This is a genomic window from Flavobacterium sp. AK-301 (assembly GCF_058310215.1).
In genome coordinates, this window is record NZ_JBZEES010000002.1 from 288,358 (window position 1) to 403,700 (window position 115,343).

Consider the following 115,343-nt stretch of genomic DNA (forward strand, 5'->3'; position numbering starts at 1 on the left):
TGTTGTTTCTCTTCCTGTTTCAGCACTTCATCTTGATCTGACGAATGATCAGGAACAATTAGAAGATATTTTAAAAAATATTCCTGAAACGCTGATACTTTCATTAGGTGTGGTAGATGGAAGAAATATCTGGAAAAATGATTTTAGAAGTTCTTTAAAAGTTATTGATTCAGTATCCAATAAAACAGGGAAAGACAGAATTATTATTTCTTCTTCCTGCTCTCTACTACATTCTCCGTGTGATCTGGATTTAGAAACAAATGATACGGTGTTGATTCCTGAAATAAAACAATGGATGGCTTTTGCAAAACAGAAGATTGAAGAAATAGTAGTATTAAAACAGCTTGCCAACAGTGAGGACATTACAAATGCTGCCACTAAATTAAAGGAAAACATTAAGGTACAGGATCTTCGCAAAACTTCAGTTTTAATTCATGATCTTAAAGTAAAAGAACGCGTTGCTCAGATTACAGAAAAAGATACCCATCGTAAAAATCCTTTTTCAATAAGAAAACAACTACAGAAAAAAGCTCTAAATCTACCCCTGTTTCCTACAACCACAATAGGCTCTTTTCCTCAGACTGATGAAGTACGAAGCTGGAGAGCTCAGTTTAGAAAAGGAACTATTACCTTAAGTCAGTATGATGAGCTTATTCGAAAAGAAACAGAAGAAAATATCCGTTTTCAGGAAGAGATCGATATTGATGTTCTCGTTCATGGAGAATTTGAACGTAATGACATGGTAGAATATTTTGGAGAGCAGTTACAGGGTTTTGCTTTTACAAAAAACGGTTGGGTACAAAGCTATGGAAGCCGATGTGTGAAACCTCCAATCATTTATGGAGATGTCTCCCGCCCTACTCCAATGACGGTAAAATGGGCAGTTTATTCACAGTCACTTACTGATAAACTGGTTAAAGGGATGCTTACAGGACCTGTTACAATTTTACAATGGTCTTTTGTAAGAAATGATCAGCCTCGCTCCACTACCTGTACACAGATTGCTTTAGCAATTCGTGATGAAGTACTAGATCTGGAACGAGAAGGAATAAAAATAATTCAGATTGATGAACCGGCAATCAGAGAAGGACTACCGTTGAGAAAAAAAGACTGGCAGGATTATCTGAAATGGGCAGTCAGAGCTTTCCGTATTTCAGCAGCCGGAGTAACAGATATAACACAGATCCATACTCATATGTGTTATTCAGAATTTAATGATATTATTAAGAATATTGCAGATATGGATGCAGATGTTATCACAATAGAATGTTCTCGTTCACAAATGGAACTGTTGGATATTTTTGCAGATTTTAAATATCCAAATGAGATCGGTCCCGGCGTATATGATATCCATTCTCCAAGAGTTCCATCAAGAGAAGAAATGATCTTTTTACTGGATAAAGCAAGAAAGGTCATTCCCGCACAACAGCTTTGGATTAATCCCGATTGTGGTTTGAAAACACGTCACTGGGAAGAAACTAAAGCAGCATTAAAAGAAATGGTTGCTGCTGCTAAGGAAATGAGAGTAGAGCAATCAGCATTTATTTAATTTTGGAGTTTGAGTTAGTTATACTTCATACTGAAAGAGGCTGTCTAAATATTGACAGCCTCTTTTTTTGAATACTGTTAGAAAAAAGGAAAATATTTATAAGGATTAAAATTGATCTAAAAAGTAAAAAAACGATATAAAACAATAGATAATAAAAAAATCTCCTTTTAGTTTTAAAAGGAAATTTTTAAAATAGTTGAGATAAAAAGAAAATTATTTTTATCCGGAAATATATTTATTAATATAACTGTTAATCATTTACTTTTTTTAATCTGTCGTAGATTCATCTGATTTACTACGCTGTATCCTTCTTTACTTTCTACAATTATTTGTCTGTCAAAATCTCTTTTTTGTACTTCAAAAAGACGTGATTCCCCTTTTCCCAGCTGTAATTCATCTAATTTTTCTGTTGTTTCATATTGTCCTGTTTCAACTACCTGATCAAAAGCATCTAAAAGTACGATTTTATCATCTATTTTATTAATTCTGAATACTTTTACCGGATCATAATACTCTTTATTTGCCAAAATAAAGTCTCCGGGCTGTAAATTATCCATCCATTGTTTCTTTATTTCTGTATCGTAACAGGTGGCAAAATTTTCCTGCGCATTATTTATTAATTTCTTTTGTTCTGAAATTTCACTGGTTATGATCCAGGTTGTTCCAATTACAAAAAGAGTGACTAAAGCTAAAGGCATGCCAAATCTTTGTAAAAAAGAGTATTTGAATTCTTCTTTTTTCTGTGCAGCTAGCCTGTGAATATCTGTATTCCAGTATTTTTTAGCGATTTTTTTATTACAGTCTGCACAAATAACATTTACTGTTGCCTGTTTTGTTGATCCAAAAAGAACAGAAAATTTTACTTCCTCTACATTTAAAAACCATTCTTTACCGGAAGCACATTTTGGACAGTCAGAAGATGATTTTATTTTTGTCTGATCGAGTAATGTTGTAGTTATTCCAAAAAACATAATATATTTATTTTATAATTAAGAAGATAAATATACTATAGTAGATACATATATAGTCAAAAGTAGACATCTTTAACAATGAAATTATATAAATACCTAATAGATTTAATAAAAATTATTAAAATAGTATCATAGTCAATTAAAAAAGGGAGCTAAAATCAGCTCCCTTTTTGGTATATAAACAAAATACTATACCCAATCATTTTCAAATTCTCCGCCACCCATCTGGATTTTTTTAGAAGAAAGCATAAAAAGTTCCGTTAAAGGGTTCTTTCCGATAGAATCGAATGTTTCTTTGTATTTTACCATATAGGCTTCTTTGAACTTTAATTCTTTAAGAGTAGCTTCATTATCACGTTTACTATAAACAATTGATCCATCTTTTCTCTCAAAATTATTAGTCATCCATTCAAAAAGCTCTGTACCTCCTGTAGATTCTACTTCAATTATAATTCTTCCTCCTCTTGTTACAGAAGATGGTCTTCCAGTTGCGTCTGTTTCCTGTGTAAGGTCATAATTAACATTTAAAACGGTATATTCTTTACCTCCGACTTTTAGTTTTGCTAAAAAACTCATAATTCTATATATTTAAAAACTTAGTTATAGTTCAATATTATAACATATTTTGGTTCAAAACAAGTTTCATTACTATATTTTTTAAATAACATTATTATTTAAGAATAATTTAAAAGATAAGATTCATTAAAAAAAAATTGTTAATTATTTAATATAAACCGTCTTTACATTTACAAATTCTTTAATTCCGTCTTCAGCAAGTTCTCTTCCATATCCGGATTTTTTAATTCCTCCAAAAGGTAAACGAGGATCTGACTTTACCATTTCATTTATAAATACAGCTCCTTCGTTAAATAAATGTACTTTTTCTTTTATGACTTTACTATTTTTTGAAAATATAGATACTCCTAACCCAAAAACAGAAGAATTACTTAAAGCAACAGCCTCTTCAAAGGTTGAAAAAAGAGTTACTGCGGCAACAGGTCCGAAGGTTTCTTCTTTAAAAACAGGCATATCAGGTGTAACATTAATCAATATAGTAGGCTCATAAAAGGTTTCTTTTCTGTTTCCTCCCAATATTATTTTAGCACCTGATGCTACTGATGTTGTAATTTGTTTTTCTAGCTCTTCCGCTAAATCCAGCCTTGCCATTGATCCTATCTCTGTATCCGGATCGAACGGATCTCCTACTTTCATAGTAGAAACAGCTGCGGAGAATTGTTTTATAAAGGTTTCTTCTATGTTTTTATGGACTAAAAATCTTTTTGCGGCAATACAACTCTGACCCGCATTCTGCATTCTCGCATTAACTGCTATAGCCACTGTTTTTTCAATATCAGCATCTTCACAGACAATAAAAGCATTATTTCCTCCCAGTTCCAGAACAGCTTTCTTAAGATATTTTCCAGCAGTTCCTGCCACAGCAGACCCTGCTCCTTCACTTCCGGTTAGGGAAACTGCTTTAACATGCGGATTCTCAATTATGCTCTCTACCTGTTTACTGCTTATAAGCAAATTCTGAAATACTCCTTCTGGAAGCCCCGCTTTAAGAAAAGTTCTTTCAATTAGTGAAGCACTTCCCATAACATTACTGGCATGTTTTAATAAAGTAGTGTTTCCTGCTAAAATTGCTGGAACAACAAATCTGAAAACCTGCCAAAAAGGATAGTTCCAGGGCATAACACCAAGAATAACACCCAGTGGTTCATAAGTAATAAAACTTTCAGAAGCATTACTTTTTACAATCTTTGGTTTTAAAAAGGCTACTGCATTTTCATAATAATAATCACATAAAAGAGCACATTTATCTATTTCTGCAAGAGATTGTTTTATAGGCTTTCCCATTTCTCCGGTAATCATCTCTGCCAGTTCCTGTCTGTCTAATTGTAACACTTCAATCAATTTAGGGATAAACTGAACTCTTTCTTTCGTTTTAGCAGTATTCCACTGATTGAAAACAGTATTAGCAAAATCTATTTTCTTATTTATTTCTTCCTGAGTTAATAACCTGTAATTATTTATTTTATTACCGGCTATTTTGGTATTATTTTCCATAAATATCATCTTTTAAATCTAAGTCTAAATTAAGGTTTTTAGATTGAAAAATAGTACATTTGTCTTATATAAAAATTATATTACAAACCTTATAATAAGGTTTGTAGAATCCCAAAATATAAAAAATAAATATGAAAAAAATTGTATTACCATTAGCTATTCTGGTATTCACCTTTACAACAGCAAATGCGCAGGAAACAGAATTAAATACTAATGAAGGTTTTAACAAGTGGTCTATTGATATAAATACCGGTATTAACAAACCGACATCGCCTTTAAGTAATGGTGCTTATCTACCAAGAATAAGCCCTTTTCATGCTGATCTTGGTGCCAGATATATGTTTAATCCTAAATTTGGTTTAAAAGCAGATATCGGATTTGATCATATTGAAAATGACCACAACAGTAAAAGTACTTTTTTTAAAAGCAGATATTACAGAGCTAATTTACAGGGAGTTGCCAACTTAGGTAGAATCCTTAATTTTGAAGACTGGACCAGTATGCTAAACTTGCAGTTCCATACCGGTATTGGATACGCTCAGTTAAGAAATAAAGAGCAGTTTAGCGGAGCAGATGATATGATGAATTTTATTATTGGTCTTACAGCGCAACTTAAATTATCAGAAAGAATCGCATTAAATGCAGATTTTACTATGGTAAATAACATAAGTCAGGATCGTACCTTTGATGGTCTTCTTAATACAATAGACAATAGAGGATTTAATGGTACAATGTATAATGCCTCCATAGGTCTTTCTATCTATTTAGGTAAAAACCAGAAACATGCAGACTGGTATTCAGAAAAACCTACAGATGGTTCGTCTGATATAGAAGATAGATTAGCAAATTTAGAAAAAATGCTGTTAGATAGTGACGGTGACGGTATCGCAGATTATTTAGACCTTGAACCAAATACTCCTATTGGCGCAATGGTAGATTCAAGAGGTAAAACTATTGACAAGAATAATAATGGTATACCAGATTATATTGAATCCTATTTACAAAAACAGGACGCTAATAATCAGATTAATAATGAACTGGTTAAAGAACTTATTAATGATGGTTATGTTACAACTTACTTTGATTTTGATAAAGTACAACCTACTAATGTTTCAACGGCAGGTATTGACTTTATCCTAACTTATTTAAGAAACAATCCTTCTTCGAGTATTGATATTTATGGATTTTCGGATGAATTAGGTGCTAACACTTATAATGATAAACTGTCTAATAATAGAGCTGATAATGTAAAAAGTGTTCTTACTAAAGCAGGTATCGAATCTTCAAGACTTAAAGTTATTGCAAGAGGTGAAGATCATTCAGTAGATAAAAATTCTGAGTTAGCTCGTAAATTAGTCAGAAGAGTTATTTTTAAAGTAAACTAATCAGAATTAATTATTAAAGAAGATTTAAATATAAATCCCCCCTTGTACATTGTACAAGGGGGGATTTATATTTAAATCTTAAACTTAATTATATTCGTTCTTTGGTTGTCTAATACCTTAAAAGATAAGTATCGAAAGTATGAAAGATAGCCGTTCCGATCAAAATAATAGTATATGATTTTATCTAATTTGTTTTTTTTGATATTTTTATAATTACTAAAATATTTATAAAAATATTTATTTATAATACTCTGAAATGTTAATTTTTCATGTTTAATTATATAATTATTGTATCTTTTTGTAGGACTAGTTTTGATATTTAATTATAATAATATTAAAATTTTAGAAAAAATTAATGAATTAAGAATAAAAAGTACTACATTAGCCTAACTTTTAACAATGTAAACCTAATAAATTGTTAAGTACTAATCCCAAATAGAAAAATTAATATGAAAAAAATTGTATTACCATTAGCGATTTTAGCTCTTACATTTACAAGTGTAAATGCTCAGGAGACAGAACCTAACATTAAGGAAGGTTACAATAGATGGTCTGTTGATGTAAACGGCGGTATAAACAAACCAACTACCCCTTTCTCTGCTGGCGCCTATACATCAAGAACAAGTCCATGGCACGTTGACCTGGGAGTAAGATATATGTTTAATCCTAAATTAGGTATAAAAGCAGATGTAGGATATGACTATATCAGAAATCACGATGATGTTGCCAATTTCAGAAGTAAATATTATAGAGTAAACCTTCAGGGGGTTGCTAACTTAGGTCGAATTTTAAATTTTGAAGAATGGACCAGCAGGCTGAATTTACAGTTTCACACCGGTGTTGGTTATTCACAACTAAGAAATAAAGATGCATTTAGCGGAACTGATGAAATGATGAACTTTATTCTTGGTTTCACAGGCCAGGTTAAATTAACAGAAAGAATTGCATTAAATGCAGACTTTACAATGATTAACAACCTAGATCAGAATCGTTCATTTGATGGTGGTGTTAATACAGTAGATAATAGAGGATTTAATGGTACAATGTACAATGCTACCGTAGGTCTTTCTATCTATTTAGGTAAAAATCAGAAACACGCTGACTGGTATTCAGAAAAACCTGAAGACGGTTTGTCTGTCGTAGAAGGAAGACTAGCCGATTTAGAAAAAATGTTAGTTGATTCTGATGGTGATGGTGTGCCGGATTACTTAGATCTTGAACCAAATACTCCTGCAGGTGCTTTAGTAGATTCAAAAGGTAGATCTATTGATAAAAATAATAATGGAGTACCGGATTATATGGAATCGTATGTAGGTGGAAAAGATAATAGTAATGATAGTCATGATAGTCAATTAGTCAAAGATTTAATCAATGATGGTTATGTTACAACCTATTTCGATTTCAATAAATCAGAGCCTACAAACGTTTCAACAGCAGGTATCGACTTTATCTTGACCTATTTAAGAAATAATCCTTCTTCAAGTGTTGAAATCTATGGTTTTGCAGATGAATTAGGTACTAATGATTATAACAATAAGTTATCTAATAAGAGAGCCACAAGTGTGAAAAATGTTCTTACTAAAGCTGGTATTGAATCTTCAAGACTTAAAGTTATTGCAAGAGGTGAAGATAATTCAGTAGACAAAAACTCTGAGTTAGCCCGTAAATTAGTTAGAAGAGTTATCTTTAAAATTAACTAATAAAATTAACATTATATTTAGAGAAACCGCTGCATAACGCAGCGGTTTTTTTTATACCTTTAAAATAAAAAATGGAAGATCGAGACACTTTTATTACCGATTTTAGAGGACCATTTCAGGGTGAAATTAACCTGCAATCTTCCAAGGAAGAGTTGTTTCAGAACAGAACAATCAGACCTATTCTGAAACTACAAAACGACCTTTTTATTGCTTCTTTTATCAATTACATCAACAAGTATAAAAATGATTTTTATACACTTTCAATTGAGAAAAAAATGATATTTATTGATAATGCAATACAAAAGGATATTAAATTTAGAAATGCACTGAAAGGAATGGTTATCGCGCTTTTCACTATGGATGAATTTAATGAATATATTGAGAACTCATCTCAACTTAATAAAAGGATGATGAATCTCCTAATAGAACGTTTAAAAGGTCAGATCCAGTTATTTGAAAAAACAGCATAAAAAAGGTTCAAAGGCACATAGTTGCAAAAGTATTAAAGGTTCAAAGTAAACACTTTGAGCCTTTAATACTTTAATAGCCTATGAATCTTTAAAAAATTAATCCACTTTTCTGAAAACAACCTTTTCGCCATCAGGATTTAAAAGATAAAGTCTATTATTCTTAATTTCATAAGTAGTAGCACTTTGTAAGGCTTTTAAAAAAGCAGTTTCTTTGTCCATTGCCGGACACATCATCATTGTAGTAATAATATTAGTAAAACGTAGCAGTTTATCTTCTGAAAAAAGCTTTCCACGCATAGTATTACATCCTGTAAAACCTATAAATTCTGCTTTCTGAGTATTTATTTCCAAATAAGGTATATCTTTCTGAAAATCAGAATATTTTATTTTATTTCCTTCTATCGATTCTAAAGCCCATATATCATATAGTCTGTAATCTGCGATATAATTTCCACAACCTTCAAAAAGGATTGGTTTTTTATCTGTTTTACGCTGAATGCTTACTTTTACCCTATAAGCATATTGTGTATCAGACATATTATCAGAACATTTCCCATGTGTGATGGTAATAGAAATATTTCCTAATGCATTTTTTGAACGATACGTTTTTATATTGGCATCCATTGCTCTTACGGGAATAATGTAAGGAGCTGTAAATTCTTCAATATCAGTTAATGAGGTAAAATGTATCTGCTCTTTAGAGATTTCAACAGCCCAAAAAGGCTCTGTTCCAATTCCTTTAAAATAGCTGATAATATTACTTTTATTTTCTAATGAGGAGGTTCTTAAAGAATCTATAGCTGCAACATTCTTATTCTGGATCCTCTTCTGAGTTCTACAGGAATAAAACATTACAGCTATAAGACTAAAAAAAAGAACCTTTTTCAAGGTTCTCATTATATTATAATTTTGGAGTAAAAACCATCACCACTTTAGTACCGTTTAATAATGTTAATTTGTTTTTCTCTGTTTTAACATTAGTAACAGAATTTAATGCGCTTAAGAACTTACCTTCTCCTTCACCAGGACAAGCCATTCTTGTTGTTGCCAAAGGTCCAAAAGTTAATTTACTATTTTCTCCAAGTTCATAAGATCCGTTTAAACTGTTACATCCTGAAGTACCAAATACTTTGCTTTCCTTAGTAAAAGTAAGATTAGGTAAACCTTTCATATAATCAGTTGCTACCGCTCTATTTCCTTCTAATGTAAAAAGCTCCCATGCATTATCCGTTAATAAGTAACCCTGACCAATTGTTTTTGCAGTATTACAAGATCCTAATACTAAAATAAAAACAAACATTACTGAAGCAACTACTACATTTTTTTTCATGATTTTTTATATTTAAATTAATTATACATTATCTTAATACAAACGTTGTGCCATTATAGATCTTTAATCTTACCTTTTTTAGTGTTTATTATTAATGTTTACTGGTACTTACAGAGTATCAGTAAATTAAAATATCTACTTAAGTATAGTAAAGGTAAAAAATAAAATAACAACTTGTATTAATATGATAAGTATTGTTAAAAATCAGAAGATTTATTTTTCCTTGCCTCAGCTTTTTCCATTCTATTGTGGATTCCAAATATGAAATAACAAATAACAAGTAATAAAACCCACAGTGCTCCTACTAATAAAGCTATTTGTGTATCTTTAAAGAAACCAAGCACCACAATGACAAAAATCATAAACAGAATTGCTAATATTGGACCAACTGGCCAGAAAGGTACTGGAAATTTCAGTTTCTGAGCTTCTTCCGGACTCAATTTACGCCTCATATTAAATTGAGATAATAAGATCATCAACCAGACCCATACTGTGGCAAAGGTAGCTATTGCTGCAATAATAAAAAACATCTGATCATGGAAAAAATAATTTAGTATAACTCCTGCCAGTAATGTAATAAGCATTACCATTACCGGTATTACTGGAACTCCATTCTTTGCCAGATATCCAAAACTTCTTGGTGCCTGTCCTTCTTTAGACAAACCATACATCATCCGCCCTGCTCCGAACATATCGCTGTTTATAGCTGAAATAGCAGCTGAAATAATAACTACATTCAGTATATGAGCCGCAGATTCAATACCCAGACTTTTAAAAATGCTTACAAAAGGGCTATCCGCTGTTCCTATTTCATTCCATGGAAAAAGAGACATTAAAACAGTTAAGGTCATGATATAGAATAATAATATACGTGCCGGTACAGCATTAATTGCTTTTGGGATACTTTTATCAGTATCTTTAGCTTCACGTGCTGTAATACCAATAATCTCAATACCTCCAAATGCAAACATCACTACAGAGAATGAAGCAATAACCCCTCCTATTCCATTAGGCATAAATCCTCCATTTTCCCAAAGATTGCTGAAACCTATTGCTTTAAAGTTCACGGCACCAAAACCAAAAAATAAAATCCCAAGTCCTGCAACAATCATGGCAACTATAGCAAGAACCTTTATTAGAGAAAGCCAGAATTCCAGTTCACCAAATATTTTTACAGCTGTAAGATTCATAGCGGCTATAATAACCGTTATTCCGAGTGTCCATATCCACGGAGAAACATCAGGTAACCAAAAATGCATATAAATAGCAAATGCAGTAATATCTGCTAAACAGACGAGGATCATTTCAAAAATATAAGTCCAACCGGTAATAAAACCAGCCAGAGGTCCTAAATACATTGTTGCATATCGTCCAAATGAACCTGAAACAGGTTTATGAACCGCCATTTCCCCCAAGGCCCTCATTACCATAAAAATACCTATTCCCCCAATTAAATAAGCAATCAAAACTGCAGGACCTCCTTTTTCAATTGCTTTTGCAGAACCATAAAATAACCCCGTACCTATAGCAGAACCTAACGCTATAAAAAAGATATGCCGATTGTTTAATCCTTTTTGTAATCCCTTCACCTGTTTTTTCATAATTGTATAAAATCGATATTAAATAAACATAAATACTCCTTAATTAAAAACCAATTTAGCTAATTTATATTTAATAATTGCTAATTAAATAATGATAATAGTATTTTTTCAAAAATAGTATTAAAAAAATTATTAAAAAAAAAGTATATTTAAGATAGTATATATCTGAATATAAATCAATAAGGGATTAAACTAAAAGTTCTTATTTGAGTTTTTCAAATAAGAACTTTTATATAATAAATAGTTATAGTATTAGTATTAATCACCTCCTATTATTTTAGAAATGATACCTTTTTTAGTGGTATGTTCTCCTAAAATGATACCTCCTAAATGTAAAATAAGAAAAGTAATTATAAAATAAAGAGATAATACATGTATACTTTCCATTAAATTTTTCATACTTCGTGGTCCGTTCTCTATAATAAGTCCGGTAATTAAGGTAATTCCAAGTCCAATATAATAAATTATATAAATCCAAGATTGTACTTTTTCTTTACCTGTACTGATCTTTGTAAAAGGATTTGGAAATTTCATTTGTCCAAAAGCCGGAAGTAATAAACGGATTATAAATAAACCCGTCAGTACATAACCAATATAAACATGCCAATTCCACATTGGTTTTCTAATCTGCTTTGCAATTTTAGTAAGTTGTTCTTTAGTAAGAGTTATATCTAGTTCTCCTAAACCAGAATTTAAAATTCCTGCAATATGATCTTTGTTCATCCAGTAAATTCGCAGGAATACGGTAATTAAAATAAGGCAGATCGATAATGCCATTGTCCAGTGCATTATTCTGAACAGAACTGTAAATTTTCTTTTTTTCATAACTTATATACTTAAAAATTAATATACTAAATCATAAGTTCCTTTAATCAGTATCTTTGATTCTGAATTTATGGTCTTATTTGGAATAATCTCAATAAATATTTCAGATTCTGTGCCTATTTTTATATATGTTTTTCTGAAATGATATTCCTGATTATTATGAGACTGAAGTAACAGAACATAATTTTTATCTTCTTCTGTTATTAGGGCTTCTTTAGGGACTGCAAGATCTTTTTTAGTATCAACTATAATTTGTGCTTCTACAAACATTCCGGTAAGTAATTTCTGTTTTACATTTTTATCAACATGGCCATGAACATTAATTGTTCTGTTTTTCTCTACTATTGATTTTCCTATCAAATGAACATATCCTTCAAACAGTTCTCCAGAAGCTTCGGGAACTTTAAAAAGTATTTTCTGATCTTCTTTTATGTTTAGTATATCTTTTTCAAAAATAGATAATTCTAAATGAAGATTTTCAGTATCTATAATTTCCATAATAACATCTGCAGGTGTCATAAACTGTCCTACTGCAGCATTCATTATGGCAATATCACCTGAAATAGGTGCATAAAGAGTAATTACTGAGGTTAAATGTCCTTTTTCTACTTGAGTAGGATTTATATTCAGTAACTGTAATTTTTTATGTAGACTCTGATATATTGCATTTGCTTTCCGGTAATCACTTTCTGCTTTTAGATAATTTTTCTGTGAGGCTATTTTTTCATTATATAATATTTTTTGTCTTTCAAATTCTACTTTTAAATAGTCAATTTGCTCTGCTACTTCTAAATAAGATTGTTGAAGATCTATAAACTCAGTGTTTTCTAATGTAATAAGAGCTTGTCCTTTCTTAACTTTGTCTCCTACCAATAATGTTGTTGATTTTACATACCCACCCAAAAATGTAGTTATTTTAGCTCTGTTCTGTGGTGGAACATCAATAACGCCATTAGCTTTTACTATAATATTAAACTCCTGTTCTCCGGGAGACCCTAATATCATTTTTGTACTTATAAATTGCTGATCTGTTACAGTAATCAGAGAATTATCCTTTTTAGTTATTTGTTCAGGCTCTGTCTTTTTACAAGAAATAAAAAAGAAAGCAAAAAAGTAAATATAAATATAGTTTTTCATCATGTTAAAAATTAAGATAATATAAATCCAGGGAAATTTTATTGTTCTGTAGAACGTTATCCAGATAATCGATTTCAATGGTAACTCCGTTTTCTAAACTCTGAATGTACTGAAAGAAATCAATCTCTCCGTTTTTATAACTGGAACTGGCAGTATTAAAGATCTCTTTTGATAATTTTTTACCGTATTCATTATAATACAGGATTGCTTCCTGTTCTTTTTCCAATTCATTTTTCTTCTGATTCAAAAAATGTTCTATTCTGAGTTCCTGATTCTGTTTCTGCTCTTCCCAGCTTTTAATATCCAGTTGTGCAGCTCTTGTTCTTGCAGTATTACCACTAAATAGCAGAGGAATGGATATTCCTACCTGAAAACCGTTAAGAGAATTGGTTAAAGCTCTGTTCTTTCCCTGAAAATATTCTAAACTGATATCAGGTAGCCAGTTTTGTTTTTCTCTTTTCAGTTGTGATTGATACACTTTTGAGGTCGATTCGAACAAATCATTATATAGTTCTTTACTGTTTGCAACCTGTAGACTACTTAGTGGTTCTAATTTTTCTTTTTGAACAATTATGGAGTCTTGTGTTTGCAATACTGCTTTTAAGCGCTCATATACAGCTATTTTTTGTTTATTCAGTTGAGTCAGAGTTGTTCTAATTTTTCTGAATTTTGCTTGAGCAGTTATTTTTTCCAGATAATTGGTTTCACCTAATTCAAACCGACGCTGACTGGCTTTTGAGAAATTCTCATATAAGCTATCCAGATATTTGTACAATTTTTCTTTGTTTTGTACATAAACAATATCTTCATATATCTGAGAAACCTGTAATGTGATCTTATTTTTCTGCAGTTTAAGAGTGGCTTTTTCTTTTTCCCATTCCGCTTTATTAGTTTTTTTCTGAGTAGTATATACAGTAGGAAAAGCAAAATTCTGCTGAATTCCGAATACTTTTAAAGGTAGATCATCTGCTGCTAAATTATTCTGATCATAGCTGTAATAGATATTGGTTTTGTCAAATGAAAAAGCACTTTTAATTAGTTCTTGAGATTTATCCACTTGTATTTGTGAAGCTTTAATTTCTTTGTTATTCTCTAGTGCTTTCTGAATAAAATATTCCAGTTCAGAGCTGTTTTTCTGAGAATATCCATTTATAGTTATGAATGAGAATAAAAAAAATAAAATGTTATTATTCATTGCTTTATAATTTATTATTTTTTTCTGAAATATGAAATATTTTATATAATACCGGTAATACAAGCATTGTTAAAATTGTTGCCGTAAAGAGCCCTCCAATAACAACTGTGGCTAATGGTCGTTGTACTTCTGCTCCTGCAGATGAAGATATTGCCATAGGTAAAAACCCAAGAGCTGCTGCCATTGCGGTTAATAGTACAGGACGTAACCTATCTGCTGTTCCTTTTATAATCAGTTCATTAATATCTTCTATTCCCTGAAGTTTTAATTCTTTAAAATGTTCAAGTAATACAATACCATTAAGAACAGATATTCCGAAAAGAGCAATAAATCCAACTCCCGCAGAAATACTGAAAGGTAGATCTCTGATCCACAAAAATAGAATTCCTCCTACTGCGGAAAGTGGAATAGCCGTATAGACCATTAAAGCTTCTTTTACAGAATGAAACGCAAAATATAGTAATATAAAGATCAGAAATAAGGCAATGGGTACAGCAACCATCAATCGGTCTTTTGCGCTTTGAAGGTTTTCAAACTGTCCACCATAACTAATATAATACCCGGAAGGAAGTTTTATTTTTGAATTGACAATCTGTCTAATATCATTTACAACACTTTCGAGGTCTCTGTTTCTGACATTAATTCCCACAACAACTCTTCGTTTTGTATCATCTCTGGATATCTTAGCAGGTCCTGTTGTATATTCTATATTTGCTACTTCTTCTAATGGAATCTGTCCACCACCGGGAACCGAAATATATAAATTTTTCAGATCTTCTATATTTTTGCGATTTTCTTTATTTAGACGGATTACTAAATCAAAACGTTTTTCCCCTTCAAATATACTTCCTGCTGTTTTTCCTGCAAATCCTAGAGCAATAATATCATTCAGATCAGATATATTCAGTCCATAACGGGCTATTTTAGAACGGTCAAATACAACGCTCATTTGTGGCAGGCCACTTACTTTTTCGACAATTATATCAGATGCTCCTTCTACGTTTTCAACAGCAGCTTTAATTTCAAGTGCTTTACGGTTCAGAATATCCAGATCTTCTCCAAAAACCTTAATAGCTACATCAGAGCGTGTTCCGGAAATAAGTTCGTTAAAACGCATTTCTATAGGTTGTGTGAACTCAATCTCCATATTAGGAATAATAGATAAAGCCTCTTTAAACCGATCCGCAAGTTCCTCTTTGGAATTAGCAGAAGTCCATTCATTTTTTGGCTTTAACGTAACAATAACATCACTTTCTTCCATAGACATAGGATCTGTTGGAACTTCTGCGGCTCCTATCCTACTGACAACCTGATTTACTTCAGGAAAATTTTTTAATAGTATTTTTTCTATTTCAGTTGTAGTTTCTATGGTTTTTGTTAATGAAGTTCCGGTTTTCAGAACAGGTTGTATCACAAAATCTCCTTCATCCAGTGTGGGAATAAACTCTCCTCCCATAGTTGTAAATAAACCAATAGCCATTATTAAAAGAGCCAGAGCACCATATAATACTTTTCTGGTATTATGTACGGCCCAAGTAATTATCGGTAGATAAAGAATTTTTAATTTCCGGATTAGCCAACTGGAAATCGATTTTGGATTTTCAGGTCTTGGTTTTAAAAATACGGAAGCTGCTACCGGAACATAGGTAAAACACAATAACATAGCTCCTATTAATGCAAAACTAAAGGTCATTGCCATAGGTTTAAACATTTTACCTTCGACACCGGATAAGGACAGAATCGGAATAAAAACAATAAGAATAATCAGTTGTCCGAAAACGGCTGAATTCATCATTTTTGAAGCACTTGTAATCGTAATCTGATCAATTTCCATCTGTCTGCCTTTTTTTGACAAATGTTCTAAAACGGTACTTTTTGATATAATTTGAAAAGCAATAAATTCAACGATAATAACGGCTCCATCAATGATAATACCAAAATCAATTGCTCCTAAACTCATCAGATTGGCATCAATACCGAAAATATTCATGAAAGAGATAGCAAAAAGTAAACAAATTGGGATAACAGAGGCAACTACTAATCCTGACCGGAAATTCCCCAATAGAAGAACAACCACAAAAATTACAATCAGACAGCCTAATACCAGATTCTCTGCTACTGTAAAAGTCGTTTTTGCTACTAATTCGCTTCGTTCAAGAAACGGATTGATATAAACGCCTTCCGGTAAGGTTTTTTGTATTTCAGCAACTCTTGTTTTTACATCTTCAATGGCTTGTTTAGAATTAGCACCTTTCAGCATCATAATTTGGCCTAATACCTTTTCTCCTTCTCCATTACCAGTAATAGCTCCAAAACGATTAGCATGACCTTCCTGTACTCTGGCAACATCTTTTATATATATAGGATTACCATTCGCATTTTTAACAACGATATTTTCAATATCTTCAATTGATTTTGCTAATCCTTCTCCTCTAATAAAATAACTCTGATTAGTCTTCTCTATATATGCACCTCCTGCAATACTGTTATTACTCTCTAAAGCATTCAGAATATCAATTGTTCTTATATTCATTGCATTCAGTCGCGATGGACTAATTGCTACTTCATATTGTTTTAAATAACCTCCCCAAGTATTGATTTCAACAATTCCCTTAATTCCGGATAATTGTCTTTTAATAACCCAGTCCTGAAGGGTTCGTAAATCAGATACAGAATACTGATCTCTATATTCTGGCTTTACATCCAGAATATATTGATAAATTTCACCGAGACCAGTTGTTACAGGTCCCATTTCAGGTATTCCAAAGCCTTTAGGTATCTTTTCGGTTGCTGATTTAATTTTTTCGGCAATCAGTTGTCTAGGTAGATAAGTTCCCATATTTTCTTCGAAAACAATAGTAACAACAGATAATCCAAATTTTGAAATAGAACGAATTTCTTTTACTCCAGGCAAGTTTGCCATTTCAATTTCTACTGGATAAGTTACAAACTGTTCAATATCCTGAGTAGATAAATTTTGAGAAGTAGTAATTACCTGTACCTGATTATTGGTTATATCCGGAACAGCTCCTATTGATATCTGAGTTACAGAATATAGCCCATAACCAATAATACATAACGTTAATAGAAATACCAGTAATTTATTGTGAACACTAAATTTTATAATTTTTTCAAGCATTTTGAACCCTTATTTTTTATTTCATAAAATTAGAAAACAAGAAAAGTAAAGAACTTAAGATTCGCTTAAGATTTTATTAAGATATCCTTAGAAAAAAGAGTTTTCAGCTAATGTTTATCATTGATGTATGGCTATTAAAAATATTTATGTTATCATCAGGAAAAGATCAGTGTAATCTCTGTTCCTTTATTTTTATGACTCTCAATACGGATAATAATAGAAAGTAGTCTGCAAAGTCTTTTTACTATGGATAAACCTAATCCTGTTCCTTTAATATCAGGATGTTCTGATGCCTGAGAACGATAGAATTTATTATAAATCTTATTCATATCTTCTTCAGAAATACCAATCCCATTATCTTTTATTTTACAGACTGTGGTGTTATTATCCCGGATTAGATTAATCTGAACTGTATTTTTAGGATTGGAATATTTAATAGCGTTTGAGATCAGATTTTCAATAATTATGGAAGTCATGTAAAGATCGGTTTCTACCCAGAAATGATCTGAAAATGTAAAATCGACGGTCAAATCTTTCACTTCTATTTTAGAAGAAAACCTTTCTAATGACTGCAAAATAATCTCATCCAGAGCAACAGATTCTTTTTTAACTATTAATTTTTGATTTTCAAATCGGGCTAATAGTAAAAGCTGGTCTACAAGATCATTTAAACGGTCTACTTCCTGAACACATTGCAGAATGGTTTCTTCATATTCTTTTCTGTTCCGCTCTTTTCGGATCAAAACTTCCAGGTTTCCTTTGACAACAGCTAAAGGAGTACGTAATTCATGTGAGGCATCAGAAGTAAACTGTTTCTCTCTGTCAATAGCTCCTTCTATCCGGTTCAGCAGATTATTAATTGTGTCTGAAAGAATATACAGTTCATCTTTGTTATATGGTAATGGAATACGGCTCGTTTTTAAATTTTCCTGTGATATTCTATTAGATGTATTTATTATGGTAAGAATAGGTTGAATACTTCGTCCTACAATGATTCGGGCAATAAAAAATAATATGATTAAAACGATGGGATAAATGATCAGCAAGATCAAGCTTAATTTATTAAGAAGCATTATGGCTTCTTCAAGTGAAACAGCTATTAATAAATAACTAGCAGTCTGTTTTTTTTCAAATAAAGGAATCTTTATTTCTCTTATGGCTTTTCCATCCAATTTAGCATTAAAGATATGATTGTCTTTTATGTTTTTTGAGAACGGAAGTCGTTTATCTTTTAGATTAGGTGATTTATCTATTGTTTTTCCGGTACTGTCAACAAACTGAATAAAAATAGGGCTTAGATCTAAAGTATTATGCTCTCTTTCTTTCCATTCTTTTTCGGTAAACAGATAAACCGTATTGTTCTCTACTTTTATTTCATCTTCGAGTTTTTCTAATTCTACATAGATATCGTTGTCCAGATGATTATAAATACTAGCTTTGGCAATAAAATAAATCAGTACGAACACACCGAATACAAGTAAGGCGGTACTAATGATATAATAGAAGGAAATTCTGTTTTTAAATGATAATGAGAACATAAATCAAGAAGGTTCGTTAGCAATATATCCGATTCCACGAATAGTTTTTATAGATTCTTCTTCTACATTTAATTTTAGCTTTTTTCTCAGAGAATTGATAAAGACATCAATAACACCGGTATCATACTGAAAATGAATATTCCAGATATCTTTAATGATTTGTTCCCTAGTACAGACGGTTCCTTTATTTTTAATAAGATATTCTAAAAGGGCAAACTCTTTCTGGGTAAGTGATACTTCTTCATTATCATTAAAAACCTGATAAGTATTAGTGTTCAGAGTGATTTTACCTAAATGGCATTCTGTGTTTTCCTGCTGAACCGGTCGCAGCTGTACAGCTATACGGGCAAGCAATTCCTGGAAACTGAATGGTTTTTTAATATAATCATTGGCTCCTGCCTTTAATCCTTCGATTGTTTCCTGAATAGTATCTTTTGCGGTTAAAAAGATAATCGGAGTTGTTGTATTCTCTTTTCGGAATGCAATACAGATATCCAGTCCATTCATTTTTGGAAGCATCCAGTCCAACAAGATTAGGTCATGCTGCTGCTGAAAGGCCATTTGTAACCCCTGCTTCCCTTCATTAGCCAGAGAAACCTGATAACCTTCTTCTTCAAGTCCTTTTTTTAAAAACTTTGAAATTCCTTCTTCATCTTCAATAATGAGAATATTCATATTTATTTTATTAAATACTAAATAGTTAAAACAGACTATGATTCAGTTCAAAAAAGAATCCTATCTAAATCAATAGACAGGATGTATTTTAAATAAATGTATATAAAAGTAAAAAAATAAAATTAGCTTAATACAGATTCTGCTCTGTATTAAGCTAATCTTAAGAAAACCGGATCATATTACAACTTTTAAAGAGCCGGGTAATATCGAAACATTGACTTCATTAGTATCTAGTTTAAAATATTCACCATCTATCTGTAATTCTGTTACTGTTTTTTCCGGTATTTCAATATTGATATTGGTAATTAAATGTCTCTGTGCTTTTTTGAATAAGTTCGCTTTATTCATTACTACTAGGGTACCTAATTTTAACTTCTGCCAAAAATTACATTTAGGAACAATCAAAAGATCTAATAATCCATCAGCAAGACTTGCAGAGGGTGTTAAGCTCATATTATACCCCATTTCATTAGAATTTGAAATAAAGAGCAGAAAGGGTTCTGTTTCCATCTTCTGATCATTAAATTTCAATATAGCTTTTGGCGCTGTATACTCTGATGAAGCTTTTAGGGAAGCTGTAACATAAGCCGGTAATGTGCGCTTCTGAGCACATTCGTAATTATGGATTACCAATGCATCCAGTCCAAGCCCCATATTACTAAAAAAATATTTATTATTGATTTTTCCAACATCAATAGTTCCTCTTTTATTTTTTTTCAGAACTGCAATTGCTTTTTCTATATTTTTGGGTATCTGAAGATTAGATGCCAGTCCATTTCCAGAACCAACCGGAATGATTCCCAATGTAACCGAGGTATTTACTAAACAGGAAGCAACTTCATTAATCGTTCCATCACCACCACAGGCAACAATAATATCCGGATTTTTTGTAATAGCTTCTTTTGTTAATTCAACAGCATGCTTTTTATAAGTAGAATAGTCTATTTCCAGTCTGTAATCCGATTCAGGAAAATGCTCTCTTAGCATTGTTTTGGTAATATTATGTTTTCCTTTTCCTGAAATAGGATTAACAATAAAGTGGAGGTAAATCATTCTTTTAAAAGTTTATTCGTATATAAATAATCTGCTGTCTGGTACCATGAAATTGTTTCATTCAAGAAACTAGCATCCATAGGCAGTGTTTTTAAACTATTATCTGCTTTATTCCATTGATAGAAAGCCTGTTTTTTCTGATCAGATAAAATCATAACATGATTCTGTTTCATTAAAGCTAACTTTCTATATGTTGCAATAAAAGCACGTTCTTCAAAATTTGGGTTTAATATATTTTCTCCAAACAGATTCGTCTGATATTCCCAATGAAATAAAGAGAATAATGTAGGAAAGAGATCAATTTGAGAACATTGTTTATCTATTTTTTCAGTATAATTGTTTGGTAAATTGACAACAAAAGCAGGAATATGATAATTTGCCACGTCAATTTCATCTTTTCCGGCACTGCTGGCACAATGGTCTGCAATGATCACAAATACAGTGTTTTTAAACCAGGGTTTATTTTTTACCTTTCTGAACAATTCTTTTAAAGCATAATCCGTATATTCAACTGCTCCTGAACGTCCGGTTCCGGAAGAAATTTGAATTTTACTTTCAGGATAAGTATAAGGACGATGATTTGAAGTCGTCATAACAAAATTAAAAAAAAGTGTATTATTTTTATATTGGTCATCAGCAACCCTAATCAATTTATTAAAAATATCTTCATCACAGATCCCCCACGCATTTTTAAAAGAAACTTCTTTATCACTGATAGTATTTCGTTTCATTTTTATTTGATCGCTCAAAACACTTCCTCTACCTCTATCATAGATATTAAATCCATTACCTCCAAAATAACTGTTCATATTATCAAAGTAACCATCTCCTCCATAAAAAAAGTTACAGTCATAATTTTTGGATTTAAAGATATTGGATATAGTAAACAGATTTTGATTGTTCGGTCTTTTTACCACACTCTGTCCCGGAGTTGGTGGAATTGATAAAGTTACTGCTTCCATACCACGAACAGTTCTTGTTCCTGTAGCATACAAATTTGAAAAAAACAGACTGTTCTGAGCAAGAGAATCTAAAAATGGAGTAATATTTTCTTGATTACCAAACTCTTTCATAAAACTGGCACTTAAACTTTCTACAAGAATAAAAACCACGTTTGGCTTTACAGCTGTTGATACTAATGAATCTTTTATATTTCTACGAATTGTAAAATCATTTGGATTCAGAAATTTACTATCCATTGATAATTTCTTTTTTATGCTTTTAAAGGCTTCTTTATTATCTATTGTAGTATAGAAAATCTCATATTTCATCTGATTATTTCTGAACTCTGCAAAAAAGGAATAAATACCTGATTTTGATATTTCATTATTATAACGATTGCCTGACCATTCAGCCTGGTTATTAGTAACTTCTAAGCTATAGAAAGAAACAATTATCACTGTTGTAATCAGCAATACTATTTTTTCTTTTAAGGAAAGTTTTCCTGAAAAAGTAGTTGCAAAATATCCTTTTTTAGAAATATAGAAAATAATTAAAGAAGTGATCAATACTACTCCGGACACTAATATCGGCAAAGGATAAGATTCCTGAATATTCTGTACAACTTCATGAGTATAAATAAGATAATCTACTGCTATAAAATTAAATCGGGTTCTGAATTCTTCCCAAAAAGTAATCTCTGCAAAAAAAGTAAAAACTAAAATAAAAATAGTCAATGTAAAAACGAAATAGGTCATAATTTTATCAAACCATGAACCTACAAATCGGTTTGGAAAAATAAGCAGATAAAGAATACCGGGAATAGAAATAAAAAGACAAGTACCAATATCAAAAAATAAACCGATAAAAATCGTTTTGAAAAAATAAATAAAATTCCAGGATACTTCATTATACTGCCAAATAAAAAAAATAATTCTCAGTAAAAAAGAAAATAATAAAAATCCTTTAATAAAATTGAATAATAAAGAAAGTCTTTTTGAAGAAAAAGAAGAAAGCAAACTCTTAAAATATAATTTCATAACCAATATTTAATTAATAGGGTAAAAATAAAAAATCTAATAACGGGGTTAAATGTAAGTAATTTAAATCAATACTAAGATTTTAATAATGAAAGAATCCATTATTTACGCTTAATCTATTTTGTTTTCTTTAAACCCTTAACTTATAGCAATCCATTATACTTTCTGATAAACCACTCTGCAATTAAGAATAAAGAAATGATAATCAATAAAATAATATTATCTATCAAAGGTGTTTTCTTTATTATTTCTTTCTGAATTGCTTTATATTTTTGATCTTTTAGCAAAGAAGAGATTAGATCGTCCACTTGATCTGTAAAATATAATTTTCCTTTAGTTTGTTGTGCTAATTGTGTTAATCTATTCAAATCCGGATTAACAAACTGTTTTTCTATATCAAAATCCAATACTTCAAAAGAACTATTATAAGTTGTATTTGAAATTTTTTCTTTTACTGTAAAAGTATACTCTCCCGCTGCTAACCCGTCTAAATTAACTTTATAAAGATTATTTCCTTTTAAAAGATCATAGTTTTTAGTCTGCTTATTATTTTTATTTGTTACTGCAATCGTTAAACGTGCATTTTCATCAAATTCATAATTCTTATTGAAATATTGGGCAGAAATGGTAATCGCATCTCCTGAATTATAAAAAGATTCACAGTTTACAACTAATGATTTCTTAACGCTATTTGAGGATAAAAATTGTATAGTTTTATCAATAAACAGATCAAAATTTTCATAATTCTTTTTTTCAATATGATTCTGAAGACGCCATTTCCATATATTTTCTCCGAATAAAAATGCATTGCGTTGCCCTCCATTCTCCATATAAGTAAGTAAAGGAGCGTTAGTTTCTATATTTCTTATTCTGGAAAATAAAAGTATATTTATATTTTCTTTAGGCTGAATGGTTCCAAAAGCATTCTGCAAAGGTGGATAATTTTCAAAACCAGTGTTCTCTATTGCAAACAAATTAAACTGAGAATTAAAGCTTGCCAGATAATCTTCTTTCTGTGGGCTTAATCGAAATTCAAAATTACTCTGCTGCTGGTTTAAAAAGAGATAATCTGTATTGAGTCCTGTAATGATCCAGGTATTGATCCCTGCTGTTCTGTTTGTTTCAAAAAGGGTTTTAAAAGCAGTTGTTGGCTGATACAGAATTAAAACATTATATTTATGTAACTCATTGATTTCATTTGGTTTAACAATAGTTACTTTACGTTGAAGATTCGTTTCAACAGAGCGTTTTAAAGCTCCTATATCAGGATGATTAATTGCAGAAACAATAGCTACTTCTGACTTCTGATCGATCACTTCTACAGCAAAATTTTTGGTGTTATTATAGCTGTTTTTTTCTGTTTCAGCAGAAGCTATAGTTGCTTTATAAACTTGTAGTCCCGTTTTTTCTGCAGGTAATAATACAGTAATCACAGCTGATCTTCCAGTTCCTGAAAAAACAATATTTTCTTTATGAACAGTCGTATTTCCCTGTGTAATTGTAAAGACTGCAGGCAGGCGTTTATTTCCTGTATATTGCAGAAAAATTTCTACCGGAAATTTATTTTTATGAAAAGCGTATTTATTTACATTTAGCTGGTTTACTCTCAGATCCATATAGGTCGTAGTATCACCCAAAACAATAGGATATACTGCATTATCAGGATTAAAACTATATATATAATCACTTCCGATGGTTGCATTGCCATCCGTTAGCAAAATAACTGGAAATGTACTGTTTTTGTATAAATTCTTTAAATTTCGGGCAACCAGATCAATATTCGTCTGATGTCCTGTAAAAGTAAAACTTTCAGTAGAAATCATTTCGCTGTCAAAAGAATATGATTGTACATCAAATTTTTCTCGTAAGGCTTTATTACCAGTTATTTTAGAATAAAGAACTATTGCAGTTTCATTCTGTTTAAGTTCTTTTATCGAAGCTGAATTGTCAATAATTATTGGTAAAGGAGGTTTTACTATCTGATAAGTATTTCTGGTAATTTTTGGATTAATAAGTAATAATAGTATTCCGAAAATGGTGAAAAAGCGTAAAAAAGCCAAAAGCAAGTATACTTTTGACCTTTTTCCGACTTTATAATAATATTGAAAATAAGCTGATATAATGGCTATAATAGCTGATAGCAGTAATAATAAAACAGTATTTAAAGTCATTATTCAGTTTAAAATTTTATAATTAACGATGTATTTTCTTAATACATCTATATCACTTCTTTTGAAAGTATATTAAGTAAGCATTCCTCCATCTACGTTTAATACTTGCCCTGTAACATAAGCAGACAAATCAGAAGCTAAGAACACACATGCATTAGCAACATCTTCCGGAGTTCCTCCTCTTTTTAAAGGAATATTCTCTCTCCATACCTGTACTACATCTTCCGGTAGTTTTCCTGTCATTTCTGTTTCAATAAAACCGGGTGCAATTACATTACAACGGATATTTCTTGATCCCAACTCTAAAGCTACTGATTTAGAAAAACCAATAACACCTGCTTTTGAAGCAGCATAATTAGTTTGTCCTGCATTTCCTTTTATGCCTACAACGGAACTCATATTAATAATAGAACCTTTACGTTGTTTTAAGAACGTTTTCTGTACTGCTTTTGTCATATTGAAAACAGATTTTAGATTTACTTCTATTACTTTATCAAAGTCATCTTCGGAAATACGCATTAAAAGATTATCTTTTGTAATTCCTGCATTATTAATTAGTATATCTATAGCTCCAAAATCAACCAAAACATCATCTATTAATTTCTGAGCTTCATTAAAATTAGCTGCATTAGATTGATATCCTTTTGCTTTTACTCCTAAAGCGATCAGTTCATTTTCTAAAACTTTAGCCGCTTCGGCAGATGTACTGTAAGTAAAAGCTATATTAGCACCATGTTTTGCAAATACTTCTGCTACTCCTTTACCTATTCCTCTGCTTGCTCCTGTAATAATAGCTGTTTTCCCTTCTAATAATTTCATTTTATTTATTGTTTTATGGATTAGACAGAATATATTCTATTTCCTAATATGAAATATTTCTATTCTCTTTCAATTCATTTATATTTATGAAAGAACAAATATAATAATTAGGAACTAATATGTTGAAGCAGATAATTAAAATATCAGAATATAAATGAAAGAAAAATCGTATTACTCTATTTCTTTTGCCTTCTAACCACTTCATAACTCTGTTCAATTACCTTTTCTATGTTTTTTTGCTGAGTAATAAACTGTTCTCTTTCAGATGGTTTTATTATAAATGTATTTTTATCTGCTTGAAATTTAAAATCTTGGATCTGATTAGAAATAGGGATTTTTAAATAAATATTTTGATCCGTTATAGAACATTCTAAAAATATGGTTAAAGGAGAATGAGTCTTATTTATATAAGCTTCAAAACCATTCGGTAAAAAATGGATATTTTCTATTGGCAGGCTGAGATCAAAGGCTAAAAAGCCATAAATATCCTTAATCGTTTCTTCTGTATCGGGATTTATAATACCTTTCTGCTGCATATTATAGAATAATTCTCCCTGTAAAACAATATCTTCTAATATCTCTTTTTCGAGATTTTTATCAGATAATCCTAATTCTTCTCTGCAATAATCAGCAAAACGAAAGATTGCCTGTTTGTGATTTGCATTTAAAGTTAATATTTGCGTTTCAGGAATGTAGTTGTTTGTTAAATTCTGATAGAAGGACTTAAATTCTTTTATAGTCTTATAATTGCCGACCATAATCATTTTAGCCAGTAAAAACTCTATTTGTATGATCTGTGAACGTTCTATTTTTGCCTGATTATTATTATCCAATTGTTCATAAAGCGATTGTAATCGGTCAATTACCTGATTGTATAAATCTATTTTCTGTTCAAAAACTTTTTCACTTCGGTTACGTTCTACCTCTGTTTCGGTCTGTTTATTTAAAAGAACCATGGTAATTACAGCTGCAAAAATAGTTCCAAATATAGCTGCTGTAAATTCCTGGGCTGCTTTTTGTCCTAAATGCTCAAATAAAGGTTCAAAAGCAAGAAAGGAAGAGAAAGCAATTATAAAAACAAATATAGCACTTCTAAAACTTTTATTTTTTATTAATTCTTTCATTATATTTTTAACTTTAGGTTTAAAATTTCACTAATATATAAGATATATTAATAATAACCGATTTTAAACACTAATAATATAGTGAATGTAAAAGCATAATGTTATAAATTAAAGACAGCTCTATACAAATGTTATGTATAAAGCTGTCTTTATTCGTTCAATCTTACCTGATTTAATTCATTTAAGAAATTTTATTTTTTTAGAATATTATATTATGTTCTAAGAGAATATTATTCAATATTACTTATTTTTCTATAAATGAAAGAATTATAAATATGTCTTCTGGCAAAACGTGCCGGTGAATCAGCATTAATCATTTTAATATAAGTTGCTTTAGGCACGCTAAAGTATTCATAACCACTACCATTAGTAAATATTATTTTTAATACGGAACGTTCATATTCAAAGTCCAGAATACTGGCTTTTGTTGTAGTCTCTGTATATTCCGGCAAAGCATTTTCAATTGTTTCAGGAGCAACGCTTACCAGAAAATGATAGGCTTCTATAATCCCCTTACTTTTCTCTTCTGCGTCTAACTTAGCTTCTTCATTATCCTGAATTTTATCAGGATGATATTCCTTCATAAAATTACGATAAATCGTTTTCAGTTCTTTTAATTCAGTTGTTTTCTCTACACCCAAAAGCTTTCTGTACTCAATAATTCTTTTCATAAATAAAAATAAAATCCTTATTGCTTTTAAAAGAGATTAATCTATTTAACTCCAAAACAATAATTTGTGCAAAAGTACATTATATAATTGATAATTAATAGTTGATAATTGATAGTTTTTATAGAGCTGGAGATTTAACTGTAAAATTTGTAACAATTGCGTTACAATTACTAGCAGAACCTCTAATATAGTTGATAATTTATCATTAAGACATTTGACCTTAGGTTTTTAGACTGAAAAAATTAAATCTTAATACTAACTATTAAATCGGTTAAGTTTTATTTTATACTTTTCTGAATAATAGTTCCATTGTTCTTTATATTCAGGAGTATTATAGCGTTTTGTAGCATATTCAAGAGTTTCTTTACTAGAGTGGTGACCAAAAATATTTTCTAAATAGTTTATTCCTGAATCAATTACTATATATAGCACTTCAAGTTTATCAATAGCATTTGCTTTACAAATCTTATCAAGAAATAATCCTTTCCCAAGTTTTACATATTCAGTTAGTAAACTTTTTGTAATAAAAGAAGCAGGAACATCCTGTATATCAGGTTCGTTTAGACTATTTCTCATTACAATAAGAATTAGTTCTTCAGTATAATATTTTTCAGGAATATAGGAAAGATATGTTCCTCTTTCTGCAGCAGCCAGACAAAGTTCTAGTGTTATAAAATGATCAGGAAGAACTCGTAATGCATATCCGTTTTTCTGAATAATCTCAAGACATAGTTCAGAGGTAATAAAATCTTCTTCAATATAGGAAAATGCTAAATAGCTCTGATTTAAAGCGCTTCTGTATAAGGTTTCATCTTTATAAAAAATAGGAACACGAGCCAAATCTCTATAATTTGTCTTTACTTTTTGTTGCCAGTAAGTAATGTCTTTTACCGGCTTTTCAGAACGTTTTAATACTTTCTCACCCTGTATCAGATCTCTTTGTAGCTCTTCAAAAGTTGTAGTTAAAGAATTATCTAAATGTTGTAATAATATAGAGGAACAAACCCATTCTCCTGTTTTCTCATCATCATGGCAGTCATTTTCTACAGGATGCGTATTTTCTATTGTATCATTATAATAAAAAAGTTCTGTTTCCTGATCTCCAAATGTAGTATAATGATCGTCTATAATAAATACAGGTGTTTTTATAATTCCTTTACAATTCAGAAAACCATGATTGTAATGTGTCATAACAACTTCTTCTGCAGTTATATTACCTTCTGTTTCTACATAACACCCACCCAGTAACATACTCTGACATGTTATATTTCCTTTGCTGTAAAAAAACGGACCATAATCCCCTTCTTCATTTATAATACATCCCTGAACAGTAAGATCACCTAATAATAGTATTCCTTGTACTTCTCTGTTTGAGGATATTTTCTCTTTAATCCCCAGAAATTTAAGAAGGTCCTTTTTATTTTCATTTTCAAAAAAATCAAGGATTAGATTTCCTTTCAGAACCGTGTCTGTTTCGGCTACTAAAAAATAATCATTTTTATTCCAGTCTTCATAAGGATCAAATCCTTCAAAATTCGTTAAAAACGGAAATTTATTTTTTATATCTGAAACAGTAAGTAATTTAAACTGAGACATTCTATTTTATTTTTATACACAGACAAATATAATAGATTTGAAGCTATTTTATCAGTATAGTAATTTATTTTAATTATTAGATATTACGGTTCCTGCCAGTACTCTATTTTCGGAAATACTAAAGGTTCTCTACCCTCCCATTTTTGGGTAACAAATTATTTTTTATCATAAAAAAATAAATAGCTAATGTACTGTTTTGTTTTAATAAAAAATAGAATATTTCTTATTTTTTATTAAAAACCATAGCTAAATACTAATAAGCAATCTGTAAAATGTAAATAAAAAAAGCCCTGATTTCAATAGAGATCAGGGCTTTATATAATGGGGAAGGAAACTCTTAGATTTTATCCTAAAACTTCTTTTACTTTTTTACCAATTTCAGCTGGAGAATCTACAACGTGAATACCGCAATCTCTCATAATTTGCTTTTTAGCAGCAGCTGTATCATCAGATCCACCTACAATAGCACCTGCATGACCCATTGTACGACCTGCTGGAGCTGTTTCACCTGCAATAAATCCTACAACTGGCTTTTTGTTACCATTTGCTTTGATCCACTGGGCAGCATCTGCTTCTAATTGACCTCCAATTTCACCAATCATAACGATACATTTGGTTTCAGAGTCATTCATTAATAATTCAACTGCTTCTTTAGTAGTTGTTCCAATGATCGGGTCACCACCGATACCGATAGCTGTTGTAATACCTAAACCTTGTTTAACAACCTGGTCAGCAGCTTCGTAAGTTAAAGTACCTGATTTAGAAACAATTCCTACAGTACCTTTTTTAAATACGAAGCCTGGCATAATTCCAACTTTAGCTTCTCCAGGAGTAATAACACCCGGACAGTTTGGACCTATTAATCTACAGTCTTTATCCTGAATATAATCATAAGCTTTAATCATATCCGCAACCGGAATACCTTCAGTAATTGTAATGATTACTTTAATACCTGCATTTGCAGCTTCCATAATCGCATCAGCAGCAAAAGCTGGCGGAACGAAAATAATAGTTGTATCTGCACCTACTTGTTCAACAGCATCTTGTACTGTATTAAATACCGGACGATCTAAATGGGTTGTTCCACCTTTTCCCGGAGTTACACCACCTACTACGTTTGTTCCATATTCAATCATTTGAGAAGCGTGGAAAGTTCCTTCACTTCCTGTAAAACCCTGAACAATTATTTTAGAATCTTTATTTACTAAAACACTCATGATATATATATTAAAATTGTTTTTAAAAATTGTGTTGCAAAAGTACGGTTTTGATGCGAAAGAATAAAGTTTTTAAACAACTTTATCTAACAAGAAGAAATCCGGTTACCCTTATTTTATTGTAAAAAATCTCTTATTATTTTAGTTTTTCTAAAATTTCAGGAATTTTTTTTACGTTGGCAATTTGTTTTAATTTTTCACGGGTTTCATCTGCCGGTGTTCCAAAATAACTTTTATCTCCTTTAATAGATTTTGTAACTCCTGTCTGAGCCAGTAAAACAGCTTTTGCACCAATAGTGATTCCACTAACGATACCTACTTGTCCCCATATCATCACTTCATCTTCAATAATTACACAGCCGGCAATTCCGGTTTGTGAAGCAATCAGACATTTTTTACCGATTACAGTATCATGACCTATCTGTACCTGATTATCCAGTTTTGTACCTTCATCAATAGTAGTGTCTCCCGTAACTCCTTTATCAATAGTACATAAAGCACCAATATGAACATTGTCTTTAAGTACAACTCTTCCTCCTGATACTAACTGATCATAACCTTCAGGACGATTTTTATAATAAAAACCATCACCTCCTAATACGGTTCCTGCATGAATAACAACGTTATTACCAATAACGGTATTATCATAAATAGCAACATTAGCATGAATCAGACAGTTTTCTCCAATCGTTACATTATGTCCGATAAAAACATTAGGTTGGATTACAGTTCCTTTTCCAATTACAGCAGAATCGGAAATAGCAGTACTTGCGGATCTGAAAGGTCTGAAATGATTAGTCAATTTATTAAAATCTCTGAAAGGATCATCAGAAATCAACAAGGCTTTACCTTCAGGGCATTCTACATCTTTGTTAATAAGAATAATTGTAGCAGCAGATTGTAGAGCTTTATCATAATACTTGGGATGATCTACAAAAACAATATCTCCCGATTCTACAATATGAATTTCATTCATTCCGTGAACAGAGAAATTTTCATCACCGACAAAACTACAGTCAATAATAGCAGCAATTTCTTTTAAAGAATATATTTTAGGGAATTTCATTGGCAACTTATCTTAAATGGTGTTCTAAATGACTGAGGCTGCACTATCTGTTATACTGCAACCTCAATTTAGATTTTTTTGTCATCTTAAAAATTAAGACGCTATCCTATTTTTAATCTATTCTTTTACACGCTCCATGTAAGAACCTGTAGCTGTATCAATTTTAATTTTATCTCCTTCATTAATAAACAAAGGAACATTAACGCTTGCACCTGTTTCTACTTTTGCCGGTTTTGTAGCATTAGTAGCAGTATTTCCTTTTATTCCTGGCTCAGCGTAAGTAACTTCAAGAACAACAGAAGGTGGCATATCTACAGATAATGGAGCTTCTGTTTCTGCATTCATAATAATCATTACATTCTCCCCTTCTTTTAATAGATCTGGAGCATCTAATACATTTCTGTTCAGAGAAATTTGTTCGTAAGTTTCAACATGCATAAAATGGAACTGATCTCCTTCAGGATATAAAAATTGGAATTTATGTGTTTCTACTCTTACTTCATCAATTTTATGTCCTGCAGAAAAAGTATTATCTAATACTCTTCCTGTTGTTAAACTTCTTAGTTTTGTTCTTACGAAAGCAGGTCCTTTTCCTGGCTTAACATGAAGAAATTCAACTATTTTATAAATATCATTATTGAATCTGATGCATAATCCGTTTCTGATGTCTGATGTACTTGCCATGTTTTATATTTTTATATTAATAATTTCCGGAATATCCTTTCATTACTCCGCGAGAAGAATTTCTGATAAAAAGAATAATTTCATCTCTTTCAGGAGTTGCTTCCATTTCTGCTTCAATTATTCCTAAGGCCTGAGTTGTATTATAATTTTTTTGATACAGAATTCTGTATATATCCTGGATTTCTCTTATTTTTTCAGTAGAAAAGCCTCTTCTTCTTAATCCTACAGAGTTAATCCCTACATAAGATAAAGGTTCTTTTGCTGCTTTTGTATAAGGAGGAACATCTTTTCTTACTAAAGAACCTCCTGAAATCATAGCGTGATCACCAATATTAATAAACTGATGTACAGCAGCCAGACCTCCAATAATAGCATAGTTACCTATAACAACATGTCCCGCAAGGGCAACACCATTTACAATAATAGCATTATCTCCGATATGGCAGTCATGAGCAATATGTGCAGTTGCCATAATCAAACAATTTTTTCCAATCTTGGTCTGACCGGAAGCAATTGTTCCTCTGTTAATAGTCACACATTCTCTTATTGTAGAATTATCACCTATTATAGCTAATGATTCTTCACCACCAAATTTTAAATCTTGTGGAACTGCTGATATTACGGCTCCCGGAAATATATTGCAATTTTTTCCAATTCTGGCACCTTCCATTATGGTGACATTAGACCCTATCCAGGTTCCTTCTCCAATTTCAACATTATTATGAATAGTCGTAAAAGGCTCTATCACCACATTTTTGGCAATTTTAGCTCCCGGATGAACGTATGCTAAAGGTTGATTCATAAATCTTTATGTTTAGTTCTTTTTAGCAATTTGAGCCATCAATTCAGCTTCAGCTACTAACTTTCCGTTAGCGTAAGCATTTGCTTGCATATGACATATTCCTCTTCTGATAGGCATAATCAAATCACACTTAAATATTAAAGTATCACCAGGTAACACTTTGTGTTTAAATTTAACTTTATCAATTTTCATGAAATAAGTCAAATAGTTTTCCGGATCAGGAACTGTATTTAAAACTAACACCCCCCCTGTTTGTGCCATTGCCTCAACAATAAGAACTCCCGGCATTACAGGTGCATCAGGGAAATGACCAACGAAGAAAGGCTCGTTCATAGTAACGTTTTTTAAACCTACTACGTGATTATCCGTTAGTTCTATAATTTTATCTATCAGTAAGAACGGAGGACGATGTGGTAAAATGCTCATGATTTTATAGATGTCCATTAAAGGTTCCTGATTTAAATCATAGACAGGTATCTGATTACGTTGTTCTATTTTAATTATTTTAGATAGTTTTTTTGCAAACTGAGTATTTACGAAATGTCCGGGTTTGTTAGCTATAACTTTTCCCTTGATTTTTATACCTATTAATGCCAAATCTCCCACGACATCTAGTAATTTGTGTCGTGCCGCTTCATTAGGATAATGTAGTGTAAGATTATCCAGTATACCATTAGGTTTTACAGAAATAGAATCTTTTTCAAATGCTACCTTTAATTTTTCTATTGTGCTTGGAGAAATTTCTTTATCAACATATACAATAGCATTATTCAAATCTCCTCCTTTAATCAAACCATGTTCTAAAAGAGCTTCTAGTTCATGAAGGAAACTGAATGTTCTTGCATTTGATATTTCAGTCTTAAAATCAGCTATGCTTTTCATAGTAGCATTCTGAGTACCTAATACTTTTGTACCGAAATCTACCATTGTTGTTACTTGATAATCATCATAAGGCATTACCAAAATTTCACTTCCTGTAGTTTCATCTATATAAGAGATAACTTCTTTTACAACATATACTTGTCTTTCAGCATCCTGTTCTTTAATACCTGCCTTTTCAATGGCTTCAACAAAATATTTAGAAGAACCGTCCATAATAGGAGGTTCAGAAGCATTCAGCTCAATAATGATATTATCAATATCACAACCTACAACAGCAGCAAGAACATGCTCCGATGTTTGGATTTTCACTCCTTTTTTTTCTAAATTAGTTCCTCTCTGAGTATTAACAACATAATTTGCATCGGCTTCAATAACAGGATTTCCTTCCAGATCTACTCTAATAAAAGTATAACCGTTATTTATTGGAGCAGGTTTAAATGTCATTGTGACTTCTATTCCAGTGTGTAATCCAACTCCTTTAAGGGAGATCTCGTTTTGGATGGTCTTTTGTTTAACCATTGTATACTTTTTTTTATTTTTTATTTTTTAAAACTTTGTTAAGATCAGCTACTATTTTCGGTAAATTCTTAAAATGAATATACGATTTATTAAAATCATTAAATCCAAATGCAGGGGTTCCCTGAATTACTTCACCATCTTTAATATTTTTACCAACACCTGTTTGGGCCTGAATACGAACATTATTACCTATTGTAATATGTCCTGCTATTCCTACCTGTCCTGCAATCATACAGTTCTTTCCGATTTTTGTTGATCCTGCAACACCGGTTTGAGCAGCTATTACTGTGTTTTCTCCAATATCTACATTATGAGCAATCTGAATCTGATTGTCAAGCTTCACTCCTTTTCGAATAATTGTAGACCCTAAAGTAGCTCTGTCTATTGTTGTACAGGCACCTACTTCTACACTATCTTCAAGAATAACGTTCCCTATTTGTGGTACTTTACTGTAAATACCTTCTTCATTTGGAGTAAAACCAAAACCGTCTGCTCCTATAATTACTCCTGAATGAATTACACAATCATTACCTATAATGGTTTCAGAATAAATTCTTGCACCTGCAAAAATAATAACATTGTTGCCAATAACAACATTATCACCAATAAAACTATTCGGATAAATTTTTACATTATTACCAATAACGACATTAGCACCTAAATAACTAAAACTACCCAAATACAAATTTTCTCCATATTTTACATTATCAGAGATCACTGTAGGCTGTTCTATTCCATTCTTGTTCAGTTTTACCTGATTATAATACTCTAAAAGCTTTGAAAATGCTTTATAAGCATCTTCTACCCTGATTAGAGTAGTAGTTACCGGAGACTCTGCTACAAAGGTATTACTAACAATAGTAACGGTAGCCTGTGTGGAATAGATATAATTATTATATTTAGGATTTGCAAGGAAAGTTAACGATCCTTCTGTCCCTTCTTCTATCTTGGATAATTTATAAACTTCTGCCTCAGGATTTCCTTCAACTTCACCTTCTAAAATACCTGCTATTTGTTGTGCTGTAAATTTCATTGCGACAAAAATATAAAATTTTAAAATTAAACCTTAATTTTCAACAAGTACTTTTGGAAAACAAATAAAATATTTGGTTACCGGTTTTGACAAAGCTTTCAGATTTAACTGATCTGAAGCTAATAAAACATCCTCAATGGTCTTGTCTTTTTTCAATATCTGTATGGGTTCCCCCTCTTTATTATAGGCTTGATTCTTTATTTTACCTTTAAATATAAAATAAGAAGCTTCTTTTAGTGAAAGATTATTTTCAGCGGCAAATGTTTCTCTCAAAGTATTAATCTCCTCTTTAGAATATTTATCACGGCTTAATCTTATTTTCAATAAATCTCTGTTAATAATCATTCGGCTCAATGAACTTAAAATAAAATCATCATGAAACTGCCATCCTTTGATAGCACTAATAATATCATAATCATCTAATAATGCAAACTTATCTAATGTTACATTATTAAAGTTAGTAAGTGCCACTTTATTTTTAAGGAAATACTGTAACGGTGCACTACAGGATAAAATAATTCCTTTTTGTGTTAATTCTTTTGCTCTTTTTAATATTCTGGTCAGAATCTGTTCTGCAACTAAACTTGTTTTATGCAGATAAGCCTGCCAGTACATCAATCGTCGGGCTACTAAGAACTTTTCTACAGAATAAATCCCTTTTTCTTCTATAACAAGTACATCATCTACAACATTCATCATCTGAATCAAACGTTCAGAATTAATATTTCCCTCTGCTACACCTGAATAAAAACTGTCTCTTTTTAAATAATCCAGACGATCAATATCTAACTGGCTTGATACCAGTTGTAACATGAATTTTCTGTGATATTTACCTTTAAATACCTGAATAGCCAAATCTAATTGTCCTTTAAATTCTTCATTCAGCTTGTTCATAAACAATAAAGATATTAATTCATGATTTACTTCTTCAACAATACTGCGTTCCATAGCATGAGAAAACGGCCCATGTCCGATATCATGTAATAAAATAGCAATATACAATGCATTTTCTTCTGCTTCAGATATTTGAATATTTTTAAAACGTAAAACCTGAATAGCTTTCTGCATAATATGCATACAGCCTAACGCATGATGAAAACGGGTATGATGAGCTCCGGGATAAACTAAAGAAGACATCCCCATCTGAGATATTCTTCTTAGTCTCTGAAAATAAGGGTGTTGAATTAAATCATAAATTAAAGAATTAGGAATAGTAATAAACCCATAAATAGGATCGTTTAATATCTTTTGTTTATTGATTATGTTCACTTTTTATTCAAATTTAATGCAAATATAATTATTTAGAACTTAGAATAAGAATATAACAATTTAAGTATATGATAATCTTTTAAATTTTACAATTTATTTAAGAGTTTTAACCTCTAAACATTACTAATTTAGTCACTTTATATATTACTTTTAAACATTACTGAAACAATAAATATGAATTCTATAAAAATACTCTGGGTTGATGATGAAATAGATCTTTTAAAACCACATATATTATTTCTTGAAAAAAAGAACTACAAAGTAACTACCTGCAACAATGGTCGTGATGCTATTGATCTCTTTGATGATGATAATTTTGATATTGTTTTTCTTGATGAGAACATGCCAGGAATGAATGGACTGGAAACTCTGGCTGAAATAAAGGAAAAGAAATCTTCTGTTCCGATTATTATGATCACAAAAAGTGAAGAAGAATATATTATGGAGGAAGCCATCGGTTCTAAAATAGCAGATTATTTAATTAAACCGGTAAACCCCAATCAAATATTACTAAGCTTAAAGAAAAACCTGGATAACTCCAGACTCATTACAGAAAAAACAACACTGGATTATCAAAAAGAATTCCGAAAAATCTCTATAGAACTGGCAATGGTCAATTCTTTTGAAGACTGGATTGAATTATATAAGAAGTTGGTCTTTTGGGAAATTAAACTGGAAAATATTAACGATCTGGGTATGATCGAAATTCTGGAATCTCAGAAAGCGGAAGCCAATGCTCAATTTGGAAAATTTATTGAAAAAAACTATGAATCTTGGTTTGATAAAGACAGTGATAAACCAGTTATGTCTCACAGGCTATTTAAGGAATTAGTAGTTCCTGAAATTAAAAAAAAGGATAAACCAATTTTATTTATTGTAATTGATAATCTACGTTATGATCAGTGGAAAGCTTTTGAAAGTACTGTTGACAATTATTATAAACTGGAAAAAGAAACTGCTTATTACGCTATTTTACCTACAGCGACACAATATGCCCGAAACGCAATATTTTCAGGTCTGATGCCTTTAGATATGGAAAAAATGTATCCACAGTATTGGAAAAATGATATTGATGAAGGTGGGAAAAATTTATATGAAGCAGAATTTTTGAGAGAACAGTTAAAAAGACTGAACTTAAATATAAAACAGGAATACTACAAAATAACCAACTATAAAGACGGGAAAAAATTAGTTGATAATTTTAAAACATTAAAAAACAATGATCTGACAACTATTGTTTATAATTTTGTTGATATGCTCTCGCATGCGAAAACAGAAATGGATGTTGTTAAGGAATTAGCTTCTAATGATAAAGCTTATCGTTCTCTCACTTCAAGCTGGTTTAAGAATTCCCCTCTTTTAGAAATGATCCAACAGGCACAAAAAATGGGTTTCAAATTAATCCTGACCACAGATCACGGTACTATCAATGTAAAAAATCCTTCTAAAGTGATTGGAGACAGAAATACAAGTCTTAATCTTAGATATAAAACAGGAAGAAGTCTTACATTTGAAGAAAAAGATGTCTATTGTGCAAAAGATCCAAAAAAAGTACATCTGCCTACTTTAAGTATGACCAGTTCTTATATTTTTGCAAAAAATGATTTCTTTTTGGCTTACGTTAATAATTATAATCATTATGCAAGCTATTACAGAAACACTTATCAACATGGAGGTATTTCATTAGAAGAAATGATCGTTCCCTTCCTGATTTTTAATCCTAAATAAAAATTTAGATGGAAATATATTTTTTACTGGATGAAATTGATAAGGTTGCCTCATTAATAGTTGAACAGAATCCGAATAAAATAATTTTATTTGATGGAGAAATGGGAGTTGGAAAAACAACTCTGATCAAAGCCTTATCAAAAGCTTTGGGCGTTACTGATGCTACAAGCAGCCCTACTTTTTCGTTAGTGAATGAATATCAGACACAAAATGGAGAAACGATATATCATTTTGATTTATATCGTTTAAATAAAGAAGAAGAAGCCTATGATATGGGTATTGATGAATATCTGTATTCTGATGAATGGTGTTTTATTGAATGGGCTGAAAAAATCCCTAATCTAATCCCCACAGAACATACTGTAATACGATTAAAACGTTCTCCGGATGGTAAAAGACAATTATTGATGAAATAGTAAATTAACTAGTTGTTTTTTTTCGTAATTTTATCAATTATTCATCTAAGTATTATGCTAATAACTCCTTTTACTAAGCAACAACTTATCCCTCAGGAAGAAAAACTTGAAATTTCAAAAAACAAGAGTGAATTGTTTATTGGAATTCCTAAGGAAACCAGTTATCAGGAAAGAAGAATCTGTCTCACTCCTGATGCAGTCAATTCACTTACGTCTCATGGGCATCGTGTAATGATTGAAGCTGGAGCAGGTCAAAGTTCAAGTTATAGCGATAAAGAATATAGCGAAGCCGGAGCAGAAATAACTCAGGATACTAAAAAAATCTTCGGATGTCCGATAATTTTAAAAGTAGAACCTCTCTCCCTTGTAGAAATTGAAATGATGAATATGCAATCACTGGTAATCTCAGCAGTACAGATAAAAACCCAGAAAAAAGCTTATTTTGAAGCACTGGAAGCAAAAAGAATTACCGCTCTTGCCTTTGAGTTTATTAAAGATGTTGACGGTTCCTACCCTGCTGTAAAATCCTTAAGTGAAATAGCCGGTACCGCTTCTATACTTATTGCTGCAGAATTAATGATTAATCAGAATTTTGGAAAAGGTTTGCTATTTGGGAACATTATTGGAGTTCCTCCTACGGAGGTTGTGATATTAGGCTCCGGAACAGTAGCAGAATATGCTGCAAGAACAGCGATCAGCCTTGGAGCAACCGTAAAAGTGTTTGATAATTCTATTACAAAACTAAGAAGATTACAAAACGCCCTAAATCAGCGCATTTTTACTTCTACCATACAAAATAAAGGGCTATTAAAAGCTTTACGTCGTTGTGATGTTGCTATTGGAGCCATGAGAGGAAAAGGAAGATGTCCGGTAGTGGTTACTGAAACCATGGTAGAATATATGAAAAAAGGTGCTGTGATCGTAGATGTCAGTATTGATACAGGAGGTTGCTTTGAAACTTCAGAAGTGACGACTCATGAAAAACCTACTTTTATAAAAAATAATGTGATTCATTACTGTGTTCCGAATATTCCTTCGAGATATTCTAAAACCGCTTCCCTTTCTATCAGTAATATCCTAACGCCTTATCTCATTCAAATTGCCGAAGATGGAGGAATAGAAAGCGCTATAAGATGCAATGACGGTTTAAAATGCGGAGTGTATATGTATCATGGTGTTTTAACCAATAAATCAATTGGCGAATGGTTTGATCTTTCTTACAGAGATATTAATTTGATTGTATTTTAGAATGTAATATTAAAATCTAATCCTTCATAAGTCAGGAACTAACCAATATTTTTAAAAAATCAGAGATTTTGCCAGATAACCTTGATAAATCCAAAAATCAAACTATCTAATAATCTAATAATCGATTATATTTGCATCTAAATAATAAATAAATTCAATGAAATTCGTTCACAGATTAGCCTATTATATGTTAGGTTTTGGAATTGGAGTCTTATTCTTACTGTTCTTTTTAGGTGGTAAAAATACCCGCTGTACCTATTTTCCTAATTCAAGAGTTTTAAATGACCTAAGCAGTAAACCTATTATATATTCTGCAGAAGCTTCACAAAAATTTGCTGAAAAATGGGTTGATACCATAGATATTAAAAACAGTATGAAATACGGAAAAGTAGATTTCGGTAAAAGTAATATTCCGCAGGATAAAGGCAAATTATATATTGTTAAAGGAAAAACAACTAAAAATCAGCCTATTACTATTGAAATCATCAATATGTCAGACAGAGTCATATTAAAAGACATAAAAAAAGATTAATTTTTTATTAAAAAATAGTTGCAGAAGCAAATTTCTTGTGTATATTTGCACACGCAATCAGGGCGATTAGCTCAGTTGGTTCAGAGCATCTGGTTTACACCCAGAGGGTCGGGGGTTCGAATCCCTCATCGCCCACAAAAAACTCCTTAAGAAATTAAGGAGTTTTTTTATGTCTTATCTTATGTTTTCGAGAGATTCCTTCTACTTGGGATCATGCAAAAGTTGTATTTCACTGTTGCGGGCACGGATTGCAAATCCGCGCGATCTGGTTTAAAAAACCGCTTCAAATTTTTAAAGTAGTTTTTTTATGATTTCTCTTTAGATTTTGTATTTGATCCTTGATCTAGATTAAGTGTATAGTATCAATAAAAGTTTTTTTAGTTAATTTTATACAATTAGTTGGCTTTTCTTCTAGCCGATATAAGAAATATTTTTACTGCAATTAATTAACTTTTTTTTGAAATTAAATAGAAAAGATTTCTTAGTCTTATCTCATTGAGATTTTCTTTAAATCTTGCATAAAATCGTTCGTAAGGATTTATACGCCCTTGTATCGGATTTTCCACCCTAATAAAGTAGATGAAATTTTGAATTCAGAATAAGGTTTCGAACACTTATGATTGCAAATCGACGTTATTGGGTATTGTAATTAACATTGCAAATTATATAACCCATTGAAATAAAATATTTAATCGTAAATTTGACTGAATTAAGGAAGATAAAAAAATAGCTACTTAATAAGATTTGTCATAAGAAGGACAGAAATGCTAAATTTGAACATTATATCTCTAAATTCATCATTTTGACAACCTAATGTTATTGACAAGCAAAAGATCAAAACGAAAAAAAATAGAAATTGACTGCACAGCCCATTATCGAATATTTTAAAAATTATCTTCCGTTAAATAATGAAGAAAGTTCATTATTAGACAAAAGGATAACACAGCGACAAATTAAGCGCAGACAAATGATTTTGCAGGAAAACTTTGTTTGCAAGCATTATACATTTGTAGTTAAGGGCTGTTTTAAAATGTATAGCATCGATGAAAAAGGCTCTGAACACAATATTAGTTTTGCTGTTGAAAATGAATGGATAGCAGATTTAGGGAGTTTCTACTCAGAAAAACCGAGCAAACTGTTTATTGAAGCAATTGAACCTTCTTTTATCCTGCAAATTGAAAAACAAGACTTACTTTACTTATTCGTTAATGTATCGAAGTTTGATCGAAATTTCAGGATTATTATTGAAGAAAAATTTATTGAGCTTCAAAATCGTTTATTACAAAATATTAGCTCAAATGCAAATCAACGTTACTTAATTTTTTTGGAACAATATCCACAACTTGCATTAAGATTGCCTAATACTCAAATAGCTTCTTATCTTGGTATTACACCTGAATTTCTTAGCAAAATTCGTAGTGAAACACATATTAAATAGCTTTTACTCTTAATCTATATTAAGACAATTTCTTAAGATTGTTTATTGGCTCACTGCAAATTGCCATTGTACATTTACATTATAAATTTTAAAAATGAAAAAATGAAAAATCATAAAAATTTCTTTAAGCAATTTGTTGAATTTATTAATACTGCTGATGAAAATTTAGCACAACAGCTTATTAATCCCACAGCAAAATTTTATGTACCAGGTCAAGTAGAACCTCTTATTGGTCCAACAGGATATTTGGCAACTATTTGGATGATGCGTGAAGGGTTTCCTGATATCCAATGGTATTTAGAAGAAATAATTTCAGAAAACGATAAATCTGCTATTCGTTTTACAATGACTGGTACACATAAAGGAACTTTTTTTGGAGTCCCTCCAACTGGAAATAGCATTAAAGTACAAGCTACTAATTTTTATCGTCTTACTAATAATCAGATTACAGAAGAATATGGACAACCTGATTTATTAGCATTATTGCAACAAATTGGAGCAGTACCTACAATTAAAAAATAATATTCTGATAAAAATGACAAGGTAATAAGTATTGGGTTCAAAAACAAACCTATATGACATTTGTTAACTTCATTCTTTGAATTCCACAAAAAAGTATTAGGTCTAATTAATACTAAGTTTGCTTTGATCCGCGACTGCCAGTTATAAGCGAAACGTTAACGTCCTCCTTATTTTATCAAATACTTCATTTTATATTTTCGAAAAACGTCAAAATTCATATCAATTGTTCGATTGCCATCCCTGACACTCCACAAAAAACTCCTTAAGAAATTAAGGAGTTTTTTTATGTCTTATATTTTCAAAAGATTCATTTTACTTGGGATCATACAAAAGTTGTATCTCATTATTGTGAGCACAAATTTCTTCTTTGCTTGACCATCAGTATAAATGATATTCTAAAATAGTAATTATAATTCATTTATCAAATAATTTTATATCAATTCCATTTGAACGTCAACACGTTCATAAGGAGTTACACGACCACTTATCTTTTTAAAACCCAATTTAGTATAATCAGCTTCTTCCATTTTAAAATAATTAGAGATCCATTCTTCATTCAGATCTCTGAAAGCTTCTCTGTATTCAGGCTTATAATCAACAATCTCTACCATATTATTTTATATTTTTATTCAAAATTAGAACATTTATTGTAATTTTATTTATCTACTAATATAAAACACGCACCCTAATTGCACTAAAAAATAGATGTTAATTTTTCGGTTGTACAACGTTCACAGAGCTATTAAATTTGTAATATAAATAACTTAAATTATTACAATCATGCTGATTACAAACGACATTATGTACAAAGCCCTTATGGATAAAGACTCTACTTTTGAAGGGACTTTTTTTGCTGCAATAAAAACAACCGGAATATTCTGTCGCCCTACTTGTACAGCAAGAAAACCAAAAAAAGAAAATGTTGAATTCTTTAAAACGGCAAAAGAAGCTATTTTAAAAGGTTACAGAGCCTGTAAAGTCTGTAAACCACTAAATCCTTTTAATGAAACACCTCTTTATATAGAAGATCTGTTAGATGAAATAGAGAAAAATCCGTCTGTAAAAATTAAGGACTGGGATTTAGTACAGAGAAATATTGAACCAAATAATGTGCGAAGATGGTTTTTAAAAAATCATGGGATTACTTTTCACGCTTATCAGAGAATGCATCGCATTAATTCTGCTTTTAAAAAGATCAAGAATGGAGAATCGGTTACAGCAACCGCTTACGATGTTGGTTTTGAATCTCTGAGTGGATTTGGAGATTCATTCAAAACGATTTTCGGAGTAGCTCCTTCTAAAACAAAAGAACAGACCTTAATTGATTTCACCCGATTAGAAACCCCTTTAGGAACGATGATCGCTTGTGCAACAGATAATGGTATCTGTTTACTGGAATTTAGTGACCGAAAAATGCTTGAAACAGAATTAAAATCATTGACAAAACTTTATAATGCAAACATTATTCAGGGAAAAAGCAGCTATTTTGAAGAGTTAAAGCAACAGTTAAAAGAATATTTCGAAGGAACCCGACAGTTATTCACCGTTCCGTTGGACACAAAAGGAACTGATTTTCAGAACTCTGTCTGGAAGATACTAAAAGAAATCCCTTATGGAACGACCTGTTCTTATCAGGATCAGGCTAATAAAATTGATAATCCAAAAGGAGTTCGTGCTGTCGCCAATGCCAATGGTATGAACCGAATCTCAATTTTGATCCCCTGTCATCGTGTTATTGGATCTGACGGAAGTTTAACCGGATATGGCGGTGGTTTATGGAGAAAAGAATGGTTACTTGATTTTGAAAAAAATAATCAAAAAGGGTAATATAATATTATTATATATTTTAAATTTACTCTTATTCAGTTATCTGAACTAACCAAGTTTATAAAATGATATATAAAAAATTAGATACTATTCCTTTTGAAACTTTAATGAGTTGTTTTACAGAAGCTTTTCAGAATTATTTTGTTACTATGCCTACTGATTATGATTATTACAGGAAAAGATGGGAACTAGCTAATGTAAAATATGATCTTTCCTATGGTATTTTTGATAAAGATATATTAGTGGGATTTGTTATTCACGCCATTGATACCAGAAATGACTATAAAACGGCTTATAATACCGGAACTGGAGTGTTACCTGCTTATCGCGGAAAAGGAATTATTAAAGATATGTATACATCCATCTTACCGGATCTGAAACAAAAGGGTATTACAAAATGTATTCTGGAAGTGATTCAGGAAAATGAAAAAGCAATCCGGCTTTACAGTAGAAGAAATGAAATTTATCCGTTGAATAACAGATAATTAAAGAAAGGAATAGCAACAATGGGTAACGATATAGAAACGAGCTAACTTCTTTGCTCTGCTTAGTTTTTCCATTGTTTCAAATAACTCAAAGACAAATATAATAAATCTCTTTGGAAAGTTTCTTTTATCAGTTGAAAAGAAAATGAGTTTCATATATTTGTATTATAAAGTTAGTCAAAGTGAACAATAATCTGAGAAAAAAAACAGAAAACGATTACAATAAAAGAGTCAATATTGTAATTGATTTTATTGATGCAAATCTGGATGAAGAACTTTCTCTTGATTTTTTATCTAGATATGCCTCTTTTTCTCCATTCCATTTTCATCGTATATTTATATCTATCACAGGCGAAACACCAAATGCTTTCATTTGCAGAAAGAGGGTAGAGAAAATTGCATCCATTATTCTTGTAGGTACAAACGAATCAATAAATGATCTAGCTCTTAAATATGGATTCTGCTCAGGGAATTCTTTCTCTCGTGCATTCAAGAAATATTATGGGGTAACTCCATCCGAATACAAATCTAATTTTAGCAAGATTGGTGTAGAGATGTTAACATACGAAAAATATATTTGTAGGATAAATGATATCAAAAAAAACAAAAGATGAATACAAATATTGAAGTTAAAGAACTTTCTGAAATAAATCTTATTGGTATTACACGTATTGGAGAACTAGAAAGCATATCAAATGCATATGAACAACTGATGAGATGGGCTTTTGAAAAGAGAGTGTTAAATTCCTCCAATGCTGAAACGCTAACAATATACCACGATAACCCACACATAACAGAAATTTCAAAAGTTAGATGGAGTGCTTGTCTTGTAGTAAACTCAAAAATTAGGTCTGATAATGAAATAAGAAATATATCTATCAGTAAAGGACTTTACGCGATAGGTAGTTTCGAAATAGAACCCATTATGTTTGAGCAAGCTTGGGAAAGTGTACTCTATTGGGTTAAAAGTAATGGCTATTTATTTGATGAGCGAGAATATTTTGAAGTTTATCATAATGATCATCGAATGCACCCAGAACATAAATTTATAACAGACATCTGCATCCCTATCATAAAACCTAAGAATATGAGAACGCTTAACACCTACATACAATCATATAAAGAGCAATTGGAAATAGGAGATATACAGAAAGCTTATAGAGGGGTGATCAAGTACATCATGGAACTAAAAACTCTCTTTACAAACAAATATTCTGATACATTTTATATTGGTCATTTCCATCAGGGCTATATGGATATTACATATTTCACGTTAACTCCTATATCTATGAGAAGTAAAAAGCTTAGAATAGGGATTGGATTCAATCATGAGAAAATGCAATTTGGTATTTGGCTAGGAGCACAAAACAGACAAATACAAAAAGAATATTGGGAAATATTTAAAGGCAGTGATTGGAATAAATACAATATATCCTCAGAAATTAACGAAGGGTTTGCAATTGTGGAACACACACTCATCGAAAAACCAGATTTTGATAACCTTAAATATCTCACTGTAGAAATAGAAAAAAAGGCAATGAAATTTATAGATGATATACTTGAAGCCCTCAATTAGTCTAATTTCTAGCTATTTTTTGGATAACAGAAATATATTGGGAAAATTTATCACACGAAATAGATGACTATTGCTTAGACAAACAATATTTCTATCATAAGAAAAGCAGAAAATAATAATGTTTTTTGACAAATGATATCATTCAGCATACAAGGATTAATCAATATATAATCCAATTTATTCACTTTTAAAAAATATGCTTATGAATGATTTAATTAGAACAGAGTTTTTCGGTCTGATGAATGAGAGCTCGCAGAAAATTACAAATGAAAGGATGAAAAGTGCTTATGAAAACTTTGTAGCAGAAGTATTAACCTTAAACCAATCCGAAGCAGATTATCAGACTGCTTTTCGGTCATTGAATTTGACTCGTATAGAGTTCCAATCATTACAAACACAATTTTTATACGAGCAGGGGGAAAAATGCGCTTAAAAAACTCTACTGTCAGAAAACTATTGCAATTCTCAATTCTGAATTGGAACTGCTAAACCTCAAAATTCGGTATCCTGAACAGTTCCGACAATCCGAACAATCTACATTTGAATCTGAACTTTATATTATCCCTAAGTCAAAAGACTTGGGGATTGTTGCTCTGGGAGAAATTGTAGTTGCTTTATTCCTTTCCAAGAAAGTGTTCCAGCGGAACGGTAAACCTGCATGCCTGAACCAGATTGCTGATGCTTTTCAAAAGATGTTCAACTGCAATTTTAGTAGTATCTATGACCAACAAGAACAGGTATTTAACCGTAAACCATTCAATCGGACGAAAGCCCTTGATTTCTTAAAAAATCTCATCATCCGTAAGGATAAAGAGGGCAAAAATAAACAAGATGAAAAATAACCGTTTTGCAATATGTTAAATATTACTGTATTGCGAGAAACTTTTGGGGGAGTAGTTAACTACTCCTCTATTTTTGTGTCATCTATTGTCCGAGCTTTGCTTCACCAATCGATTGGAATTAATCTCAATTATTAATTTCAAAAAAAAACAGTTATGTATTTAGACAATAACGATTTTGTGTCTTGGATGGAAAAATTATCCGCCAAGCTCAATGACATAGGCAAAGACCTCAGATCTTTTACTCAAACCAAAGATGTATTGGAAGAGGATGAGAAAATTATGGATAACCAAGATTTAGCATTTCTTCTCAAAGTATCTTATCGTACTCTCCAAAGGTATAGAACAGCAAAGAAATTACCTTATTTCTCGATAGGTCATAAAACCTATTATCGAATAAATGATGTTCGAAACTTCGTTCGGGAACATATGGATTTGGGTACTTATCGAAGCTTCGAAAAGAAGCATCCAAAGGATAAAACCCCAAATGATGCATCAGTGTAGTTTGATGCAGAATGATGAAGGCTATGTTTGGTCAACCGCCTTGCAATACCGCTCCGCATTCAGCCGAAACAACATCGCTTATCGCTCTTTTTGTTTTTGCTGAATTGAGCAAGAGGGAACTGGACTATCGTCCTGTTCTCCTCTTGCCCTGCGGGGCAAAGCCTTCGGCTTTAGTGCTTTATGAAAAAGCACTGTAATTACACCTCTAATAGGTGTATTCCATTAAGTTCTTATAATCAATAGCTTAAATGTGCTATTTTCCATTAAAAAGTAATTACTATGCAAAATCAAAATAGAAAAATAGTGTTCACCACTATTTCCATAGACAAAGAAACGAGCCGTTTAGTAGATAAACTCTGTAAACGCTATTCACTGAAAAAGAGTGAAGCCATAAAATTAGCTTTTCTGTATTTGGACAAGGCAAATATCAACCCAAGTGAAACACCTGAATCGACAAAATCTGAACTAAGGAAGATCAATAAACGGCAAGATGACCTGATTCGTTTTATTAGATATTACGAAGAAGAACAACTCAATCCAATGATACGAACAAGCAATTCCATAGCTGTAAAATTCGATACAGTTATTAAAACGTTATCTGAGAAACTAGATTCGGAAGTAGCCAATTCAAAGGATATTTTAATTACTGTTTTAAGAAAATTAGATGAGCAGTTTGGAAAACAAGCGGAGGTTATCACAAATCATTCCAAAGTTATCAACAACCTATCTCAAGTACAGCAGAGAGACAACAAGAAACTGTTAAAACTGATTGCCCTTTATTCGGAGCTGTCAGCTTGCGGAGTAATGGACGGCAAGCGAAAAGAGAATCTAAAAACGGAGATAATCAATCTGATAAATGAAAAGTAAACCATGAATATAGATTTTCCGCCACCATCAAAAGGCACATACAACAATGCAGGCAGTAGCCGAAAGTTATGCAATTACCTCGAACACGAGGATATGGAAAGGATGGAGCAAGGTATTTATACAGAGGGCTTTTTCAATCTGACTGAAAAAAATCTGTACAAATCGCAAGTTGTAAAAGACATAGACAACAACAAAGCCCAACTTCTAAAAGCGGATGCTAAGTTTTATGCTATCCATGTTAGCCCATCGGAAAAAGAGTTGCAATCAATGGGGAGTACGGAGCAGGAACAAGCGGAAGCCATGAAAAAATATATTCGGGAAGTATTTGTACCTGAATATGCCAAGAACTTCAACAAAGGACTAGATGCAGAAGATATAAAATTCTATGGGAAGATACATTTCGATAGAGATAGAGATAGATCAGATAATGAACTAAATATGCACTGTCATTTGATAGTCAGTCGTAAAGACCAATCCAACAAAAAGAAGCTATCTCCATTAACCAACCACCGAGATACGAAGAAAGGAGCTATTAAAGGCGGTTTTGATAGGTCTAATCTCTTTCAGTCTGTAGAACAAGGTTTTGATGAGTTGTTTGAGTACGATAGGCAACTAACAGAAACTTTTGAGTATTGTAATGTGATGAAGAATGGGAGTATAAATGAGCAACTCAACATGCAGGAACGACAGATTACCGATGAAAGAAAAAACAAACAAGAAAATCAGAAAGTTATCAATACGGAAAATGCAGTAGTTAATGAGCAGACAATGAAAGAAAAAAAGATTGTAAAAATAGAACAAAAGCCAAGACAAGGATTCAGAAGATAAATCTCAAAAAAGAATAGTATGAACGAATACGAAATAATATGCGAAGAAATAGATATATACCTGATGGAACGATTCAAGTACCGTCTTTCGTTGGTATATCTGACATCTGACAATATTGTAACCAGCCGAAAGAATAGCCGAATAGACCTCTATTTGCGTATCCGAAGAGTTGAAAGCTTGTTCCCTCCTGATTGTCTTATTATTGCCCGAATTGGCTTTAGCAAAGAGCGTGTAGGACATGGAACACATTTCGTTCATTTACTAACCGAAATGGCTGTAAAGTATGGATTTAAGTATATTGGAATAGAATCAACTAACGAAAAGAGTAGTTCATTTGCTGAAAAGTTAGGATTCCAATCCATTGACGGCTCTAACTATGTAGCATCGGTAGAGGATTTAGTTTCTTATTTTTCAAGGGAGGAAGAGGTGTGAGGCTCATTGCTCCCGAAGTAATTTACCGTGCAACTTCGGTTATTTACCGCTTATGGTTTCCCAGCCGTTTTGGAGGCGGAAGCCCACGATAATAACCGATTGCCCGATAATAACTTCTGCTGAGTGAGGTGTGAGACGGAGTAGAGGGTGATTGGCAAATAGTTTTAAATGAATATTTTAGGGAAAACTTAAAAAATAACTTATAAGTCTTTTTTTATGAGTATTTTCGCAAAATTAAATAATTTCGACAATGAAGCTAAACAAGATCAAAATTGAAGGAGTTGGAGGTATTAAAGATCTCAGTCTTTCATTTAATGAAAAAATGAATCTGTTATGTGGCCCAAATGGAGTAGGGAAAACCACTATTTTAGAGTCTATTGCACATGTTAACAACTATCCTAAAACGTAATGTAGCATCTCCCAAAAGTACAATTGAAGCCGAAGTTAATTGCGAAGGAGAAATAGAGAATAGTAGCATCCAATTTGATACATTTCTTCCAGAGAAAGGATCGCAGATTAATGGTCTACACCAATACTCAAATCAATTACTCTCATTAAAAACAACGAGAACATTTATATATCAGGCTCTTGATTCTGTTACAAAAGATGGACAAAAAGAAAACCATATTCTTTGGAATGATGCAAGAAATGGAATAAATCTTTCTGATATAAAAAATTGGTTTGTTAATAGATATTTATACTCTCCACATGCTGGAGCATTAAGTCTGGAGCAAATTAAAAATTTCGAACTGGCTAAAAGCTGCTTTTCACTTCTTAACGATAATTTTACATTTAGTAAAGTCAATGCATCATCAAATGAAATAATGATAAATACACCTAGTGGAGAGATATATTATGAATATTTGTCTTCAGGATTTAAGTCTGTTATTTCAATTTTATTTGGTATAATTAAAGAAATAGAATTTAGGTTTAAAGAACCTCAGATTACTGCTGATAATTTTCATGGTATTATTCTAATTGATGAAATAGAGTTACACCTACACCCTGAATGGCAAGAAAAAATAGTCGATATTTTACTAAAAGTATTTCCTAATGTTCAATTTTTTGCATCTACTCATAGCCCCCATGTTATACAAGCAGCTAAACCTAACCAAATTATGGCGTTAGGGTTTGAAGGAGGGGATGTTATTCAAAGAAAATTGCCTAATCCTGAATTTGGGTTTCAAGGTTGGACGATTGAAGAAGTCTTGACTGATGTTATGGGAATGAATGACCTTAGAACAGATATTTTCAATGAGCTACTTTCTAGTTTTGATAGGGCTGTTGAAGAAGAAAATTTTAAAAAAGCAGAAAATATTTATTCTCAGATTGACAGTTTACTGCATCCAGAAAACACATTAAGAAAATTACTGAAGTTTCAATTGGCTGGATTAAGATAATATGATAAAATTAGAACGAAATATTACACCAATAAAATTGACCCCTGCCTTTATTGCTTCTCAAACAGCAGAATTCATCAAGAATAAGACTAATGTTTGGAATTTAGGGTGGTTAAAAGATTGTCTTCTAGAGATAAGTTATGGTAAGTGTGCTTATTGTGAATGCAATTTGAAAGAAGAATCAAAATACATGGAAGTTGAGCATTTTGAGGACAAAGATAATAATCCTCATAAAGTCTTAGTTTGGGAGAATTTATTGCCTTCGTGCAAAAGATGTAATGGAGCGAAAAGCACTCATGATGTTTTAACTGAACCAATAATTAATCCATTTATTGATACTCCTTCAAACCATTTATCTTTTAGGTTATATAGGTTTATACCCAAAGATGAGAAAGGCAAGAAAACAATTGATGTGGTTGATTTAAATCATACAGAAAGAGTTGTGAAGAAAAGATTTGAAGTTGGTGAAGCTTTAGAAAAATCTATAGAAAAAGCATATGAAAGGCTTGAGTTATTTGAGACTAACTCAATAACTCAGAGAAAAAACAAATTGAAAAATATTATTGAGGATATTTTAAATGAATGTCAATCTTGCAGTATTTACTCTGCAACTTGCGCCACAATTTTACATTCAAATGATACTTATTATGAAATCAAAAGTAAAATGATGACGCACGGGATTTGGAATGATGAATTTGAGCTACTTCATAATAGATCTAAAGAGTTAATATTGTAAGTTTAAACTATTACAATTTAAAACTGCTACTTTCTAAGCGAAGGTAGCAGTTATGTTTCGGGGGCAAATCTCAGTTCATGTCCTCTCTAAATGTTGATTGACTTCCCTTTCAGGGAATCTTCTATTCCTCCTACCCATTTTATATATTTTACCATCGTTTTCAGATAGCTCATATTTCCCCTGAGTTCTCTCCGCCAAAGTCGTCATATCTTCATTAATCTTGGTTCGAGTAACCTCTGCATAGATTTGAGTAGTTTTGATTGATAAATGTCCCATCATTTGACTAAGACTTTCAATCGGGACACCTTGTGTTAGACAGATGGTAGTGGCAAACGAAAATCGGCTCATATGGAATGTCAGCCGTTTATCAATCTTGGCTATTTTAGCAAGCCGTTTCAGTTGCCAATTCATATTCACATGAGTTTGTAATTTGAAAATACTTCCAGCCTCTCCTGCAAATTCCGAGTTTTTATATCTGTCAAGAATCTGAATCGGAATATCCAAGAGTGGAATATAAGAAGTTGTTCCTGTCTTTTGTCTATTCAGCACAATCCATAAACTGCCATCTTCCTGCCGTTGAAAATTAGAGTGTTGCAGATTCCTTAAATCGATACATGTAATACCTGTAAATACGCAGAAAATAAACATATCCCGAGTAAAGTTCCATGTAGCATGTTTGGTGTGTACTCTCATTAAACGTTCTATCTCATCCATCGTGAGCCACGGACGTTTAGGTATTATCTTTTCGGAAACAAAATCAAAAAATGGATCTTGCAGTATCAGCCCCTTGTATTTAGCCTTTGTGATACAAGTTCGTAAGGGAATTAAGTTACATTTAACCGTTCTTGGAGTCATACGCAAGTCCAGCTTTAGATAAAGCGAATAGGCTTCAATAAATGCTATATCCACTTTTCCGAACGGAATATCGGTTACATTGTATTTTATCGCTAGAAAATCTTTCAGATGCCTGTAAGCATTCGGATATACAGGATAAGTAGATCCTTTTATTTTGATTCCTACACTTTTTCGTTTTTCTTCTACCAGCTCTGCAAATTCCTGCATCAAAGTATTTTTATTTGTGCCGATACCACGCAAAGCATTTTTCAGAGATTCCGCAGTGATGTAGCCTTTATTCTCTAACATAGCCTTATAATGGTTATTCAGTTCTGATTTATAATTTTCGATTTGTTTGTTTATCGAAGTATTCGACTTTCCGATAGCCAATCCTCCTTGTGCATTCCATTCATCGGGGAGAATATCCATTCCTGTACTGAATGCGGTACTTTTTCCGTCTACACTAATTCGTCCCATTATTGGGCATTTACCTGTTTTCTTTTTCTTACTTGTATTGAGGTAGAATAATATGCTGAATGTACTTCTGTTGTATTCCATGATTGTAGTATTATTGGTTATAGGTAAGTTTGTTGGCTAGTCGATTTGATAGTGCCTTCATATCGTTGCCTATTTTCTCATTATTAACACGAGCATAACGCTGAGTGGTCTGAATATTTCGATGTCCCATCATACGGCTGACACTTTCAATAGGAACACCTTGCGATAAGCATAATTGACTGGCAAAGCAGTGTCGGGCAACATGGAAGCTGATTTTAGTTGAGATATTGCAATGTTTAGCAATGATTTTCAAAGCATAGTTGATTCTACCTTGGCTCAATACAGAAAAGACCAGATTGTTTTTTGCCAATCCTCTATACTTCTCCATAATCCGAATAGGAATATTCAATAACTTCACGTTGAAAGGGATATCGGTTTTCTGTCTCGACATGGAAATCCACAAGCTATCGTCTTCTTCGGTTATTATATGTTTCCATGTTAATTGTTTCAAGTCGATAAATGAAAGTCCAGTAAAGGCTGAGAAAACGAATAAATCACGAATAAAACTTTGACTTGGGGACTTTAACGGAGTTGATATCAGCCGTTCTAGTTCATCGGCTGATAATGTACGTTGAACAAATTCGGGCTTCCCCAATTTGTAGCCCAAGAATGGCGGATAGGTTATCATGTTTCGATGTAAGGCTATCCGAACGGCTTTCAATAACAAAGCAACAATAGTAACAATAGATTCCGCTTTGAGCTTGCGTTCTACCCGAAGGTGATAGTCGTAGGCTTCAATGAATGGTAAATCCAATTGGGTCAAAGGAATATCCTCAACGTGATATTTTTCTTTGAGAAAACGTTTGAGGTTTTTGTAAGCGACATTGTATTTGGGATAAGTGTTAGCCGAACGGTCAATACCTATCCGTTTGCAAAATTCCTCTGCCATATCCTTGAAATGTACAAGCAGCGTTTTCTGTGTGGTGGCGATACCTTGAAAAGCATTCTTAACCTCGTTGGTTGTAACTTTTCCTGTACGGTGTAGAATTTCTTTGTAGTGGGAATGTATCAGAAGATTGATTTTGTTAATCTCCCTATTGAGTTCAACAGCAACACGGCTTTTGCCTATTGCTCGCCCTGATTTGACATTCCAAAGATGTTCGGGAACAGACAATTTGGAACTAAATTGGGCAATGCTGTTTCCGATGATGATTTTGCCGATTATCGGATAGGCTACATGCTCTTTGGGGTTGCTCTTTTCAAGTCTACTCTCTCTTTTTATATAAAAAGAGACTTTCAGTTCGTTGCTCATAATGCTCACATTTTAAAGTTGATAAATTTACTTCTTATGTGAGTTATTTGAACAATGTAAACGGCAGACAAACAGCGTTATAATCAGACAATAAAGGTCATCGAATTGCTATGTTTTGCTCCGTCCAAAATGGGTAACGGTATAGAAACGGAACTCTTGCTTATATCTGCCGAAATCGGCATTTTAGCTATTAGGCACTCAATGCCACTAAAGGACGTTCATTTCTGACTATTAACCTGTTACCTTCATTTACTTTCCTTTGCTTTTTATCTTCTAGGTTAGTATAACAAAAAAGCAGGATTTCATATTACAAGGGAATTGAAGTCTTTTAAAGGTGTTTTATCTCCTGTTTATGATCTGAATGTTACTGTTAAAGAAACGGAATATACTGCCGTAAAATGGGGTGAACTGCCGAATCAACAGTATTATTCATGGGATAATCATAAAAACACTCTTGAAAAAGGAAAATATCAGTATTATGAGATTCTGAAAGAAAACAGACTTAAAGGTTATTTTATAATTAACCCTGAAAATGGAATGATTCTACAATGCGAATCTTTTAAAGATACAGAATCCGACTGGAATTCGGTTTTTAACGGTATTCAGCAAATTTCAAAAATTATAGGTATAAATAACGTAGATTCCCGCCTGATACAGAAAACAGAAAGTCTGAAAAAAACAGGACTAAACAATACTGTCAATCAGTTTGAAATGGAAATGATATTATAAAAGATTTTAAGATCGTTCGATGTTTTGAACAAACCGAAAATTGTATTGTTAAACAAGTTCAATATCTGATTTTTAATTTTATTTATCATCTCAACTATTTATTAGTATATTGATACCATATTTCAAACTTTAAATTTTTTAATCATTAAATCATTTAAATTAATGGCTATATTCAGTAAAACTATTTCTATTCGTTGGTCGGATTTGGATCCTAATTTTCATATGAGACACAGTGCTTATTATGATTTTGGGGCACAACATCGTATTGAATTACTAGGTGAATTAGGATTAACTATGAGTGTTATGCAACAAGGCAACTTTGGTCCTGTTTTGTTCAGAGAAGAATGTGTTTTTAGAAGAGAAATTCATTTTGGAGACACTATTAGTATTGCTACTAAAATATTAAAAATGAAAGCAGATGCCTCCAGGTGGAGCTTACAACATGAGTTTTTAAATTCCGAAAATAAAACATGTGCTTTAATTACGGTTGACGGAGCCTGGATAGATACAATCCAACGTAAACTGGCAATTCCCGTTCCTAAAATTGCTGTAGAAGTGATGAATTCTTTTCCTAAAGCGGATGATTTTATTCTTTTATAGATAAAAGAAAGCCTAAATAATGAATAAGATCATTATTTAGGCTGGTTTATTCATTCTTAAAAGAAAAGATTATTTTCCTTTTCTTCTGCTTCTTTCTGTTTTAATCAAGTTAAGCTCTCTACTGGTCTGCCCTGCAACAGAAGTGTTTTCTTCCGCTCTTCTGATTAAGTACGGCATAACATCTCTTACTGGTCCAAAAGGTAGATATTTAGCATCATTATATCCCTGCTCTGCAAGATTATAGCTGATATTATCACTCATACCATATAACTGACCAAACCAAAGTCTTCTATCATTTTTAGACAAATCTTTTTCAGTAATAAGCTTCATTAATTTATAAGAACTGTCTTCATTATGAGTTCCTGCAAAAACAGCCATTGTATCGATATGGTCTACCATATACTGAACTGCTGTATCATAATTAGTGTCTGTAGCCGGTTTTGATTCACATATAGGGGATTTATACCCTTTTTCTACAGCGCGCGCGTTTTCCGCTTCCATATAAGCTCCGCGTACTAGTTTCATTCCAATATGGAAGCCTTCTGTTTTTGCCTGTTCATGTAATTGTTTAAGATAATCCAATCGATCCCAGCGATACATTTGTAAAGTATTGAAAACAATCGCTTTTTCTTTATTATATTTTTGCATCATTTCAGTAACCAGATTATCCGCAGCATTCTGCATCCAGCTGTGTTCAGCATCTATCAGTAAAGGAACATCTTTATCATGAGCTGCTTTACATACTATATCAAAACGCTCTACTACTCTATTCCATTCTTGTTGCTCTGATTCTGTAAAAGCCACACCTTCACCTAGTTTTTCATACAATTCAAAACGTCCAAAACCGGTTGGTTTAAAAACCGCAAAAGGAATTGATTTTCTTTCCTGAGCAAAATCAATCGTTTTTAATGTTTTCTCCATTGCAGCATTAAACTGTGCCTCCTCTTCTTTCCCTTCAACAGAATAATCCAAAATAGAAGAAACTCCTTTTGTAAACATTTTGTCTACTACAGGTAAACAGTCTTCCTCCGTAGTCCCACCACAAAAATGATCAAATACAGTAGCTCTAATCAGTTTTTCTACAGGGAGATGTGCTTTTATAGCAAAATTAGTGACCGCAGTACCAATTCTGACTAATGGCTCCGAGTCAATCATTTTAAACAAAAAGTAAGCTCTGTCAAGCTCTGAATCGCTTTTGAGACTGAAAGCAACTTGTGTATTATCAAATATTTTATCCATATTAAATCGTATATTTTCGCAAATATAAATACTATTAGCTTATTTTTTCTCATAAATTGTCTTATTTTGCATCTTAAATTTATTGATTCAAACAAAATACAGTTATGCAGCCTATTCAAGCCAATGATTACTTGATTTACTTTAATGAAAACGCTTATGAAGCCTTAAATAATTTATTGCTTGATAAACAATATTCTAAACTGTTTATACTTGTTGACAGCAATACTAATGAACATTGTTTACCTCTGTTTCTACCCAATATAGTAACAGAAGTTCCTATGGAAATTATAGAATTTGAAGCAGGAGAAAGTTTTAAAAATATTGAAACCTGTGTTCAGATTTGGGAAGTGCTGACAGAATTAGGAGCCGACAGAAAAAGTTTAATGATCAATTTGGGTGGTGGTGTTGTAACAGATTTGGGCGGATTTGTAGCTTCTACTTTTAAAAGAGGAATTGATATTGTCAATATTCCTACTACGCTCCTGTCTATGGTCGATGCTTCTGTAGGAGGTAAAAACGGAATCGATCTGGGGAATTTAAAAAACCAAATAGGTGTTTTTAACGTCCCAAATATGATTCTTATTGATACACAGTATTTAGAAACTCTTCCTCAGAATGAAATGCGCTCCGGATTAGCTGAAATGCTGAAACACGGTTTGATATATGATAAAAAATACTGGGAACAGTTTTCAGATTTGTCTGTGCTGAGTTCTGATGATCTGGATCAGTTAATCTATGATTCTATAGTGATTAAAAATAAAATCGTAATGGCAGATCCAAAAGAAAAAGGACTTCGAAAAGCGCTAAATTTCGGACATACTTTAGGGCATGCCATAGAATCTTATTTTTTAGAAAATGAAAATAAGACCACTCTTTTGCATGGAGAAGCAATTGCCGTGGGAATGATACTGGAATCTTTTCTCTCTATGAAAAAAAAATATATTACTTTAGAAGAGTATAAAGAGATCAAAAGTGTTATCAAAAATATTTTTGATGACATTATATTTAACGAAGAAGATATTCAACCTATACTGGATCTGCTTATTCATGATAAAAAGAATGAATATGGTCGAATTCAATTTGCTCTTATCAATAAAATAGGAGAAATAATTATTGACCAATTTATTGAAAATGAATTTATTAAAGAAGCTTTTATAGATTATAAATCATAATGTCTTTTTTTTAATGAAAATGTTTTTATTTCAGATATAATATTTTTTACATTTGCCCCAATGAAAAAGAGTCAGAATACTATATTTACCACTAATAATAACAGCAGACGAAGCAAAATTTTGTCACGGCTCCGGTGTATTATTTTTGCTATGAAGAATAGTTTGAATTTTGATATTTTTCAATACTCTAATATCTCTCAGGAAAAACTTTCTATAATATATGCCAATATTCGAGTTTGAAAATTAAATTATAATAATTGTCCCTTAAAATTATTTTAATCTAATAAATTCGAAAATATAATGAATACAAAATATTTTGATCTAATTAATCAGACCTTCTACTTTCCTCAGGAAGAATTTACTTTAAATAAAGATAATCTGCAGTTTCATAATATTGATCTGATGAAATTAGTAGAACAGTATGGAACTCCTTTAAAATTTACTTACCTGCCTCAGATTTCTAATAACATTAAGAAAGCCAAAGACTGGTTTAGAAATGCTATGGAAAAAAATAAGTATGACGGAAAGTATTACTACTGCTACTGTACTAAAAGCTCTCATTTTGAATTTATAATGAATGAAGCCTTTAAAAATGATATTCACATTGAAACTTCTTCTGCTTTTGATGTAAATATTGTGGAAAAATTATTAGAAACAGGAAAAATAAATAAAAATACGTATGTTCTCTGTAATGGTTTTAAAAGAGATCAGTACATTGAGAATATTGCCCGATTAATGAACAATGGACATGTTAAAACTATTCCGGTTATAGATAACTTTGAAGAACTGGATTTGTTACAAAACTCTATTAATGGTAAATTTAAAATCGGTATTCGAATTGCTGCCGAAGAAGAGCCTAAATTTGAGTTTTATACCAGTCGTTTAGGTATTGGATACAAAAATATTGTTCCTTTCTATAAAAGAGAAATAAAAGAAAATAAGAATGTAGAATTAAAAATGCTGCATTTCTTCATTAATACCGGAATACGAGATACTTCTTACTACTGGAATGAGCTTTTAAAATGTTTAAAAGTATATGTAGCACTTAAAAAAGAATGCCCTACACTGGATAGTTTAAATATCGGTGGTGGTTTCCCTATTAAAAACTCACTTGCTTTTGAATACGATTATCAGTATATGATTGATGAGATTATCAATCAGATTAAAATCTCCTGTGAAGAGGCGGACGTTCCTGTTCCAAATATTTTTACTGAATTCGGTTCTTTTACTGTAGGTGAAAGTGCGGGTGCTATTTATCAGATTCTATATCAGAAACAACAAAACGATAGAGAGAAATGGAATATGATCGATTCTTCTTTCATTACTACTCTTCCGGATACCTGGGCTATTAACAAACGATTTGTAATGCTGGCTATAAACAGATGGAACGATCAGTATGAACGTGTTCTCCTTGGAGGAATGACCTGTGACAGTGATGATTATTACAATTCAGAACAGAATATGAATGCTATATATTTACCTAAATACAGTAAAGACAAGCCTTTATATATAGGTTTCTTTAATACAGGAGCTTATCAGGAAACAATAGGTGGTTATGGTGGATTACATCACTGTCTGATCCCACAACCCAAACATATTCTTATAGACCGTGATGAGAACGGTATTTTAGCAACTGAAGTGTTTTCTGAACAACAAAAAGCAGAAGATGTGCTAAAAATTTTAGGATATGACCAAAAATAAATTATTTTTGAATAAAATTATTAAACCCAATAAATAGAAAACAATTAAAATGAGTAAAGGACCAATCAGTCAGTTTATTGAGAAGTATTATTTACATTTCAATTCTGCTACGGTAGTTGATGCAGCTAAGGCTTACGAACAACAATTACAGAACGGTGCAAAAATGATGGTGACTTTAGCAGGTGCAATGAGTACAGCTGAAATAGGCAAAATTTTTGCAGAAATGATTCGACAAGATAAAGTTCAGATTATCTCTTGTACAGGCGCTAACCTGGAAGAAGATATCATGAATTTAGTAGCTCACTCTCATTATAAAAGAGTTCCAAATTATCGTGACCTGACTCCACAAGAGGAATGGGATTTAATGGAAAAAGGATTAAATCGTGTTACTGATACCTGTATTCCGGAAGAAGAAGCTTTCCGCCGCTTACAAAAACATATTTTCAAAATCTGGAAAGATGCTGAAGAAAAAGGAGAACGTTACTTCCCTCATGAATATATGTATAAATTATTATTATCAGGTGTTCTTGAAGAGTATTATGAAATTGATATAAAAGACAGTTGGATGTATGCTGCTGCACAAAAAAACCTGCCTATTGTAGTTCCGGGATGGGAAGACAGTACAATGGGAAATATCTTCACTTCTTATGTAATCAAAGGAGAACTTAAAGCTTCTACTATGAAATCAGGAATTGAATATATGGCATTTTTAGCAGACTGGTATCCAAAAAACTCTCAAAAAGGAATCGGTTTCTTCCAGATTGGCGGAGGAATTTCAGGAGACTTCCCTATTTGTGTTGTTCCAATGCTTTACCAGGATCTTGAAATGACAGATACACCTTTCTGGAGTTATTTCTGTCAGATTTCTGATTCTACGACCAGCTATGGTTCTTATTCAGGAGCTATACCAAATGAAAAAATTACATGGGGTAAATTAGACATCAATACTCCAAAGTTTGTCATCGAGTCTGATGCTACAATTGTAGCACCTTTAATTTTTGCTTACCTATTAGATTTATAAGATTATATGAAAAGAGTTATTGTTGATTATGCTAAATTAACGAATGAAATATTAACCTTATTGGTTGAAAGATTTCCTGACGGATATGATGATTCTAATATCATCCGTTTTAAAAATGCTAAAAACGAAACTATTGAGGCTGTCGAAGTTAGAACAGAAGATACTATTTTTCTTGTAAAAGTAAGTACTAAGTTAGCAGACAGAATTGAAAATTTTGAAGAAGACGAGGAAGATGTTGACATTGATAATGTTGTATCTATCGACGCTTTAAAAGATCTTGACATTGATGAGGACGATGATGATGACGAAACAGACCCCATAGATGAGCCTATTGATGAAGATGATGAAGAAGACGAAGATTAATTATTTTTAAAATAGTATTTAAAAAAGGGAACTCTTAATTTAAAGAGTTCCCTTTTTTTTGTAACTTATCCACCCAATTTATACGCCATGATAACATCTGAAATTTTACATACTACTCTAAAAGAAAACTTTGGTTTTGAAAAATTCAGACCACTTCAGGAATCAATTATTAACTCTATTTTAAATCAAAAAGATACCGTTGTAATAATGCCTACCGGTGGAGGAAAATCGATCTGTTTTCAGTTACCTGCCCTATTACTTCCCGGAATCACAATAGTAATCTCTCCATTAATTGCCTTAATGAAAGATCAAGTAGACAGCCTTAAAGCAAACGGCATATCCGCTTCTTATATTAACAGCAGTCAAAATTCAGAACAGCAAAATACTGTTTTTGAAGGATTACAGAACAATACGATTAAATTATTATATGTTGCTCCGGAAAGTTTATCGTTCTTAGACACAATATTCAACCGATTAACTATTAGTTTAATAGCCATAGATGAAGCACACTGCATATCCTCATGGGGTCATGATTTTCGTCCTGCTTATACTAATCTGGGATATCTAAAGAACCGTTTCCCCTCCACTCCTATTCTGGCACTTACTGCTACAGCAGATAAAGCAACACGTGAAGATATTATAGAACAGCTGAATTTAAATCAGCCGGAACGATACATTGCTTCCTTTGACAGAAAGAATTTAAGTCTGGAAGTTCGTTCTGCACAAGACAGAATAAAACAAATCATTGATTTTATCCGAAATAAGCCACAGGAATCCGGTATTATCTACTGCCTAAGCAGAAAAATGACAGAAGAAGTGGTCGAAAAACTACAAAAAGCAGAAATTAATGCCAAAGCCTATCATGCAGGTCTCGATTATCAGGAACGTTCCCAAACGCAAGAAGAATTTATCAATGATAAATTACAGATTGTTTGTGCCACCATTGCTTTTGGAATGGGAATTGACAAATCAAATGTACGTTGGGTAATACATTATAATCTACCAAAAAATATTGAAGGATATTATCAGGAAATTGGACGTGCAGGACGAGACGGATTACCTTCCGAAACCATATTATTTCAGAGTTACGGCGATGTCATTCAGTTACAAAAATTTGCTTCAGGCGCTTCAAATGCTGAAGTACAGTTAGCTAAACTGGACCGAATGAAACAATATGCAGATGCTTTGAGCTGCAGACGAAAAATATTACTAAATTATTTTGGAGAACTAATCAGTGAAGATTGTGGCAATTGTGATGTATGCAAAAACCCTCCCTCTTTCTTTGACGGAACTATCATAGCACAAAAAGCACTTTCTGCCATTGTTCGTCTCAAAGAAAGCGAACCCCTAAGTGTTATTGTCGATTTTCTGAGAGGTTCTAAAAATGCATCTATCTATGAAAAAGAATATCAAAACCTAAAAACATACGGAATCGGGAATGATATTGCCTGGCAGGACTGGAACCAGTATTTAATCCAGTTAATCAATCTCGGATATTGTGAAATTGCTTTTCATGAACAGAATAAAATAAAACTGACTTCTTTTGCTAAAAAAGTACTTTTTGAAGGCGAAAAAGTACAACTAACAAAAGCACAACAGATTGTAATTGAAAAAGGAACAGTAAAATCCACTAAAAAAACAATCGTTAAAAATAGTCTGTTTGAAATACTCCGAAAAATTCGTTATGAAATAGCACTGGAAGAAAATGTTCCGGCTTATGTTATATTCAGCGATGCCACTTTACGACAAATGGAAACAGAAAGACCCATGAGCGATACCACTTTTCTGGCAATTGATGGCGTAGGGCGCGCTAAAATGGAAAAATACGGAGACCAGTTCATTACCGCTATTATTGAATTTTATAAAGAAAAAAGTTCTAAACCCAGAAAAGTCGATACCTATACCGAAACCCTATATTTGTATGAAAGCGGATTCTCTCCTGATGAAATAGCATTAAAAAGAAAACTAAACAGTACTACTATTATGTCTCATCTGGCAAAATTATACAGTGATGGTAAAAACATAAATCTTTTCGATTTTGTTTCAGCAGATGAAGTTGAAAAAATTAGAAAAATACAGGAAGAACTGGATTGCCCAGCCACTTTAAAACCCTATTATGATTATTACAAAGAACAGATCCCTTATGAAAAAATAAGGTTGGCGCTTGCTATTCTTGAAAAAGAAAAATCTCCTGCATAAAAACAAAATACAATGGAACTTATTAAAGAATCTTTTAAACCTGTAATAGATAATAAAACAGATACCTTAATTCTGGGAACTATGCCTGGTGAAATTTCACTTTCAGTTCAGGAATATTATGGAAACAATAGAAATCAGTTCTGGAAAATTATTTATACTGTTTTTTCCGATGGTGTAGTCGATCCTTTATTCGAAAACAAAATAGATCTGCTCCAACAACAAAATATAGGTCTATGGGATGTTCTTCAGGCCTGCGAAAGAAAAGGAAGTTTAGATATTAATATCCGAAACCATACTGAAAATGATTTTATTACCCTTTTTAAAGAATACCCAAAAATAAGACGGATATTATTCAACGGAAAAGAAAGTCATAAATATTTTATCCGAAAATTTGGACAGATCAACTCTATTGAATATTTTCAACTACCTTCAACCAGCCCTGCTAATACAATTCCTTTTGAAGAAAAATTAAAACTCTGGAAAGAAGCCTTTTTTAAAAAATAGTTGTTAGTTGTTGGTTGTTGGTTGTTGGTTGTTGGTTGTTGGTTGTTGGTTGTTGGTTGTTGGTTGTTGGTTGTTGCGCTCTACGAAGTTTTCAACTTCGTAGGTATGAATGCGGTCTCCTGACCGATAATAAAAAATCCCTGTTTTATTCCCTTTTATTTATTGTTTTTCAGAAGAGGTCATGAACCCATTTTTATTTGAAGCTATTTCCTGCTTTATTCCTTTTTATTTATTGTTTTTTAAAGGAAGTCATGAACCCTTTTCTGTTTGAAATAAGATTTTTATAGGATTTTTATAGGATTTCGCTTATATCTTTTTTTAAGAAAAATAAAAAAAGGATACCAGCTCTATCAGGGCTAAAAAACATCTTACTCTAAAATCCCAAAGAAATCTCCCTCCCTTCGCCCGAAGCAACACATTGCGTTGCAACAATCTCTCGCCTCAGTCCAAAGAGAGAGATTTCCTTAGAGTTCTCAGTCGCAGTATTCAGTTTTCACAAACTATCAATTATTAACTATCAATTAAAATAACTCTGCTCTGCAAAGTCAGAACAAGGATTTTATTCTCCTAACAGGTCTTTTTTTGACCTGTTAGGATTAATTTATATGTTGGTTTTTTGTAGATATAGATTGTAGATACGCGTTTTAACGCGTATTAATCCGAAGCACAGTTTATAACCTAACAGGTCAAAAAAAGACCCGTTAGGAGAATAGAATACATTATAAACTATCAACTATCAATTAAAATAAAAGTATCTTTAACCTTTTCAATAATCTGAATTAAAAGGAACTTTATTCTTAGTGTCGAAGAAATGTTTTCTTTTTTTAACTACTTTAGTAAAAAATAAATCTTAATAAATAAAATAATCTTTGTTTTGTAACCCCGTAAATCATTCCATGAAAAATTCCATCGCTTATCTGCCACAAAAAAAACAAAGAGACCTCCTCCGTTTTGTAGAACAAATAACGACAAGACTTCCAAAAACGCAAATGATTATCCTCTACGGAAGTTATGCAAGAAATGAATACGTAGATCATGACGAAAGAGTAGAATTTGGCATTCCCACCTCCTACAGAAGCGATTATGATATACTTGTAGTAACAGAAAAAGTAACCGAACAAAGAGCAACCAGGATTCTTGATGCGATTGATAATATGTATTATCAGGATCCGGACTTACAAACTCCCGTTGAGTTTATTCATGAAAACATTAATCGATTAAATGAATATATCGATGCAGGCAGATATTTTTATACCCAAATCAAAGAAGAAGGAATTATACTTTATGATAGTAAGAAACACACCCTTGCAGAACAACGCCCACTTCGTTTTGATGAAATAAAACAACAGGCAGAAGAATATTTTAAAGAGAAATCTCACAGAGCAAATCTTTTTACAGATGATGCAATTCATAACTATAAAAAGAATGAATATATACAAGCATCGTTTTATCTCCATCAAGCCTGTGAAAATTGCTTTCAAACCATTCGATTAGTGTTTACCTTAACCAATCCAAAACTGCATAATTTATCCAAATTATTTTCTTTCGTAAGGAAATATTCAGCAGACTTACCTCCCATTTTCCCCAATGATACTGACGAAGAAAAACGATTATTTGAACTCTTAAAAAGCGCTTATATCGAGGCACGTTATAATCCGCAATTCATAGTAACAAAAGAAGACATTGACGCTTTGTTGCCCAAAGTAAAGCGACTGCTTGAAGTAACAAAACAAATAAGTGAGAATAAAATAGCAGAATATGCAAAACAGATTTAGTTTATTAAACAACTATAAATCTACATTACAGAATGATTCTAAATCTCTCCCTTTTTACTGAGGCAATACAATAGAACTATCTATAAGGGATAATAGATATAAGCTAAAATGATCCGCTAATAACTAATTGTTAAGAACCTTGAATTTAATTCGTATATTTGCAACGTGGAAAAAACATCATACATAAGATTATCTGAGAATCAAATAGAGAAAGTTGGAAATGCATTAATTTATCTTTCCAACAAATTGCCTCATTTGTCAAAAACAAAGGCTTTAAAATTAATCTATATTTTAGATGAATTATCAATTAAAAAAAGCGGGATTCCTTTTTTTAATTTAAAGTACAAGGTTTGGAAATTTGGTCCTGTTTCAGAAGAGATTTTTATTGATTTATCTTCTGAAACTACTTTGTTAAGAAAATATATTAAAAGAGCTTCCGAAGATGGAAATTCCATAATAACACCTATTATTGATTTCAGCGATGATGAGTTTTCAGATAACGACATAGATTTACTAAATTCTGTTATTGAGAAATTTGGAGATAAAACTGCTAAAGAATTAATTTACTATACTCATCGAAAAAATTCACCTTGGCATAATGTTGCTTCAGAAAACGCTGTCTTAGAACTTTTAGAAAAAGAAGTAATTAATAGTACTGAACTATTCGTAGATATGAGTTTATTAATTAACCACGACGATAGAAAAAAAATGATTTATAGTGAATATTTAGAATGTAATTAAAATGTTTGCAGAAGGAACTATAATTTATTTTGACCCTTTCTATTTTAAAAATGGGAATACTGCTAAACCTAAATACTTTGTTATTTTAAAAAACAAAGACGGACAAAATATTATAGCATCTCTCCCAACAAGGACGGACAATATTCCTAAAAAGGATGAAATCGAAAGCGGTTGTTTAGAACTTCCTGAAATAAATTTTAACTGCTTTGTTCTTTCTGAGGCAAAAGTAGTTACAGATTGCGGGAGAAAGTTTGACTTTAAAACTCACATTTACGGACATCAATTAGATGATTATTCAATTGAGCATTTAAAAGGAATCTATCCTAATGAAGATAGTGATTATCAAATTTGGGGCAAAATGAAAGATGATCTTTTCAATTCGTTAATTGAATGTCTCAAAAATTCGAGATCAGTAAAAAGGAAATACAAAAAGATACTAAACAATTAAGATATTTAGATACATTAATAAAAAACAAAAGGGGATAAAATCGAAATGACTTTATCCCCCTTTTAACTAGATTATGTAATTTAATCAGGGCATAAAAAAAGCGGTTTCAATTGAAACCGCTTTTTTCTTATTATACTTTTTCCAACATAATCTCATTAATTATTTCAGGATTAATAAGTGTTGATGTATCGCCAAAATTGGTCATATTATCTTCTCCTTCAGCTATTTTTCTCAAAATTCTACGCATAATTTTACCGGAACGTGTTTTTGGTAAACTTGATACGAACTGTATTTTATCCAGTTTAGCAATCGGTCCGATATGACTGGAAATATACTGATTGATCTCATTAATAAGATTTTCTCTTACTCTGGTCTCTCCTACTTCTTTTAGAGTAATAAAACCATATAGAGCATTTCCTTTTATATCGTGAGGATATCCAACGATAGCAGATTCAGCAACAGCAGGATGTTCATTGATTGCATCTTCTATCGGAGCAGTTCCAAGGTTGTGACCGGATACAATAACAACATCGTCTAATCTTCCTGTAATTCTGTAATACCCGACTTCATCTCTTAAAGCACCATCTCCTGTGAAATATTTACCGGGAAAAGCTTTAAAATAAGTGTCAATATAACGTTGATGATCGTTCCAGATTGTTCTTGCAATACCAGGCCATGGAAACTTGATACATAAACTACCAACTACTTGGTTACCTTCAATTTCATTACGTTTTTCATCCATTAATACTGCCTGAACACCTGGTAAGGGCAATGTAGCATAAGTTGGTTTTGTGGGTGTTACAAAAGGAATTGGAGAAATTAGGATTCCACCGGTTTCTGTTTGCCACCAGGTATCTACTATCGGAGATTTTTTCTTACCAACATGGTCATTATACCAGTGCCATGCTTCCTCATTGATAGGCTCTCCTACTGAACCGAGTACTTTTATTGAGGAAAGATCATATTTATCTACCCATTCTGATTTTTCTTTTGCCAGCGCTCTGATTGCTGTTGGAGAAGTATAGAACTGATTCACTTTATGTTTATCGATCACTTCCCAGAAACGACCGGAGTCCGGATAAGACGGAATTCCTTCAAAAAGAACGGTTGTAGCTCCGTTTAGCAATGGTCCGTATAAAATATAAGAATGTCCTGTTATCCATCCGATATCGGCTGTACACCAAAAAATATCGTCTTCTTCATACTGAAAAATGTTTTTGAATGTATAGGCAGCATAAACCATGTATCCGGCTGTGGTATGTACCATTCCTTTTGGTTTTCCAGTTGATCCGGAAGTATAAAGGATAAATAAAGGATCTTCTGCATCCATTATTTCGGCAACGCTGTTATCCATTGCATTATCTAAAAGAGGCTGTAACCAAAGATCACGTCCTTCAACCATTTTAATATCTGAATTGGTTCTTTTAACAACCAGTACTTTTTCTACAGAAGGTGATTTTTCCAGAGCTTCATCAATAATACCTTTCAGATCAATTGTTTTGTTTCCTCTGTAGCCTCCGTCAGAAGTAATTACCAGTTTACAGGAAGAGTCATTAATTCTGGCAGTAACTGCTGATGATGAGAATCCTGCAAACACAACAGAGTGTACTGCTCCAATTCTGGCACAGGCTAAAATTGCGATTGCTAATTCCGGAATCATAGGTAGATAAATACATACTCTGTCCCCCTTTTTAATGCCCTGATCTCGTATTACATTGGCCATTTTTGAAACACGTTCATATAGCTCATTATAGGTTATATGTAATGATTCTTCTGCCGGGTTATTAGGTTCAAAGATAATAGCTGTTTTATCACCTCGTTTTGCCAGATGTCTGTCTATACAATTCTTTGTAATATTGACTTTTGCATTTGTAAACCACTTAATTTCGGCATCAATCATATTGAATTCTACTACCTTATCCCATTTCTGATACCAGGTGAAGTTTTCTTCAGCAATTTTTCCCCAAAATTTTCTGGGTTCTCTAACCGATTTATTATAATGTTTAAAATACTTTTCTAAACTATCAACTTTGTAATAACTCATTTTTTAAATTTTTAAATTTTCTTCTTTTTTTTATTCTTCTGTTTTTTAATATCTATAAATATAGCTTTTACTTTAATACTATGATAATAAAATGTCTTTTTACTGTTATAAAGATCAATCGCTACCAATATTATTAATAAGAATAGCTTTTGTTTAATTTTTAACTCTTAAAAATAACTTTAGTCTATTTTATAGCTAATATTGTTTTATTTCTAAATAATACTGTTAAATTTTAATATATTATTCTTACTCCTAAAAGCGGGTTCAACTTACAATATTTTTTTCTTATTTTCAAATAAATCTTCAACTTGTTCAACTAATCTTTTTATAGAAAATGGTTTAATAATATATAAATCCGCTCCCAGATTTAATCCTTTTTCTATATCAGATTCTTTACTCTTTGCCGAAAGAAAAATTATCTTACAGTCTTTTAATCTGTTATCACTTTTTATTTGCTCAATGGTAGCATAACCATCAAGATATGGCATCATAATATCCAGAAGAATTACATCCGGTAATTCTTCTTTTAGAATATCCAGAGCTTCCTGACCATCGCGGGCAATAAATACTTCATAATTTTTTTTCCTAAAAGTATATTCTAATGACATTACTATATTAGGTTCATCATCTACAATCAAAATTTTTATACTCATCGCTTCAATTATTATTATACTGGGGTAATATAAAAGTGAACTTCGCTCCTGTTATTTCTAAATTTTCTACCCAGATTTTACCTTTATGGTGCTCTATAATCTGTTTACAAATAGATAATCCTAAACCACTGCCAATTGGTTTTTTAATATTCTGATTTTTTGACTGATAGAATTTATCAAATATAGCTTCAAGATCTTCTGTATTTACTCCTTTGCCATTATCCTGAATTGCTATTGCAATATGATTGTCTGTTACATTGATATCAATCATAATATGCCCTTCTTGTTGGGGACAAAATTTAATCGCATTAGATAATAAGTTATGTAATACTTGTGTAATTCTGTCTTCATCATAAAAAGCCTTTACAATATTTTTTTTAGACATAATATCCACCTTAATTCCTTTATTATCTAGTAAATGTTTTAGATTGTCTAACGTTTTTGATATTGTCAGATAAATATTATTTCGGGTCACATAAATTTTTTGCTTTCCTGATTCAAATTTTTCAAGATCCAATATTTTAGTTATTAAACGATTTAGACGATCTGATTCTGAAATTATATTCTGCAGAAATTTTTTTCTCATTTCTTTAGGAATATCATCGTCATCATATAATATTTCTGTTGCTGCTTTAATAGCTGTAATCGGTGTTTTTAATTCATGTGATATTGTGTCTAAAAAGTCATCTTTTTGCTTGTCCTTTTTTACAAGATTCTCGTTTGCCTTTTGCAACTGTTTTGTGATAACATGTAACTCATCTGATGTTTCAACTAATTTTTTATTAATTATGATATTCTGCTTTGATTCTTCTAATATTTTTAACACTTCAGGCATTGTTATTTTCTCTTCTTTCACTACACTTGAAATTAAAATTTTTGCAGATGCTGTACCAATATGTCCTGTTAGTAAATTTTCAGCATATTTAATTAAACGGGAATCAGCAAGCCGGCTGTCTGATAAAACATCATATTTTACATTAAAATCATGTATTGCTTCAGTTGTTTTTTCTTTTCCTAAAAAACGAAATAAAACTTTTTGAATATCATCGATATAAGCGGTTCCTTTCCATATAAAAGCATTTTCATGCATCATAATATGTTCATCAATATCTACAAACATTTCAGCATAATTTCGTTCTCTGTAATCACTTTTAAAACTAACGGAAAGAATTAAGAACGTAAAACCATTAAATAATAAACTCCAGAATAAGGCATGTGGAATCGTTTCTAAATAATTTAATCCAAATAACTGATATGGTTTTAATAATTCTATTCCAAATAAACCATCCTCAATAAAAGAAGCATTTTGCAACGCATAAGGAATCAGTAAAGTATAACTACACACTAATAGTCCTATTGCTATTCCGGCTATTGCTCCTTTTGAGGAACCTCTTTTCCAGAATAAAGCACCAAAAAAAGAGGGAGCTAACTGTGAAATAATTACAAATGAAATCAATCCTATAGAAAACAAAGAAAACTCCAGTACAAACTGTTTATAAATAATATAGGACAACATAATCAGACTAAAAATTCCAATCTTGCGAATAGTAACAATCTTATTATTATTTTCTGCCTGTTTTTCATTTTTCAAAGCTCCTAAAAATCCATAAGGGATCAATATATTATTGCTGAGCATAATAGAAAGAGAAATAGAGGCTATGACAATCATTGATATAGCTGCAGAAAAACCTCCTAAAAATACCATCAGAGTTACTATGTTGTTATTAAAAAACTGTGGTATCAACAAAGAATAAGTATCAGAATTAAGGTTCTGCCCTTTAAACAAAATGTTTCCTCCCCACGCAATCGGATATACAAAAATATTGAACAGGAATAAATACAATGGAAACAACCAGATTGCCTTTTTTAAATGTCTTTCTCTGTTATTTTCAACAACTGAAACATGAAACTGTCTTGGTAACAAAAAAATAGCAAAAAGAGATAAAAGACATAAAAACATCCAGTTTATAGCCTGTGGTATTCCTCCTATTGTATTTCGTTTTACAAAATCGGGCAGTACAGAAGCCTGTTTATAGATGTCTTCAAACCCATCAAAAACAAAAAACGTTACATATATCCCCACAATCAGAAAGAAGATTAGTTTTAGAGCAGACTCTAATGCTACAGCTGTTATAATTCCTCTTCTTTTTTCAGAAGCATCTACATAACGTGTGCCGTAATAAGAGGCAAATAAAGCTAATGAAATAGAAACATAGGTAGCAGTGTCATTAAAAATACTTGAAGTTATTTCAGTTTTGGTTATTACATGAAAAGTATCTGAAATTGCTTTTAGCTGCAATGAGATATAAGGTAGAACAGCTAATATGCAAAGAAGCGCAACAACTGCTCCCAGAGTTCTGTTATTACCATATCGCAAAGATATAAAATCTGCAATACTCGATATTTTATTCACTTTGGATATTCTGATAATCTTCCTCATGATAACAATCCACGCAGGAATAATTATAACGGGACCTATATATACAGTAAGATAATTTAAACCACTATCTGCCGCTACACCTATACTTCCATAATAGGTCCAGGCGGTACAAAAAACAGCTAAAGACAGCGTATAAACATATGGATTATTAATCCACTTACTGTTTATTTTTTTCTCAGACCAGTGTGCTGTAAAAAAAAGTACGCTTAAATAAATTAGTAAAATCAATAAAACACTGATACTATTCATAATCCCTGTTAATAATAAAATAAGACACCAGAACTGTTAACAACCAGCAACTGAATATATATACATAAATGACCGGTATTCCAAAAACACTCTGAGTACTGTCAAATAATAGTAATATTGGCACATTTAATCCTACTAGTAGTAAAATGGTCAGAATCACTAACTTCTGTTCGTAACGTGTTCTCATTTATATTCTTTTTAACCTATAAACAGCCCCTGATGAAAAACAGGAGCTGTTGTATATTTACATGAAATTAAATCTTATAGTCTTTCTTCGTCATATTCACCTATAAGTGCGTAATATCCAAAAGTTGCTAATCCTATTACAATTAATGGTGTTAATACTAAAAGTATAATAATACCAAATACCAGATCTTCTTGTTTACCGGAAATTAACTTCGGTATACCAAATATGAAGATACAAAAATAAGCAGCCGCAAAGGCTAATGCTAACCAAACTATGCCTAATATTCTTTTAATTTTATCCATAATGTCTTTATTTATTCGGTTACTTTTTTATTTTTTCTGTCTAAATAGATCATCCCTATAACGAAACAAATCGCTGAAATAACAATTGGATACCACAATCCTTCTAAATAGAATTCTGTATTTCCGGCATCTTTTGCATTAGATACAAAATAGGTTGAAATAGCCGGTAATAACCCTCCGAAAATTCCATTACCTACGTGATATGGTAAAGACATCGAAGTATATCTGATCTTAAGCGGGAACATTTCAACCAAAAAGGCTGCAATAGGACCATAAACCATAGTAATAAAGATAACTTGAATAAATACTAAAAAGATAAGCATCCATTTATCTCCTGATATAATATTTAGTGTTGTTTTAGTGTCCGTCTGAACATGTCCGTCAGTTATTATATATTTACCATTATCTAAATGTACCGTTTTAATCTGATGAAACAGAGTGCCATCTGTAAATTCTTTCGTAGTAACATAAGTGGAATCTACTGAACCTGTTTTATTTTCCTTTACTCCCGCTATTATTTTTGTTTTTTCTGTTATTTCCGTTTTATTCTCAACATTTGTAGTCTGATACATCTGTTTGTAAATCGGTCGATATAAAAAGATCGCCAAAAGCATTCCGGTCATCATAATACTTTTTCTTCCTATTTTATCACTCAACCAACCAAAAACCACAAAGAACGGAGTTGCTGCCAACAACGCAATTCCTAATAATTCATCTACTTGAGAAGAGTCTACAGACATTACTGTTTTCATAAAACTCATTGAATAAAACTGTCCGGTATACCATATTACACCCTGCCCCATGGTTGCCCCGAATAAAGCCAGTAATACAAATTTTAAATTATAACGATTTCCAAAACTTTCTTTTAATGGATTAGTACTTGTTTTTCCTTCCGCCTTTGCTTTTGCAAAAACAGGAGATTCATGCATATTCTTACGGATTAAATAAGACACAAATACCATAATAATTGAAATCCAGAATGGTACTCTCCATCCCCATTCATCAAATGCTTCAGCAGAAAGAGAGCCCTTTGTAATAAGGATAACCACTAAAGAAATAAAAAGTCCAAAAGTAGCCGTCGTCTGAATCCATGAAGTCCAATAACCGCGCTGTCCAATAGGTGCATGTTCTGCCACATAAGTTGCAGCTCCTCCATACTCACCTCCCAAAGCCAGCCCCTGTAATAAACGTAATACTAAAACCAGAATAGGTGCTAAATAGCCTATACTGTCATAACTGGGAACACAGCCTATTAAGAAAGTAGCTCCTCCCATTAAAAGCAAAGTAACCATAAAAGTATATTTTCTTCCGATTAAATCTCCCAGCCTTCCAAAAAAGAGGGCTCCGAACGGACGAACGACAAATCCAGCTGCAAAGGTTGCTAAAGTGGATAAAAAGGCCGCTGTAGGATTGTCTGAAGGAAAGAATTTTGTTGAAATAACAACTGCTAAACTACCAAAAATAAAGAAGTCATACCATTCAATTAATGTTCCCATTGAGGAAGCGGAAATAACTTTCCAAATTCCTTTTGTTGATTTTTTATCTGTATTCATAAAAAGTATTTTATAGAGTTAATAGATTATTATAGATAAATCATAGCCTGTAATGTAACTGTACCTGTTTTATCATCCCCGAATTTTTCATTCTTATATTCTAAAGTCAATTTTGAATTATGTCCGTTCAAATAGATATTTCCTCCTATACCAAATATGTTTCTGTTGTCATCTACAGCATCATAACTATTAGACGCATAAGAAACATAAGGTTGAAATTTTGTTAGTTTTGTAGTAGGCAGGACATATCCCATATGACCATAAAGCATACTTCCCGTACCGTAAGCATTGTATAGATAATTATGCCCGTAATCATTGTTCTGATAAGTAGCATAAGCAGTGATAGCCCCTTTATTCTCTCCAAGCGGAGCGTCATAAAAAGCATCTACAGCAAAAATGGTTACATTCTCCCCTTTTAATGCTGTTCCGTCAAGAATAACACTCCCCTTTGGATGAGCAAAAAAACCAGCTCCTATATTGAATATTTTTTTAGTTCCTAAATATGAACCTACTTTATAAGGAAGGAAATTAGATTCTGTTTCAAGAATATTATATTCAAAATACCCTGCATACGTTTTCCCTGAATGTTTTGATCCTTTCAGTCTTCTTCCCCCGTAAACAGCATATGCAGAAGAGGCATCTCTTTCGTCTAAACCGCTGTTAATAGCTTCATTTACAGAAATACGATACTGGAATTTATCAAAACTTCCTTTAGCATATATCCCCAAATGTCTTGCAAACTGATCTGACAAACCCAGAGTTGCCCACGATTGACGATTATTATCCAGTGTCAGAAAGTTCATTGTACTTGTATTATTTAAACGGGAAATACCATTCCAGTAATGCAAACCGGAACCGATAGCATGATCTTTGGACAAACTATACTGAGCCCATACATCATGAAAGAAAAGCTGAGAACCTTCTCCTTTACCTAAAGGAGACATTGTATTCGCATTAAGAGAGTTTAAACCGAAATGAGTTAATATTAAAAATTTATCACTTATCTGAGCATAAGTAAGAATTCTAGCTCTTCTTAAACTTATTGAAGTAGTGCTTTCATCATTAGGAACATTGTCATTGTACTGTCCCCAAGCCTGTGCCCAGGCAATTATACGAACGTACTTTTTTCCTTCTGGATCTAAATTAAATTTCATTCCACTACCATAATCTGGCGATCCCTGAGAAAAACATTTTAAGGATAAAAGCAGAAGAAACGCTATTAAGCTGATTTGTTTCATAAATGTGTTAGTTTTGGTTAGTTTAAGTAATTTTATTGTACTGCCAAATTCTAACAAATGAAACAACAAACAAAAAACAGGTATATCTTTTTGTAAAGTATATAGTTAATCTTTAAATCTTTTCCATTTTATCAGCATAAATTTATCCCCTAACTCTGTTATAATCATGCCTGCACCGGAAAGCTGTCCCTTATTTTTAATATATTCTACCAGCTCTAAATGATTCAATATTTTATATGTGGGATGATAATCTGTCTGAGAAGGCTTCTTTACTTTAAATTCCTTTACCCAGTTGCTTACTGTTACATGGGAGATCCCCAGAATACGCTCTATTTCTCTAAAACTTAATCCTTCCAGATGTAACTGAAGTGCTTTAATTACATAGTAAGTATCTATCTTTTTCCCTATTTTATTAACCGTAAAATAATAGTTACAGGATTTACATAAATACCTTTGTTTATCTTTGATAACACCACTTTTTGTGATTTTTTTATTATAACATTTCGGGCATTCTAAAATCTCCATGTATATATATTTTGCATAAATATACTAAATTAGCAATTATAATAATTATTATTACATAAAAAAACCAATTTAAAAATACACACAGTGTAATTTTAAATTAAAATAATTACACAATCAATAATTATTAAGTAAAATAACAAAAAATGGAGATCCCTTAGAAAAGGGATATGTTTTATTATTGCTATCGCTATTGAAGCCAACTGCCTTCTTATTATTTAAAATAAGTGAGGTTTAAAATATTAATAATTTATTAATTCTTTTAAAACTTTCTCAAATCTATTTTTTGGTAAATACTGATCTTCTAGTGTTTTTGTAAACGGAATAGGTGTTTCTAAACTGGCAACTCGTCTTACCGGAGCATCAAGATATTCAAAACACTCTTCCATAATCATAGCCGATATATCACTTGCTATACCTCCAAACATAGAATCTTCCTGTAGAATAATTGCTTTACCTGTTTTCTTAACAGAATTAAAGATCGCTTCTGTATCTAATGGCTGCAAAGTACGTAAATCCAGCACATCTGCTTTTATATCAGCAATATGAGACAAAGTCTCTACTGCCCAGTGTACCGCCGCTCCAAAGGCGATAACTGTTATATCTGTTCCTTCTTTCAATAAAGCAGCTTTTCCAAAAGGTAATGTATAATAGTCCTTTGGCACTTCCTGATAAATACTTCTGTATAGTTGCTTATGTTCAAAAAACAATACAGGGTTCGGATCATTGATCGCAGTTGCTAATAAACCTTTAGCATCATAAGGAAACGCCGGATAAACGACTTTTAATCCCGGTGTTTTTGTAAACCACGCCTCATTGGTCTGAGAATGAAAAGGTCCTGCCTGTACTCCTGCTCCACAAGGCATCCGAATCACTACATCTGCTTTTTCCTGCCATCTGTAATGGGTTTTTGCTAAATAATTTACAATAGGATTAAATCCTGTAGAAACAAAATCTGCAAACTGCATTTCAATAACCGATTTATAATTATTTATCGAAAGCCCCATCCCTACAGAAATAACAGCTGATTCACATATAGGTGTATTAACGACTCTTTCTTTTCCAAATTCAGCAACAAAACCTTCTGTTATTTTAAAAGCTCCACCATATTCGGCAATATCCTGCCCCATAAGTATTAGGTTAGGGTAACGTTCCATAGACTGTTTTAATCCTTGTGAAACAGCATCTATAAAACGAATATTTTCTTTTTCTTCGGAAGGAGTAACTCCCTCATAATCAAAGTGTTTATACACATCTTTTAATTCATTACTTACCGTAGACTCAATTGGTAACTCATTAAAAGCCAATTGTATATGTTCTTCTATTTCTTTTCTGATAGCCGTTCGCAAAGCATCATCCGATTTTGGTTTCAGAACTCCCGTTTCCAATAAAAAATCTCTGTAATTATTTATCGGATCTTTCATCGTCCATAAATCGGTCAGTTCCTGCGGAACATATTTCGTTCCACTGGCTTCTTCATGTCCCCGCATCCTAAAAGTTTTAAATTCTATCAGAACCGGTCTCGGGTTTATTCGCATAGAAGCTGTTATTGCTGATAACTCAGTATAAATCTCTAAAATATTATTACCATCAATAATATGAGATTCCATTCCATAACCAATCCCTTTATCTGCAAGATCCTTACAGCGGTATTGTTCATTTACAGGAGTAGACAAACCATATCCATTATTTTCAATGACAAATAATACCGGTAGATTCCATACGGAAGCAATATTCAGAGCTTCATGAAAATCTCCTTCACTGGTTGCTCCCTCGCCTGTAAAAACAGCGGTAACTTTTCCTTTTTTATGTAATTTATCTGCTAAAGCAATTCCGTCCGCAACACCTAGTTGTGGTCCTAAATGCGAAATCATTCCAATTATCTTATATTCCTGTGAACCAAAATGAAAAGAACGATCCCTTCCTTTAGTAAAACCATTTGCTTTTCCCTGCCATTGTGAGAATAATCGATATAATGGAATATCTCTGGTTGTAAAAACACCTAAGTTTCGGTGCATTGGCAAAATATATTCTTCTTTATCCAGTACAGCAGTAACACCAACTGCTATTGCTTCCTGCCCAATTCCTGAAAACCATTTTGAAATTCTTCCCTGACGTAATAAAATAAGCATTTTCTCTTCTATTAATCGAGGCTTGACCAATTTTTTATATAAATCTATTAATACTGTATCAGAGATATTCTTTCTGTCAAAATTCATAGTCTTTTGGTTTGTAAAGTAGGTTTCTAATGTTTCTCAAATGTATAAAAAAATAACAATCGTAACCTCAAATGTTACAGTATTTTAAACAAAGACAGAAACGTAGTATTCTAATGCATACTATATTAGTAATAAAGACTATATCTTTTAAAATTTCATTATGAAATGATGCGTTTTTCAAGTAAATATTCTGTTCTGTTTTTTATATATCCGATAAACAAAATTTCTTTGAACTATCTTGAAAATTGTATGAATAAAAATAACTCTAAACAGTTTTAGAAATATCGTAATCAGAGAATATTTATAGGAACGTTTAGTAGAGTTTAGGTTTAATTAAAAATAAATCTTATTTTTATAGTCTATAAAAAAAGGTATTAAATGTGCTTAAATGTCTTTTTAGTTTTTATATTATTTTAAAAATATGGCAAAAAAAATAAATAGTTTAGAAGACTTAGGAGGTTTTGTTTTTTCTACTAATGAAAATTTTGAATTCAACAACAAATCTAATCAGGAAGAAACATTAACTCCCAATAAACAAAGACTTGAAGCTCATTTGGATAAAAAAAACAGAGGTGGAAAAGTAGCTACAATTATAAAAGGATTTCAGGGAACAGAAGAAGATTTAAAAACTTTAGGAAAGCTCCTAAAAACAAAATGTGGTGTAGGAGGCTCTGTAAAAGATAATGAAATCATTATTCAGGGTAATTTCAGAGATAAAGTAATGCAGATTCTTCAAAGTGAAGGATATAATATAAAACGTGTAGGATCTTAGGATAGTTGATAGTTGATAGTTGATAGTTGATAGTTGATAGTTGATAGTTGATAGTTGAAATCTACTATATCTACAAATACTTATTCTTTTTTACTGCTTCTTTTTTATACACAAAAAACACTTAGTTATTCTATTGAATATTTCTCATCCGGGAGATACTCACTGCAAAATAACTTTAAACGTTAAACAAAAAAATTTAAACATTAAATATTTCAAATTACAATTTATGAAAATAAAATCATCAGAATTGATACTAAACCCAGACGGAAGTATCTACCATTTAAATTTAAAACCTGAACATATTGCTAAAGATGTGATCTTTGTAGGAGATCAGAACCGTGTAGAAAAAATCACAAAACATTTTGATTCTATAGAATTCACGATTCAAAAAAGAGAATTCAAAACACAAACCGGAACCTATAAAGGTAAGCGTATTACAGTAATGTCAACAGGTATAGGTCCTGATAATATTGATATTGCAATAAATGAATTAGATGCATTAGTAAATATTGATCTTAATACAAGAGAAATCAAACCTGAATTAACCTCTTTAAATATTATTCGTATAGGAACTTCTGGTTCTCTTCAAGCAGATATCCCGGTAAATAGCTTTGTAATGGCTCTATACGGTTTAGGATTAGATAATATGCTTCGCTCCTATTTAATTGATTCCATTGTCGAAACAGAATTGGAAGATGCTTTTATTGCACATACTAACTGGGATTTACGTAAAGGAAAACCTTATATAATTAAAGGAAGTTCTGTTTTAGAAAACAGATTATCAGGAGAAGAAGTAATTAAAGGCTTTACAGGTACTGCTGGTGGTTTTTATGGTCCACAAGGACGTGTTTTACGTTTAGGAATACAAGATCCACAACTAAACTCTAAAATAGATAGTTTTAATTATAAAGGCACGCGCGTAACAAATCTTGAAATGGAAACGAGTGCTATATACGGATTATCAAAGCTATTAGGTCACCAAGCCTTATCTTTAAATGTTATTATTGCTAATAGAGCTAACGGAACCTTTAGTGAAGATCCTTATAAAGCAGTAGATGAATTAATTATCTATACGTTAAACAAACTGGCACAATAAATTTTTGTGTTTTTAAAACAATAGTATAGAGGCACAACCGTGCCTCTATACTGTTTTAAAAAATATTATTTCAGTACACCATGTGTTTTAAGATATTCCGATGGTCTTTGCCCCATCAGTTTTAAAAAAGTAGTACTGAAAGTTGGTACACTATTATAGCCTACTAATGTAGCTACCTCACTTACTGATAATTTTCTTTCCTGTAATAATTCAATTGCCTTTAAAATACGTTGAATTGTAAAAAACTGGATAAAGGACATATCCAGATCTTTCTGAAATAATCGAGATAAAGAACGTTCACTAAAACCAAATCGTTTTGCCAGTTTAGAAAACAAAATTGTTTCATCTAAACGCTTCTCTAGATAGCTTACTATTTTTTTTAATCGTATATCTTTCGGATAAGGTAAAGATAATTGCAAATTTAAAGGACATATTTCTGGTAATACAGCCTCAAAGGCAAGCGCAATTCTATAACTAGATACCTCTTTCTTAGTGATATCCCCTTTCCATCTATTCGTAAATAAGATTAGTTGCAGTAACAATTCATTTACAGGATAAATCCCTTCCTGTTTATAGAAAAACGCTTCCTTTTCTTCTACCGGAAAATACAGATTTCGCATAATAACATTGGGTGAATTAGGATGAATACTATGTGTAATACCTGCCGGAATCCACATAAAATGTCTTGCAGGTAAAAAATAAGTTTTGGTTTCAGTTTTCACATATACAATACCACCTTCTGTATAAAGAAATTGTGATTTTTTATGTTTATGGGTTGAAATAAATAATTCTCCCATTAAATCATGATGACAGTAAATACTATCTGGATTTTTGTCAACCTCAGTTAAATAATACCTATCATTAATTTTAAAATCTTTCATGGCGTAATTTAATAAATATTTGGCTTATTATAATATTAGGTCATTTATTATTTTTTGTAAACTTGTAAGTGATAGTTATAATGAAATTAATATTCATGGATTTAAGTCGTATACAGTATAAAGAATTAAAAAATAAAGTCATTACAGCTGAAGAAGCTGCTAAGTTTATAAAAGATAAAATGGTAGTGGGAACCAGTGGTTTTACAAAAGCTGGTGATAGTAAAACCGTTTTGCCAGCTTTTGCAAAAAGAGCACAAAATGAAAATATATCTATTACTTTAATGACAGGAGCTTCTTTGGGCTACAATACAGATGCTGATTTAGCGGCGAATAAAGCTCTTTATAAAAGAATGCCTTTTCAGTCAGATCCGGTATTAAGAAACGCTATTAATAATGGTGAGGTTATGTATGTTGACCAACATTTGAGTGAAACAGCAGAATTTCTTAATAATAAGCATCTGCCTCCTATGGATCTGGCAATTATTGAAGCCGTTCTGATTGAAGAGAATGGGAATATAGTACCCACAACTTCCGTAGGAAACTCTGCTAATTTTGCTGCTTTAGCAAAAGAAATCATTATAGAAATAAATACATCAATGCCTGTTGAATTTAAAGGTATTCATGATATTTTTATACCTTCAGAATATCCACATCGCAATGTTATCGGAATAACTGCCGCAAATACCAAAATTGGAAATACCTCAATTACAATTGATACTAAAAAAGTAATTGGGGTTGTTTTTACCAACATCCCGGATAGTCCTGCTCAAATTAATGAACCGGATGAAAAAACGATTGCAATTGCAAATCATCTTATAAACTTTTTTGAAAAAGAAGTAGAAAAAGGAACCTTGACACCTTCATTACTTCCTTTACAGGCTGGAATTGGAAAAATAGCAAATGCTGTTCTTTCCGGCTTTAAAAAAGGAAATTTCAAAAACCTAACTATGTATTCAGAAGTTTTACAGGACAGTACTTTTGAACTTATTGATTCCGGTAAAATGGATTTTGCTTCTGCTTCTTCAATTACTATCTCTGATGAATGCTATCAACATTTTATTCAGAATTTTGAAAAATATAAAGATAAAATCGTACTCCGCCCGCAAAACATCAGTAATGCTGCTGAGGTAATCAGGCGTTTGGGAATTATAGCTATTAATACCGCCATTGAATTCGATATCTATGGTAATGTCAACTCTACCCATATCAATGGTACTAAAATGATGAATGGTATCGGTGGTTCCGGAGATTTTGCAAGAAATTCATATATCAGTATTTTTGTTTGTCCGTCTGTTTCTAAAGAAAATAATGCTATTTCACACGTTGTTCCTATGGTTCCACACGTAGATCATAATGAACATGACGTAAATATTCTTGTTACAGAACAGGGATTAGCAGATTTACGCGGTTTAGCCCCAAGAGAACGGGCAAAAGTTATAATTGATAACTGTGTTCATCCGGATTATAAAGATACTTTAAGAGATTATTTTAATGATGCGTGTACATCAGGTGGTCATACCCCCCATAACTTAGATGAAGCCTTTTCATTTCATAAGAGATTAAAAGAAAAAGGCTCCATGAAAAGGTAGTTTTTAGTTATTGTTTTTTTATTGTAAAAACTTTCTTTGAAGGTGCTTTTTTAGCATGTTTTAAAGAAAGTTTTTTATTTCTAATAATTATATTTGTATATCAGATTCATAATATCTTTATAAAAAAAATATTATGAATTATTCCCTTTGTATATTTGATATAAATAATTCAGAAATTTATTAAAAGTAATGATTACAATAAAAATAGCCGGTGTTCCGGAGCATTTTAATTTACCTTGGCATCTATGTATCGAAAACAATGAATTTGAACAGGAAGGGATTAATCTGGAATGGACAGATGTTCCTGAAGGTACTGGTAAATTATGTGATATGCTTCGCAATAAAGAAACAGACATTGCAATCATACTTACAGAAGGAATAATTAAAGATATCATAGCAGGAAACCCTTCTAAAATTGTACAAACCTATGTCGAATCGCCTTTAGTCTGGGGAATTCATGTAAATGCGAAATCCAATTTTACTTCTTTATCGGATTTAAAACATACAAAAACAGCTATTAGCAGATACGGTTCCGGATCTCATCTAATGGCTTTTATAAATGCAGAAAAACAAGGATGGGCAACAGAAGATTTGCAATTTGAAATTATCAATACTATTGACGGAGCAGTTGAAGCATTAACAAATAATACCGCAGATTATTTTATGTGGGAACGTTTTATGACAAAACCACTGGTAGATAACGGTACATTCAGACGACTGGCAGACTGCCCCACTCCATGGTCCTGCTTTGTAATTGCTGTACGAAATGATATTTTAGAAAAGCAACCCGAAACCATTCAGAAAATAATAAATATCATAAACCAGACCACTAAAGAATTCAAAGACATTCCAAGCATAGACAGAACATTATCTGAAAGATATAATCAAAAAACAGAAGACATTCTCGAATGGCTATCTCTAACACACTGGTCCCAAAAACAACTTTCCAAAAAAACAGTAGAAACAGTTCAGGAAAAATTATTTAATTTAAAAATTACTGATAAAAAAATAGATTATAGAACTATAATAAAAGAATAAAAAACAATATTTGTATTCTGCTAAATCAGATATGACAGAGATCAAAAAAATAAGATTCAAAGAGGTTATTGATAAAGTAAGGATAAAAAAGCCCTGGGATAATATAATTATTCTTGTTCTGAATATTCTTATCGCAGTACCTCTTTTTATTATTATTCACCAGAATATCATTGATCCGGACTGGTCTTTTCATATTGACAGAATCCTCCTTTTCATACTGATAATAGTTATCATACAGTTAATATTACGCTTTCTCAGAACATTCATTATCCTCTGTCTTCTCATTTATATTGTTATATTATTATATGGAACATTGCTGGGGAATTATGGTTTTTCCGAAGTATATGAAGACTATCGTTCAATGGTATACACCATGGCTGATGATCCAAATCCTCAAGATATAATCATTTCAAAACTTTTACCTTTCCCCAATAAAGCAAAAATTATTGATGCAGTAGAATTTGAAAATCCGGGAGTCAGAAATTTTGCCTTAATGGCTACAACAAAACATTTCAGAGACATAAAAGGATATAATGAATACCGAAGAATTATACAGAGTTTTGCTGTATTTAAAGAAATTAGAAATAACTGGAATTATGTAAATGACCCGAAAGGAAGAGAATACATTGCCCGTGCCAGTGAATCCCTGATGCATTTATCCGGTGATTGTGACGATCACGCCATATTTATGGCCGCATGTATCAAATCTATAGGAAGTACTCCCAGAATCATCCATACAGGTGGACACATGTATCCTGAAATGCTCATTGGTAATAAAGCAGACCTTGAAGCAGTCAATTACTTAATTAAAGAAGTATTATTTGTAGAAGAAAGTAAAGGAAAAGAAATTCACTACCATATAGACGAACGTGGACAAATCTGGCTTAATCTGGATTATACTGCCCGATATCCCGGAGGACCGTTCATGTCCGAAGAAATTTTAGGAGCCCTAACCTTAAATTGATAGTTACTAATTGATAGTTGATAGTTTTTTGTAAGAAGTAAAACGTTATTAGTAAAATGTGAGATGTGATTAGTAGCTAAGCTAACTTTAAACTTTAAACTAAAATTTTATAATGATTTTAACTACTCAGCAAACCACTAACTGAATCTATTGAAAACTGAGACTGAAAACTGAATACCGGATACTAAGACTTTTTACCTATTTTTGCAGTTCAAATTGCTTGATAAAGAAAAATGATTACGATTACAGATAAAACTTTAAAAGACCTTGAATTTTCTACTATTCTGGAAACCATCTCGGAAATATGTAATACCGAAATAGGAAAACAGAAAGCACTGGAAATTATACCTTTCAAAGACAAAGAAACATTAATGGATGCTTTGCTCCAAACCTCTGAATATTTATCTTCCTTTGATAATAATAATGCTCTGCCTAATCATGGTTTTGACGCTATTACAAATGAAATTAAATTTTTAAATATTGAAGATAGTTTCCTTGAGACGGGAAGCTTTAGAAAAATTGCTACTATTTCTGAAACAGTAAATACTTTACTTATATTTCTGAAAAAATTCAGTGAATATTACCCAACTCTTAATACAAGAGCTTCTCAGGTAACACTTACCAAAGATATTATTCAAAAAATTGATGAAATAGTAGACAAATATGGTGAGATTAAAGACAATGCATCGCCAAGTCTGGCAAATATTCGCAGAGATATTAATCTTGTAAAAGGAAAGATCAATCAAAGCTTCGGAATGGCGTTGAGTAGCTATAACGGTTTAGGTTATTTAGATGATATCAAAGAATCTATTGTAGAAAACAGACGCGTTTTGGCTGTTTTAGCAATGTATCGCAAAAAAGTGAAAGGCTCTATACTCGGTAACTCAAAAACAGGAAGTATCACCTATATTGAACCAGAAGCCACCTTACGTTATTCTAGAGAACTGAATAATCTGGAATATGAAGAAAAAGAAGAAATTACCAGGATATTAAAACAACTGAGTAACTTTATCAGACCCTTCACCCCTCTTTTGGCGGATTATCAGGAATTTCTCAGTGATATTGATGTTGTTGCAGCAAAAGCAAAATATGCGAATAAAATTAGCGGAATTCTGCCGGCAATAACAGATGAAAGAAGACTTTATTTCAGAGACGCTTTTCACCCTATTTTATATCTGAACAATAAAAAGAAAAACCTAACTACCTTTCCTCAAACGATAGAATTACATCAGGAAAACAGAGTTATTGTCATATCAGGACCAAATGCAGGAGGTAAAAGTATCACCTTAAAAACAATAGGTCTTCTACAATTAATGCTACAAAGCGGAATGCTGATCCCGGTACATGAGCGCAGTGAAACATTCCTGTTTGACAGGATCATGACAGATATCGGAGATAATCAATCCATTGAGAACCATCTGAGTACCTATAGTTATCGATTAAAAAACATGAATTACTTCCTTAAAAAGTGTAATGATAAAACCATGTTCTTAATTGATGAATTCGGTACAGGTAGTGACCCCGAATTAGGAGGAGCTCTAGCAGAAGTTTTCTTAGAAGAATTCTATCACCGTGAAGCATTTGGCATTATTACAACACACTATTCCAATTTAAAAATACTGGCAAACGAACTGCCTTTTGCAACCAATGCTAATATGCTTTTTGATGAAAAAACATTAGAGCCCTTATATAAGCTTATTTTGGGACAGGCAGGGAGTTCTTTTACTTTTGAAGTTGCTCAGAAAAATGGAATTCCTTTCGGTTTAATTAATCGTGCCAAGAAAAAAATAGAAAAAGGAAAAGTCCGATTTGATAAAACTATTGCCACCTTACAGAAAGAACGCTCTAAACTAGAAAAAACGTCTCAGACACTAAAAGTTGAGGAAACAAAAACCCGTGAAGAAGGCAAAAAAATGGAAAATATTAATTCTAAAATTCAGCAGAAACTGGAAAGTTATCAAGAATTATATGACTCCAATCAGCGCCTAATCTATATAGGACAAAAAATAGATGACATCTCTGAAAAGTATTTTAATAATAAAAACAAAAAAGAACTGATCGGAGAATTTCTGAAAACTGTAGAAATCGAAAATTCTAAACGTAAAAAAGTTTCTGCTAAAGAAACAAAAGAAAAGGAGATCAAGAAAAAAGAAGTGATCAAAGAAGTAACGGCTATTGTTGAAGAAATCCGTCAGGAGAAAAAAGAAAAAAAAATAAAGGCTATAAAACAGGACGCTGAAAAACCAAAAGTTCCTTTAAAAATTGGCGATCGTGTAAGAATGATTGATGGTAAAGCAGTGGGAAGCATTGATAACATTGAAAAAAATAAAGCAACCGTAAATTACGGTATCTTTACTTCAAAAGTAAGTTTAGAACAATTGGAATTAGTTGAAGCTGTAAAGAAATAACAGAAAACAAAAATGGAAAATTTACCTAAAGATAAAAAAATAATATTGTTTGACGGAGTTTGCAATCTCTGCGATTCAATAGTTCAGTTTGTCATTAAAAGAGATAAAAAGGATCAATTCAGATTTGTTGCTTTGCAATCTGATCTTGGACAAAAAATTATTCATTATCTGAAGATTGATACAACAAAAATAGATTCTATTATTCTGTATGAACCTGGAGTTGCCTATTATTATAAAGCAAACGCGGCTTTAAAAATAGCTCGATATCTGGGAGGAATAATAGCTGTAATTTCCTTATTCAGCTTTTTACCAGATAGTTTAAAAAACAATGTTTATGATTACATTGCTAAAAATCGTTATAAATGGTATGGTAAAAAAGAATCCTGTATGATACCTACACCGGAATTAAAAGAAAAATTTTTATAAAAAAACCTCTGTAATTTGATCTGTATTGCTTTGCAAAGTCTCTGACTTTGTGAAAGTGTTAGTCAGTCTCCGACTGACGTTATTGAGTAATTTTCAAAGATCAAGAGACCTTTATTTACCCCTGCAAAGTCAGAGACTTTGCAAAGCAAGAGGATTTCTCCTAACAGGTTTCTTTTAACCTGTTAGGTATTGTCTTTCGTATCTGTGTCTGCTCTTCAATGTTTCCAATCAAAGCCATAAGGAACTTTTTCCGATGGGGCGATTATTAGATTATTCGACTGCTAAATAGTCTGTTTCTGCAAATCATATTGAAGCCTCAATACTCTTAAATTACATATCTGACAGTTGTATTTATTTCAAATACATATTATTATATTTAAAGTGTTAAAATTTTAACCTTAATATGGTTTATTGTTTATTAAAAAGACACATTGTTACTTTTTTACGATTTATAACCACTTTTGGCAACTTATAACTCTTTATGACTCCTTTTAATACCTTTCTAACACCCTCTTATTTACCTTTTTTATCTTTTTAATAATTACCCGTATTAAATTTACTCCCTCAATTTAAAAAAAATTAGATCATTAAAATGAAAAAGTTATTTTCCGGACTAGTAAGTCTATTTGTTTTTACTACTGTTTTTTCTCAGACCGGTATTGGCACATATACCCCTGAAGGTGCTCTGGACGTCTCTTATTCTAATAATAAATGGGGCTTAGTTCTTCCTCAGATTGACCAGGCGGAGAACACCGAAAATCCTACAGGGAAGTCTATAAAAAAAGGAACTATTGTTTATGATTTGGAAGAAAACTGTGTTAAATATTTTGATGGCTCAGAGTGGAGTGGATGCTTCTTAGTTTCTAATCCTTTTGACCTAAAATGCAGTTCAGCTGTTCTGAATAAAGATATTATTGCTAATTACCCAATCACTGCCGGAACAACTGTTTCCATTCCTTATTCTAATGAAGGAGAGATTCTGGTGCATGAAGGATCTACTATTCAATCAACGGGTGTAACCGGATTAAAAGCGATTCTTTCCTCGGGTTCTCTTAATAAGGGTTCGGGTAATCTGGTATTGTCTGTTTCAGGAACTCCTTCTGCCATAGGCCAGGCTAAATTTCCTTTGAATATAGCAGGAGTGCATTGTGAGTTTGTTATTACTGTAAAGGATAATACAGAGATTATTAACCTGAAATGCAGTTCGGCTGTTCTGAATAAAGATATTATTGCTAATTACCCAATCGCTACCGGAACAACCGTTTCAATTCCTTATTCTAATGAAGGAGAGATTCTGGCGCATGAAGGATCTACTATTCAATCAACGGGTGTAACCGGATTAAAAGCGGTTCTTTCTTCAGGTTCTCTTAATAAGGGTTCCGGTAATCTGGTATTATCTATTTCAGGAACTCCTTCTGCCATAGGTCAGGCTAGATTTCCTTTGAATATAGCAGGAGTACATTGTGAGTTTGTTATTACTGTGCAGCATATTACAGAGTTTATTAACCTGAAATGCAGTTCGGCTGTTCTGAATAAGGATATTATTGTTAATTCCCCAGTCTCTGCCGGAACAACAGTTGCCATCCCTTATTCTAATAAAGGAGAGATTCTTACTTATACAGGATCTACTATTCAATCAACGGGTGTAACCGGATTAAAAGCGGTTCTTTCTTCAGGTTCTCTTAATAAGGGTTCCGGTAATCTGGTATTATCTATTTCAGGAACTCCTTCTGCCATAGGTCAGGCTAGATTTCCTTTGAATATAGCAGGAGTACATTGTGAGTTTGTTATTACTGTGCAGCATATTACAGAGTTTATTAACCTGAAATGCAGTTCGGCTGTTCTGAATAAGGATATTATTGTTAATTCCCCAGTCTCTGCCGGAACAACAGTTGCCATCCCTTATTCTAATAAAGGAGAGATTCTTACTTATACAGGATCTACTATTCAATCAACGGGTGTAACCGGATTAAGAGCTGTTCTTTCTTCAGGTTCTCTTAATAAGGGTTCCGGTAATCTGGTATTGTCTATTTCAGGAACTCCTTCTGCCAAAGGTCAGGCTAAATTTCCTTTGAGTATAGCAGGGATATATTGTGAGTTTGTTATTACTGTAAAAGATGTTCCTATAACTAATCTTACTTGCGGTCTAAATAATCAATTAAACTATGCTACACTAAGGGGTAAACATATAATAAACGGAAAAGAAGTGATGGTTAGTTATAATACTTCAAATGCAGCTATCAATTACAACAGGGTAACTTATTGTAGTCAGACTGTAGCATCTAACAGTATCCATTTAGGGTATAATAATCGTGCGAGCATTCTTACCATTACCTTTTCCCGCCCTGTAACTAATGTAGGAATCGCTTTTACAAGTGCAGAACAAAACGAAATATTTACCTTTACGACAAATGGAAACCAACCAATTAAACTAGGGCTTAATAGTTCTTGCCAAGGAAACATCCTCATAAATAATAATCAAATAGGTTTTCCCTATAATGGTGTTTCAGCGGGAAGTATTACTGTAGGGGGAACATGGTTTACAGAGTTAAAAATTCAACATAACGGAAAAAGAGACGGATCGTTATTCACTTTCTGTTTAAATAACACCAGTGCTCAATAAATAGATGGGGCGATTATTAGATGATTGACCTACCTATACTATAGTTTAAATACCCTAACAGGTTTCTTTTAACCTGTTAGGTATTGTCTTTCTTAACCCTCCGATATCTACTACTTTATTTTTGAATGATTTATAAGACGATTGGATTTTTAGATAGAGCGATTATTAGATTATTCGACTGCTAAATGGTCTGTTTCTGCAAATCATATTGAAGCCTCAATACTCTTAAACTACATATCTGACGATTATCTTTATTCACATACAGATTATTATATTTAATGTATTAAATTTTAACTTTAATCCGGTTTATTGTTTATGAAAAAGACACATTGTTACTTTTTTACGATTTACAACTCTTTTTGGCAACTTATAACTCTTTATAACTCCTTTTAATGCCCTTCTAACACCCTCTTTTTTACCTTTTTAATCTTTTAAATAATTACGCATATTAAATTTGCTCCCTCGATTTAAAAAAATTAGATAATGAAAATGAAAAAGTTATTTTCCGGACTATTAAGTCTATTTGTTTTTACTACTGTATTTTCTCAAACCAGTATCGGTACGCATACTCCTGAAGGTGCTCTGGACATCTCTTATCCTAATAATAAATGGGGCTTGGTTCTTCCTCAGATTGATCAGGCGAAGAACACCGAAAATCCTACAGGGAAGACTATAAAAAAAGGAACTATTGTTTATGATTTGGAAGAAAACTGTGTTAAATATTTTGATGGCTCAAAGTGGAGCGGATGCTTCTTAGTTCCTAATGCTTTTGACCTAAAATGCAGTTCGGCTGTTCTGAATAAAGATATTATTGCTAATTCCCCAGTCTCTGCCGGAACAACCGTTTCGATTCCTTATTTTAATAAAGGAAAGATTCGTGCTTATGAAGAGTCTACTATTCAATCTGAGGGCATAACCGGATTGAAAGCCGTTCTTTCTTCGGGTTCTCTTGAAAAGGACTCCGGTAATCTGGTATTTTCTATTTCAGGAACCCCTTCTGCCAAAGGTCAGGCTAAATTTCCTTTGAGTATAGCAGGAGTACATTGTGAGTTTGTTATTACGGTAAAGGAATATACAGAGATTGTAGCTCCGGCTATAACGAATCTTACTTGTGATCTAAATAATCAATTAAACTCTGATACACTAAATGGTACACATATAATAAACGGAGAAGAAGTCAAGGTTACTTATACTTCTTCAAATGTAACTACCTATTCTTCTCATACTGATTGTGAGGTGACCACAATAAATAAAAATTTCTATTTAAAGGGTTCTATTACCATTACCTTTTCCCGTCCTGTAACGAATGTAGGAATAGCTTTTACAGATGGAGATCCCGGTGAAGTGTTTACCCTTACGACAAATGGAAAACCCATTCAGCTAAAAAGTAATAGTTCTTGCCAAGACAAAATCAGCATAAGTGATAATAAAATAAGTTTCCTTGGTAACAGCACTGTAGGGGGAAATATTACTGTAGGGGGAACATGGTTTAAAGAGTTAAAACTTGAACATAACGGACAAAGAAACGGTGCTTTATTTGGTATCTGTTTAAATAATGCCAGTGCTCTTTAATTCCGATGGGGCGATTATTAGATTATTTGACCTCTAAATGGTCTGACCTTCCCTATACTATAGTTTTAATATCCTAACAGGTTTCTTTTAACCTGTTAGGTATTGTCTTTCTTAACCCTCCGATATCTACTACTTTGTTTTTGAATGATTTATAAGACGATTGGATTTTTAGATAGGACGATTATTAGATTATTCGACTGCTAAATGTGTCTATTTCTGCAAAAGTATCTGACCTTCCTAATATAGTTTTAATATTAAGCATTAAAGGAAGAACAAAAGTCAATCATTTTGCTGACAAAAAGATGAAATCGCTTTTACAGATGTGTACCCGAGCGATAGCGAACGGACGAAGTAATTAAAAACTATCAACTATAAAATAAGTCTATTTATACGTTTTATTAATCAGATAGTAATCTGCCAATACAAGCGCTGCCATAGCCTCAACAATAGGCACGGCACGAGGAACAACACACGGATCGTGGCGTCCTTTACCATGCATTGCGACAAGAGTACCATCTCTGTCTATTGTTTGCTGTTCCTGCATTATTGTAGCAACCGGTTTGAAAGCTACTCTGAAATAAATATCCATTCCGTTGCTGATTCCGCCTTGTATTCCGCCGGAAAGATTGGTTTTTGTTGTCCCGTCAATATTATACAAATCATTATGCTCACTTCCTTTCATTTTTGCTCCACAAAAACCACTTCCATATTCAAACCCTTTTACAGCATTAATAGAAAGCATTGCTTTACCTAATTCTGCGTGTAGTTTATCAAAAACAGGCTCTCCTAATCCGATAGGAACATTCTGAATGACACAGGTTACAGTACCTCCAACGGTATCTCCTTGTTTTCTTATCTCTTTAATATAGGCTTCCATCTTCTCTGCTGATTTCTGATCCGGACAACGGACAGGATTACTTTCAATTAATGAAAAATCCAGATCCTGATAGGGCTTATCAATAAATATATCCCCTACAGATGATACAAAAGCATTTATCTTAATTTCAGGTAGCATCTGTTTTGCGATAGCTCCTGCCGCTACTCTACTAGCTGTTTCCCTTGCTGAACTTCTTCCTCCTCCACGATAATCACGAATACCATATTTCTGTTCATATACATAATCAGCATGGCTCGGTCTGAAAGTATCTTTTATATGAGAATAATCATCCGATTTCTGATTCGTATTCGGTATAATAAAACCAATAGGTGTTCCGGTAGTTTTTCCTTCAAAAATACCGGAAAGAAACTGTACTTCATCCGATTCTTTTCTTTGTGTAACAATTGCAGACTGACCTGGTTTTCGGCGAACCATTTCTTTCTGGATCGCTTTAAAATCTAATTCTATTCCTGCAGGACAACCATCTATAATTCCACCTAAAGCCTCTCCATGCGACTCTCCGAAAGTGGTTATTTTAAATAGATTTCCAAAAGTATTTCCTGCCATAATATATTTTTCAACAAAAGTAACAGTTATAGCTTTAAATAAAAAATTATGAAGTATGAAAATATGATATTCAAGTTTAACATGTTAAAATTTGAATAGTATATTAATACAAAAAAACAATTACATAGTTGATAATGATGTAGTTATGTAATAAAAAATTATAAAAAAACTACAATAAACAATATATAATAGATTTCCTATTATTAAATTCATAAGATTTTGTTATTTTTGTTTTATTATTTAACAAAATAAAAAATATGAAAAAAGTAATTTTATCTGCATTAATGTTGATTGGATTAACATTAAGTGCTCAGGCTCAAGAAATTTCTAAGAACGCATTAGGTTTGAGACTTGGAGATAATGACGGTTTTGGCACCGAAGTGTCTTACCAAAGAGGACTGTCTAAAAACAACAGACTTGAAGTTGATCTGGGATGGACAAGTAAAAGCGACTATGACAGATTCAAATTAGTGGGTCTTTACCAGTGGGTATGGAACATTGATCAGGGTTTTAACTGGTACGCTGGTGCTGGTGCTGGTATTGGTCGTTGGAATTATGATTTTCATGGTTCTAAAGATGACGGTATCTTTGCTGTAGTTGCAGGTGATGTTGGTATCGAATATTTATTTGATTTCCCATTACAACTTTCAATCGACGTTAGACCGGAAATTGGAATTAATAATGATGCTGTTAACAATGATTTAAATTTTGATTTTGCATTAAGTGCTAGATACAGATTCTAATCTGTGTTATCTTTTTTATAAAGAAAGTATCCTGAAAAATTCAGGATACTTTTTTATTTTTAATAAAAAGAATTCTATTACTTAAATACAATTTCTTTTTTAGAATTTATCTTAACAATACAATAAGGACTTGTTATAGCCATTATGGTCATTTCTCCTTTCTTTGGCGCTGTTTCTTTTACTTTTATATAAATAGTATTATCATCTTCAGTAACCTCTTCTACACCTATTGAATAACCTCCTGAATTTTTTTGTCCCATAAACAAAACTACGAGATTAGATTTTAAAAAATCTAGTTTTATAACTTGTTCATTTAAAGAAACTTCTTTATTTAAAGCTTTTAGATCCTCTTTATTTTTAATAATAACATTAGATCTCTCTTCTTTCCCTCCATAAGATTCTTTTGTCACTACTTCATATAATACTTGCTTTTGCACGTCTTTAGTAATTTTTTTTGCCGTAACGATCTTTTGTTTTTCCGTAATAATCTTTTTTTGGGTAGTACAGGAAAATAATAGTACAGAAGCGACTGATGATAATAGGATTAATTTGTTTCTCATAGTTTTTTGTTTAAAGCTTTTAGGTATAATGATTCATATAGGGGTAATATATTTATAATATCAAATTCTTTAGCAACTGTTCTGGCATTTAATTTAAATTCGAATAAGACCGTGTCTTCTTTTAATATTTTAAGGGCGTTTACAGCCATATCTTCTATATCTCCCACCGGACTTAAATATCCTGAAATTCCTTCTTTATTTACTTCTGGAAGACCTCCTGAATTGCTTGAAATAACCGGCACACCACATGCCATTGCTTCTAACGCAGCTAATCCGAAACTTTCTGTTTCTGAAGGCAAAAGAAATAAATCGGAATTATTCAGAATCTTATCAATCTCATTACTATTACCAAAAAATATAACTTTATCTGTAATTCCCAGTTTAGCACATAGATTTTCTGCCGCCTCTTTCTCCGGTCCATCACCAACCATCATTAATTTAGCCGGAATTTCTTTCTGGATCTTGTTAAAGATTTCAACTACATCGGGAATTCTTTTTACCTTTCTGAAATTACTGATATGAGTGATGATCTTTTCATTACTCTTTGCCATTACAGAACGTTTACAGGGATTAGTATCCTCTACCTCATATTTATCTAAATCAATGAAATTAGGAATAACAACAATATCATTAGTAATATTAAATAATCTGTAGGTTTCTTCTTTTAGACTTTGGGAAACAGAAGTTACATAATCTGATTTATTGATGCTAAAACTTACTGCCGGTTTATAGACAGGATGATTTCCTACTAATGTAATATCTGTACCATGTAAAGTTGTGACCATTGGCAAATGAATCCCTTCATCTGCAAGCATCTGTTTTGCCATATACCCCGCATAAGCATGTGGAATAGCATAATGTACATGTAACAGCTCAATACCATATAATTTAACTGTATCGACTAATTTACTGGACAATGCCAGTTCATAAGGCTGATAATGAAATAAAGGATATTCAGGAACGTTTACTTCGTGATAATGTACGTTAGGATTTAAAAGTGCTAATCGTACAGGCTGACTATAAGTGATAAAGTGAATTTCATGACCTCTTCGAGCCAGTTCCAAACCCAGTTCTGTAGCTACAACACCACTACCTCCAAAGGTTGGATAACAAACTATTGCTATTTTCATTTTAAATATTTAATACAAACCAAGGTAATAATTTCTATCAGCAGTTAAAACTCTTTTAGATAAAATTAACTTAAAATATTACTGAACAATAGCATCTTTAATAACCTGTTGAATTTTTGATCTTATATCTTCCTTCGCTAAACGATTGTTTTCAGCTGTAGGAAAAGTTCTGTTGGAGAGAAATACGTAAACAATTTCAGTCTCAGGATCTACCCATACATAAGTCCCTGTAAATCCAGAATGACCAAAACTTTTCATAGATACACAGTCACAAGTTGGTCCACCATCACCTTTTTGAGGCTTATCAAAGCCTAAACCTCTTCTGTTTCCCGGATAATGAAGTGAATTAAATTCTTCAAATGTAGAAGATGAAAAAAACTGATGTCCTCCATAATTTCCTTCCTGCAAATACATCTGCATTATTTTAGCTATATCCATAGAATTAGAAAAAATACCGGCATGTCCTCCTACTCCACCTTCCATAGCAGCTCCCATATCGTGTACATAACCCTGAATAGTCTGATATCTAAAATAATTATCTTTCTCTGTTGGAGGAATAACACTCATATCAAACTTTTGCAACGGATTATACATCGTATTGTTTGCCCCAAGCGGTTTATAAAAGTTCTCTTCGCTTAATACATCTAATGTTTTTCCGGACTCTTTTTCCAGATAAGCTTTTAAAATTATAAAAGGGAAATCACTGTATTTATAAGATTTAGACGATAATTTACTATCAGCTATGATTTTTATGATTTTTTCAGGATAATCTTTCTGAATATATAAACCTTCTGCTACCTGATATGGAAATTCTTCTGAATATACTTTTCTGTAAAATAGTTTACTCGGTTTTTTATCCGCATCTAATGTTGCCTGATAAAAAGGAATCCATGCCTGAAATCCGGCATTATGGGAAAGCATTTCTTTTAGTGTAATATTCTTTTTATTTGTAGTACTGAAAACAGGTAACATCGTTCCTAATTTTGTATTAATAGACAGTTTATTCTCATCTACTAACTGCATTATATTAGGTAAAGTTGAAACAATTTTAGTTAAAGAGGCTACATCATAAAGATCTGTATTTTTAACAGGGAAATCTTTATCATAGGTATGATATCCAAATGATTTCTGATAAATAACTTTTCCTTTACGTGCAATCAGAATCTGCATTCCCGGAGTGATCTGATTTTCAATCGTATTTTCTGCAATAGAATCAATTTTTGATAAAACAGCAGGATTCATTCCTACATTTTCTGCCGGAGTAAATCCTAATCGGTTTAATTTCTTCGTTTTTAACCCGCTATCTACCTTAAAATCATTGATTGTCACAGGAAGTTTTCCTTTTGCCTCTATAACTCCAAAAATCAATTGTGCAGAAACATTCTGAGAAATATCACTATTCTGATAAGATACAATCAATCCCTTTATATCTTGATGAGCCGTTATAGGTAAAAGAGAATATGGTTTAGCAAAAACATCTAAAATAACTTTATTGTTTTTTGCTATCGCATATAATTTAGTAATCTCTTCCGATTTAAAATCATGATTTTTCCACGCATTAGCATCTGATTTGTGATAACCAACAATAACAGTCGTAAAATCTTTTAATTTTAATAATAAAGTGTCTAAATTATTTTCTGAAACTTCTGTTATTTCAGTATAATCTCTTAGAGTTCTAAGAAAACTTTCATTAACATCATCTCCTAATTTAACATAGGCTATCTTTTCTTTATCAAGCTCTTTTATAGGTAAAACATTGTCTTTATTTTTTAAAACTGTGACAGCATTCTCAAATAATGCATACTGTAAAGCATCATTTTCAGATTTATTCAGATCTTTTGATAAATTTTTTAAATCAATAGGTTTGTAATTATTTAAACCCGCTCTAAACTTATACTTCAATATTTTCTTTACTGAAAATTCAAGTCTGCTTTCTGTTATAGTACCGGTGTTATAAGCCTCTTTAAACTTTTCAACCGTTATCGGAACATTTTCTACAAATAGCAAAATATCGTTTCCTGCTAAAAAAGCCTGCAAATCAACTTCTCCTGGTTTTTTATATTTACTTACTGCTTTCATATTTAAAGCATCTGTAAAAATAAGTCCTTTGAAATTAAGTTCTTCTTTCAATAGTTTTGTTATGACTTCGTAGGATAATGAAGAAGGTAGTCCGGGAGTACTTTCTAAACTTGGTACATCAAGATGAGCAACCATTACACTGGTTAGCCCCTCTTTAAATAATTTTCTATAAGGATATAACTCTACATTTTCTATTCTACCTTTTGAAAGCTTGATATAGGGTAAAGAATGGTGAGAATCTGTTTCTGTGTTTCCATGTCCTGGAAAATGTTTTCCTGTGGCATATACTCCTTCTCCCTGAATTCCTTTCATTAAAGCAATTGCTCTTTCTGTAACATTCACTTTATCTTCTCCAAAAGAACGATTTCCAATAATCGGATTCTTAGGATTCGTATTAATATCCAAAACAGGTGCAAAATCAAAATGGACTCCCATTCTTTTACTTTCCTGTCCCATATAACTACCTAATTTTTCAATAAGCTTCATATCCTGAATAGCTCCTAGGGTCATATTCCAAGGATAGCGGTAAGTAGAATCTAATCGCATACTCAGCCCCCATTCTGCGTCAATACCGATAAATAAGGGTAGTTTTGACTCAGCCTGAAATCTATTTGTCATATTTGCCTGTCTGTAAGGACCTCCCTGAAAGAAAATAACTCCTCCAATTTTATAATCCTGTATCAGTCTGTCAATGGATTTTATATGAGCAGAATCTTTATTGGAATAAGCAGCAACCATAAACAACTGTCCTACTCTTTCTTCAAAAGACATTTGATTGTATACACTATCAACCCATACTTTCTCTCTGGATGAGATATCTGTAGGATTTTTCATTTTTTTGTTAGAAACAAAAGCAAACTGGCTAAAAACTAGTAGTATAACAACTAAATATCTCATATGATAAAATTAAAAAAAGCGACTATGCCAGCTATCAATAGCAGGAACTTCCCATGATTCACGCCATTCAGCGATATTATTGACTAAATTATTAAAAACAATAGTATTACCGGAAACGGCTTTTTCTTTTGCCATCTTTTTAAACTCAATTAGGGGTTTATGTGCAACATGTTCTCCTAATTTGAAAGTAACATTCATCTTATCTAGCAGATCAACATCATATTTCTGTTCTAAAGACTGAATAAACTGAACCGATGCATCAATAGAACACCCGCTCGCCTGGTGTTGTTCCTGATTAACGGCAATTATAATAAATCTATTGTATTCTAACTGAAAAGAAGCTTCTAATCCGGCTCCGTGAGCAGCCCATTCTTCTAAAAATGCCTGTAATGAATCTGATATTTCAGCGATCTCTTCATCAGAAAACTTTCTGTTCGATTGGTAAATCCATACTTTAGACTCTTCCGGAAGAGTATCAAAAGGTACATACATAATTTTATTTTTTTTCTAAAAGCGTTATAACTTTATATTTTCTGAAATCTTTTATTTTTGAATCATACAATTCCATTTCTACATAATTATATAGAACGGTATCTCCTTTTTTTAACTTATTCTGAATTATTAAATCAGAACCGGGAAATCTATCAAATATAAGCAAATCCTGAGTTACTCCTGAACTGTCTGTAATAATGAATTGCTCTTTTGTTATTTTAATAATTTCTCCCTCCAGAATTGTTTTATTTATTTTTACTAGTTCATAAAACGCATTAGGACAATATTTTGCCATTTCACTAATGACGTCTTTGTAAACTAAATTAATTATTTCAACTCTATCAGTTACTTGATAGATATATTTAATCACTATATAATTATTACTTAAGGAAGAAGTAATACAAGAAACCAGTTCTTTTTTTAAAATTTCAAAATTACTTGTCTGACTTTCTTTTTTACCTATACACTCACAACCCTCAACAGCAATTTTATTTATTAATCCCTCTTTTGTTTTTATTAACTGAGCACTTGATATATTGACTCCTAAAACTACTAAGAGGTAAATTAATTTAATCTTCATTTTATAAATCTTTCATATTTGTAACTTTCTATTTTTTATCTAAAAACGTTATGACTTTATATTTTTTAAAATCTTTTATTTTAGAATCATATACTTCCATTTCAGTATAATTATATAAAACAGTATCTCCTTTTTTAAGCTTATTCTGAATTATTAAATCAGAACCGGGAAATTTCTTCAAAATCATTAAACCCTGAGTTACTCCTGAATTATCTTTAATGACAAACTCTTCATCAGTAATTTTAATAATTTTACCTTCTGAACTATTCTTTTTTATTTCTTCTTCTAATTTCAGTTTTTTTGCCAGGTCTGAAAATATTCCGGAACAATTTTTCTTTACTACAGGTAATATATCTTTAAAATTAGATATTATAAATGTATGATCAACAGGTACTTCATAAGTATTTTTAATTATTTCTGAATTTTTTTCTACCGAAGATATTATACAAGGAATCAATACCTTTTGCTGAAAGTCAGTAATATCACTAACTTCTTGTCTATTCATACACTCACAACTTTCAACAGCAATTTTATTAAGTACTTCTTCTTTTGTCTTTATCTGCGCATTTGATACCGTTATTCCTAAAACCGATACTATGCAAACCCATTTTAATTTCATATTATAAATCTTTAGCATTTGCAATCAGTTCTGCTATGTCCATTACTTTCACAGAACTTTCTTTTTCTTTATGTTTAACACCATCTGTTATCATAGTATTACAGAAAGGACAGCCTGTTGCTATAATTTCAGTATTCGTTTCCAGAGCTTCTTCCGTTCTTTCTATATTAACGTCTTTATCTCCTTTTTCTGACTCTTTAAACATCTGTGCTCCTCCTGCTCCACAACAAAGTCCGGTGGTACGACATTTTTTCATTTCAACCAGTTCTACATCTAACTTCTGTATTAGCTCACGTGGCGCCTCATATACTCCATTAGCTCTGCCTAAATAACACGGGTCATGAAAAGTGATCTTTTTACCTTTAAACTGTCCGCCTTCTATTGTTAAACGACCTTCATCTAATAACGATTTTAAAAGCTGTGTATGATGTACTACTTCATACTTTCCGCCTAAAGAAGGATACTCATTTTTTAATGTATTAAAACAATGAGGACAGGCTGTAACAATCTTTTTTACCTCATAAGCATTCAGTACTTCAATATTAGTCATTGCCTGCATCTGAAATAAAAATTCATTCCCTGCTCTTTTAGCCGGATCTCCTGTACAACTTTCTTCTGTTCCAAGAACGGCAAAAGACACTTTTGATTCATTAAGAATTCTTACAAATGCTTTTGTTATTTTTTTGGCTCTATCATCAAAACTTCCTGCACAACCTACCCAAAATAAAACCTCTGGTTGTTGTCCTTGAGCCATCATTTCGGCCATTGTTGGTACTATCAAATTTTCTGACATGATTTATTTATTTTTTATTCGTGAGCTCCGTCGTCAAAAACCTGAATACTCACTTCTTTTTCTACTAAATCAGTGAATTTTCCTCTATAACGTGTTGCTTTTACTAAATGATTGTCTATCCAATGATAATTTCCCCCACGTGGTTTCCCCATTAACATTCCGTGATATTTAAAACCATGACGATTTAACCATTCTTCAGTAACCGCTCTGTGTGCTTCTGTTCTGGAAGTAAAAAAGAAAATAATATGGCCTTCATCATACCATTTATTCAATGTTGCCAGTGCATCCGGATAAACTTCAGCCGTAGCCATCCTTTCCGGTTCCTCATTAGGGATATCATCACAAATAGTACCGTCAATATCTATTAAATAATTTTTCACCCCTTCTGGAAGGATTGGACTTATCAATGCTCCGTTTTCTGTTTTTGGGAGTAACTTCTCTTCAATATGCTTATTTTCCATGTTTTTTAATCTTAATTTTCGTCTTTCCAGTTTAGTCTGTCCATTTGGTTATATTGCCATGGAGCACCATTATTTTCAATATTGGTCATCATGTTATTCAATTCGATTGGAGCAGCGCTCTGTTCCATTACTAAATATCTTCTCATATCCATAATAATGGATAAGGGACTAATATTTACTGGACATTCTTCAACACACGAATTACAGGATGTACATGCCCATATTTCTTCTGTTGTAATATAATCGTTTAATAATGTTTTTCCGTCTTCGACAAAAACACCTTTATTAGCATCTATATTTCTCCCTATTTCTTCCATTCTGTCGCGAGTGTCCATCATAATCTTTCTAGGAGATAATTTCTTTCCGGTTAGATTTGCAGGACATGCAGAAGTACACCTTCCACACTCTGTACAGGTATAAGCATTAAGAATCTGCACCCAGTTCAGATCTGTTGCATCACTAGCTCCAAATTTAGCCGGAGCTACATTTTCATCAGTAGGAGCTGTTGCAAAAGGATTTGCATTCGGGTCCATCATCATTTTTACTTCATTAGTAACAGACTCAAGATTATCAAACTGTCCCTGAGGATTTAAATTTGCAAAATAAGTATTCGGAAATGCTAATAGGATATGAAGATGTTTTGAAAAATATAAATAATTCATAAAAAACAGAATCCCTGTAATATGTAGCCACCAGCTTACTCTTTCAATAAGAATAACTGTGTATTCGTTCATTCCGTTAAATATAGGTGCAATAAACTGACTTACAGGAAAAGCACCTGCTTGTATATAATGAGAAGATTCAGACGGTAAATTCTGTAAATAATAATCAGATGCATTTAATACTAAAAACAGAATCATCAATACAGCTTCTATATACAAAATAGTATTTGCGTCTTTTCTGGGCCAGCCTTTCATCTCTGGTCTAAAGAACCTTTTCAGTTTTATTATATTTCTCCTGATCCAGAAAATAATAACGGATACCAGAACCAAAAAGGCTAATACTTCAAATGAACCAATCAAAAAATTATAAAAACCTCCCATAAAGGCAAATACTCTGTGAGTACCAAAGAGTCCGTCTATTATTATTTCTAATAGTTCAATATTTATAATTATGAAACCTACATAAACAATTACGTGAAGAATCCCCGCAACGGGACGTCTTACCATTTTTGACTGTCCCAGAGCAATCATGGCCATATTTTTCCAGCGTTCTTTTGGCTGGTCATAACGGTCTACATCAACTCCTAATTTTATATTTCTAATCAGTTTTTTTACATTAGTAATAAAATATCCAAGACCTAAAATTAGAAGTAGGGCAAATAAAATGTTCTCTAAGTTCATAATTATTATAATTACTGAAAGCTACTTTACAGTATCTTTCTCTGTTTCTACATAGGGTGTTCCTTTTTTTCCAAAAAGTGAAAAATGTACATATCGTTTCGGATTATTTTTCATATCCGCTAATAATAATTTTAACTCTTTTGAAGCGCCTTCCAGATTATTGTACATACCGTCATCTTTAAGCAATTTACCCATCGATCCTTTACCCTGTTGAAGGTCATTCATTATTTTATCAACATTTACCAATGTCTTTTCCATATCTTTCACTGCCTTACCTAAATTAGCTTTGGCAAGAGAATCTGACAATTTTGAAAAATTAGCAGATGCAATATTCAGATTAGACATCGTTCCGTCAATTTTGGAATGATTATCAGCAATAAGAGTATTAATTCCTTTTGAAGCCTGACTAAACTCTTTCATTGTAACACTCAAATCGGTGATGCTTCTTTTTAAATCTGCTTTTGCCTGTTCATCCAGAATTGCATTGAAGTTTTTAAGTAAACTGTCTGCTGATACTACAGCACTTTCTACTTTTATCTGAAGCGGATTTAATTTATCTACCATACCAGATATCATACCAGGCTTAACATCGCTTATTAAGCGGTCTCCGGATTCCGCTAAGGTCTGATCCATATAATTAGGTAATATAGCAATTTGTTTTCCACCCAGTAAGCCGGGTTCGTAAATTGATGCTGAACTTGTTTTAGAAATTGGAAAATCAGTACGTACCTGCATCTCAACTAATAACTTACCTTCTTTATCTAAAAAACTAATTTTTGTTACTTTACCAATACTTAAACCGTTAATTGTTACTGGTGCTGAAGGTCTTAATCCTTCTACATCATCATATACTGCATAAAACATTTTATAATTACTAAAAAGGTCTTTTCCTTTTAAAAAGCTGTATCCCCAAATAAATAATAAAATAGATGAAATGACTAATATTGCTGTTTTGACTTCTCTTGAAATTTTCAATGTATTTGATTTTTTAAACAAATTTAAAAATAAATAATTAATTACCCTTTTTTATTTTAAAGCTTCTTGTACTGTAACTTTTTTTCCATTTTTAAAAGCCACGATAAAAGCAGAATTAAAACCTTTTGCTTTAGCTGTTTTTAATTCTTCTTTTGCTGTAGTATAGCTGTCTGTTTCGCCATACATATATTTATAGATACCATTTTCATAAATAGAAGAAATAGTATTTAATCCTTTAAAATTAGATGGATTGGTATCTAGCTTTGTTCTTCCTGCGGCTATCTGTACTTTAAAAACAACTCCTTTCGTGTTCGTTTTACTTTCTTCTACGGCTTTTTCAACAACCAGTGTTTCTTTTGGAGTAACTGCAACTACCGGAGTTTCTTTTACTGGAGTTTCTTTTACCGGAGTTTCTGTTTTTGAAGGTTTTTCATATATTGTAGTAGTACTACCACTAAAATATTCTGCTTTATAAGCAATAATAGCATCTGCAATAGACTGTGCCAGTTCATTTTGCCCTCTTTCAGAATTTAAATATGCGCCTTCTGTTTTATTAGAGACGAATCCTAACTCTATCAGAACACTTGGCATAGCTGACTGATTCAAAACTAAAATAGGTCCTTGCTTTACTCCTCTATTCTTACGTTTTAATTCTGATGTAAACATATCCTGTACCTTACTGGCAAGAGTAATACTCTGGTCGATATATTCTTCCTGAAGAAGTTTGATACCAATCATTGATTCCGGTGCGTTAGGATCAAAACCATTATATTTTAGTTTATAATCTGCTTCAAGTGTAATTACCTCATTCTCTCTTTTTGCTACTTCAAGGTTAGAAGCATTTTTAGTAAGACCCATTACATAGGTTTCTGTTCCGTAAGGAGAACCGTTTTTTACACCATTACAATGAATAGACACAAAAAAATTGGCTTTTGCTTTATTCGCTATATTTGCCCTTTCCATCAGCTCTATGAAAACATCTGTTTTACGAGTATATAAAACATCAATATTAGGTGTGTTTTCTAAAATCTTTCCTACTTTAAGAGCTACCGCCAGAACGATCTTCTTTTCAACATAACTATTGTGTACTGTTCCGAAATCTTTACCTCCATGACCTGCATCAAGTACTACTTTAAACTTTGAATTGGACTGAGCAAAAGATGCGAAACAAATTGTACTAAATGCAATGGTAAGTGATACTTTGACTTTGTTTTTTAGAGACATAATTTTATTACTGTTTTTATATTGAAAACTAAACTAAGTTATAATTCTAATAAATGCTTATTTTTGAAAAAAAATATATGTAAGTTTGGCTCTTCAAAAAGTGAGCCATATTTTTACAAAAATAGCATTAAAACCATTGCGTACAAACTTATTTTATATCGTTTTATTAGTATTTTTTCTGAACTCAGGAAATAATCTGGTATATTCTCAGGAAACGAGATCTAAATCTAAAGCTATACCTTCTGAAAAACAGAAAGATAGCATTAGAATCAGTACTATTGATGCTGAAAAAAAATCAGACACTATTAAAAAGGACACTATTCGTCAAAAAAAACCTTTACTTAACGATAAAATCAAATATAAAGCTAAAGATTATGTTAAAAATAATCAGACCAAAAAGGAAATTACTTTATATAATGAAGCCGAATTATACTATCAGGATATCGAATTGAAAGCCGGAATCATAGTAATGGACTATGAAAAAAATGAAGTTTATGCTGGCAGAATAAAAGATTCTTTAGGAAATTATACGCAATACCCTAATTTTAAACAAGGAGCAAATGCTGTTGAACCGGATTCTATCCGATTTAATACAAAAACAAAAAAAGCACTGGTCTGGAATTCAAGAAGCGATCAGGGAGAATTTAAAATAAAAGGTGCTATTACTAAAAAAGAAAATGACTCCGTTTATTTTATGAAAGATGCTATATTCACAACTTCTAAGGATGTAGACAATCCGGAATATTATTTTCATTCCAGAAAGATCAAATTAGTTCCCGGTAAAAAAGTCGTTACAGGACTAACCAATATGGTTATTGCTGATGTTCCTACTCCTATCGGATTACCCTTTGCCTTTTTCCCTATGACAGAAGAAAGCGCCAGTGGGGTTATCATGCCTACTTTTGGGGATACGAATCAAAAAGGTTATTTTTTACAGAACGGAGGATATTATTTTGCTTTAAGTGATAGTTATGATTTGGCTGTTCTGGGAGATTATTACACAAACGGAAGTTATGGTATGCGATTTGAATCTAGCTATGCTGCCCGTTACAAATATAGAGGAAATATCAACGTTCGTTTTGAAAATCAAATCCTTAGTGAAAAAGGATTTCCTGATTATTCGAGAACAAACAACTATAATATTCAGTGGTCACATTCTCAGGATGCAAAATCTAATCCAAGTTCGAGATTCTCTGCTTCTGTAAACTTAGGTAGTAGTAAATATTATAAACAGTCTCTGAACCAAATCAATGTTGGTTCCAGTTTAAATAACCAACTGAGCTCTTCTGTCTCCTACTCTAAAACATTTAACAGTGTTCCTCAGGTAAATATGTCCATAACGGCAACACATTCACAAAATACAAATACAGAGGTTATCAGCATGACCTTACCTACTTTTCAGGCAAGTGTTGACAGAATTTATCCTTTTGCTCCAAAAGACGGTACAAAAAAAGGGCTTATTAAAAATATTAATTTCCAGTATAATATCAACGCTCAAAATCAGATCTTTACAACGGATTCTTTATTTTTTAAACCTCAAATGTTCAGAGATGCTAAAGTGGGATTCAAACAAAGTATTCCTGTAAATACAAACTTTAAAATATTTAAACATTTTAGTGTGTCTGCCGGAGCAAACTATGATGAAGTCTGGTATATGAAAACAGTTGAGAAAAAGTTTGATCTGACCACTAATCAGGTAGAAACAAAGGATGTTAATGGATTTGATGCTTTCAGAACGTATAACTTTTCTTCCAGTATAGGAACTACGATTTACGGTACTTTTAATTTTGGGAAAGACAAAAAGATACAGGCAATACGACACGTAATGCGCCCTTCTGTTTCGTATAGTTACACACCAAGCTTTGATCAGTACTATGATACCTATGCTCTTGATGCAAGCGGAAAAACAATGCAGGATTATTCAAGATTCGAAGGTGGAATATATGGCGCTCCGGGAAGAAGCTATTCAAATAGTGTTGGATTCTCTCTAAGCAATACTTTTGAAGCTAAAGTAACAGATAAGGACAGTACTAAAATAGAACCTAAAAAAGTAATGCTTTTAAATAATCTGAATCTGTCTACCAGTTATAATATGGCTGCCGACTCCTTACCCTGGTCTCCTCTTCGCGTAAGTGGTGGAACAACATTATTCAAGGATAAAATGAATATTAACTTTGCAGCCACTTTAGACCCTTATGCTATTGATAATTCGGGAAGAAGAATTGACAAATACAATATTGATAACGGGGGAAGTCTGTTCAGAATGACAAGTGCCAATGTTACTATGAACTATTCTTTATCCAGTAAAGACAATAAATCAGCAGATAAAAAAGTAAACGATCAAGGAGCGCGAAACGGTGGTCGTGAGGATGATCTATTTGGTACTAATACTGATTTCAGCGACAGAAGAAAAAGTCAATTTGATGATACTAATGATGATGGAGAAGATGCCTTTTCAGGCTTTTTTAACGCACAATTACCTTGGGATCTACGTTTTGCTTATTCACTGACCTATGGGAATAATAACCGCCAAAATGAGATTATAGGAAATTCCATAATGGTGTCCGGTAATATTGATCTGACTCCTAAATGGAAAGTTGGTGTTTCTACCGGTTACGATTTTGTACAAAAAGGGGTTACTTTTACTCAATTGCGCTTTGAAAGAGACCTTTTAAGCTGGAGGATGGACTTTAACTGGGTTCCTTATGGTGATAATACCTACTGGGGCTTTTTCATAGGAATTAAATCTTCTATGCTTAGCGATATTAAATGGGAAAAACGTAAAGTTCCGGATCAGATTATACGATAATATTTTAGAGGAGTTTTTGGTTGTTAGTTGCTAGTTTTTGACTATTTTGCGCACAACTACTTACTATAAAACTCAACCCAATCCAAAAACTAATCTGTATTTTACTCATCTTTTTTTCTTTGTTCTTGACTCTTTCTTCTTTACTCTAAAAGAATTATTCCATCATTTGTAAAGCCTCAATTCCTTTTCCTTTTGGGAGATACAAATAAATATCCGTGAAATATCTTGATTTATAACCTTCTTCATCAATAAATCGAAACCAAAAAGCTGATTTTTGTCGCATTCGAGGTTCCAAACTAGTTTGTTTTAAACAAACAATACGACCATCTCCAAAAAAGGTCATTTTATAATTTTTCAACGGTTGAAAATCTTTAACATTTACATTAAGATTTAACATATATTCTCCCCATAATTCTTTATTATATTGATGATTATGATATTCAGCGATACTATTTCGTAATTCATGTTTAAAATTTAATTGTGCCAGTTTGTTTTTGTTTTTGTTTTGATATACTTCTTGGTACATTTTATAATAGTTCAGTACTTTGTTTTCCAGTAGTTTTTGATCGATTTTAGTTAAATCCTGACCGTCACTCCATCCCTTGTTTTCATACGGTACCTGAGCTTCAAATTCAAAAGTAGCTTCATAATAGGGTAATCCTGCACCTATAAAACTTTCTCCATCTGCTTTTACTGTACTTTTATGAGTTACAACCAGTTGTTCATCCGTAAAGCTTTTACGGCTGTTATGATCAATATTAATAACCCGAATATTAATTCCTGTCGATTTTAATAATTCTTTAATTTCTTCTCCTATATCATAATTTTCTTTCATTAAGTTTCCAATAGGATATAAACGATAGGTTACTTTTTGCATACCGCTTTTAAGGATCAGGTGATTAATTTCTACAGGAGAGCCCAGTCTTGATAGTTCATAATGTTTATACACCGGCATATCATTAACCAGTATTTCATAGATACAATTGTGCTGATCGATTCGTAAATAATAAAAAGGAGCCGGTACGGGTTGTGGTGGCGTTTGTAAAACCAGTTGACTAACAAAATTATCGGCGTTGATTTCTGTTTTGGTTGTTAGTTGCTGGTTGTTAGTTGCTAGTTTTTGACTATTTTGCGCACAACCGCTTACTATAAAACTCAACCCAACCCAAAAACTGATCTGTATTTTACTCATCTTTTTTTCTTTGTTCTTGACTCTTTCTTCTTTACTCTAAAAGAATTATTCCATCATTTGTAAAGCCTCAATTCCCTTTTCTTTTGGTAAATACAAATAAATATCAGAGAAAAAACCAGCTTCATCTCCATCTTCATCAATAAACTCAAACCCAAAAGCCGATTTTCCTTTTAACCAGGAATCAGTACTGGTTTGTTTTAAACAAACAATACGACTGTCTCCAAAAAAAGTCATTTTATAATTTTCAAGAGGTAAAAAAACTTTATTATATCTATTTAAAGGTCTTAAATAATCTTCCCATAATTCTTTTAAATATTGATGATTATGATATTCAGCAACACTATTTCGTAATTCATATTTAAAATTGATTTGTGCCAGTTTGTTTTTGTTTTTGTTTTGATAGATCTCCCGATACATTTTATAATAGTTCAGCACTTTAGCTTCCAGTAGCTTCGGATCTATTTTAGTTAAATCCTGTCCGTCACTCCATCCCTTATTTTCATAAGGTACCTGAGCTTCAAATTCAAAAGTAGCTTCATAATAGGGTAATCCTGCGCCTATAAAACTTTCTCCACCCTCTTGTACTGCACTTTTATGAGTCAAAACGGGTTGTTCGTCCGCAAAGCTTTTACGGCTGTTATGATCAATATTAATAACCCGAATCGTAATATCGGTCAATTCTTCCAGCTTAGTTATCGTTCCTCCTTCTCCATAATTTTCCTGTATTAAATCACCCAACGGATATAAACGATACGTTACTTTTTGAGTACCACTTTTAAGGATTACATGATTAATTTCTATAGGAGAACCCAGTCTTGATAGTTCATAATGTTTATACACCGGCATATCATTAACCAGTATTTCATACATACAATTGTGCTGATCGATTCGTAAATAGTAAAAGGGAGCCGGTACCGGTTGTTGCGGAGTTTGTAAAGCCAATTGACTGACAAAATTATCTGCGTTGATTTCTGTTTTGGTTGTTAGTTGCTGGTTGTTAGTTGCTAGTTTTTGATTGTTTTGCGCACAACCACTTACTATAAAACTCAACCCAACCCAAAAACTTATGTATACTTTACTCATCTTTTTTTCTTTGTTCTTGATTCTTTCTTCTAAAAGAATTATTCCATCATCTGTAAAGCCTCAATTCCTTTGCCTTTTGGTAAATAAATATATATATCATAAAAATAACCTGACTCATATCCTTCTTCATCGATAAACTCAAACACAAAAGCCGATTTTCCTTTTAACCAAGGATCAGTACTAGTTTGTTTTAAACAAACAATACGACCATCACCAAAAAAAGTCATTTTATAATTTTCAAAAGGTAGGAAATCTTTAACATTTACATTAAGATCTAACAAATAATCTTGCCATAATTTTTGAAGACGTTGGTGATTTTTATATTCGGCAATACTATAGCGTAATTCTTTTTTAAAATTGAGTTGTGCCAGTTTGTTTTTGTTTTTGTTTTGATAGACCTCCCGATACATTTTATAATAGTCCAGTACTTTGGCTTCCAGTAGCTTCGGGTCAATTTTGGTTAAATCCTGTCCATCGCTCCATCCCTTGTTTTCATACGGTACCTGAGCTTCAAATTCAAAAGTAGCTTCATAATAAGGTAATCCGGCACCGATAAAACTTTCTCCATCCTTTTGTACCGCGCTTTTATGAGTTACAACCGGTTGTTCATCTGCAAAACTTTTTCGACTATTATGATCAATATTAATTACTCTTATTGTAATATCAGTCAATTCTTCCAGTTTGGTTATCGTGCCTCCTTCTCCATAATTTTCCTGTATTAAATCACCTAGTGGATATAGACGATACGTTACTTTTTGAGTACCGCTTTTAAGGATTACATGATTAATTTCTACAGGAGACCCCAGTCTTGACAATTTATAATGTTTATATACCGGCATATCATTAACCAGTATTTCATAGATACAATTGTGCTGATCGATTCGTAAATAGTAAAATGGAGCCGGTACGGGTTGCTGTGGCGTTTGTAAAGCCAATTGACTAACGAAATTATCGGCGTTGATTTCTTCTATATTCATAATTGGGTATTGAGTTGTTGGTTGTTCTTTTTTATTCTGGGCACAACTGTTTAGTGTTACTATCAGTAGTGCCAATGTTAGTATTTTAGTCATTTTTTAGTATTCTTTAGGTTGCTCAAATAAGGGTATTTCATTACCTTCTATTACAAAAGGATCCATTAGTACAAATTCAATTTCTTTATAAATTACTTTTCTTTCTCTATTTCCTTCTTTTGTATCTATTTTAATCATTACACTCCCGGTAATTCCGGTAAAAATCTGGTTATCGATATAGACTGCCTGATCTTTGTATTGTTCCGTTCCGGTGCGTTTATAGATGCGTTCAAAATATAGTGTTCCAAACATTTTTGCTTTTACTTCTGTATCTATAACTATTGCTTCGGAAGGGATGTATTTTTCTAAAAATTCAGGCGTATATTTATAAATCGGAGCCCAGTTGAATGTTACATTGAGTCCTGCTTCGATTTCTGCCATAGCGTCAATCCCTTTCTTTTTAGTAAAAGCTACCTGATTGTTATCGGTGTGATTATTGATCGTATCATTTAATGAAATACTTTTCATTAAATGATTAACTTGTACTTTTAGCTCAACTTCATAGACTCCGGCAAAGCTAATGGTCAGTTTTGCTTTAGCGCCTAATTGATTTGCAACAGTGTTTAATGCTGTCGTAATGCCATCCTCTGCCGCTTTGAGTCCTCTTTGTCCATCACCGGCATTAATCAGCTGTCCGCTATCATTAAATTTTTGGGTCAAACCTTTTAACAACGTAAGGGTTCCTACTATTCCTACCGCTTTTTTTGCCAGATCAAATGCTCCTGTAATCCCTATTTTATTGGCAATATAATCACCGAGTGTTTGTTCACAGAGATACTGTATACCAAACAAAGGAGTAGCAGAGATACGGGCTTCTTGTATTAAAGCAACCCGACCGTCCTGTTGTGTATCATAATACATCGCCAGGATTCGGCTTACTTTGGGATAAATGATCGTAAAACCATTCTCTGCTAATTGGGTTTCAGCGGCATACTTTGCTCTTGAAGCGGTTTGAACCACTCTGGCTCCTTTACCCAGTTTGGCAATTGCTCCTCTTCCTCTGGTAATATACAAAATCAGTACTTCCAGCCCAACTGCCTGAAGCAGATCATAGGCAATAAAGGTTTTAGCAATCCAACTGTATTTAGCAGAGTAATCCAGTAGTTGAGGGCAGTTGTCTTTATCAAAATTATACAAGCCGTGAAAACCATAACTGTATCGTTCTGAGAGTTCTGTCAGATAATCGATAAATAATTCTGCTATAAATTCGTTTGCAGCAGGAATAAAATTCAGAAGGGGCAGTTTTGCGATATATGGTTCTATACATTTTAATTCTTCCCGGATTCCGTTTACTAAGGGTACTTCTATATCTTTAAAGAAAAGATCTTTCAGCAGAACGGGGTTATTTACACTTTCGTCACTATTCCAGTTTACCCGGGAATGATAGACCCAGTTCAAATCGGGATAAATGGTAAAATCAATTCCTTTTTGATAACGACAGGTTTCCAGGCGCTGGTGAAAAGATCCCTTTTTTAAAAATAAAAGAAAATGATCTGCCAGAAAAGAAAGATAATTTTTAGTTCCTGCATAACTGTATATCGGTGTAAAACTATAAATATCTTTGGTTTCATTCCAGTTACTGTCCAGAAGCGTGATTTCTTCTGCTATATCTAAATATTCTGTTTTGGCAACGGTATCCAGTGTATGACGTTCCTGTTGCATCAGATGCAGATAACATTTTTCTACCGCCAGTCCGCTTACTTTTAATTTTGCCTGTCCGGCAACGGCTATATCTCCTGTAATAATACCGATTGTATCAGAATTTATATAGGGTTTTCCGGAATAATCTTCTTTTTCTTTAAAAAGTAACATAGACCGCTCCTTATGTTCAAAATGAATGGCTACAAATTTACAAGGCTCAAATCTTTGAGAATAAAACTCCTCTTTGCGAATAACAAGCGGACTTAAAGTGGTGTCAACTTTCCATTCGGGAATATAAAAATGGAAAATACTGACTTCAAGAAATGCCTGTTGCTGTTGTCCGTCAAAAAGGATAACGGTACCGCCTTGTGGTAGTTGTTGTTTTAGGATAAAAAAGAATAGGGAATCTTTGTTTCCTTTTTTATATTTTGCTTTATCCAGAAAGAAAGACTGATCGGTTCCGGTATGATATACCGGTTGGAGCGTTCGGACCTCTACCTGTTCAGAGAGCTCTTCTCCTTGTATCTGCTGGTAAATTTCCAGTATCAGATCAGTTCCGATAATTCCGGCATTATCAATGGCAATAATCACTTCCCGGTTATAATTTATCTTTTCTAAAAGGGTAGCATCTTTTTCCCATCGGGCGGTTACAGGATCGGTATAAATCGCTTCTAAGAAAAGAGTATCATAAACTTCTTCTGTGTTTCGGCAACAGGCTTGTATCTGATAGATCTGCGGATGATTCGGATTACCGGAAAAGGAAGCGGATAACAGTAGCTCTGCTTTGGAACCTCCGGTATAATCGTCATGATCTACCGGAACACCTCTGTTCATGTCTTTTATTTTCCACTGTACCTCACTTTTTAAATCTGCTGTGTGGAGATCAATACTTTTAAAATCGGTATCGGTAAAAACAGCGGTCAGCAGTTTCTTATCCGGATCATAACTTAGAAAATCTTTTCGGGCAATCTTTATAGTATAAGGCATAATCAGTCTTTTGTAATGGTTGTCAGAAAAGGTATCGCTTTGTTTTCTGTTGTTTTAAAATCAATTCCGGAATATAGTTGTTCTGTTACCCCGAAACGGGCATTTTCTATACTCTGTTCGTTGACTTCATTAACCTGTCCGTGATGGACTACTTCTATGCAATCCGGTCCACCTATGGGACAACCTGCTTTACTTTTTTCGGTAAGTGCTTTTCCGCTATTGGATAGTGTTGTCTTATTATAAAAGGCACTCCATTGTGTAATAACTGCCTGACAGGGTTTGTAATCGCCATTGCCCAAAGGTTGTTTTTTACATTTCCCAAAGGTGTTTTTTTCCAGTGTCTGTCCGGTTTCTTTTGTGGTTGCAATTAATTTATCGGCTGTTTCTATAACATTGGCATACTCTTTTGTATGGCTATTTACTTTCAGTACATCGGTTTGTGGTGCTACGCTAAAATTACATTTTACAGTGGCTCCCTGTACTACTATATGTTGCTGATTCATGGTATATTCTTTTTATTCTGTTCTTAATTATCGGATAAATAGTAAAGAACGGTATCAAAAAAACCTCTTTTTTTAGGTTGTTTTATTTCTTCCTCATCAGTAATCAGAATCGTGTTTCTTTTAACAGTGATATCAAAAACAGAAATCGTTTTTTCGTGTAATTCTCCTGCTTGGTCTTCCCAACTGAACGCTGCTATAACGCAGGAAACAGAAGAATTCTCATTTTCCAGACTATAATGAATATTTACTGTTCCTTCTGTTTTTTGTTCGGAATCCGGTTTATCAGTGAAACTACCTGAAAAAGAATAGGTTGTTTCATCTGTAGCACATCGTTCAACCTTTGTTAGCTTAACTTCTGTTCGGGTTCTGCTTCTTCCTCCAAATAAAGGAAAATACCATACAACGGGAACTTCGGAATCAAGAGTATACGTGGTATAAATGGGTCGAAACAATAAACTAATCTCCCAGGAACCATATAAACTGGTATGGAATCTTTCTTCGCTTTCCAAAAAAACATCTGTTTTTTTTAAAATCCCTTCTGCTATTTCTCCTTTATAATAGTCTGTCAGTTTTGGTCTTTGCAATTTCCATCGGGTCTGAATCTCTTTAAAATTCACAATCCCGATAATTGTTCCTACTTTACCGATTAATACTCTTACAGGATAAAACGACTGGCTAATGTCCTCTGCCAGTTCTTCTATTATCAGCTCTTTTTCAATAAAAGTTTGATTTCTTTTTATTTGATAAATAATACCCTGTGGATGTTTTGGATTTTCTAAAAAAACATCAAAGGTAAAATGCATATTTAATGGCTTTCCCTCTGTATTAGTCTGCTGAATCTTGATCCCGTACTTTTTTCTTTCTTTGCCTGAATTAAGACTTAAAGAAACTAATTTTGATAATTCCATATAGTTAAAGCTATTTTTTATAATAAAATGATACTTTTTTTTCATTTTTT

At 32.2% G+C, this 115,343-nt stretch carries 101 protein-coding genes, 1 tRNA gene and 1 pseudogene (1 of these 103 running past the window's edge); 46 read left to right on the forward strand and 57 right to left on the reverse strand.

Annotated elements, in window-relative coordinates; genetic code table 11:
- Positions 1 to 1,549, forward strand: the 3' portion of a protein-coding gene (gene metE, locus AC4FQX_RS04790) for a 5-methyltetrahydropteroyltriglutamate--homocysteine S-methyltransferase (protein WP_491166535.1). The gene continues 767 nt to the left of window position 1, outside the view; 1,549 of the gene's 2,316 nt are visible here — the last part of the coding sequence; its start codon lies beyond the left edge, outside the window; it ends in the stop codon at positions 1,547 to 1,549.
- Between the two features lie 254 nt (positions 1,550 to 1,803).
- On the opposite strand, the gene AC4FQX_RS04795 is transcribed toward metE, so the two are convergent.
- From AC4FQX_RS04795 to AC4FQX_RS04805, 3 genes are all read right to left on the reverse strand, one after another.
- Positions 1,804 to 2,520, reverse strand: a complete 717-nt coding sequence (locus tag AC4FQX_RS04795) for a hypothetical protein (RefSeq protein ID WP_491166536.1) — start codon at positions 2,518 to 2,520, stop codon at positions 1,804 to 1,806.
- A 189-nt stretch (positions 2,521 to 2,709) separates the two neighbouring features.
- Complete coding sequence (gene tssD / locus AC4FQX_RS04800) at positions 2,710 to 3,096, reverse strand: type VI secretion system tube protein TssD (RefSeq protein ID WP_491166537.1); 387 nt, start codon at positions 3,094 to 3,096, stop codon at positions 2,710 to 2,712.
- 144 nt (positions 3,097 to 3,240) lie between these two features.
- Positions 3,241 to 4,599, reverse strand: coding sequence for an NAD-dependent succinate-semialdehyde dehydrogenase (locus tag AC4FQX_RS04805; protein WP_491166538.1), 1,359 nt, complete (start codon positions 4,597 to 4,599; stop codon positions 3,241 to 3,243).
- A 122-nt stretch (positions 4,600 to 4,721) separates the two neighbouring features.
- On the opposite strand from AC4FQX_RS04805, the gene AC4FQX_RS04810 reads away from it, so the two are divergent.
- From AC4FQX_RS04810 to AC4FQX_RS04820, 3 genes are all read left to right on the forward strand, one after another.
- Complete coding sequence (locus AC4FQX_RS04810; protein ID WP_491166539.1) at positions 4,722 to 5,975, forward strand: OmpA family protein; 1,254 nt, start codon at positions 4,722 to 4,724, stop codon at positions 5,973 to 5,975.
- A gap of 449 nt (positions 5,976 to 6,424) precedes the next feature.
- A complete protein-coding gene (locus tag AC4FQX_RS04815; RefSeq protein ID WP_491166540.1) occupies positions 6,425 to 7,675 on the forward strand; it encodes an OmpA family protein in 1,251 nt (416 codons plus the stop codon).
- Between the two features lie 71 nt (positions 7,676 to 7,746).
- Positions 7,747 to 8,145: a glyoxalase gene (locus tag AC4FQX_RS04820; RefSeq protein ID WP_491166541.1), complete on the forward strand. Its 399-nt coding sequence runs from the start codon at positions 7,747 to 7,749 to the stop codon at positions 8,143 to 8,145.
- A 96-nt stretch (positions 8,146 to 8,241) separates the two neighbouring features.
- On the opposite strand, the gene AC4FQX_RS04825 is transcribed toward AC4FQX_RS04820, so the two are convergent.
- The 22 genes and pseudogenes from AC4FQX_RS04825 to AC4FQX_RS04930 all read right to left on the reverse strand — a co-directional run bounded on the left by AC4FQX_RS04825 (position 8,242) and on the right by AC4FQX_RS04930 (position 36,470).
- Entirely contained in the window at positions 8,242 to 9,042 is an 801-nt protein-coding gene (locus AC4FQX_RS04825) for an META domain-containing protein (RefSeq protein ID WP_491166542.1), read from the reverse strand.
- A gap of 4 nt (positions 9,043 to 9,046) precedes the next feature.
- On the reverse strand, positions 9,047 to 9,475 hold the full coding sequence (locus tag AC4FQX_RS04830) for an META domain-containing protein (protein ID WP_491166543.1): 429 nt from the start codon (positions 9,473 to 9,475) through the stop codon (positions 9,047 to 9,049).
- 197 nt (positions 9,476 to 9,672) lie between these two features.
- Positions 9,673 to 11,076, reverse strand: a complete 1,404-nt coding sequence (locus AC4FQX_RS04835) for an amino acid permease (protein ID WP_491166544.1) — start codon at positions 11,074 to 11,076, stop codon at positions 9,673 to 9,675.
- Between the two features lie 258 nt (positions 11,077 to 11,334).
- Positions 11,335 to 11,901 carry a cytochrome b/b6 domain-containing protein gene (locus AC4FQX_RS04840; RefSeq protein ID WP_491166545.1) on the reverse strand — a complete coding sequence of 189 codons (567 nt, stop codon included), beginning with the start codon at positions 11,899 to 11,901 and terminating at the stop codon, positions 11,335 to 11,337.
- A gap of 18 nt (positions 11,902 to 11,919) precedes the next feature.
- On the reverse strand, positions 11,920 to 13,038 hold the full coding sequence (locus tag AC4FQX_RS04845) for an efflux RND transporter periplasmic adaptor subunit (RefSeq protein ID WP_491166546.1): 1,119 nt from the start codon (positions 13,036 to 13,038) through the stop codon (positions 11,920 to 11,922).
- A gap of 4 nt (positions 13,039 to 13,042) precedes the next feature.
- A pseudogene (locus AC4FQX_RS04850) lies at positions 13,043 to 17,372 on the reverse strand (CusA/CzcA family heavy metal efflux RND transporter).
- Between the two features lie 155 nt (positions 17,373 to 17,527).
- A complete protein-coding gene (locus AC4FQX_RS04855; protein WP_491166547.1) occupies positions 17,528 to 18,910 on the reverse strand; it encodes a sensor histidine kinase in 1,383 nt (460 codons plus the stop codon).
- A gap of 3 nt (positions 18,911 to 18,913) precedes the next feature.
- Complete coding sequence (locus AC4FQX_RS04860) at positions 18,914 to 19,585, reverse strand: response regulator transcription factor (RefSeq protein WP_491166548.1); 672 nt, start codon at positions 19,583 to 19,585, stop codon at positions 18,914 to 18,916.
- A 174-nt stretch (positions 19,586 to 19,759) separates the two neighbouring features.
- Complete coding sequence (locus AC4FQX_RS04865) at positions 19,760 to 20,638, reverse strand: diacylglycerol/lipid kinase family protein (protein WP_491166549.1); 879 nt, start codon at positions 20,636 to 20,638, stop codon at positions 19,760 to 19,762.
- Entirely contained in the window at positions 20,635 to 22,617 is a 1,983-nt protein-coding gene (locus AC4FQX_RS04870) for an LTA synthase family protein (RefSeq protein WP_491166550.1), read from the reverse strand. Before AC4FQX_RS04870 ends, AC4FQX_RS04865 begins: the two co-directional genes overlap by 4 nt.
- 143 nt (positions 22,618 to 22,760) lie before the next feature.
- Complete coding sequence (locus tag AC4FQX_RS04875) at positions 22,761 to 24,788, reverse strand: hypothetical protein (RefSeq protein ID WP_491166551.1); 2,028 nt, start codon at positions 24,786 to 24,788, stop codon at positions 22,761 to 22,763.
- Between the two features lie 72 nt (positions 24,789 to 24,860).
- Positions 24,861 to 25,607, reverse strand: a complete 747-nt coding sequence (gene fabG, locus AC4FQX_RS04880) for a 3-oxoacyl-[acyl-carrier-protein] reductase (protein ID WP_491166552.1) — start codon at positions 25,605 to 25,607, stop codon at positions 24,861 to 24,863.
- 176 nt (positions 25,608 to 25,783) lie between these two features.
- Positions 25,784 to 26,731, reverse strand: a complete 948-nt coding sequence (locus tag AC4FQX_RS04885) for a hypothetical protein (RefSeq protein WP_491166553.1) — start codon at positions 26,729 to 26,731, stop codon at positions 25,784 to 25,786.
- A gap of 230 nt (positions 26,732 to 26,961) precedes the next feature.
- Positions 26,962 to 27,402 carry a KTSC domain-containing protein gene (locus tag AC4FQX_RS04890; RefSeq protein WP_491166554.1) on the reverse strand — a complete coding sequence of 147 codons (441 nt, stop codon included), beginning with the start codon at positions 27,400 to 27,402 and terminating at the stop codon, positions 26,962 to 26,964.
- A gap of 255 nt (positions 27,403 to 27,657) precedes the next feature.
- Complete coding sequence (locus AC4FQX_RS04895) at positions 27,658 to 28,998, reverse strand: polymer-forming cytoskeletal protein (protein WP_491166555.1); 1,341 nt, start codon at positions 28,996 to 28,998, stop codon at positions 27,658 to 27,660.
- Between the two features lie 344 nt (positions 28,999 to 29,342).
- Complete coding sequence (gene sucD, locus AC4FQX_RS04900) at positions 29,343 to 30,215, reverse strand: succinate--CoA ligase subunit alpha (protein ID WP_491166556.1); 873 nt, start codon at positions 30,213 to 30,215, stop codon at positions 29,343 to 29,345.
- Positions 30,216 to 30,351: 136 nt separating this feature from the next.
- Positions 30,352 to 31,281 (reverse strand): UDP-3-O-(3-hydroxymyristoyl)glucosamine N-acyltransferase, encoded by a 930-nt coding sequence (locus tag AC4FQX_RS04905; protein WP_491166557.1) that lies wholly within the window; start codon positions 31,279 to 31,281, stop codon positions 30,352 to 30,354.
- A 117-nt stretch (positions 31,282 to 31,398) separates the two neighbouring features.
- Positions 31,399 to 31,965 carry an elongation factor P gene (efp, locus tag AC4FQX_RS04910; RefSeq protein ID WP_491166558.1) on the reverse strand — a complete coding sequence of 189 codons (567 nt, stop codon included), beginning with the start codon at positions 31,963 to 31,965 and terminating at the stop codon, positions 31,399 to 31,401.
- A gap of 16 nt (positions 31,966 to 31,981) precedes the next feature.
- Positions 31,982 to 32,767 carry an acyl-ACP--UDP-N-acetylglucosamine O-acyltransferase gene (lpxA, locus tag AC4FQX_RS04915; RefSeq protein WP_491166559.1) on the reverse strand — a complete coding sequence of 262 codons (786 nt, stop codon included), beginning with the start codon at positions 32,765 to 32,767 and terminating at the stop codon, positions 31,982 to 31,984.
- A 12-nt stretch (positions 32,768 to 32,779) separates the two neighbouring features.
- Entirely contained in the window at positions 32,780 to 34,168 is a 1,389-nt protein-coding gene (locus AC4FQX_RS04920; protein ID WP_491166560.1) for a bifunctional UDP-3-O-[3-hydroxymyristoyl] N-acetylglucosamine deacetylase/3-hydroxyacyl-ACP dehydratase, read from the reverse strand.
- Between the two features lie 13 nt (positions 34,169 to 34,181).
- A complete protein-coding gene (lpxD, locus tag AC4FQX_RS04925) occupies positions 34,182 to 35,201 on the reverse strand; it encodes a UDP-3-O-(3-hydroxymyristoyl)glucosamine N-acyltransferase (RefSeq protein ID WP_491166561.1) in 1,020 nt (339 codons plus the stop codon).
- A gap of 33 nt (positions 35,202 to 35,234) precedes the next feature.
- On the reverse strand, positions 35,235 to 36,470 hold the full coding sequence (locus AC4FQX_RS04930; RefSeq protein ID WP_491166562.1) for an HD domain-containing protein: 1,236 nt from the start codon (positions 36,468 to 36,470) through the stop codon (positions 35,235 to 35,237).
- A 174-nt stretch (positions 36,471 to 36,644) separates the two neighbouring features.
- Here AC4FQX_RS04930 and porX point away from each other — a divergent pair, with 174 nt between their 5' ends.
- The 7 genes from porX (at position 36,645) to AC4FQX_RS04965 (ending at position 42,354) form a co-directional block, all read left to right on the forward strand.
- Positions 36,645 to 38,198, forward strand: a complete 1,554-nt coding sequence (porX, locus tag AC4FQX_RS04935; protein WP_491166563.1) for a T9SS response regulator signal transducer PorX — start codon at positions 36,645 to 36,647, stop codon at positions 38,196 to 38,198.
- 8 nt (positions 38,199 to 38,206) lie between these two features.
- On the forward strand, positions 38,207 to 38,614 hold the full coding sequence (gene tsaE / locus AC4FQX_RS04940) for a tRNA (adenosine(37)-N6)-threonylcarbamoyltransferase complex ATPase subunit type 1 TsaE (protein ID WP_491166564.1): 408 nt from the start codon (positions 38,207 to 38,209) through the stop codon (positions 38,612 to 38,614).
- Positions 38,615 to 38,668: 54 nt separating this feature from the next.
- Complete coding sequence (locus AC4FQX_RS04945; protein WP_491166565.1) at positions 38,669 to 39,862, forward strand: alanine dehydrogenase; 1,194 nt, start codon at positions 38,669 to 38,671, stop codon at positions 39,860 to 39,862.
- A gap of 157 nt (positions 39,863 to 40,019) precedes the next feature.
- Complete coding sequence (locus AC4FQX_RS04950) at positions 40,020 to 40,394, forward strand: DUF4258 domain-containing protein (protein ID WP_491166566.1); 375 nt, start codon at positions 40,020 to 40,022, stop codon at positions 40,392 to 40,394.
- A 60-nt stretch (positions 40,395 to 40,454) separates the two neighbouring features.
- Positions 40,455 to 40,529 (forward strand) — tRNA-Val (locus AC4FQX_RS04955).
- Positions 40,530 to 41,250: 721 nt separating this feature from the next.
- Complete coding sequence (locus AC4FQX_RS04960) at positions 41,251 to 41,832, forward strand: Crp/Fnr family transcriptional regulator (RefSeq protein WP_491166567.1); 582 nt, start codon at positions 41,251 to 41,253, stop codon at positions 41,830 to 41,832.
- A gap of 102 nt (positions 41,833 to 41,934) precedes the next feature.
- Entirely contained in the window at positions 41,935 to 42,354 is a 420-nt protein-coding gene (locus AC4FQX_RS04965) for an ester cyclase (protein ID WP_491166568.1), read from the forward strand.
- 431 nt (positions 42,355 to 42,785) lie between these two features.
- On the opposite strand, the gene AC4FQX_RS04970 is transcribed toward AC4FQX_RS04965, so the two are convergent.
- The gene (locus AC4FQX_RS04970; protein ID WP_491166569.1) at positions 42,786 to 42,965 is read right to left on the reverse strand and encodes a hypothetical protein; all 180 of its coding nucleotides are present in this window, start codon (positions 42,963 to 42,965) and stop codon (positions 42,786 to 42,788) included.
- 169 nt (positions 42,966 to 43,134) lie between these two features.
- Here AC4FQX_RS04970 and AC4FQX_RS04975 point away from each other — a divergent pair, with 169 nt between their 5' ends.
- The 13 genes from AC4FQX_RS04975 (at position 43,135) to AC4FQX_RS05035 (ending at position 51,848) form a co-directional block, all read left to right on the forward strand.
- Positions 43,135 to 44,181, forward strand: coding sequence for a bifunctional transcriptional activator/DNA repair enzyme AdaA (locus AC4FQX_RS04975; RefSeq protein WP_491166570.1), 1,047 nt, complete (start codon positions 43,135 to 43,137; stop codon positions 44,179 to 44,181).
- Positions 44,182 to 44,246: 65 nt separating this feature from the next.
- Entirely contained in the window at positions 44,247 to 44,666 is a 420-nt protein-coding gene (locus tag AC4FQX_RS04980) for a GNAT family N-acetyltransferase (RefSeq protein ID WP_491166571.1), read from the forward strand.
- A gap of 182 nt (positions 44,667 to 44,848) precedes the next feature.
- Positions 44,849 to 45,280 (forward strand): helix-turn-helix domain-containing protein, encoded by a 432-nt coding sequence (locus tag AC4FQX_RS04985; RefSeq protein ID WP_491166572.1) that lies wholly within the window; start codon positions 44,849 to 44,851, stop codon positions 45,278 to 45,280.
- A complete protein-coding gene (locus tag AC4FQX_RS04990; protein ID WP_491166573.1) occupies positions 45,277 to 46,242 on the forward strand; it encodes an AraC family transcriptional regulator in 966 nt (321 codons plus the stop codon). Before AC4FQX_RS04985 ends, AC4FQX_RS04990 begins: the two co-directional genes overlap by 4 nt.
- Before the next feature lie 202 nt (positions 46,243 to 46,444).
- Complete coding sequence (locus tag AC4FQX_RS04995) at positions 46,445 to 46,675, forward strand: hypothetical protein (protein ID WP_491166574.1); 231 nt, start codon at positions 46,445 to 46,447, stop codon at positions 46,673 to 46,675.
- A 43-nt stretch (positions 46,676 to 46,718) separates the two neighbouring features.
- Positions 46,719 to 47,084, forward strand: a complete 366-nt coding sequence (locus tag AC4FQX_RS05000; protein ID WP_491166575.1) for an RteC domain-containing protein — start codon at positions 46,719 to 46,721, stop codon at positions 47,082 to 47,084.
- Between the two features lie 153 nt (positions 47,085 to 47,237).
- Complete coding sequence (locus AC4FQX_RS05005; RefSeq protein WP_491166576.1) at positions 47,238 to 47,585, forward strand: helix-turn-helix domain-containing protein; 348 nt, start codon at positions 47,238 to 47,240, stop codon at positions 47,583 to 47,585.
- A gap of 279 nt (positions 47,586 to 47,864) precedes the next feature.
- Positions 47,865 to 48,452: a BfmA/BtgA family mobilization protein gene (locus tag AC4FQX_RS05010; protein WP_491166577.1), complete on the forward strand. Its 588-nt coding sequence runs from the start codon at positions 47,865 to 47,867 to the stop codon at positions 48,450 to 48,452.
- 3 nt (positions 48,453 to 48,455) lie between these two features.
- Positions 48,456 to 49,280, forward strand: a complete 825-nt coding sequence (locus AC4FQX_RS05015; RefSeq protein ID WP_491166578.1) for a DUF5712 family protein — start codon at positions 48,456 to 48,458, stop codon at positions 49,278 to 49,280.
- 18 nt (positions 49,281 to 49,298) lie between these two features.
- Complete coding sequence (locus tag AC4FQX_RS05020; protein WP_491166579.1) at positions 49,299 to 49,712, forward strand: hypothetical protein; 414 nt, start codon at positions 49,299 to 49,301, stop codon at positions 49,710 to 49,712.
- A 250-nt stretch (positions 49,713 to 49,962) separates the two neighbouring features.
- On the forward strand, positions 49,963 to 50,121 hold the full coding sequence (locus AC4FQX_RS05025; protein ID WP_491166580.1) for an AAA family ATPase: 159 nt from the start codon (positions 49,963 to 49,965) through the stop codon (positions 50,119 to 50,121).
- On the forward strand, positions 50,096 to 51,112 hold the full coding sequence (locus tag AC4FQX_RS05030; protein WP_491166581.1) for an AAA family ATPase: 1,017 nt from the start codon (positions 50,096 to 50,098) through the stop codon (positions 51,110 to 51,112). Before AC4FQX_RS05025 ends, AC4FQX_RS05030 begins: the two co-directional genes overlap by 26 nt.
- 1 nt (position 51,113) lies before the next feature.
- Positions 51,114 to 51,848, forward strand: coding sequence for an HNH endonuclease (locus AC4FQX_RS05035; protein WP_491166582.1), 735 nt, complete (start codon positions 51,114 to 51,116; stop codon positions 51,846 to 51,848).
- Between the two features lie 75 nt (positions 51,849 to 51,923).
- Here AC4FQX_RS05035 and AC4FQX_RS05040 read toward each other — a convergent pair whose 3' ends face one another.
- Positions 51,924 to 53,240 (reverse strand): site-specific integrase, encoded by a 1,317-nt coding sequence (locus AC4FQX_RS05040; RefSeq protein ID WP_491166583.1) that lies wholly within the window; start codon positions 53,238 to 53,240, stop codon positions 51,924 to 51,926.
- Positions 53,241 to 53,250: 10 nt separating this feature from the next.
- On the reverse strand, positions 53,251 to 54,492 hold the full coding sequence (locus tag AC4FQX_RS05045) for a site-specific integrase (RefSeq protein WP_491166584.1): 1,242 nt from the start codon (positions 54,490 to 54,492) through the stop codon (positions 53,251 to 53,253).
- Between the two features lie 318 nt (positions 54,493 to 54,810).
- Here AC4FQX_RS05045 and AC4FQX_RS05050 point away from each other — a divergent pair, with 318 nt between their 5' ends.
- The gene (locus AC4FQX_RS05050) at positions 54,811 to 55,221 is read left to right on the forward strand and encodes a hypothetical protein (protein ID WP_491166585.1); all 411 of its coding nucleotides are present in this window, start codon (positions 54,811 to 54,813) and stop codon (positions 55,219 to 55,221) included.
- A gap of 162 nt (positions 55,222 to 55,383) precedes the next feature.
- Positions 55,384 to 55,821, forward strand: a complete 438-nt coding sequence (locus AC4FQX_RS05055; RefSeq protein WP_491166586.1) for an acyl-CoA thioesterase — start codon at positions 55,384 to 55,386, stop codon at positions 55,819 to 55,821.
- Positions 55,822 to 55,890: 69 nt separating this feature from the next.
- Here the strand turns inward: AC4FQX_RS05055 and AC4FQX_RS05060 are convergent, their stop codons facing one another.
- Positions 55,891 to 57,060, reverse strand: coding sequence for a proline dehydrogenase family protein (locus tag AC4FQX_RS05060; RefSeq protein ID WP_491166587.1), 1,170 nt, complete (start codon positions 57,058 to 57,060; stop codon positions 55,891 to 55,893).
- 104 nt (positions 57,061 to 57,164) lie between these two features.
- Between AC4FQX_RS05060 and aroB the strand changes: the two genes are divergently transcribed.
- The 9 genes from aroB (at position 57,165) to AC4FQX_RS05105 (ending at position 66,984) form a co-directional block, all read left to right on the forward strand.
- Complete coding sequence (aroB, locus tag AC4FQX_RS05065) at positions 57,165 to 58,232, forward strand: 3-dehydroquinate synthase (RefSeq protein WP_491166588.1); 1,068 nt, start codon at positions 57,165 to 57,167, stop codon at positions 58,230 to 58,232.
- Between the two features lie 300 nt (positions 58,233 to 58,532).
- Positions 58,533 to 59,933: an arginine decarboxylase gene (locus AC4FQX_RS05070; RefSeq protein WP_491166589.1), complete on the forward strand. Its 1,401-nt coding sequence runs from the start codon at positions 58,533 to 58,535 to the stop codon at positions 59,931 to 59,933.
- 49 nt (positions 59,934 to 59,982) lie between these two features.
- The gene (locus tag AC4FQX_RS05075; protein ID WP_491166590.1) at positions 59,983 to 60,954 is read left to right on the forward strand and encodes a deoxyhypusine synthase family protein; all 972 of its coding nucleotides are present in this window, start codon (positions 59,983 to 59,985) and stop codon (positions 60,952 to 60,954) included.
- 6 nt (positions 60,955 to 60,960) lie between these two features.
- Positions 60,961 to 61,317, forward strand: a complete 357-nt coding sequence (locus AC4FQX_RS05080; protein WP_491166591.1) for a DNA primase — start codon at positions 60,961 to 60,963, stop codon at positions 61,315 to 61,317.
- Positions 61,318 to 61,404: 87 nt separating this feature from the next.
- Positions 61,405 to 63,516: a DNA helicase RecQ gene (recQ, locus tag AC4FQX_RS05085; protein WP_491166592.1), complete on the forward strand. Its 2,112-nt coding sequence runs from the start codon at positions 61,405 to 61,407 to the stop codon at positions 63,514 to 63,516.
- Positions 63,517 to 63,528: 12 nt separating this feature from the next.
- Entirely contained in the window at positions 63,529 to 64,020 is a 492-nt protein-coding gene (locus AC4FQX_RS05090; RefSeq protein WP_491166593.1) for a DNA-deoxyinosine glycosylase, read from the forward strand.
- Positions 64,021 to 64,916: 896 nt separating this feature from the next.
- Positions 64,917 to 65,795 (forward strand): HEPN domain-containing protein, encoded by an 879-nt coding sequence (locus AC4FQX_RS05095; protein ID WP_491166594.1) that lies wholly within the window; start codon positions 64,917 to 64,919, stop codon positions 65,793 to 65,795.
- A 165-nt stretch (positions 65,796 to 65,960) separates the two neighbouring features.
- On the forward strand, positions 65,961 to 66,536 hold the full coding sequence (locus AC4FQX_RS05100) for a Panacea domain-containing protein (RefSeq protein WP_491166595.1): 576 nt from the start codon (positions 65,961 to 65,963) through the stop codon (positions 66,534 to 66,536).
- A 1-nt stretch (position 66,537) separates the two neighbouring features.
- Entirely contained in the window at positions 66,538 to 66,984 is a 447-nt protein-coding gene (locus AC4FQX_RS05105; RefSeq protein WP_491166596.1) for a hypothetical protein, read from the forward strand.
- A 130-nt stretch (positions 66,985 to 67,114) separates the two neighbouring features.
- Here AC4FQX_RS05105 and acs read toward each other — a convergent pair whose 3' ends face one another.
- From acs to AC4FQX_RS05150, 9 genes are all read right to left on the reverse strand, one after another.
- Positions 67,115 to 69,028 carry an acetate--CoA ligase gene (gene acs, locus AC4FQX_RS05110; RefSeq protein ID WP_491166597.1) on the reverse strand — a complete coding sequence of 638 codons (1,914 nt, stop codon included), beginning with the start codon at positions 69,026 to 69,028 and terminating at the stop codon, positions 67,115 to 67,117.
- A gap of 269 nt (positions 69,029 to 69,297) precedes the next feature.
- Positions 69,298 to 69,681 (reverse strand): response regulator, encoded by a 384-nt coding sequence (locus AC4FQX_RS05115; RefSeq protein WP_491166598.1) that lies wholly within the window; start codon positions 69,679 to 69,681, stop codon positions 69,298 to 69,300.
- A gap of 4 nt (positions 69,682 to 69,685) precedes the next feature.
- A complete protein-coding gene (locus tag AC4FQX_RS05120) occupies positions 69,686 to 72,370 on the reverse strand; it encodes an ATP-binding protein (RefSeq protein ID WP_491166599.1) in 2,685 nt (894 codons plus the stop codon).
- Positions 72,363 to 72,557: a hypothetical protein gene (locus AC4FQX_RS05125; protein ID WP_491166600.1), complete on the reverse strand. Its 195-nt coding sequence runs from the start codon at positions 72,555 to 72,557 to the stop codon at positions 72,363 to 72,365. Before AC4FQX_RS05125 ends, AC4FQX_RS05120 begins: the two co-directional genes overlap by 8 nt.
- Positions 72,558 to 72,631: 74 nt before the next feature.
- The gene (locus tag AC4FQX_RS05130; protein ID WP_491166601.1) at positions 72,632 to 72,859 is read right to left on the reverse strand and encodes a DUF6814 family protein; all 228 of its coding nucleotides are present in this window, start codon (positions 72,857 to 72,859) and stop codon (positions 72,632 to 72,634) included.
- 11 nt (positions 72,860 to 72,870) lie between these two features.
- Positions 72,871 to 74,412, reverse strand: coding sequence for an MFS transporter (locus AC4FQX_RS05135; RefSeq protein WP_491166602.1), 1,542 nt, complete (start codon positions 74,410 to 74,412; stop codon positions 72,871 to 72,873).
- A 29-nt stretch (positions 74,413 to 74,441) separates the two neighbouring features.
- Positions 74,442 to 75,650, reverse strand: coding sequence for a hypothetical protein (locus AC4FQX_RS05140; protein ID WP_491166603.1), 1,209 nt, complete (start codon positions 75,648 to 75,650; stop codon positions 74,442 to 74,444).
- Positions 75,651 to 75,755: 105 nt separating this feature from the next.
- Positions 75,756 to 76,175 (reverse strand): transposase, encoded by a 420-nt coding sequence (locus AC4FQX_RS05145; RefSeq protein ID WP_491166604.1) that lies wholly within the window; start codon positions 76,173 to 76,175, stop codon positions 75,756 to 75,758.
- 239 nt (positions 76,176 to 76,414) lie between these two features.
- On the reverse strand, positions 76,415 to 78,391 hold the full coding sequence (locus tag AC4FQX_RS05150) for an alpha-ketoacid dehydrogenase subunit alpha/beta (RefSeq protein ID WP_491166605.1): 1,977 nt from the start codon (positions 78,389 to 78,391) through the stop codon (positions 76,415 to 76,417).
- A gap of 421 nt (positions 78,392 to 78,812) precedes the next feature.
- Between AC4FQX_RS05150 and AC4FQX_RS05155 the strand changes: the two genes are divergently transcribed.
- Together AC4FQX_RS05155 and AC4FQX_RS05160 are read left to right on the forward strand one after the other, a co-directional pair.
- Positions 78,813 to 79,163, forward strand: a complete 351-nt coding sequence (locus tag AC4FQX_RS05155; RefSeq protein WP_491166606.1) for a translation initiation factor — start codon at positions 78,813 to 78,815, stop codon at positions 79,161 to 79,163.
- Between the two features lie 226 nt (positions 79,164 to 79,389).
- A complete protein-coding gene (locus AC4FQX_RS05160; protein WP_491166607.1) occupies positions 79,390 to 80,259 on the forward strand; it encodes a nucleoside phosphorylase in 870 nt (289 codons plus the stop codon).
- Between the two features lie 65 nt (positions 80,260 to 80,324).
- Here the strand turns inward: AC4FQX_RS05160 and AC4FQX_RS05165 are convergent, their stop codons facing one another.
- On the reverse strand, positions 80,325 to 81,140 hold the full coding sequence (locus AC4FQX_RS05165) for a helix-turn-helix domain-containing protein (RefSeq protein ID WP_491166608.1): 816 nt from the start codon (positions 81,138 to 81,140) through the stop codon (positions 80,325 to 80,327).
- 80 nt (positions 81,141 to 81,220) lie between these two features.
- Between AC4FQX_RS05165 and scpC the strand changes: the two genes are divergently transcribed.
- The 7 genes from scpC (at position 81,221) to AC4FQX_RS05200 (ending at position 91,760) form a co-directional block, all read left to right on the forward strand.
- On the forward strand, positions 81,221 to 82,729 hold the full coding sequence (scpC, locus tag AC4FQX_RS05170) for a succinyl-CoA:acetate CoA-transferase ScpC (RefSeq protein WP_491166609.1): 1,509 nt from the start codon (positions 81,221 to 81,223) through the stop codon (positions 82,727 to 82,729).
- 189 nt (positions 82,730 to 82,918) lie between these two features.
- Complete coding sequence (locus tag AC4FQX_RS05175; protein WP_491166610.1) at positions 82,919 to 83,767, forward strand: substrate-binding domain-containing protein; 849 nt, start codon at positions 82,919 to 82,921, stop codon at positions 83,765 to 83,767.
- 31 nt (positions 83,768 to 83,798) lie between these two features.
- Positions 83,799 to 84,731 (forward strand): transglutaminase-like domain-containing protein, encoded by a 933-nt coding sequence (locus AC4FQX_RS05180; RefSeq protein WP_491166611.1) that lies wholly within the window; start codon positions 83,799 to 83,801, stop codon positions 84,729 to 84,731.
- 233 nt (positions 84,732 to 84,964) lie between these two features.
- On the forward strand, positions 84,965 to 87,139 hold the full coding sequence (locus AC4FQX_RS05185) for an endonuclease MutS2 (protein ID WP_491166612.1): 2,175 nt from the start codon (positions 84,965 to 84,967) through the stop codon (positions 87,137 to 87,139).
- A gap of 12 nt (positions 87,140 to 87,151) precedes the next feature.
- Positions 87,152 to 87,565 carry a thiol-disulfide oxidoreductase DCC family protein gene (locus tag AC4FQX_RS05190; protein WP_491166613.1) on the forward strand — a complete coding sequence of 138 codons (414 nt, stop codon included), beginning with the start codon at positions 87,152 to 87,154 and terminating at the stop codon, positions 87,563 to 87,565.
- Between the two features lie 592 nt (positions 87,566 to 88,157).
- Positions 88,158 to 90,188, forward strand: a complete 2,031-nt coding sequence (locus tag AC4FQX_RS05195; RefSeq protein ID WP_491166614.1) for a phage tail-like protein — start codon at positions 88,158 to 88,160, stop codon at positions 90,186 to 90,188.
- 489 nt (positions 90,189 to 90,677) lie between these two features.
- A complete protein-coding gene (locus AC4FQX_RS05200) occupies positions 90,678 to 91,760 on the forward strand; it encodes a phage tail-like protein (RefSeq protein WP_491166615.1) in 1,083 nt (360 codons plus the stop codon).
- A gap of 382 nt (positions 91,761 to 92,142) precedes the next feature.
- Here the strand turns inward: AC4FQX_RS05200 and aroC are convergent, their stop codons facing one another.
- Positions 92,143 to 93,204, reverse strand: a complete 1,062-nt coding sequence (aroC, locus tag AC4FQX_RS05205; protein ID WP_491166616.1) for a chorismate synthase — start codon at positions 93,202 to 93,204, stop codon at positions 92,143 to 92,145.
- A gap of 257 nt (positions 93,205 to 93,461) precedes the next feature.
- Here aroC and AC4FQX_RS05210 point away from each other — a divergent pair, with 257 nt between their 5' ends.
- Entirely contained in the window at positions 93,462 to 93,947 is a 486-nt protein-coding gene (locus tag AC4FQX_RS05210; protein WP_491166617.1) for a hypothetical protein, read from the forward strand.
- 77 nt (positions 93,948 to 94,024) lie between these two features.
- On the opposite strand, the gene AC4FQX_RS05215 is transcribed toward AC4FQX_RS05210, so the two are convergent.
- From AC4FQX_RS05215 to AC4FQX_RS05265, 11 genes are all read right to left on the reverse strand, one after another.
- Positions 94,025 to 94,507, reverse strand: a complete 483-nt coding sequence (locus tag AC4FQX_RS05215) for a protease complex subunit PrcB family protein (protein ID WP_491166618.1) — start codon at positions 94,505 to 94,507, stop codon at positions 94,025 to 94,027.
- Positions 94,504 to 95,637, reverse strand: a complete 1,134-nt coding sequence (gene bshA, locus AC4FQX_RS05220) for an N-acetyl-alpha-D-glucosaminyl L-malate synthase BshA (protein WP_491166619.1) — start codon at positions 95,635 to 95,637, stop codon at positions 94,504 to 94,506. Before bshA ends, AC4FQX_RS05215 begins: the two co-directional genes overlap by 4 nt.
- A 78-nt stretch (positions 95,638 to 95,715) precedes the next feature.
- On the reverse strand, positions 95,716 to 98,613 hold the full coding sequence (locus tag AC4FQX_RS05225) for a serine hydrolase domain-containing protein (protein WP_491166620.1): 2,898 nt from the start codon (positions 98,611 to 98,613) through the stop codon (positions 95,716 to 95,718).
- A gap of 9 nt (positions 98,614 to 98,622) precedes the next feature.
- Positions 98,623 to 99,105, reverse strand: coding sequence for an ABC transporter ATPase (locus AC4FQX_RS05230; RefSeq protein ID WP_491166621.1), 483 nt, complete (start codon positions 99,103 to 99,105; stop codon positions 98,623 to 98,625).
- 4 nt (positions 99,106 to 99,109) lie between these two features.
- Positions 99,110 to 99,685, reverse strand: a complete 576-nt coding sequence (locus tag AC4FQX_RS05235; protein WP_491166622.1) for a hypothetical protein — start codon at positions 99,683 to 99,685, stop codon at positions 99,110 to 99,112.
- 28 nt (positions 99,686 to 99,713) lie between these two features.
- Complete coding sequence (locus AC4FQX_RS05240; RefSeq protein ID WP_491166623.1) at positions 99,714 to 100,304, reverse strand: hypothetical protein; 591 nt, start codon at positions 100,302 to 100,304, stop codon at positions 99,714 to 99,716.
- A gap of 1 nt (position 100,305) precedes the next feature.
- Positions 100,306 to 101,097: a (Fe-S)-binding protein gene (locus tag AC4FQX_RS05245; RefSeq protein ID WP_491166624.1), complete on the reverse strand. Its 792-nt coding sequence runs from the start codon at positions 101,095 to 101,097 to the stop codon at positions 100,306 to 100,308.
- A gap of 14 nt (positions 101,098 to 101,111) precedes the next feature.
- Positions 101,112 to 101,558 carry an LNS2 domain-containing protein gene (locus AC4FQX_RS05250; protein WP_491166625.1) on the reverse strand — a complete coding sequence of 149 codons (447 nt, stop codon included), beginning with the start codon at positions 101,556 to 101,558 and terminating at the stop codon, positions 101,112 to 101,114.
- An 11-nt stretch (positions 101,559 to 101,569) separates the two neighbouring features.
- Positions 101,570 to 102,904 (reverse strand): 4Fe-4S dicluster domain-containing protein, encoded by a 1,335-nt coding sequence (locus tag AC4FQX_RS05255; RefSeq protein WP_491166752.1) that lies wholly within the window; start codon positions 102,902 to 102,904, stop codon positions 101,570 to 101,572.
- Between the two features lie 18 nt (positions 102,905 to 102,922).
- The gene (locus tag AC4FQX_RS05260) at positions 102,923 to 103,876 is read right to left on the reverse strand and encodes an MlaD family protein (protein ID WP_491166626.1); all 954 of its coding nucleotides are present in this window, start codon (positions 103,874 to 103,876) and stop codon (positions 102,923 to 102,925) included.
- Positions 103,877 to 103,927: 51 nt separating this feature from the next.
- Positions 103,928 to 105,100, reverse strand: coding sequence for an N-acetylmuramoyl-L-alanine amidase family protein (locus tag AC4FQX_RS05265; protein ID WP_491166627.1), 1,173 nt, complete (start codon positions 105,098 to 105,100; stop codon positions 103,928 to 103,930).
- A gap of 85 nt (positions 105,101 to 105,185) precedes the next feature.
- Between AC4FQX_RS05265 and AC4FQX_RS05270 the strand changes: the two genes are divergently transcribed.
- A complete protein-coding gene (locus AC4FQX_RS05270; RefSeq protein ID WP_491166628.1) occupies positions 105,186 to 107,909 on the forward strand; it encodes a putative LPS assembly protein LptD in 2,724 nt (907 codons plus the stop codon).
- A 154-nt stretch (positions 107,910 to 108,063) separates the two neighbouring features.
- On the opposite strand, the gene AC4FQX_RS05275 is transcribed toward AC4FQX_RS05270, so the two are convergent.
- The 6 genes from AC4FQX_RS05275 to AC4FQX_RS05300 are packed head-to-tail and all read right to left on the reverse strand — an operon-like array spanning position 108,064 to position 115,293.
- A complete protein-coding gene (locus tag AC4FQX_RS05275) occupies positions 108,064 to 109,101 on the reverse strand; it encodes a hypothetical protein (protein ID WP_491166629.1) in 1,038 nt (345 codons plus the stop codon).
- Positions 109,102 to 109,146: 45 nt separating this feature from the next.
- Positions 109,147 to 110,184 (reverse strand): hypothetical protein, encoded by a 1,038-nt coding sequence (locus AC4FQX_RS05280; protein ID WP_491166630.1) that lies wholly within the window; start codon positions 110,182 to 110,184, stop codon positions 109,147 to 109,149.
- Between the two features lie 38 nt (positions 110,185 to 110,222).
- Positions 110,223 to 111,254, reverse strand: a complete 1,032-nt coding sequence (locus AC4FQX_RS05285; RefSeq protein WP_491166631.1) for a hypothetical protein — start codon at positions 111,252 to 111,254, stop codon at positions 110,223 to 110,225.
- Positions 111,255 to 111,257: 3 nt separating this feature from the next.
- Positions 111,258 to 113,882 (reverse strand): hypothetical protein, encoded by a 2,625-nt coding sequence (locus tag AC4FQX_RS05290; protein ID WP_491166632.1) that lies wholly within the window; start codon positions 113,880 to 113,882, stop codon positions 111,258 to 111,260.
- Between the two features lie 2 nt (positions 113,883 to 113,884).
- Positions 113,885 to 114,385, reverse strand: a complete 501-nt coding sequence (locus tag AC4FQX_RS05295) for a DUF4280 domain-containing protein (protein WP_491166633.1) — start codon at positions 114,383 to 114,385, stop codon at positions 113,885 to 113,887.
- 23 nt (positions 114,386 to 114,408) lie between these two features.
- On the reverse strand, positions 114,409 to 115,293 hold the full coding sequence (locus tag AC4FQX_RS05300) for a hypothetical protein (protein ID WP_491166634.1): 885 nt from the start codon (positions 115,291 to 115,293) through the stop codon (positions 114,409 to 114,411).
- Positions 115,294 to 115,343: the final 50 nt, after the last annotated feature.

Bases quoted from the DNA above. Each gene is read 5' to 3' on its own strand.
- AC4FQX_RS05030 (WP_491166581.1), top strand. From the start codon at position 50,096: ATGTTAACAACTATCCTAAAACGTAATGTAGCATCTCCCAAAAGTACA.
- AC4FQX_RS05165 (WP_491166608.1), bottom strand. From the start codon at position 81,140: ATGAAAGATTTTAAAATTAATGATAGGTATTATTTAACTGAGGTTGAC.
- AC4FQX_RS04875 (WP_491166551.1), bottom strand. From the start codon at position 24,788: ATGACTTTAAATACTGTTTTATTATTACTGCTATCAGCTATTATAGCC.
- AC4FQX_RS05210 (WP_491166617.1), top strand. From the start codon at position 93,462: ATGAAAAAAGTAATTTTATCTGCATTAATGTTGATTGGATTAACATTA.
- AC4FQX_RS04865 (WP_491166549.1), bottom strand. From the start codon at position 20,638: ATGATTTACCTCCACTTTATTGTTAATCCTATTTCAGGAAAAGGAAAA.
- AC4FQX_RS05195 (WP_491166614.1), top strand. From the start codon at position 88,158: ATGAAAAAGTTATTTTCCGGACTAGTAAGTCTATTTGTTTTTACTACT.
- AC4FQX_RS04845 (WP_491166546.1), bottom strand. From the start codon at position 13,038: ATGAAAAACTATATTTATATTTACTTTTTTGCTTTCTTTTTTATTTCT.
- AC4FQX_RS05040 (WP_491166583.1), bottom strand. From the start codon at position 53,240: ATGGAATACAACAGAAGTACATTCAGCATATTATTCTACCTCAATACA.
- AC4FQX_RS04795 (WP_491166536.1), bottom strand. From the start codon at position 2,520: ATGTTTTTTGGAATAACTACAACATTACTCGATCAGACAAAAATAAAA.
- tssD (WP_491166537.1), bottom strand. From the start codon at position 3,096: ATGAGTTTTTTAGCAAAACTAAAAGTCGGAGGTAAAGAATATACCGTT.
- AC4FQX_RS04835 (WP_491166544.1), bottom strand. From the start codon at position 11,076: ATGAAAAAACAGGTGAAGGGATTACAAAAAGGATTAAACAATCGGCAT.
- AC4FQX_RS04890 (WP_491166554.1), bottom strand. From the start codon at position 27,402: ATGAAAAGAATTATTGAGTACAGAAAGCTTTTGGGTGTAGAGAAAACA.
- AC4FQX_RS05160 (WP_491166607.1), top strand. From the start codon at position 79,390: ATGAAAATAAAATCATCAGAATTGATACTAAACCCAGACGGAAGTATC.
- AC4FQX_RS05035 (WP_491166582.1), top strand. From the start codon at position 51,114: ATGATAAAATTAGAACGAAATATTACACCAATAAAATTGACCCCTGCC.
- AC4FQX_RS04995 (WP_491166574.1), top strand. From the start codon at position 46,445: ATGAATGATTTAATTAGAACAGAGTTTTTCGGTCTGATGAATGAGAGC.
- AC4FQX_RS04885 (WP_491166553.1), bottom strand. From the start codon at position 26,731: ATGAAAGAATTAATAAAAAATAAAAGTTTTAGAAGTGCTATATTTGTT.
- AC4FQX_RS05155 (WP_491166606.1), top strand. From the start codon at position 78,813: ATGGCAAAAAAAATAAATAGTTTAGAAGACTTAGGAGGTTTTGTTTTT.
- AC4FQX_RS05235 (WP_491166622.1), bottom strand. From the start codon at position 99,685: ATGAAGATTAAATTAATTTACCTCTTAGTAGTTTTAGGAGTCAATATA.
- AC4FQX_RS04895 (WP_491166555.1), bottom strand. From the start codon at position 28,998: ATGTCTCAGTTTAAATTACTTACTGTTTCAGATATAAAAAATAAATTT.
- AC4FQX_RS05265 (WP_491166627.1), bottom strand. From the start codon at position 105,100: ATGTCTCTAAAAAACAAAGTCAAAGTATCACTTACCATTGCATTTAGT.
- AC4FQX_RS05090 (WP_491166593.1), top strand. From the start codon at position 63,529: ATGGAACTTATTAAAGAATCTTTTAAACCTGTAATAGATAATAAAACA.
- AC4FQX_RS05145 (WP_491166604.1), bottom strand. From the start codon at position 76,175: ATGGAGATTTTAGAATGCCCGAAATGTTATAATAAAAAAATCACAAAA.
- acs (WP_491166597.1), bottom strand. From the start codon at position 69,028: ATGAGTTATTACAAAGTTGATAGTTTAGAAAAGTATTTTAAACATTAT.
- AC4FQX_RS04830 (WP_491166543.1), bottom strand. From the start codon at position 9,475: ATGAAAAAAAATGTAGTAGTTGCTTCAGTAATGTTTGTTTTTATTTTA.
- AC4FQX_RS05140 (WP_491166603.1), bottom strand. From the start codon at position 75,650: ATGAAACAAATCAGCTTAATAGCGTTTCTTCTGCTTTTATCCTTAAAA.
- bshA (WP_491166619.1), bottom strand. From the start codon at position 95,637: ATGAAAATAGCAATAGTTTGTTATCCAACCTTTGGAGGTAGTGGTGTT.
- lpxD (WP_491166561.1), bottom strand. From the start codon at position 35,201: ATGAAATTTACAGCACAACAAATAGCAGGTATTTTAGAAGGTGAAGTT.
- AC4FQX_RS05020 (WP_491166579.1), top strand. From the start codon at position 49,299: ATGAACGAATACGAAATAATATGCGAAGAAATAGATATATACCTGATG.
- AC4FQX_RS05290 (WP_491166632.1), bottom strand. From the start codon at position 113,882: ATGCCTTATACTATAAAGATTGCCCGAAAAGATTTTCTAAGTTATGAT.
- AC4FQX_RS05130 (WP_491166601.1), bottom strand. From the start codon at position 72,859: ATGGATAAAATTAAAAGAATATTAGGCATAGTTTGGTTAGCATTAGCC.
- AC4FQX_RS05010 (WP_491166577.1), top strand. From the start codon at position 47,865: ATGCAAAATCAAAATAGAAAAATAGTGTTCACCACTATTTCCATAGAC.
- AC4FQX_RS05115 (WP_491166598.1), bottom strand. From the start codon at position 69,681: ATGAGTATAAAAATTTTGATTGTAGATGATGAACCTAATATAGTAATG.
- AC4FQX_RS05285 (WP_491166631.1), bottom strand. From the start codon at position 111,254: ATGACTAAAATACTAACATTGGCACTACTGATAGTAACACTAAACAGT.
- AC4FQX_RS04855 (WP_491166547.1), bottom strand. From the start codon at position 18,910: ATGTTCTCATTATCATTTAAAAACAGAATTTCCTTCTATTATATCATT.
- AC4FQX_RS04825 (WP_491166542.1), bottom strand. From the start codon at position 9,042: ATGAGAACCTTGAAAAAGGTTCTTTTTTTTAGTCTTATAGCTGTAATG.
- AC4FQX_RS05045 (WP_491166584.1), bottom strand. From the start codon at position 54,492: ATGAGCAACGAACTGAAAGTCTCTTTTTATATAAAAAGAGAGAGTAGA.
- recQ (WP_491166592.1), top strand. From the start codon at position 61,405: ATGATAACATCTGAAATTTTACATACTACTCTAAAAGAAAACTTTGGT.
- AC4FQX_RS05015 (WP_491166578.1), top strand. From the start codon at position 48,456: ATGAATATAGATTTTCCGCCACCATCAAAAGGCACATACAACAATGCA.
- AC4FQX_RS05150 (WP_491166605.1), bottom strand. From the start codon at position 78,391: ATGAATTTTGACAGAAAGAATATCTCTGATACAGTATTAATAGATTTA.
- AC4FQX_RS04840 (WP_491166545.1), bottom strand. From the start codon at position 11,901: ATGAAAAAAAGAAAATTTACAGTTCTGTTCAGAATAATGCACTGGACA.
- AC4FQX_RS05240 (WP_491166623.1), bottom strand. From the start codon at position 100,304: ATGAAATTAAAATGGGTTTGCATAGTATCGGTTTTAGGAATAACGGTA.
- AC4FQX_RS05300 (WP_491166634.1), bottom strand. From the start codon at position 115,293: ATGGAATTATCAAAATTAGTTTCTTTAAGTCTTAATTCAGGCAAAGAA.
- AC4FQX_RS04980 (WP_491166571.1), top strand. From the start codon at position 44,247: ATGATATATAAAAAATTAGATACTATTCCTTTTGAAACTTTAATGAGT.
- AC4FQX_RS04970 (WP_491166569.1), bottom strand. From the start codon at position 42,965: ATGGTAGAGATTGTTGATTATAAGCCTGAATACAGAGAAGCTTTCAGA.
- AC4FQX_RS05225 (WP_491166620.1), bottom strand. From the start codon at position 98,613: ATGAGATATTTAGTTGTTATACTACTAGTTTTTAGCCAGTTTGCTTTT.
- tsaE (WP_491166564.1), top strand. From the start codon at position 38,207: ATGGAAATATATTTTTTACTGGATGAAATTGATAAGGTTGCCTCATTA.
- AC4FQX_RS04860 (WP_491166548.1), bottom strand. From the start codon at position 19,585: ATGAATATTCTCATTATTGAAGATGAAGAAGGAATTTCAAAGTTTTTA.
- aroC (WP_491166616.1), bottom strand. From the start codon at position 93,204: ATGGCAGGAAATACTTTTGGAAATCTATTTAAAATAACCACTTTCGGA.
- AC4FQX_RS04945 (WP_491166565.1), top strand. From the start codon at position 38,669: ATGCTAATAACTCCTTTTACTAAGCAACAACTTATCCCTCAGGAAGAA.
- AC4FQX_RS05095 (WP_491166594.1), top strand. From the start codon at position 64,917: ATGAAAAATTCCATCGCTTATCTGCCACAAAAAAAACAAAGAGACCTC.
- AC4FQX_RS04820 (WP_491166541.1), top strand. From the start codon at position 7,747: ATGGAAGATCGAGACACTTTTATTACCGATTTTAGAGGACCATTTCAG.
- AC4FQX_RS05190 (WP_491166613.1), top strand. From the start codon at position 87,152: ATGGAAAATTTACCTAAAGATAAAAAAATAATATTGTTTGACGGAGTT.
- efp (WP_491166558.1), bottom strand. From the start codon at position 31,965: ATGGCAAGTACATCAGACATCAGAAACGGATTATGCATCAGATTCAAT.
- AC4FQX_RS05175 (WP_491166610.1), top strand. From the start codon at position 82,919: ATGATTACAATAAAAATAGCCGGTGTTCCGGAGCATTTTAATTTACCT.
- AC4FQX_RS04965 (WP_491166568.1), top strand. From the start codon at position 41,935: ATGAAAAATCATAAAAATTTCTTTAAGCAATTTGTTGAATTTATTAAT.
- AC4FQX_RS05180 (WP_491166611.1), top strand. From the start codon at position 83,799: ATGACAGAGATCAAAAAAATAAGATTCAAAGAGGTTATTGATAAAGTA.
- AC4FQX_RS05025 (WP_491166580.1), top strand. From the start codon at position 49,963: ATGAAGCTAAACAAGATCAAAATTGAAGGAGTTGGAGGTATTAAAGAT.
- AC4FQX_RS05125 (WP_491166600.1), bottom strand. From the start codon at position 72,557: ATGAGAACACGTTACGAACAGAAGTTAGTGATTCTGACCATTTTACTA.
- AC4FQX_RS05230 (WP_491166621.1), bottom strand. From the start codon at position 99,105: ATGTATGTACCTTTTGATACTCTTCCGGAAGAGTCTAAAGTATGGATT.
- AC4FQX_RS05080 (WP_491166591.1), top strand. From the start codon at position 60,961: ATGAAAAGAGTTATTGTTGATTATGCTAAATTAACGAATGAAATATTA.
- AC4FQX_RS04975 (WP_491166570.1), top strand. From the start codon at position 43,135: ATGCTGATTACAAACGACATTATGTACAAAGCCCTTATGGATAAAGAC.
- AC4FQX_RS04950 (WP_491166566.1), top strand. From the start codon at position 40,020: ATGAAATTCGTTCACAGATTAGCCTATTATATGTTAGGTTTTGGAATT.
- AC4FQX_RS05005 (WP_491166576.1), top strand. From the start codon at position 47,238: ATGTATTTAGACAATAACGATTTTGTGTCTTGGATGGAAAAATTATCC.
- AC4FQX_RS05060 (WP_491166587.1), bottom strand. From the start codon at position 57,060: ATGGATAAAATATTTGATAATACACAAGTTGCTTTCAGTCTCAAAAGC.
- AC4FQX_RS05275 (WP_491166629.1), bottom strand. From the start codon at position 109,101: ATGAGTAAAATACAGATCAGTTTTTGGGTTGGGTTGAGTTTTATAGTA.
- AC4FQX_RS05070 (WP_491166589.1), top strand. From the start codon at position 58,533: ATGAATACAAAATATTTTGATCTAATTAATCAGACCTTCTACTTTCCT.
- lpxA (WP_491166559.1), bottom strand. From the start codon at position 32,767: ATGAATCAACCTTTAGCATACGTTCATCCGGGAGCTAAAATTGCCAAA.
- fabG (WP_491166552.1), bottom strand. From the start codon at position 25,607: ATGAAATTATTAGAAGGGAAAACAGCTATTATTACAGGAGCAAGCAGA.
- AC4FQX_RS04805 (WP_491166538.1), bottom strand. From the start codon at position 4,599: ATGATATTTATGGAAAATAATACCAAAATAGCCGGTAATAAAATAAAT.
- porX (WP_491166563.1), top strand. From the start codon at position 36,645: ATGAATTCTATAAAAATACTCTGGGTTGATGATGAAATAGATCTTTTA.
- AC4FQX_RS05185 (WP_491166612.1), top strand. From the start codon at position 84,965: ATGATTACGATTACAGATAAAACTTTAAAAGACCTTGAATTTTCTACT.
- sucD (WP_491166556.1), bottom strand. From the start codon at position 30,215: ATGAGTGTTTTAGTAAATAAAGATTCTAAAATAATTGTTCAGGGTTTT.
- AC4FQX_RS05215 (WP_491166618.1), bottom strand. From the start codon at position 94,507: ATGAGAAACAAATTAATCCTATTATCATCAGTCGCTTCTGTACTATTA.
- AC4FQX_RS04920 (WP_491166560.1), bottom strand. From the start codon at position 34,168: ATGGTTAAACAAAAGACCATCCAAAACGAGATCTCCCTTAAAGGAGTT.
- scpC (WP_491166609.1), top strand. From the start codon at position 81,221: ATGAAATTAATATTCATGGATTTAAGTCGTATACAGTATAAAGAATTA.
- AC4FQX_RS05075 (WP_491166590.1), top strand. From the start codon at position 59,983: ATGAGTAAAGGACCAATCAGTCAGTTTATTGAGAAGTATTATTTACAT.
- AC4FQX_RS04870 (WP_491166550.1), bottom strand. From the start codon at position 22,617: ATGAAATTATATTTTAAGAGTTTGCTTTCTTCTTTTTCTTCAAAAAGA.
- AC4FQX_RS05295 (WP_491166633.1), bottom strand. From the start codon at position 114,385: ATGAATCAGCAACATATAGTAGTACAGGGAGCCACTGTAAAATGTAAT.
- AC4FQX_RS05055 (WP_491166586.1), top strand. From the start codon at position 55,384: ATGGCTATATTCAGTAAAACTATTTCTATTCGTTGGTCGGATTTGGAT.
- AC4FQX_RS05120 (WP_491166599.1), bottom strand. From the start codon at position 72,370: ATGAATAGTATCAGTGTTTTATTGATTTTACTAATTTATTTAAGCGTA.
- AC4FQX_RS04815 (WP_491166540.1), top strand. From the start codon at position 6,425: ATGAAAAAAATTGTATTACCATTAGCGATTTTAGCTCTTACATTTACA.
- AC4FQX_RS05105 (WP_491166596.1), top strand. From the start codon at position 66,538: ATGTTTGCAGAAGGAACTATAATTTATTTTGACCCTTTCTATTTTAAA.
- AC4FQX_RS04810 (WP_491166539.1), top strand. From the start codon at position 4,722: ATGAAAAAAATTGTATTACCATTAGCTATTCTGGTATTCACCTTTACA.
- AC4FQX_RS05135 (WP_491166602.1), bottom strand. From the start codon at position 74,412: ATGAATACAGATAAAAAATCAACAAAAGGAATTTGGAAAGTTATTTCC.
- AC4FQX_RS05245 (WP_491166624.1), bottom strand. From the start codon at position 101,097: ATGTCAGAAAATTTGATAGTACCAACAATGGCCGAAATGATGGCTCAA.
- AC4FQX_RS05200 (WP_491166615.1), top strand. From the start codon at position 90,678: ATGAAAAAGTTATTTTCCGGACTATTAAGTCTATTTGTTTTTACTACT.
- AC4FQX_RS05250 (WP_491166625.1), bottom strand. From the start codon at position 101,558: ATGGAAAATAAGCATATTGAAGAGAAGTTACTCCCAAAAACAGAAAAC.
- AC4FQX_RS05280 (WP_491166630.1), bottom strand. From the start codon at position 110,184: ATGAGTAAAGTATACATAAGTTTTTGGGTTGGGTTGAGTTTTATAGTA.
- AC4FQX_RS04990 (WP_491166573.1), top strand. From the start codon at position 45,277: ATGAATACAAATATTGAAGTTAAAGAACTTTCTGAAATAAATCTTATT.
- AC4FQX_RS04905 (WP_491166557.1), bottom strand. From the start codon at position 31,281: ATGAAATTCCCTAAAATATATTCTTTAAAAGAAATTGCTGCTATTATT.
- aroB (WP_491166588.1), top strand. From the start codon at position 57,165: ATGCAGCCTATTCAAGCCAATGATTACTTGATTTACTTTAATGAAAAC.